65 protein-coding genes, 1 pseudogene, 2 riboswitches and 1 other annotated feature (1 of these 69 running past the window's edge) are annotated in these 84,923 nt (G+C 27.4%); of the genes and pseudogenes, 6 read left to right on the top strand and 60 right to left on the bottom strand.

Features of this window, described 5'->3' with window-relative positions; translation table 11 throughout:
• Positions 1-34: 34 nt before the first annotated feature.
• The 4 genes and pseudogenes from NG918_RS01110 to NG918_RS01095 all read right to left on the bottom strand — a co-directional run.
• Entirely contained in the window at positions 35-2,128 is a 2,094-nt protein-coding gene (locus NG918_RS01110) for an MBL fold metallo-hydrolase (protein WP_252224071.1), read from the bottom strand.
• Positions 2,129-2,404: 276 nt separating this feature from the next.
• A complete protein-coding gene (locus tag NG918_RS01105; protein ID WP_252224069.1) occupies positions 2,405-3,694 on the bottom strand; it encodes a M18 family aminopeptidase in 1,290 nt (429 codons plus the stop codon).
• A gap of 156 nt (positions 3,695-3,850) precedes the next feature.
• On the bottom strand, positions 3,851-5,035 hold the full coding sequence (locus NG918_RS01100) for an RNA-guided endonuclease InsQ/TnpB family protein (protein WP_252224067.1): 1,185 nt from the start codon (positions 5,033-5,035) through the stop codon (positions 3,851-3,853).
• Positions 4,977-5,591 (bottom strand): annotated as a pseudogene (locus NG918_RS01095) (IS607 family transposase); the annotation flags it as partial. The gene NG918_RS01100 and the pseudogene NG918_RS01095, both read right to left, overlap by 59 nt.
• 527 nt (positions 5,592-6,118) lie before the next feature.
• Here NG918_RS01095 and NG918_RS01090 point away from each other — a divergent pair.
• Together NG918_RS01090 and NG918_RS01085 are read left to right on the top strand one after the other, a co-directional pair.
• A complete protein-coding gene (locus tag NG918_RS01090; protein ID WP_252211708.1) occupies positions 6,119-7,294 on the top strand; it encodes a cation diffusion facilitator family transporter in 1,176 nt (391 codons plus the stop codon).
• A 150-nt stretch (positions 7,295-7,444) separates the two neighbouring features.
• On the top strand, positions 7,445-7,762 hold the full coding sequence (locus NG918_RS01085; protein WP_252211707.1) for a hypothetical protein: 318 nt from the start codon (positions 7,445-7,447) through the stop codon (positions 7,760-7,762).
• Positions 7,763-8,004: 242 nt separating this feature from the next.
• On the opposite strand, the gene NG918_RS01080 is transcribed toward NG918_RS01085, so the two are convergent.
• The 16 genes from NG918_RS01080 to NG918_RS01005 form a co-directional block, all read right to left on the bottom strand.
• Positions 8,005-9,636: a thiamine pyrophosphate-binding protein gene (locus NG918_RS01080; protein WP_252224064.1), complete on the bottom strand. Its 1,632-nt coding sequence runs from the start codon at positions 9,634-9,636 to the stop codon at positions 8,005-8,007.
• The gene (locus NG918_RS01075) at positions 9,623-10,090 is read right to left on the bottom strand and encodes a hypothetical protein (RefSeq protein ID WP_252211705.1); all 468 of its coding nucleotides are present in this window, start codon (positions 10,088-10,090) and stop codon (positions 9,623-9,625) included. Before NG918_RS01075 ends, NG918_RS01080 begins: the two co-directional genes overlap by 14 nt.
• Before the next feature lie 576 nt (positions 10,091-10,666).
• Complete coding sequence (locus tag NG918_RS01070; protein ID WP_252211703.1) at positions 10,667-11,038, bottom strand: hypothetical protein; 372 nt, start codon at positions 11,036-11,038, stop codon at positions 10,667-10,669.
• 451 nt (positions 11,039-11,489) lie between these two features.
• On the bottom strand, positions 11,490-12,956 hold the full coding sequence (locus NG918_RS01065; protein ID WP_252224061.1) for a methyl-accepting chemotaxis protein: 1,467 nt from the start codon (positions 12,954-12,956) through the stop codon (positions 11,490-11,492).
• A 298-nt stretch (positions 12,957-13,254) separates the two neighbouring features.
• A complete protein-coding gene (locus tag NG918_RS01060; RefSeq protein ID WP_252224059.1) occupies positions 13,255-13,977 on the bottom strand; it encodes an amino acid ABC transporter ATP-binding protein in 723 nt (240 codons plus the stop codon).
• On the bottom strand, positions 13,964-14,623 hold the full coding sequence (locus NG918_RS01055) for an amino acid ABC transporter permease (protein WP_252211700.1): 660 nt from the start codon (positions 14,621-14,623) through the stop codon (positions 13,964-13,966). The genes NG918_RS01060 and NG918_RS01055 overlap by 14 nt, the downstream gene beginning before the upstream one ends.
• Positions 14,624-14,692: 69 nt before the next feature.
• A complete protein-coding gene (locus NG918_RS01050) occupies positions 14,693-15,529 on the bottom strand; it encodes an ABC transporter substrate-binding protein (RefSeq protein WP_252211699.1) in 837 nt (278 codons plus the stop codon).
• A gap of 389 nt (positions 15,530-15,918) precedes the next feature.
• Entirely contained in the window at positions 15,919-18,030 is a 2,112-nt protein-coding gene (locus tag NG918_RS01045; protein WP_252211698.1) for a HelD family protein, read from the bottom strand.
• A gap of 163 nt (positions 18,031-18,193) precedes the next feature.
• Complete coding sequence (gene ftsH, locus NG918_RS01040) at positions 18,194-20,260, bottom strand: ATP-dependent zinc metalloprotease FtsH (RefSeq protein ID WP_252211697.1); 2,067 nt, start codon at positions 20,258-20,260, stop codon at positions 18,194-18,196.
• Positions 20,261-20,304: 44 nt separating this feature from the next.
• The gene (locus NG918_RS01035; protein WP_252211696.1) at positions 20,305-20,523 is read right to left on the bottom strand and encodes a DUF3006 domain-containing protein; all 219 of its coding nucleotides are present in this window, start codon (positions 20,521-20,523) and stop codon (positions 20,305-20,307) included.
• Between the two features lie 134 nt (positions 20,524-20,657).
• On the bottom strand, positions 20,658-21,185 hold the full coding sequence (gene lepB / locus NG918_RS01030; RefSeq protein ID WP_252211695.1) for a signal peptidase I: 528 nt from the start codon (positions 21,183-21,185) through the stop codon (positions 20,658-20,660).
• Between the two features lie 66 nt (positions 21,186-21,251).
• A complete protein-coding gene (gene lepB / locus NG918_RS01025; protein WP_252211694.1) occupies positions 21,252-21,770 on the bottom strand; it encodes a signal peptidase I in 519 nt (172 codons plus the stop codon).
• 325 nt (positions 21,771-22,095) lie between these two features.
• A complete protein-coding gene (gene lysA, locus NG918_RS01020; RefSeq protein ID WP_252211693.1) occupies positions 22,096-23,391 on the bottom strand; it encodes a diaminopimelate decarboxylase in 1,296 nt (431 codons plus the stop codon).
• 212 nt (positions 23,392-23,603) lie between these two features.
• A riboswitch (Lysine riboswitch) is annotated at positions 23,604-23,772 on the bottom strand.
• A 235-nt stretch (positions 23,773-24,007) separates the two neighbouring features.
• Positions 24,008-24,682: a hydrolase gene (locus NG918_RS01015; RefSeq protein ID WP_252211692.1), complete on the bottom strand. Its 675-nt coding sequence runs from the start codon at positions 24,680-24,682 to the stop codon at positions 24,008-24,010.
• Positions 24,683-25,606: 924 nt separating this feature from the next.
• Positions 25,607-26,368, bottom strand: coding sequence for a peptidoglycan recognition protein family protein (locus NG918_RS01010; protein ID WP_252224056.1), 762 nt, complete (start codon positions 26,366-26,368; stop codon positions 25,607-25,609).
• A gap of 297 nt (positions 26,369-26,665) precedes the next feature.
• Positions 26,666-27,910: a methyl-accepting chemotaxis protein gene (locus NG918_RS01005; protein WP_252211690.1), complete on the bottom strand. Its 1,245-nt coding sequence runs from the start codon at positions 27,908-27,910 to the stop codon at positions 26,666-26,668.
• 228 nt (positions 27,911-28,138) lie between these two features.
• On the opposite strand from NG918_RS01005, the gene NG918_RS01000 reads away from it, so the two are divergent.
• On the top strand, positions 28,139-29,335 hold the full coding sequence (locus NG918_RS01000; RefSeq protein WP_252224054.1) for a pyridoxal phosphate-dependent aminotransferase: 1,197 nt from the start codon (positions 28,139-28,141) through the stop codon (positions 29,333-29,335).
• A gap of 67 nt (positions 29,336-29,402) precedes the next feature.
• Here NG918_RS01000 and NG918_RS00995 read toward each other — a convergent pair whose 3' ends face one another.
• The 17 genes from NG918_RS00995 to NG918_RS00915 form a co-directional block, all read right to left on the bottom strand.
• On the bottom strand, positions 29,403-31,784 hold the full coding sequence (locus tag NG918_RS00995) for a vWA domain-containing protein (RefSeq protein ID WP_252224052.1): 2,382 nt from the start codon (positions 31,782-31,784) through the stop codon (positions 29,403-29,405).
• Positions 31,785-31,829: 45 nt separating this feature from the next.
• Complete coding sequence (locus tag NG918_RS00990) at positions 31,830-32,330, bottom strand: PilW family protein (protein WP_252224050.1); 501 nt, start codon at positions 32,328-32,330, stop codon at positions 31,830-31,832.
• Between the two features lie 16 nt (positions 32,331-32,346).
• Positions 32,347-34,749, bottom strand: coding sequence for a hypothetical protein (locus NG918_RS00985; RefSeq protein WP_252224048.1), 2,403 nt, complete (start codon positions 34,747-34,749; stop codon positions 32,347-32,349).
• Positions 34,750-34,760: 11 nt separating this feature from the next.
• Complete coding sequence (locus tag NG918_RS00980) at positions 34,761-35,747, bottom strand: type IV pilus modification PilV family protein (RefSeq protein ID WP_252224046.1); 987 nt, start codon at positions 35,745-35,747, stop codon at positions 34,761-34,763.
• Between the two features lie 9 nt (positions 35,748-35,756).
• Positions 35,757-37,070, bottom strand: coding sequence for a pilus assembly protein PilO (locus NG918_RS00975; protein ID WP_252224044.1), 1,314 nt, complete (start codon positions 37,068-37,070; stop codon positions 35,757-35,759).
• Between the two features lie 16 nt (positions 37,071-37,086).
• On the bottom strand, positions 37,087-37,650 hold the full coding sequence (locus tag NG918_RS00970) for a PilN domain-containing protein (RefSeq protein ID WP_252211682.1): 564 nt from the start codon (positions 37,648-37,650) through the stop codon (positions 37,087-37,089).
• A 14-nt stretch (positions 37,651-37,664) separates the two neighbouring features.
• Positions 37,665-38,831 (bottom strand): pilus assembly protein PilM, encoded by a 1,167-nt coding sequence (gene pilM / locus NG918_RS00965; protein WP_252211681.1) that lies wholly within the window; start codon positions 38,829-38,831, stop codon positions 37,665-37,667.
• Positions 38,832-39,040: 209 nt separating this feature from the next.
• On the bottom strand, positions 39,041-39,502 hold the full coding sequence (locus NG918_RS16925; RefSeq protein ID WP_286673918.1) for a type II secretion system protein: 462 nt from the start codon (positions 39,500-39,502) through the stop codon (positions 39,041-39,043).
• A 179-nt stretch (positions 39,503-39,681) separates the two neighbouring features.
• Complete coding sequence (locus NG918_RS00955) at positions 39,682-40,113, bottom strand: prepilin-type N-terminal cleavage/methylation domain-containing protein (protein WP_252224041.1); 432 nt, start codon at positions 40,111-40,113, stop codon at positions 39,682-39,684.
• 243 nt (positions 40,114-40,356) lie between these two features.
• Positions 40,357-41,559, bottom strand: coding sequence for a type II secretion system F family protein (locus NG918_RS00950; RefSeq protein ID WP_252224040.1), 1,203 nt, complete (start codon positions 41,557-41,559; stop codon positions 40,357-40,359).
• Positions 41,560-41,649: 90 nt separating this feature from the next.
• Positions 41,650-43,341, bottom strand: coding sequence for a GspE/PulE family protein (locus NG918_RS00945; protein ID WP_252224038.1), 1,692 nt, complete (start codon positions 43,339-43,341; stop codon positions 41,650-41,652).
• Between the two features lie 361 nt (positions 43,342-43,702).
• Positions 43,703-44,464, bottom strand: coding sequence for a prepilin peptidase (locus NG918_RS00940; RefSeq protein ID WP_252224036.1), 762 nt, complete (start codon positions 44,462-44,464; stop codon positions 43,703-43,705).
• A 92-nt stretch (positions 44,465-44,556) separates the two neighbouring features.
• Positions 44,557-44,640, bottom strand: a riboswitch (cyclic di-GMP riboswitch).
• Positions 44,641-44,873: 233 nt separating this feature from the next.
• Entirely contained in the window at positions 44,874-45,824 is a 951-nt protein-coding gene (locus tag NG918_RS00935) for a hypothetical protein (RefSeq protein ID WP_252211676.1), read from the bottom strand.
• Between the two features lie 257 nt (positions 45,825-46,081).
• Entirely contained in the window at positions 46,082-46,729 is a 648-nt protein-coding gene (locus NG918_RS00930) for an ABC-2 transporter permease (protein WP_252211675.1), read from the bottom strand.
• Positions 46,729-47,589, bottom strand: a complete 861-nt coding sequence (locus tag NG918_RS00925; protein ID WP_252211674.1) for an ABC transporter ATP-binding protein — start codon at positions 47,587-47,589, stop codon at positions 46,729-46,731. The genes NG918_RS00930 and NG918_RS00925 overlap by 1 nt, the downstream gene beginning before the upstream one ends.
• Positions 47,589-47,966 carry a GntR family transcriptional regulator gene (locus NG918_RS00920; protein WP_252211673.1) on the bottom strand — a complete coding sequence of 126 codons (378 nt, stop codon included), beginning with the start codon at positions 47,964-47,966 and terminating at the stop codon, positions 47,589-47,591. The genes NG918_RS00925 and NG918_RS00920 overlap by 1 nt, the downstream gene beginning before the upstream one ends.
• A 522-nt stretch (positions 47,967-48,488) precedes the next feature.
• Entirely contained in the window at positions 48,489-48,788 is a 300-nt protein-coding gene (locus tag NG918_RS00915; RefSeq protein WP_252211672.1) for a hypothetical protein, read from the bottom strand.
• Positions 48,789-49,303: 515 nt separating this feature from the next.
• On the opposite strand from NG918_RS00915, the gene phnD reads away from it, so the two are divergent.
• Positions 49,304-51,184: a phosphate/phosphite/phosphonate ABC transporter substrate-binding protein gene (phnD, locus tag NG918_RS00910; protein WP_252224032.1), complete on the top strand. Its 1,881-nt coding sequence runs from the start codon at positions 49,304-49,306 to the stop codon at positions 51,182-51,184.
• Positions 51,185-51,328: 144 nt separating this feature from the next.
• Here the strand turns inward: phnD and NG918_RS00905 are convergent, their stop codons facing one another.
• From NG918_RS00905 to NG918_RS00890, 4 genes are all read right to left on the bottom strand, one after another.
• Entirely contained in the window at positions 51,329-51,532 is a 204-nt protein-coding gene (locus NG918_RS00905; RefSeq protein ID WP_252211670.1) for a heavy-metal-associated domain-containing protein, read from the bottom strand.
• Between the two features lie 104 nt (positions 51,533-51,636).
• Positions 51,637-54,066 carry a heavy metal translocating P-type ATPase gene (locus NG918_RS00900; RefSeq protein ID WP_252224030.1) on the bottom strand — a complete coding sequence of 810 codons (2,430 nt, stop codon included), beginning with the start codon at positions 54,064-54,066 and terminating at the stop codon, positions 51,637-51,639.
• Between the two features lie 263 nt (positions 54,067-54,329).
• Positions 54,330-54,596 (bottom strand): metal-sensing transcriptional repressor, encoded by a 267-nt coding sequence (locus NG918_RS00895; protein WP_252211668.1) that lies wholly within the window; start codon positions 54,594-54,596, stop codon positions 54,330-54,332.
• A 201-nt stretch (positions 54,597-54,797) separates the two neighbouring features.
• The gene (locus NG918_RS00890; protein WP_252224027.1) at positions 54,798-55,976 is read right to left on the bottom strand and encodes an amidohydrolase; all 1,179 of its coding nucleotides are present in this window, start codon (positions 55,974-55,976) and stop codon (positions 54,798-54,800) included.
• 159 nt (positions 55,977-56,135) lie between these two features.
• On the opposite strand from NG918_RS00890, the gene bcp reads away from it, so the two are divergent.
• On the top strand, positions 56,136-56,588 hold the full coding sequence (bcp, locus tag NG918_RS00885) for a thioredoxin-dependent thiol peroxidase (RefSeq protein ID WP_252211666.1): 453 nt from the start codon (positions 56,136-56,138) through the stop codon (positions 56,586-56,588).
• A gap of 104 nt (positions 56,589-56,692) precedes the next feature.
• On the opposite strand, the gene NG918_RS00880 is transcribed toward bcp, so the two are convergent.
• The 4 genes from NG918_RS00880 to NG918_RS00865 all read right to left on the bottom strand — a co-directional run bounded on the left by NG918_RS00880 (position 56,693) and on the right by NG918_RS00865 (position 62,893).
• On the bottom strand, positions 56,693-57,472 hold the full coding sequence (locus tag NG918_RS00880) for a nitrilase-related carbon-nitrogen hydrolase (protein ID WP_252224025.1): 780 nt from the start codon (positions 57,470-57,472) through the stop codon (positions 56,693-56,695).
• 141 nt (positions 57,473-57,613) lie between these two features.
• Positions 57,614-59,197 carry an esterase/lipase family protein gene (locus NG918_RS00875; RefSeq protein ID WP_252224023.1) on the bottom strand — a complete coding sequence of 528 codons (1,584 nt, stop codon included), beginning with the start codon at positions 59,195-59,197 and terminating at the stop codon, positions 57,614-57,616.
• A gap of 100 nt (positions 59,198-59,297) precedes the next feature.
• The gene (locus NG918_RS00870) at positions 59,298-60,635 is read right to left on the bottom strand and encodes an esterase/lipase family protein (protein ID WP_252224022.1); all 1,338 of its coding nucleotides are present in this window, start codon (positions 60,633-60,635) and stop codon (positions 59,298-59,300) included.
• Between the two features lie 899 nt (positions 60,636-61,534).
• On the bottom strand, positions 61,535-62,893 hold the full coding sequence (locus NG918_RS00865) for an esterase/lipase family protein (RefSeq protein WP_252224021.1): 1,359 nt from the start codon (positions 62,891-62,893) through the stop codon (positions 61,535-61,537).
• Between the two features lie 1,058 nt (positions 62,894-63,951).
• On the opposite strand from NG918_RS00865, the gene NG918_RS00860 reads away from it, so the two are divergent.
• Positions 63,952-65,715 (top strand): methyl-accepting chemotaxis protein, encoded by a 1,764-nt coding sequence (locus tag NG918_RS00860; protein WP_252211661.1) that lies wholly within the window; start codon positions 63,952-63,954, stop codon positions 65,713-65,715.
• 188 nt (positions 65,716-65,903) lie between these two features.
• On the opposite strand, the gene NG918_RS00855 is transcribed toward NG918_RS00860, so the two are convergent.
• The 15 genes from NG918_RS00855 to NG918_RS00785 all read right to left on the bottom strand — a co-directional run.
• Complete coding sequence (locus NG918_RS00855; protein ID WP_252224020.1) at positions 65,904-67,652, bottom strand: methyl-accepting chemotaxis protein; 1,749 nt, start codon at positions 67,650-67,652, stop codon at positions 65,904-65,906.
• 252 nt (positions 67,653-67,904) lie between these two features.
• Entirely contained in the window at positions 67,905-68,813 is a 909-nt protein-coding gene (locus tag NG918_RS00850; RefSeq protein WP_252224018.1) for a PLP-dependent cysteine synthase family protein, read from the bottom strand.
• Entirely contained in the window at positions 68,797-69,249 is a 453-nt protein-coding gene (locus NG918_RS00845) for an S-ribosylhomocysteine lyase (protein ID WP_252211658.1), read from the bottom strand. Before NG918_RS00845 ends, NG918_RS00850 begins: the two co-directional genes overlap by 17 nt.
• The gene (locus NG918_RS00840) at positions 69,242-70,393 is read right to left on the bottom strand and encodes a trans-sulfuration enzyme family protein (protein ID WP_252224012.1); all 1,152 of its coding nucleotides are present in this window, start codon (positions 70,391-70,393) and stop codon (positions 69,242-69,244) included. Before NG918_RS00840 ends, NG918_RS00845 begins: the two co-directional genes overlap by 8 nt.
• Before the next feature lie 17 nt (positions 70,394-70,410).
• Complete coding sequence (locus tag NG918_RS00835) at positions 70,411-71,037, bottom strand: class I SAM-dependent methyltransferase (protein ID WP_252211656.1); 627 nt, start codon at positions 71,035-71,037, stop codon at positions 70,411-70,413.
• Positions 71,038-71,250: 213 nt separating this feature from the next.
• Positions 71,251-71,500 (bottom strand) — a binding site (T-box leader).
• Positions 71,501-71,838: 338 nt separating this feature from the next.
• A complete protein-coding gene (locus tag NG918_RS00830; protein WP_252211655.1) occupies positions 71,839-72,606 on the bottom strand; it encodes a pseudouridine synthase in 768 nt (255 codons plus the stop codon).
• A gap of 365 nt (positions 72,607-72,971) precedes the next feature.
• A complete protein-coding gene (locus NG918_RS00825; protein WP_252211654.1) occupies positions 72,972-73,790 on the bottom strand; it encodes an FAD binding domain-containing protein in 819 nt (272 codons plus the stop codon).
• Positions 73,784-74,260 carry a (2Fe-2S)-binding protein gene (locus tag NG918_RS00820; protein WP_252211653.1) on the bottom strand — a complete coding sequence of 159 codons (477 nt, stop codon included), beginning with the start codon at positions 74,258-74,260 and terminating at the stop codon, positions 73,784-73,786. Before NG918_RS00820 ends, NG918_RS00825 begins: the two co-directional genes overlap by 7 nt.
• A gap of 1 nt (position 74,261) precedes the next feature.
• Entirely contained in the window at positions 74,262-76,391 is a 2,130-nt protein-coding gene (locus tag NG918_RS00815; protein WP_252211652.1) for a xanthine dehydrogenase family protein molybdopterin-binding subunit, read from the bottom strand.
• Between the two features lie 364 nt (positions 76,392-76,755).
• On the bottom strand, positions 76,756-78,759 hold the full coding sequence (locus tag NG918_RS00810; protein ID WP_252224009.1) for a KUP/HAK/KT family potassium transporter: 2,004 nt from the start codon (positions 78,757-78,759) through the stop codon (positions 76,756-76,758).
• An 840-nt stretch (positions 78,760-79,599) separates the two neighbouring features.
• Positions 79,600-80,544 (bottom strand): transketolase family protein, encoded by a 945-nt coding sequence (locus tag NG918_RS00805; RefSeq protein WP_252224005.1) that lies wholly within the window; start codon positions 80,542-80,544, stop codon positions 79,600-79,602.
• Positions 80,532-81,368, bottom strand: coding sequence for a transketolase (locus NG918_RS00800; RefSeq protein WP_252224003.1), 837 nt, complete (start codon positions 81,366-81,368; stop codon positions 80,532-80,534). Before NG918_RS00800 ends, NG918_RS00805 begins: the two co-directional genes overlap by 13 nt.
• Before the next feature lie 34 nt (positions 81,369-81,402).
• Complete coding sequence (gene xylB, locus NG918_RS00795; protein WP_252224001.1) at positions 81,403-82,875, bottom strand: xylulokinase; 1,473 nt, start codon at positions 82,873-82,875, stop codon at positions 81,403-81,405.
• A gap of 281 nt (positions 82,876-83,156) precedes the next feature.
• A complete protein-coding gene (locus tag NG918_RS00790; protein ID WP_252211650.1) occupies positions 83,157-84,212 on the bottom strand; it encodes an NAD(P)-dependent alcohol dehydrogenase in 1,056 nt (351 codons plus the stop codon).
• Positions 84,213-84,486: 274 nt separating this feature from the next.
• A protein-coding gene (locus NG918_RS00785) for an ROK family transcriptional regulator (RefSeq protein WP_252211649.1) crosses the window boundary here: on the bottom strand, positions 84,487-84,923 show its 3' portion. Its footprint extends 691 nt past the window's final position; only the last 437 of its 1,128 coding nucleotides appear in the window; the start codon falls outside the window, past its right edge; its stop codon occupies positions 84,487-84,489.

Raw genomic sequence — 84,923 nt, 5'->3', positions numbered from 1 at the left:
CTCTGCTAAAACAGAGCCTAAAATATAAATGAACTTAATATTGAACATTCCATCCATCTTCTGTTGCGTATAATGAAACACCATCTTTAAGTCCAGTTTCAAATAAAGTTACTCTTCCTGTTACTAAATTAGTGTAAGCATCATTTTTCATTATTTGATTAGTTTCTCTAGGAATTATACCAATATCTGCTCCAATATAATTTACAAACATATAGCTTGAAGATGTATTTATTCCATGATGTGGAACTTTTAATACGTCTACTCTTGAATGTGCTAAAAGATCTGATTCTACTATATCTTTTTCAGCCAGCCATTCTATATCGCCTGTAAATAATGCGCCTAAATCACTATATTTTAAATATACTAAAGCTGATTGATTATTTATTTCCCAATAATTAGCTGAGACTCTTTTGTCAAGTGGTTTTGCATAGTACGTATCTCTATTAACAAATTTCAAAATACCTTCTTCATCGATATCTTGTCCATAAACTGCATTTATAACTTCTATATCAAGATCTTCTATTAAATCCATAGTCTTTTTAAATACCCTATAGTCTTCTTTCATAATCTTGATATCACCAGATTCTGATCCAGTTTCCTCTAAATCCAAACAATCTTCTAAATAACTTTTTTCAGGCATATATATTTTTTCTACATTAAAATTCTTAAGAATTTTATATAGACCTCCAATATGATCTGAATGAGGATGAGTTATTATAACATGATTGATTATTTTTTTATCATCTTTATCTTCTTTCATATCTTGACTTTCTAAAAAGTCTATTACTTTCTTTTCACTATCTTTTGTATTTAATCCAGTATCAATCAATGCAGTCTCTCCATTTGGAAGTTTTATAAATATACAATCTGCATTTCCAACATCTAAATATTTTACATAAAGATATTCATCTATTTTTCCGCCACCTTTATATAAACCGCTATCAGTAAAGCTTTCAGGTTTACCATCTATAATTATATTGCCTGTTGCTAATTCCCCATTTGCCTTAACATAATATTTTTTATCATTATTTTCTATCCATTCATTAGATAACATTTCACCATTTTTATTTGAATAACATTGCTTGTCATTCTTTCTATAAAAGCCTGTCTCCAATGCCCCACTACCATTAAAATAGTACCATTTATCATCTATATTCATTTTTCCACTAGCCATTTCACCAGTTTTATATAGATAATATTTATCCATACCTAATTTTATCCATCCATTTTGCATTACTCCATGATCATCTAAGTAATACCATTTATAATCAATATAGCTCCAACCATTTCTCATTGCACCATATTCATTAAAATTATACCATTTACCACTAAAGTCTTTCCATCCAATAGCAACTGAATAATCATCATTAAAATAATAAGTATTTTTGTGAAGTACATAATTAGGATCTTTACTAGGATCTACTATTTCATACTCATCTTCTTTAGAGCTTGTACTGTTTAAATCAGTATCATTTTCTTCTTTATCATCTTCAAGAGAGTTTACTTCTTCCCCCTTTTTGTTATCTTCTTCTACTTTTTCTGAATTTTTAATATCTTCATTATTATTCTCAGATTCTTTAATTTTTTTATCTGTTTTTTTATCTTCAGATTTTATATCATCTTTGTCTTCATCTTCTGGTATATCTTTATCAACTTTAGTGTTTTCTTTTTCCTTCTTCTTTAAGATTGGTTCATATACTTGAGGATTAGTTTCCGTTCCTTTATATATGTATTCCTCTATTTCAAACCAGCCTCTTTTTTGTAACATTCCATCTTCAGTAAAATAAAATCTTTTTCCATTAATAACATGCCAACCTGGTTCTGGAGTTTTTTCCTCTTGGTCTAGAACTTCATCAACATCTTCTTTTAAATCCTGTTCTTTTGAATTACTTTCAGATAACTTGTCCCCTTTTAAATTATTTTTTTGTGATTTACTATCTTTATTATTTTTCTCTTGTGATTTATCTTTTTGTAATTCATTTTCTAATGAGCTGTTTTTTTGTGACTTAGGAAGATCACTTGTAGCTGCATATGCATTTACATTGGGACATATACCACTTATAAATGTTGTAGCCATAATTAATACTATAATTCTTTTCTGTAAATTAAAAATAACAATCCCTCCCATCAAAAATTTCCTTCATATATTATACCTTTATTAGAATATTTTCTCAAATAAATATACACCCCTGGGGTGTAATTTTTTCCAGATGCATAATTTTTATTAATTTAATGACATTATGTATAAATTGTATCTTTATTTTTGCAAATGAAAAGACTGTCTCTTAATTAATACTCTTAAAATATTAAGCTTGATACTTAATTACTTTTTGTTTAGAGACAGTCTTGTTAATTTTTTAAACTAATGTTTATACTACACTATAAACATTAGTTTAAAACATGATTATAATGAAAGAAATTCCGTAAATGCTTTTATTGTATATTCATTATCTTTAACACTTGCAAGTTCTCTTACTGAATGCATTGAAAGTAATGGTGCACCCATATCTATAACTGGTATATTTAATTTAGATGCAGTTATTGGTCCTATTGTTGTTCCACCCTTAACATCTGATCTATTCACAAATTCTTGACATGGTACATTTACATTTTCACAAACTTGTTTAAATATTGCTGCTGCGTAGCTGTCTGTTGAATAACTTCCTGATGCCGCAATTTTTATAACTGGACCACCTCCAATAAGTGGTCTGTTTGTTGGATCATGCTTTTCTGTATAGTTTGGATGAAGAGCATGAGCTAAATCTGCTGAAATCATAACTGAGTTTGATAATGATCTCTTGAAATCTTCTCTATCTTTTCCAAGTGCTAATGTTATTCTTTCTAATATATTTTCAAGTAATGAAGAATTTGCTCCTTGAGATGTTAAGCTACCTATTTCTTCATTATCAAGTGCCACTAAAACTTTTGTTGCTTTATTAGATTTACTTTGAAGTAATGCCACAAGTCCTGCATATACCATCCAAAGGTCATCTAATCTTCCTGCTGAAATGAATTCTTCATTCATTCCAAATAAACATCCTTTTTCATATTCATATACAAATAAATCAAAATCTACGATTTCTTTTTCTTCTACATTTAAGCTTTCTGCAATTAACTTAAGTAAGTAACCGTCTTTCTCTAACTTATCAGTAGCCATTGTAAGTAATGGTAATGTATCTTTTTGTCTATTATATTCATAGCCTTCATTAATGCTTCTATTCATGTGTATTGCTAAACTCGGTATTATTAAAACAGGCTTATTTAGATCAACTAATTTAACTTGTGGTTTTAGTGGATTGCTTCCTTTTAATGTAACTCTTCCAGCTACCCCTAATGGTCTATCAAACCATGTGCTAAGTATTGCACCACCATAAACTTCTGTGTTTAATTTAACATAATGGTCTTCTACTGTCATTTCTGCATGTGGCTTTATTCTGAATCCTGGAGAGTCTGTATGAGCTCCTATTAATCTAAATCCTTCTTCTGCTATATCTCCACTTCCAATTTCGAATCCTATTATTGCAGATTCATTTTTCATAACATAGTATTTTCCACCATGCTTTAAATCCCACTTATCACATTCCTTAATTTCTACAAATCCTTCTTTATCTAAGATTGATTTAACTTCATGAGCACCATGAAATGCACTTTTACTATTATTTATAAAATTTAATAAATCTTTTGCTGTGTTCATAAAAATTCTGCTACTCAAAATATGGACAAATATACCCATATTGATATTATTACTACTTCAACGAATCCAATTTTGCCGAAGCTACTCTTGTTTGTAAGACTCTCCATAGTCGTAAATTCCCCAAATAGCCTTAGGTACATATATACATTTGCTTGATTATGCAACTTTGTATATTTTTGCATTTTCTAAATTAATTGAAGCATTATAATCTCTATCTATACTAGAATTACATTCATTACATTTATAAACCCTATCAGATAGTTTTAAATCTTTTTTATATGCTCCACAACAACTACAAGTTTTACTTGAAGGATAAAATCTATCTACAATTCTTAACTCAATTTCATTAAGATTACACTTGTACTCAAGTTTAACCCTAAACTCATAGAATTTTTGTTGTGCTACTGCCTTAGATAAATGCTTATTTTTCATCATTCCACTAACATTTAAATCTTCAATAGTTATATAGCTTGGTTTTTGCTTAACTATTTTATTAATTGTCTTATTTATATAGTCAGTTCTAATATTAGATAATCGTTGATGAACTCTTTGTACTTTGACTATTTGTTTTTGGATATTTTGTCTAGTAGCTTTTCCTTTCTTATTTTTATTTTTTAATTTAAAACTTTCATATTTTCTTGAAAGTCTTCTTTGTTCACGTTTCAACTTCTTTTGTAATTTTTTCACTCTTACAGTTTTATTAATATTCTTCTTGTGAGTACCATTAGAGATAACTGCAAATTCTTTAATTCCAAGGTCGATACCTATTCCTTTTGTATAAGGTCTATCTTCACTTTTGTGCTCTTCTTCAATTACTACTGATACAAAATATCTATCAGCTTTCTTAGATATTGTACCATTAACAACCTTTGCGTTAGTTGGGATATATCCAAATTCTTTTAGTCTTACCCACTTTAAAGTAGGAATATTAATTTTATGTCTTTCTGTTTTCCAATCTGTTTTATTATTTTTAGGAAAATAAAGTTTAACATCAGACTTATTCTTCTTCTTAAATCGTGGAAACTTAGATTGACCTTTGAAAAATCTTTTGTAGGCACTTTCAGCATTACAAATAGCTTTTTTCCTTGCTTTAGAACCACATAAATTTATCCATTTATATCCTTCTAAAATTTTAATTTCATTATTGATATACTTATCAAAGTTATTAGCACTTAAAGTCGCTTCTTTTTTAGAGATTAATCCATCTTGAAACTTTTTATATAATTCTTGATTTGTAGCCAAATACTGATTATATAACCATCTACAAATACCAATGCCTTGATTAATCTTCTTTTTCTGCTCTTCCGTTGGGTGTATCTCCGTTTTGTATGCTCGTAGCAACTTCTTTATCCTCCTTAATCTTTTTCTTATACTTTCTAAGACCATATATTCTACAACTAAACACATGAAGTATTGATATTGTATCTTGAACTAACTCTTCTTGTGGTGAAAGATTTTCATTATTTACAACTATAACTTTAGTATCAAATTTCCCTAAAAATCTTTCAAACCATGAATACCCAAATCGTATAAATCTATCTTTATGAGTTACTAATATAGAATCAATTTTGTTTTCCATACATTCCTCTAAAAGTTTGTTCCACTTTTTACGATTGTAGTTTAGTACACTTCCTATATCTGTAATAACTTCATCTACAATAATACCTTTAGCATTTGCAAAACTCTTTAGAAATTCAATTTGATTAGCTAAATCATCTTTTTGATTATTTGTAGAAACTCTAGTATATATAACTATCTTTCTATCTATATTATTCTTTAATCCCTTGAACTCTAAATATTGGTCATAAGTATAGTATCTTCGATTAGTTGGAGTACGTTTTGCTTTTAATATACCTTCTCTATCCCAACGTTGAGGTGTTTTAACTGATACATTTAATCACATTTTTTCAATATTTTTTAATAACTATTTTACACTCCTTTCAATATAATAGCTAAAAAACACCCTTCACAGTATAGCTTTAATATTTATTACAATTTTAAGATAATATTTATAAATTATATCTTAAAATATTATAGAAGCTCTTACATTAATAAGATTATTTTGACTATTATTTATAACTAAAAATTATTATATATTTACATAAATTACATATACAATAAATGTATGAATATAGTAATATTATCAAATTCTATAATTTAAATCAAACAATCTATAATATAAAAATACAGTTTATATCTTATTTTATCCTTTAATATAAAAAAAATTATATGAAATTTTAATTATTCCGCCCACTTTGCTTATGCATATATCAACACTCTGCTAAAACATAGCCTAATATAAAAGTATCAATAAATTTAATTATTAGCTATTAATTTTTACATTATAGCAACATTATATTTTACAAATACTAATTACTGTATTAGAATTAAATTATTTAATATAAAGCATAGGAGTGATTATATATGTTCTCAAAATTTCTAGTTACTAAGTTTATTAAAGATAATCACAATGTAAATGATGATAAAGTAAGAAATTCTTATGGTATTCTTGGAGGGCTTGTAGGAATTTTTATTAATCTTATACTATTTTTAATAAAAATTTCCGTTGGACTTTTTTCTTCAAGTATAGCTATTATTGCTGATGCATTTAATAACTTATCTGATGCAGCATCTTCTCTTATAACTATAATAGGTTTTAAGATGGCAAGTAAACCTGCTGATAAAGAACATCCTTTTGGACATGGGCGAATTGAATATATTTCTGCTTTAATTGTTGCATTTATGGTTATGCTTGTTGGTTTTCAATTTATAAAATCATCATTAACTAGAATTATAAATCCTGAAGCAGTTACCTTTGAAATTGTACCTTTTATTCTTCTTTTAATTTCAATAGGACTTAAATTTTGGCTTTCTGGTTTTAATAAATTTATGGGGAATAGGATTAATTCTTCTGCATTAAAAGCAGCTTCTGTAGATGCATTAGGAGATGTTTTTACTTCTAGTACTGTTGCTATTTCTTTTTTAGTTTCTAAGTTTACATCAATTCCTATAGATGGATTTATCGGACTTATAGTTGCTGGATTTATAGTTTATTCAGGTTTTTCATTAATAAAAGAAACTCTTAACCCATTGCTTGGTGAAGCTCCTGATCCTGAACTTGTTAAAGGAATAAATGATATGGTATTATCTTATGAACATATTACTGGATCTCATGATTTAATAATACATAATTATGGGCCTGGAAAGTGTATGGCTTCAATACATGCTGAAATTCCCTCAAACATTGATATAATGAAAATTCATGAAGTAATTGATAAAGCTGAAAGAGAGATTTCTGCAAAACTTAAGATTTATCTTGTTATACATATGGACCCTATATGTATAATTGAAGGTGAGGTTAAGGAAGCACACGATGAAATTCTAAAATTAATCGATGAATATGATTATATAGATTCTATTCATGACTTTAGAATCGTTGGTGATGGAAACTGTAAAAATCTAATATTTGATTTGGTTTTAAATGCATCTTTAAAAACATCTTTAAAAGATGAAGAACTAATTGATAATATTAGTTCAAGAGTGAAGTCAGTTCATCCTAAATATAATTGTATAATCACTTTAGATAAGCATTATCTTTAATAATTATTTATATTAATGTGTAAAATATACCTTCTATAAAGCATAAACTACTTTATAGGAGGTATATTTTTATTGTTTTTATACTATATATGTTATGAATTTATTTATAAAAAATAATTAATTAAGTTCTAAAAAAAGGAGGTATTTTTTATGAAGTGTCCTTACTGCAACAAAGAACTCGGAGAAAAAAATGAATGTATAACATCTACATGCTATGCATTTGAGAAAGTATTCCCAAGATATGATTTAGAAGAAGAGAAATCTTCAAAAACTAATGAAACTTTAAATACCACTAAAGAAAAACTTGATGATTCTACTATTAGTTCAAAACTTGAAGAAATTGAAAAAAATGCAACTAATCAAAAAAGTAATCCTATAGAAAATTCTACTGGAACAAGTACTAATGCAGGACTTTACATTTTAATTGCAATAATTATCCTATTAATTATTGGCTTTGTTTTTTTCTAAAATTTGATTTCTATCTGATGAAAGTGGCATTGTAATATAACTACATGTTTTAAGTAAAATGATATTTTAGTATAATGGCGCAGTGGCATTGAAATTTGCTTTTTAGATTTCTTAATTAGTATTGTCACATTTACTGCTTGTNNCAAGCTAAAATGGGACTGTACTAATTTTAGAATTCTTAAAGCAAATTTCTCAGTCCACGAGCTTTATACTAAAATATCATATTTTTCTAAAACATGTTCTTACTTTTTATTCTTTAATGTTTTAAATCTATCTGCTGCTGCAACTTTTTCTGAACCATCAGTTATTATTTCAACTATTATAGGTTCACTGCATGAATATAACTCATCCTTTATTTCATTAAGCTGACTTAAATCTGTTATTTCATATGATTTAATTCCAGCTGCTTCCCCTATTGCCTTTATTGAAACTCTATCTTGAACTACTCCATTAATAGATCTTCCAAATAGGAATGTCATTCCCTGATCAACGTAATTTAATTTTGCATTATTTATTACAAAGTATACTATAGGTAATGAATATTGTTTTGCTGTTAAAATTTCACTACCATTCATAAATACTGATCCATCTCCAACAACTACAGCATATTTTTCTGTATTTCCACTTAATGCTGCACCTATTGAACCTGCAACACAGTTTCCCATAGCTCCATAATTTAAACTAGCAATAAAATCTGATTCTTTTGGAATAAACAGATATTTATACATATAGTTCATGAATTCACCAATATCACACATATAAGTAGTGCTTGGATTTAATATGTTAGGAAGCATGTCTGCTAATCTTCTAACAGATATTCCTGTATGATCTTTTACATAATCATTATTTAATTTTTCTACTTTATTTAAAGTCACATTTTTATCTTCAATTTTTTCATTTATTATTGATAATGCTTCTGATAATTCATAATATACTTTAAATCTATCAATATGATCTTTATTTAAACTCTTTTTCTTATTATCTATTTGAATAACTTTATTTCCATCATTAAATAATGCATCATTAAAGTTTCTTGTTGCACTTTCTCCAAGGCTTGATCCTAATACTAATACACAATCTAACTCTTCTGTATCTGCATAATTTTGAGCAAAATCAGTACTATTAAATCCATAGTTTCCTATGTTAAATTCAAACTCACTATCTATTGAGCTCTTACCTTGAGGAGTAGTAGCTACATACCATCCTAATTTTGATGATAATTTCTTTATAATTTCACTATTTCCTTTAGCACCTCTACCAACTAATATGATACCTTTTTTAGCATCATTTAACATATTAATTGCTGTATTTAGTGATTCTTGATCATAATTATAACCTATTTTTTCAGCTACATAAGTTTTTATATCGTCTTCACTTATTTCTGTTGTAGGTAAGTCCATTGATATTGATAAATGAACTGGACCTTTAGGATCTTGCATTGCTAATTTTACTGCCTTATCTAATTCAGATAATACATCTTCTTTTTTAGTAACTGTTTTACTGTATTTTGTTATGCTTTCAGTTATAGGTGATGTATCTAATTCTTGAACACAACCTTTGCCTATGCTATCACTTGCTGCATATCCACTAATAACAAGCATAGGAATATTATTTATGTATGCATCTGCTATTCCATTTATTGCATTAGTAATGCCTACCCCTCCACATAAAATTGAACAACTAAGTTTTTTACTTAAATCTGAATATTTTCCTGCTGAATAAGTTGATCCTGCTTCATTTTTAGTTACTACAAATTCGACCTTAGTATCATTAAGTGCATCATAAATACTTGCTACATTTCCTGATGGTATACCAAATACGTATTCTACACCACAACTTTCAATATATTTTGCTATAGCTTTAGATAATTTCACGTTTAAACATCTCCTCAATACATAAAATCTTATTATATTTTTTTACAATATTTATTGCTTCTGATTTTTCTTCTTCTGAATATTTATGTTCTTCTTTAAATATTGGCATAGTAATAAAGAAGACTATTTCATCATTTAAGAAAAATGGTATAAGGCAAGTTGATACTATCCCAAAATCTCTTAAACAACTTGGTTTACTTGTATCTACAGAAAGCTTGTCTACAAATAGTGGCTTTTTTGTATTCATCATTTCAGATAAATACATATCATCAACTATTTTAAGCATTTTTGAAGCATGATATTTGCTCCAATCTTCAAATGAAATGTCTGTTAATTGTTTGTAATATGGTTTTATATAAGAATCATCAACTATTTTGTGAATTCCTACATCTTCATAATATATTACATCTTCTAATTCTTTGAATAGATTGTTTAGTAATTCTCTTGTGCTCATAATATGTTCCTTTCTGAAATTTAATATTTACCTAAAAACATTATTTATAAAAATAATATAAATATAGTATAATCATTATTATTTTACCATAATATTTCATACTTTGTATAAATATTACATTATTATTATATTAAAACATATTTTCGTACAAATACAACATATTATTTTTAAGCTATGTTTTATTAAAAACATTTGTATAAAATAATAGAAGTAACATTTTTGTTACTTCTATTATCACTTATGTATTCTTATATATTATGTTTAAATCCTAAGTTAAACCTTTACAATAGATTGTATAATCTGCTTGTTATCTTTAAAACTTAAATACATTTTTAATTTGCATTCCAGCTATTGTACTTGCTGGCATAAGCATATACTTCTTTTTAAAATTTGAATTAATATAAAGATCACTCATTTTATCAAGAACATATTTATTCCAATTATAACATATAAATATATAATATCCCATAAAATATTATATATTTACATTTTTCTCATAATTTCAGTTAATTTTATCGGTTTTTAAATTGTAAAATAAATTTCTAGTAAAAATATGACCTATAGTATTTTTAAGTTTTATTTTATAAAATTTATATCTGAAATAACTTTCATGTAATCAAATACTTTATTAGCATTTTTCTTTATTTGAATATTAGCTATATCATTTTCTGGCATAACTATATATTTATCTTTAAAATCACAACTTATATATGCATTACATACTTTTTCATAAAATAATTTAGTATCAGGAAAACTCATTCTAAATTCCCTATTATCTATAACTAATATTAAATTACTTATGTCCATTGATTTAATAGTCTTTTTAAAAAGTTCCAGATACTCTTCTGCATCACTTTTAGAAAATAATCCTTCTCCCTTGATTATAAATTTATCATCTTCTACTCTCATAGTGTATTTACATAATAGATTTATTTTTTCTAGTTTCATAATTTCCCCCTATTAAATTAAAGATAAATTTTTTGTTGTTAATTACTTTTAAGTTGACAAAAAAATAAACTTTTATTATGTTCCATTTTTTATTTTTATTTAATCAAATTAAATCTTTTCACTAACTTTCACTACATATACCATATTAATAATTTACTTTTAAAGAAATAATAACATATTTTCTTATAATTTTCCATCTTTTTTTAATTTTCCACATATAAATTATACTTTGGATTTTATTTTATAATAAAAATTTATGTTCAAAAATTTTGTTATTTTAATATGTTTATAATTTCATTATTAATATGTATAATTTTTCAAGGAAATAAATTACAAAATATATTTCAAAGGAGGATTTTATTAATATATATAAAATAAAAATACCATATGTTAGTGATTGAATCGTTTTAACATATGGTATTTAATTTACACTCTAAAATCAATACTAACTTTAACTCTGAATTTCACTAAGTTTAGTACTTAATTCATCTATATTCTTATATGCATTAGATATCCCATCTATATTATTGTTAAGTTCATTAATATTAGCTGATATTTCTTCCATAGCTGATGCTGTAGTTTCAACATTTTCACTTATATTATCCACTTCTGTTACCGTTTTTGAAAATACAGTAACTAATCCTTTAATTTGTTGATTTACATTATCTGAATGATTTAATACATTTCCTGTATTATTATTTATATTTTTAAATAAATCTTTTACTGTATTTGTATGTTCATTGCACACTTCTATTGATTTCTTTTCTTTTACTATTTCATCTGATACAGCATTAGTTCTTTCAGATATACTATTTAATATAGATATTATTTGGTTTGTTGATTCTTTAGAGTTTTCTGCTAGTTTTTTTACTTCATCTGCAACAACTGCAAATCCTTTACCATGTTCTCCAGCTCTTGCTGCTTCTATCGATGCATTAAGTGCTAAAAGATTTGTTTGTCCTGCTATTTCACTTACAGTATCTATAATTTTTACTATCTTTGAATTTTCTTCATTTAAATTATTAATTAATGTTACAGTGCTTATAATATTATCTTTTACTTTAATCATTTCACTTGATAAATCCTCAACTTTACTAGCTCCCTCTAAAACAACATCTTTTGTAGAAGATGATAATTCCGACATAATTTCCACTGCATTTGTTACTTCTCCTAACCCTTGCTCTCCAAGTTGCATAAATGATTGGATATTATTCATAGTTTCAACTTCTCTTGTTGCTTTATTTGCAACTTCATTTGAGGCCACTGATATTTGTTCTGATACTCCTGCAGTTGTATTAATACCCTCACTAATGGTAGAACTTGCTTCATTTAAAGATTCTATTGTTTCACTAAGCTTACCTAATAAAAGCTCTGTCTTAGATTTTGATTCATTACTTTCTTTAATTTTCTCTTCTAATATAATGTAAGTACGTTTTGTTATTATACATAATAATGTGCATATAACTAATCCACTTCCAATATATAAAAGTAAAAATATTAATTGATCATATCCTATGTTTGAAAACATTGTTTCTTTGTTTTTCATAAAAAAATAGCTCATACAAACAGCACTAGATATACATTGAAGAACTATTGGAATTGTCTCTTGATATAATATAATTAAAAAAATTGCTGAATAAAATATCATAAAATTAGATATTGTTGGTGACGTGCTCATTAATATTACACCAATTGTAGATATTGAAAATACCATGAAATACATTGATATATTAATACATTTTTTCTTTATTAAAATAAATTGTATAATGCTTAATACTATACCTGAACCTATTATTCCTACAACTGCTATTATAGGTGCTTTTAAATAATAATCAAAAATACCTCTTAATAATACTGAACTTAAAAATAGTACAAGCAAAATTTTATTTTTCATGTCTATAATTTTTTTGTTATCCATTCATTCTTCCCCCTATGTAGAATTATATCCTTATATTTTAAGACACAATTTTGTAAACTTATGAATAAATTTTGTTTTTATGCATTTAAATAGTATTTCCTACGTGTATAATATTAACATATTTTATTATATTTGTATATGATTTTACATTTAATTATATTTTATTTGCATAAAATTATACATAAAGTTACATAATATACAAAATAGTATTAATCTTACTAAAATAAAAAAGCCAATAAACAACAAGTATTTTTCTACTTATTATTTATTAGCTTATTTATTGTCCCATTTGAAAAACTTAAAGTACTTTAGATAAAAAATCTATTGTTCTTGGACTTTTAGCATTCTTAAACACTTCTTCTGGAGTACCTTCTTCTACTATATTTCCGTCATCCATAAAAAGTATTCTATCTCCAACTTCTCTTGCAAATCCCATTTCATGAGTTACAACTACCATAGTCATACCTTCTGAAGCAAGATTTTTCATAACACTTAAAACTTCTCCTACCATTTCTGGATCTAATGCTGATGTTGGTTCATCAAATAGCATAACATCTGGTTCCATAGCTAATGCTCTTGCTATTGCTATTCTTTGTTTTTGTCCACCAGATAATGATGCTGGATATTCATTTGCTTTATCTTTAAGCCCTACTTTATCTAATAAATCTACTGCTTTACTTTCTGCTTTTTGCTTTGATAATTTTTTTACCTTCATAGGAGATAATGTTATATTATTCAATACTGTCTTATGTGGAAATAAATTAAATTGTTGAAAAACCATACCCATTTTTTCTCTCATCTTATTTATATCCACAGCTTTTGATGTTATATCTTTTCCTTCAAACTCAACTACTCCAGAGCTTGGATCTTCTAATAAATTAAGACATCTTAAAAATGTACTTTTTCCAGAGCCTGAAGGTCCAATTACAACAACAACTTCACCTTTTTTTATATGACAATCTATTCCTTTAAGAACTTCATGTTTTCCAAAACTTTTGTGTAAATCTTTAACGTATATCACTTACCTTCATTCTCCTTTCTACATATCCTAATGCTCTTGTTAGCGTAAATGTAATTATAAAATATACAACTGCTGCCACTATGACAGGTTCTAATCCTAATGCAGTATTTCCTTTTACAGTATTTGCATTATACATAAGTTCAGCTACACCAATTACAGAAACCATTGAAGATTCCTTAATTACTGATATAAATTCATTTCCTAAAGCAGGTAATATATTCTTAAATGCTTGAGGTATTATTATATTAAACATAGCTGTTTTTTGATTCATGCCTAAACTTCTCGCTGCCTCCATTTGCCCCTTATCAACTGCTTCAATACCAGCTCTAATTATTTCAGAAACATATGCTGAAGAATTAAGCGCTAATGCTATTGCTCCTGTCGTTATATCAGATAAATCTATTCCTAATAATTTAGGTAATCCAATATAGATTATGTATATTTGAACTAGAAGAGGAGTTCCTCTAACAAATTCTACATAAACTGTACCTATCATTCTTAATATCTTAAATTTTGAACGTCTTAAAAGAGTTAAACCAAGCCCCATAATCGTTCCAAAAAGTACTGCAAAGAATGCTAATACTATTGTAATTTCTGCTCCACTTAAAAAGTATCCATAGTATTTTTCTAAAAATGTAAAATTCAAAATTTCTCCTCCCCTCTATTTCCACCCCTGGGGTCCAATAAATNNTATTGGACCCCAGGGGTAATCAATTTATTCCACCATATCATTTGCTTCTATTACAAATTGATCTATTTTACCTTCGTCTTTTAATTTTTGTATTGTTTTATTTATTTCACTCTTTAAATCATCTGAACCCTTATTCATTGCTATTGCTGATCCACCTTCTGAATCTTCTAATATAACATCTGTTAAAGCTATATCTGAATTCTTTTCACAATTAAACTCTGCTACTGGTAATTCTACTAATATTGCATCTACTTTATTATTTTTTAAATCTAATACTAAATCAGTAACTTTTCCTAATGCTTTCTTTTCAGCATCTGGAATTTTGTCGTTAGCTAGACGTTCTTGGATTGATCCTTTTTGTACACCAATCTTTTTATTTTTTAAATCATCAAGTGATTTTATATTTCCTTCTTCACCTTTTCTAACTATAAATCCATGTTTTGCTGTATAATATATATCTGAAAAATCAGCATTTTCCTTTCTTTCATCAGTTGGTGTCATACCTGCAAATACCATATCCACCTTCCCTGCTTGAAGAGCTATAAGTAATCCATCAAAATCCATATCATTTATTTGTAATTCTACGCCTAAATCTTCAGCTAATGATTTTGCCATACTAATATCAAATCCTACAATTTGATCTTTTCCATCTATTTCTTTATGAAATTCATATGGTGGATAATCTGCACTTGTTCCAACTACAAGCTTACCTTTTTGTTTTATTGATTCAAGCACTGATGCTGATTCTTTTGAACCTTTACTTCCTTCTGCATTTTTGTTTCCTGAACATCCAATTATACTTATTGCCATTGCTCCGATTGCCACAACTAATCCTAATTTTTTTAATAAACCTTTATTCATTACTAACGCCCCCTAATTACTTACTTAAAAATTTATTTGCTTTTATTTACTTCGTGGTATAATTATACACCATACATTTATATTTATGCAATAGCAAATGCATAATTATTTAATTTTTATTTATATTAATTAAATAATTATTTTTAATATACTATTAAATCTTGTTTTTCTTTGATAATACGCAAAAATAAAGAGGTATAAATTAACATTTTAGTCTATACCTCTATCTTTAAATTATTTATTATGTATTTTTATTCTTATTTTCTGCATAAATAGTGACTGTCACCAACTTATCCCCCTTGCATAAATGGTGACTGTCACCAACTTGGCCAAACATGCTTAATAGCAGCTACTAAAATTAAAGTAGCTGCTATAATTTGTTTAATGTTTTATTTTTTCTTAATAAATGAAAGTCTATGAAGTGCTCTTGTACACATAATATATTTTACTAATGGATCAATTTCATGATTTTCTATTACTATAACGCCATCAAATTCTAATCCTTTTGCTAAATATGCTGGAATTAACACTTTTCCACCTTTATAAAGTATATCTTCTCTATCAAAGCTTTGAATACTAATCTTTTCTTTAATAATATGAGAAAACTTAGCAAGATCCTTATTTCCATTAAATATAATAGCTATATTTTCAAGACCATCTTCTTCATAATCTTCAATTATTGAAAGAATAGTTTCTACAAATTCATCATCTGAAGATACCTCTTCTTCTATTACTTTTTCCCCATGTCTAACTAATGGAATTATTCTATTATCATCCAAAAACTTAGTTGCATATTCCATTATTTCTTGAGTAGATCTATAACTCTTATTTAATGCATACTCTTGCACTTGTACATGCATCTTTTCCTCATTAAATAAAGGTTGTAAATTTAACATAGCTGGTTCTTCATTATTATTTATTAATCTTTGATTAGAATCTCCAACTATTGTATAACTTTTGCATCCTGTAAGCCCTTTTATCACTTCAAATTGTATAACACTATAATCTTGAGCTTCATCTATTACGATATGTTTAATTTCTTCTTTCATTCTTTTTCCATCTAATTTAATCATTAAATATAATATTCCACTTAAGTCCATGTATCCAAGTTGCTCAGTATCTGTTATATTTTTATAAATATTTATTATATCTTCATGACTTATCCAAGAATCCAATTCTTTTCTTGAATTAATTACATTTCTTACAATTTCTCTAATTTTCATTCTCTTTAAATATTCTAAGTTATTCTTTTCTATTTCTAAATCATCACTTGATAAAGAAGCTATTTTTTCTTTCATTTCCTGATTTAATTTATATACTTCTGCATCTCTTTTATCTTTTATTTTAGATATAAGTACTCTTTTTATTTTTTCACTTCTTCTAAATAGTGGCATATATTTATAATGTATATCAAATAGCTCTTTAATCTCTTTAATTCCTACTATTTCTTCGCCATTAAAAATTATTGGTTTAATATCAAAGTAATTTTGGCTTAATTTTTTTATTTCATGATTTAATAAATCTAAGAATTTTTTAGAACTTTTATATTGGTATTCTTCAAGAGCTGTTTTATTTCCACTCATAGCTTCTTCTATATATCTACTAAAACTTTTTATATATAAATCATCTATTCCTAATTCTTTTATAGCAAAGTTTTCAAATGTCATTTGTTTTATTCCCTCTTCACCTAATGAAGGAAGAACTTGAGCTATGTAATCCATAAATATATCATTTGGTCCAAAAATAAGAACCTTATTTCCAAATTGTTTTCTATAATTATAAAGAAGATAAGATATTCTATGTAATGCAATAGTTGTTTTTCCTGAACCTGCAACTCCGTTTACAACTACAACTTTATTCTTATCACTTCTTATTATTTCATCTTGCTCAGATTGTATCGACATTACTATATCTTTGAGTTTATCAGATGAATTTTCAGTAAGAACCATTTGAAGTATTTCATCTTTAACATCTACTTCTGAATCAAATATACCTTTAAGTTCACCTTTTTTTATTATTATTTGTCTTCTAGAAAGTATATCTGTATCAATTTCTCCTGTTGGACACATATAACTAGACTTTCCTAATATACCTTTATAAAATAATGATGCAATAGGAGCTCTCCAGTCCACAACTACAGATTCATAAGTTTTTTCTACAGTTAAACCATATCTACCTATATAAAGTTCTTCTGGTAAATTTCCGTCTTCCATAAAAGTCACTTTACCAAAATAAGGTACTTCCTTTAAACTAGTAAATTCTTTTAATCTTTTATCTATTGTCTTATAAGCTTCTTCTTTTACGTAATTTTCATGGTCAAAGTAATCTATAACTTGATCTTCATCATCTTTATATTCTTCAATAAATTTTTTTCTTGATTGCAGAATTTGATTAGTTATATCTTTTCTTTTTTGCAGATAATTAAGTATTTCACCGCTTAAAATTTTTTCAACTTCTTCTAACTTATTTTGTTCCATTAAAAATTCTAAATTTTGATTCAAATTAATTGTCCCCCTTGCTTCTTAAAGTAAATTTTCTTGATTTGAAAACATAAGGTTCAGATAATTCAACTTATTTTTTAAGCTAAATCAATCTAAACCTTACTATTAAACACTAGAGTTTTTATTTTAATTATGTTTAAAGATATTATTTTTCATCTTCTGATTACTTTGTATCCTCAGATATCTCCTTAGTTAAAGTATCTTCAATTTTAGTTGAATCATCAATTTTTTTGTTTACATTTATTCCAACTTTTTTAAAAAACTCTGATTTTTCTTTTTCTTCATTTTCTTTTCTTATTCTCTCAAACTCTTCTTGTTTCTTTTTTTGCTTTTCCTTTTGTTCTTTATCTTTTAACTCTTTTTCTTTTAATTGTTTTTCTTTCTTTTCTTTCATTTCGGGATATTTCTCATAAACCATTTCCATGAATTCTTCACCAAAAAGAGTTTCTTTATCTAATAATATATTTGAAATTTTATCTAATAAATCTCTATTATCCCTAAGTATTTTTCTAGCTTTTTCATGAGCTTCTCTTATTATCTTTAATGTTTCTTCATCTAACATTGTTGATGTTTGTTCACTGCAATGTCTAACTGCTCTTCCATCTAAATATCTATTCTGTACTGATTCAAGTGCCATCATATCAAATCTATCACTCATACCATATACTGAAACCATACTTCTAGCTGATTGAGTTGCTCTTTCAATGTCATTTGAAGCACCTGTTGAGACAACATTAAATACTTCTTCTTCAGCAGATCTACCACCTAACATAACTGTAATTTGGTTCATTAAATCTTCTTTAGATATAAGATATTTTTCTTCTTCTGGAAGTTGCATCGTATAACCTAATGCTCCCATTGTTCTAGGAACTATTGTTATTTTATGAACAGGATCAGAGCCTTCTAGTAATGCTGCCACAAGTGCATGACCTACTTCATGGAATGCTACTAATTCCTTTTCTTTTTTAGATAATATTCTATCTTTCTTTTCTTTACCTGCAATTATAACTTCTACTGCATCTCTTAAATCTTCTTGAAGTACAAGTTTTCTTCTATTTTTTACAGCTCTTAAAGCTGCTTCATTAACAATATTTGCAAGATCTGCTCCTACAGCACCTGGAGTTCCCTTTGCTATCTCATCAAGATCAACATCATCTCCTAAGTTAACATTCTTAGCATGAACTCTAAGAATAGCTTCTCTACCTTTAAAGTCAGGTCTATCAACTATTACTCTTCTATCAAATCTACCTGGTCTTAAAAGAGCTTTATCTAATATTTCTGGTCTATTAGTAGCTGCAAGTATAACTATTCCCTTTGACGAATCAAATCCATCCATTTCAGAAAGTAATTGATTTAATGTTTGTTCTCTTTCATCATTGCTTTGCATTTGATTATCTCTGCTTTTACCAATAGCATCTATTTCATCTATAAATATTATACATGGTGCTTTAGTTACTGCTTCTTTAAATAATTCTCTAACTCTTGAAGCTCCAACTCCAACAAACATTTCAACAAAACTTGAACCTGAAAGTGAGAAAAATGGTACTTTAGCTTCTCCAGCTACTGCCTTGGCAATAAGTGTTTTACCTGTTCCTGGAGGTCCTACAAGTAAAGCTCCTTTAGGTAATTTAGCACCTATTTCTGTATATCTTTTAGGACAATTTAAGAAGTCTATTACTTCTTTTAATGACTCTTTAGCTTCTTCTTGACCTGCAACATCATCAAATGTTACTCCAATTTCATTTTCTACATAAACTTTAGCATTACTTTTTCCAATTCCCATGATTCCGCCGCCGCCGCCCATGCCGCCGCCTCCCATTCTAGAGAATAAGAATTTCCACATAACGAAAAACAATAACATTGGTAAAATCCAACTAATTGCAAAATCCATAATAGGACTTTGTTTTGGATTTTTACCTGTAAATTTTATTTTAGGATTTGAATTTCTTAATTTATTTATTAAATTTTCATCCTTAATATTAGCTGTATATAAAGTCTTTCCTTTAAATTCACTACTATCTGCTGGTGTAATTATTAAATTTTCTCCTGTTATAACTACCTGTGATATTTTATTTTGATCTATCATTTCATAAAATTCATCATATGATATTTGTTTTGTAGTTGCTGCTTCTCTAATATAGTTTGCAGTACTTATAAACATAAAAACTAGTAAAAAATATATTACCATTGTAATATATCCATTTTTCTTCTTTTTATTGTTACCTTGCATAGTATCATCCTTTCCTTATAATTTGCGAAAATATCTAAAAAACCTTATTTCCACATATTTTTCATCATATTGTTTATTGCTTCTTTTCTTTTTAATGTTTCTTCAACATCTATAATAAATATATCTCCGTTTTTAATCAAAATATCTCCATCTTTTATGTCACCTTTAGTCTTGGAAATCGTAGTTTCTAGCATATCTCCATTGAACGATTCAAGTATGACATGGTTTTCTTCAATTCTATCAACTATATATTTATTCCCCATATTATAAATACCCTCTCTTTATTTTCACTATATTTTAAGTTATTTTTTATATAAAATATAACTCGAAATTTAGCCTTAATCTAAATAAAACATCTTAACAACTAGTATATCATATTATTATAAAATAAGTACTATTAATTCAAGCGACCAAAGTCTTTAAAAGGCCAAATCTTAACCTGTGCCTTTCCTTTTATATCCTCTCCATCTATGTACGGATTAATCCATCTTCTAGCATCATTTGATCTTGCTCTATTATCTCCTAAAAAGAAGTATTTTCCTTCAGGAACATCAAATGTACCATCATAGTCCTCATTATTTTTCACGTAATTTTCAACTAGTTTTTCTCCATTCACACTTACGATTCCATCCTTTATCTCTATATGATCTCCTGGAAGTCCTATAACTCTTTTTATTAGTGTCTGTTGAAGTTCATCTGAATAAAATACAACTATATTTTCATGTTCTATCTTATCTAAATTGTAAATTTTAGTTACAAATAATTTATCTCCTATATTTAATGTTGGAACCATTGATTCACTTGGAATATATACATTATAAACTAAAAATTTATTCACCAAAAATGCTATCACCACTGCTGCAAATATAGGCACTATCCATTCAGTAAAAAAATTTTCTTTTTTTATCTTATTACTTTTTTCCATAAACCCATTCTCCTTTAAGAACCCCAATAATTAAAGTCCCTTTATAATTAATTAGCAATTTATCAACTATTTATACACTTTGAAGTCACTTATAGGATATATTTTTACTTTAGCTTTTCCTTGTATTTTTTCGCTTTTTATATACGGATTTTTCCAGTATCTAGAATCATCTGAATTTGCTCTATTATCTCCTAAAAAGAAATATTCTCCTTCTGGAACATCAAATATTCTATCATAGTCTTCATTATTCTTAACATAATCTTCTGCTAATTGTTCTCCATTTACGCTTACTATTCCATTTTTTATTTCTATATGATCTCCTGGAAGCCCTATAAGTCTTTTTATAAGAATCTCTTTAAGCTCATCAGAATCAAATATAACAATATCGCCTCTCTTTAGATTTTCAGGATTATGAACTCTTGTTGCAACAAGTCTATCCTTAACTTCTAAGGTTGGTATCATTGATCCACTTGTAATCCATACAGTATAAATTAAAAATTTCCATACTAATAATCCTATTACTACGGCACTTATAATTGTTAAACCCCATTCTTTAAAAAAACTATTTTTACTACTATCTTCCATATAAATTCCACCTTTCTGAAATTCCATATATACTACTATACTTTTTGAAATATAAACTAACTACATTATTTTTATAAATACACTATGTAATGTTAGAATTATTTTATCTTAATAGTATAACATAAAGTATTATATTGAAGCATTAAGGATTTATAACAAATTTATTACTTTAAAATAAGGCTAACAGCATGTTGATAGCAGAAAAATTCCTTGTAAAATAAAAAATGTGTATCAAAATTAATAAATCAATTTGATACACACTAAGATATATATATTATCTTGGGAAAGAATATTAATAAAAAGCTAATTTATTAAAAGATAATTATTAAATAACTTCATTTTGTATAAGATCTTCATAGGTTTCTCTTCTACATATAAGTCTTTCTTTATTATCTTTTACCATTATTACTGGTGGTCTTGGAATCTTATTATAATTATTAGACATTGAATATCCATATGCACCTGTTGTCATAACTGCTAAAATATCATTTGACTGTGGTGCTGAAATATTAATATCATTTAATAATATATCTCCTGATTCACAACATTTACCACAAATAGTTACCTTCTCTTTTAGGTCTTTCTCAACTTTATTTGCTAACATACATTCATATTCAGCGTGATATAAAGCCGGTCTTATATTATCTGACATACCACCATCTACTGATATATACTTTCTCACTCCAGGAATATTTTTTATTGCTCCTACAGTGTATAAAGTTATACCTGAATTTCCAACGATACTTCTACCTGGTTCTATTATTAACGATGGCTTTGATTGACCTGTTCTAGAACAAACCTCATCAACCTTGTTCAATATTGCTTTACAATACTCCTCAGTTGTTTTTGGTTTATCTCCTGTATTATAGTATATACCAAATCCACCACCTAAATCTAGTTCTTTTATTAAATAACCTGTATTTTGTTGAATTTTTTTTATTAAACCTAGCATAATTTCTACTGCATCCTCATATGGTTTAATCTCAAATATTTGAGATCCTATATGACAATGTAGTCCTGATAGTTCAATATTAGTAAGCCCTATTGATTTTTCTATAGCATCTTCTATCATATTAGCAACAGGTGCAAATCCAAATTTAGAATCCACTTGACCTGTTTTTATATACTCATGAGTATGCGCTTCTATTCCAGGTGTTATTCTCAAAAATATTTTTTGAACTTTATTATAACTTGCTGCAATTCTATTTAAAGCTTCCATTTCATAATAGTTATCAACAACAAATCTTCCAACTCCTAGTTTAACCCCTAGTTCAATTTCGTCTAATGTTTTATTATTTCCATGAAATATTACTTTTTCTAAAGGAAAACCTGCTTTATGAGCTGTAAAAAGTTCTCCTCCAGATACAACATCTAGTGATAAATTTTCTTCATTTATTATTTTACACATTTCAATAGTTAGAAATGCTTTACCTGCATATGCAACTCTATTTGACGAATTATCACACTTAAAATATTTATAATACTCATTACAGTTTTGTCTTATTAAACCCTCATCCATAACATATAATGGTGTACCATATTCCTTTACTAACTCAGTAGATTTAATTCCCCCAATTATTAATTCATTGTTATCAATTTTCATACTTCCAAATAATTTCATTTTTCTACCCTCCAAAAATTTGTCTAAAAACAAAAGTCACAGATATTAATCTGCGACAGGTAGAGTCTACTTAATTAGGATTTTTGTTGCTTATCGCTTATTGCTAAAATCATTAAATAGTATTTTTTAATACTATAATTATTATAACTAATACAAACTAAATCTAAAAATATAAATTTTGATTTAACTTTACTAATTATATCGCAACTATTTCACCTTGTAGCTCTCCACAGTTAGTGACAGTTATGTACATATTTTATACATACCCAGAAATAATTATTTGCATAAAAATTATTTCTTCGGCTATAACACCTTTCTTTATAAATCATCATCTGCCGACTCCTTATAAATACTCATCATTACAGCACCTCTACCCTAGGTTTTAGGCACATGAAAGAAAATAATAGACCAAATGTGTGTCGTATATTTTTCAAATGTACCTTATTCTATATTTCATTATATTAAATTTTATTATTTTTGTTAAAGATATCATATCACAAATTTAATCTATTTCAATACTTTTCAACCTATATTTTTTAACTTTATTAATTTATTAAAAATTTTGTAATAATTATCAAATAATTTGTTAAACTCATTAACTACAAATCATAGTTTTTTATTCGTTCCTATATTTGTCCATCAAATCTCCCATTATACTTGCAGATGATGGTGGAGTATAAGTTATAGCATTTGCCCCTGCTTCTATTGTTTCCTTTATTGATGCAATTGTTGGTCCACCAGTTGCAATAATAGGAAATTCAGGATATCTGCTTCTTATGTTTCTCACTATTTGAGCTGTATTTTTACCTCCAGAGACATTTAATATCGTTGCGCCTGCCTCTATTCTTTCAGTAATATTTTCATCTTCTGATACAACTGTTACTACAACAGGTATATCAATAGTAGCTCTTATTTTTCTTATTATTTCATTTGAAGTAGGTGCATTTACTACAACACCCATTGCACCTTTAAACTCTGCATCCATAGCTAAATTTATAACCCTTTTTCCTTGAGTTATACCACCACCAACTCCACAAAAAACTGGTACATCAGCTGCCATTACAAGTGCTTGTGTTATTAGTGGCTGAGGTGTGAATGGATATACAGCAATAATTGCATCTGCATTAGTATTTCTAATTACAGCAACATCTGTACTAAATAATAATGATTTTATCCTTTTACCAAAAATTTTAATTCCACCACAATCTCTAATTACAGAAGGAACTTCAACTACATGATTTCTTAATGTCCCCTTTATCTCTGGAACTAACTTTGGCTCTTTTGATGCCATTTTTATTCCCCCTCTATTAAGAATTACAAAAGTTATAAATAAGATTACAGTTTAAAAATACTATATATTAATTTATATAAATTAAAGTAATCCACTTTAAGCTAATCCTATATTAACTTTTTTATTAAATATATTATACTCTTTATCATGTAATTTCTTAAAGATATTTTTACTACTTAAATTAAATAATTAAATAAATTTAATAATTTTTTGTTTATATCTCTGAATTTTATACACGTTTTATATAATATTCACAGCATTTATAATAACTTATGCACATTATCCACATGTTTTATCCACAGTTTTGTGAATATTGTTAATAAATATTTATTATGCATATTTTTTATCCTTACATCTAACTTTTAATAATATGGTATCGTATTAATTTTTACACATTTCTATATATAGTTACATTTTATTTGGTACATGCTATATATTGAGGTACCTATATTTTGTCTACTTTTATTTATCCCCATATTTATCAACAGGCAATTATTCAATCCACAAAATGTGTACACCCCTGTTTTGGTTAGGTTTATAAGCGTTTCACCTATGTACATTAAAATATTTAATCCACAAAGTTATACACAGATATTTTCGACTTATGTTCATTAAAAAAATTTAAAGTTTTTGTTATATTTTAAATTAATTTTGCTGATTTTAGTTCTACATATTATAGTTTTACTAGTTAAATAAAAGTTATACAAGACATTTTTAGGATAAAAATATATGGCTATGTTTTTAAGTGAATGTCCAAATTTTACATTTGGAAACATGAACTTACTCAGCGAATCTAAATGAGTCGAGTTTCATTTTTAACTTCTGTCCATGAGCTTTATACTACAATATCAATACTGTTTTAAAACATAGCCAAATATATAAAACTATCCCTTGATTACAGGTAACATTTTAATATTATAAATTTTAACTATTAGACAACTCATTTATTTCACTTGTTATTGCTTCTTTTACATTTTCCATAGGAAAATTTTCTCCTGGGCATAAAGTATCATACGTATCTCCATGTCCTTGAACACCAGAAATATTGTATTTTATTATTAGATATGTTGATAACTTCTCTAATGCTTCAATTTCTTGTTCCGTTGGTTCTTCTTCTTCTAAATTTCCTTCTATACATATTCCAAGAGTATTGTTATTTTGCCCTTTTATATGTGCTCCTATTGATTCTTCTGGTCTCCCCCTATATATAGTCCCATCTTTTCTTATATAAAAGTGATATCCTATTCCAGACCAATTTTTTCCTACATGCATTTCATGTATTTTGTATGGTGTTAAATTACTAGATGCTGCATGATGAAATACAAGCAATATTGGTTTATTATTATACTCTAAATCTCCTGACCATTTATAATCTACTTCTCTTATACCTAATTCTTTCTTTAGACTAGGTAATTTTCTTTGCAAAGTACTTATTCTAATTTTATTTCCTTCATAATAAGGATTATCATTTAAAAATCGTATATATCTACATTTCCCTAAATAGCCTGTTACAAGTGACAATACAACTATTCCTATTAATAATAATACAAGCTTATTTTTAAAACTTTCTTTTTTTATGTTTAGCTCTATTTCCTTAGGACTTATTTTGTATTTTATTTGTGATTTATTTCTATACTTAAGTCTATATTTACTTTTATATTTATTTTTTTCGGTTATACTTGTCATAACATATCCAACCCTCTTTCTCATAGGTTACATAATATATTATAAATCATTTTAAGTATTTTTCCAAATATTGGTTAATAAATACAGATAAATATTTTAAAACACGGCTCTGTTTTAAGAAAATGTTGATATATGCAATAGGTAAAGTGGCATTTTACTCCGTCCACTTTGCTTATATATATATATCAACACATATTTAAAACAGATCCTAAAATAAAAATATGGATAAGTATTCTAATATAATAATAATTAAAATACTTATCCATACTTATTTATACTTGCATTGTATAAAATTAATTATAATTTAAATTCTTTTACTAATTCACTTAAATCTTGTGAAAGTTCTGCTTCCTGTTGTACTACTGATGCAACCTGATCCATAGCTTGTGATGTCTCATGTAATCCATTTTTTATATTATGAGAGTGCTCTGTTGTCACTTCCGAATTCTTTGCTGTACTTTCAATAGCTGCACTAATTTGCTCCATTGATGCCCCTATTTCTTGAGACATTGATGATAATTGAGTTGACATCTCATTAACAAAATATCCATCTTTTTCATAAGACTTTCCTACTGCTCCATATTTCACAAGTATATCTTTTATATCATTTTTTATAAAATGTAAAATATCTTGAGTATGAATTGAAAGATTGCTAAATGCATCTTCAACTTTATCAATTGTGCTTTGAATAGTAATAACTGTTTTAGAAGATTCTTCTGCTAATTTTCTAACTTCTTCTGCAACTACAGCAAATCCTTTTCCAGCTTCTCCAGCTCTAGCAGATTCAATTGCTGCATTTAAAGCTAAAAGATTAGTTTGTTTAGCTATTACATTTATTGCATCAGCCATAACTTTTATTTCTTCTACAACTTTAGCATCTTCAATTGCTTCTAAAATACGTTCTTCCTTTTCAAGGCATACATTTTTTGCATCTTCAATTATAGTCTTGCTATGAACTTCTATTTCATCAGCTTTTTGTTTTATTCTTTCTGAATTTTCATTTGATGTCTGTGCCTTTTCTGCTAATTCTTCCATGCTTGCATTAATTTCTTGTATAGATGCAGATAATTCTTCAATAGTACTACTATTATCTTCTATACCACTTACTATTTTAGTAGTTGACATATCCATCTTTTCCATATTCGATGTTAATTCTTGAATAGATGCAGATATTTGTTGACTTAAAGCAGAAGTATTTGAAGACTTATTTATAGTATCTTTAATTGTTTTTCTAATATTTCCTTGTGCTTTATTTAAAGCTAATACTATTTGTCCAAATTCATCATGTCTTTCTAAAACTATATCTGTTGATAAATCTCCTTCTCCCATTCTTTGAGCTAAAGACTTAATTTTATTTAATGGTTTTATAATACTATTAATTGAAATCATAAAAATAAATGCAATAATTATTATTGATAAAATTAAAAATATAAATTCCATTTTAAAATCAATAGAAAATATAACTCCTACAGTTATTCCTACTGCAAAGGTAAGTATATACAGCATAAGAATTTTTATTTTTATACTAACATCTTTTATCATTTGACAATAAACCTCCTGAGAAATATATTAATTTTGTAAATAAATTAATTATAACATTTTATTTACCTAAATTATATAATCATCTAATATATTTCATAATTAACCATTTAATTACAGTTTTATATTATTTTAGATATAATTTTCCACTCATTTTTAGTAATAATAAACACTATTTCAAAATTTATGTTAAAATATCTTTATGAGTAATTTATTTAAGGAGTGAAAAAAATGATTTCAGATAAAATGAAAAACTTAGTAGCAAATAATTCTGCTATAAGAGCTATGTTTGAAGAGGGAAAACGACTTTCAAGTATTTATGGCGAAGAAAATGTCTTTGACTATAGTATTGGAAATCCAAATGTTGAACCTCCTGAAAATATAAAAAATATAATAAATGAGATATTAAGTGAAGAATCTCCAAATCTTGTTCATGGATATATGAACAATTCAGGTTATGAAGATGTTAGAGATGAAATAAGTAAATTTTTAAATAATAAATATAAATTAGATCTTTCTAATGAAAATATTGTTATGACTTGTGGAGCTGCTGGTGGCTTAAATATTATGTTAAAAACACTTTTAAATCCTGGAGATGAAGTTATTACTTTTGCTCCATATTTTGGTGAATATAGACATTACACTAATAACTATGATGGAAAATTAGTTGTTGTTGAACCAGATACGTCTACATTTGAACCTAATATGGATGCACTAAGAGAAAAAATCACAACTAAAACTAAAGTTGTAATAATAAATACACCTAATAATCCAACTGGTGTTATATATTCAGATGAAGCTTTAAAGAAATTATCTTCTATACTTGAAGAAAAACAAAAAGAATTTGGTACTAACATTTACTTAATTTCAGATGAACCATATAGAGAAATAATTTATGATAATGCTAAAGTTCCTTGTATATTGAAATATTATAAAAATTCATTTATTGGATATTCATACAGTAAATCTTTATCATTACCAGGAGAACGTATTGGATATGTTGTTATAAATAATAATATAGATACTTTCTCTGACATAAAATCTTCATTAAACATAGCAAATAGAATTCTTGGATTTGTTAATGCACCTTCATTATTCCAAAGAGTTATTGCAAGATCTTTAGATGCTGAAGTTGATGTAAATATTTATAAGAGAAATAGAGATCTTTTATATAATCATTTAACTAGTTTAGGATTTGAATGCTTAAAACCTCAAGGCGCATTCTACTTATTCCCTAAAACTCCAATTGAAGATGATAAAAAATTCTGTGAGGATGCTAAGCAATTTAATTTATTACTAGTTCCTGGTTCAAGCTTCGGATGTCCAGGTTATGTAAGATTATCATACTGCATATCTTATGAGAAAATCAAAAACTCATTACCTGCATTTGATAAATTAATGGCACTATATGGTGACAGTCACCATTAGTGCTTTGGTGACTGTCACCACAGAACATGGGTGACAGTCACCAGCATGAAAAGTGACTGTCACCATATCAGAATAATTCTGGTATTTCTTTATCTATAACATTAATAGTAGCACTTACTGAAGGATCCTCATCTGCCTGTATTGTATTAATAAACGTTCCTAATATATTTGGAACACACTCATTATATAAAATTAAAACTTTATCTTCATTATTTAATCCAAGATTGTTTAAATTAATATTATAATTTTTTTGTTCTGCTATTGTCTCAATACTATATAATAAATTTAATTTATTTGCATCTATTTTGTATATTTTAATTGGTCCATCAATGTAAATATTTTTATCAACATTTAATTGAACTTTCTTTTGACCATTGTATTTAAAATCAGCTCCAAAATTAATTCTAGCTTCCTTCGGATATGATTTTATAGTAGTATTTATGTTTACTGTTCCATCATTATTTAATCCATTATATATGCCATGCCTTAAATCCGAACCTTCAAAGTTTACAATAGGAGTGTTTATACTATTTATAGTACTTTCTCCATTAAAATTAGTATATAATATTGTATTATTCTTTTCTTCACCAAATTCTAATTTTCCATAACCTGAATTTAGTGATTTTTTTATTTTAAATTTAATTTCTATAGGTTTTGTTTGAACCCATTCCCCCTGATTTTCACCTTCTTTTTGTAATTCATACTGAATTTTATCTAATTTTACTTTATATTTATTTTCATTTTCATTTATTTTTTCTAAACTTCCAGCTTCTATTAACTGAAAATTATTCCCCAAATCAAAGTTTAATTGTGCATCAGAAACTGTTAAAGAAGAATCTATATTATATTTAAATGGCTTAGTAGTTATTTCATACTTAACCTCTATTTCTTCATTTATATTTTTAGAGTTTATATTTTCTTCACTAATTAATTTCACTTGTATATATGGTAATTCATTAGCTCTTATTTTAGTTATAAAGTTATCAGGTGTTGTTATTGGTATAGATATATCATTACCTTTCCATGAAAATTTACCTTTTGAATCTTTAAACAAATTTTCATATTCTCCAACCTTACTTCCCTTAATAACAAATTCAAATGGAACTTCATCTGCTTCATATCTTATTTTCCCATTATTTTCAGATACCTTTTTATAAATAACATTATTAAGTCTTACTGTATTTCCACCAACTCTTAAAGTAAAGCTATCTTCTGATTTAAAGTTCATATCCATTTCCAAATTATCAATAGTATAACTCTCTATTATTTTATCAGCTATTTGGTTAAATATTTCATCTATTGCTCCTGTATCTGTAGCAAAAAAATCCTTTTCTGTCCCTCCCATAGACTCATGAATTTCTTTCATTATTTTATTAGCATCACTATTTTTATCACCTAATCCATATCCTAATGAAAATACGTTGCTCTTATTGTTTTTAATTATTTCTCCAATCCTTTTTGCATATTTCTTGCAATAGCCTTGATCATCTGAATTTCCTGTACCAGCATATTTAGGAAATGTATCATCTGTCGATGTATAATAGTCCCAATAATATTTATTTCCCCACCAATTACTACTTTCTAAAACAGAATAGTATGTTGGTAATCCATCTGACATAAACACTATTGTTTTTTTTACATCTCCTTTATCACCTTGTTCTAATATATATTCAGCTTTTCTTAAACCCTCCCCCGTATTAGTGCCACCTAAAGCTTTTAATCCATTTATCATACTGTGTAATGTATTATCATTAGAATTTAAAAATTTAGTTCCTAAAGATTTATAGTTTGGTATGGTATGATACAGATACTCTTCAACACTTTTACTATTTTTATCTCCATTATATCCACATGGATTTATTGTAGCTTCACTTGAATAATTTACTATACCTATTTTTAAATCAGGTACATCCTTCATTTTATCAATAAAATTATTTGCAGCTTTTTTTAATTCTTCCATTTTGGTGCTTTTAGAATAAGACGCATAATGTTGTCCTACTTTTCCATGTTCTTCACAATAATCATTTATATAATAAGTGTCTACCCATTGTTTAAAAATACCTCTATACTCCCAATGACCTTCTACTTTGTATCGTACTCTTTTATTAGTACATACTTTTCCTACTTTTTCATCCATACTACCAGATGTATCTAGAACTAAAACTATCTCCTTTTTTTGCCTTTCCATCTCCATTTCAAATGGTTTGGGTATTATCTTTCCTTTGATAAGGATATCTTCTCCTACTAGAGCTGGATTAGGTTTCGCTTCATCTATTTGAATTTCAAATGATGGTTTATCTCCTACACTATTATCTGCTTTTACATTAATTAATGTCATATTCACAAATGTAGATATTAATGTGACTAGCAAAAATATACTTAATGATCTATAAATCTCCCATCTCTTCTTATAATGCATTATAAATGCACCTTTAATTATATTTCTCACACTATCTCCCCCATACTACTATGTGAAAAGTTATATAAGTTTTAGTTATTTATTTCTAAATGCAAATTTTACATTCACTGGATATTTTATGTCACTATAACCCATTTTTTTAGATAATATAATCTCTATTTGTGCAGATTTATCATTTCTAGATTTTATATTTATTTTATTTAAATTATTTGATAACTTTTTTGTGCTTATTTTGTTTTTTTCTTCTTCACATTCAACTATAGTAAGCTCTGTACCCTCTTTCTTTATTTCAAATTCACTCTTACTTTCATCTTCATTCAATACTACAAAATTTATAGATTTTACATCATTGTTTTCTTCTTTATAATCCATGCTATTTGCTTGCATTCCAATTTCACTTAATTTCTCTTGTATTGCTTGTCCTTCATTTTGTAAAGTGGATCTAATGTCTACATCAGATATAATTCTATTATTAGTATTAAACATTTGAAATATCATTCCTAATATAACAAGTGTTAACGCCATAACTATTATTAGTTCTGTTAAGGTAAAACCTTTTTTCTTTATCCTAAACATTAAATCCACCTCCCTACTATCTTATTATCTTCCATAACCTGCTACTTAAGAATTTATTTAAATCATAGTCAACATTTATAAATCTTGTTTCATCATCAGTACTATCTTTTAAGTCCTTTGTATCATCAACAAATACAGAATTAAATACATCTTTATTATATTTATATATTTCCTCTATAGTATCGTTATCATAAGTTATAGTCTTATCTCCAAAGCCTTGGACTTTTAAATTTCCTTCTGTAATTATATTTCCTTTAAATTTAACATTTCCATCAATAATTACATCACCAGCTGTAACTATAACAGCATCTAAATTTACATTTCCAGCATCTAATATAATTAATTTGTTATTTTCCCAATCATTACTAGTGGTTGATCCTTTTCCTTTTATAACTATAGTTGTATCAGAATCACTATTAAATATGGCTTTTTTACTTTTATTTATTGAATCATTTAAATCATAACTATTTGGTATATTTTCTAAATTTATAATTGATTCAATAGGATTTTTGTTATTTCCCATATTGTTATATAACTCCATTGCAATATCCTTAGATGTTTCTCTACTTAAATTATAAACTTTCTTACCGAACTCCTCTTTTTTTGATCTTATAGAATCTTCAACATTAATTTCATAAGTTTTATCTTTAATAACTGTATTTCCATTTGCATCTTTATATACAATAGCCCCTATGGCATAAGTTTTTTCTGGAAGCTCTATCCCACCAGTATCAATTATTTCTTTTCTACCGTCATCCCAATAATTAGTAAACTTTTCACTCTTATCTTGAAGATTTCCTGATATATAATTTCCTACATCATAGGGATCATTTGATCTTGCTATTTTATCGTCTACATAAGCTATATAATTTCCCTTTACCCCTGTTGATTCTCCAGTGGTATATGAAATATCACCATCAGCTATATGTGCAACCCCCATAATATATGCTGAATCTGTTATTTTTACTCCTGATTTTTTATTACCGTTAACTATAATGCTACTAGATGTTCTTTCTAGTTTATCTGAAGTATTGTTTTTAGATGACTCAATATTCTTATCATTTAATCCATAAAATTCTTTTATTTTTATACTTGTATCTACACCTTTAAGTGTTAAGTCATTATCTAATACAGCTTGCCCATTTATATTTAAACTAGAACTTCCCCCAAATTCATTGGCATATTTTCCATCAGTAGTTTTACCTGCAAAAATATTCAGTGCATATAAGTTTCCATTTACTGTAGATTTCGCATTATCTTCAATATTAAATGTACTTGCTGTATTTACTTCACCATTAAATATAACTTCACTAGTATTTATGTTTATCCCACCTCTATATTTGGAGTAAACACGATTTCCATCTTCCTTTTTATTTCCTTGAACAAATATATTTCCATTTATATTTAATTTAAAAAATTCATTATCATATATTCCTTGATGATTGTAACCATCAGATTTCATGTTTTTTCCCACTATTATTGATGATATATTTTTAACATCATCAAGTGTACCAACAACTCCAGTACTTTCCCTAAAACTTACATCTTCATTATTAGGGACATTTATTGTATAGGTTTCTTGAACTATTCTAAGATTATTTTTAGTAATATCATTATTATTTTTGCTTTTATCTATAAATTTTGAAGTTACCTGAATCTTAAATGCATCATTGTTTGAATCATAGGAAATTCCATAAATATCATCCTTTATTGAAGTCAAATCTTTGTCTTTTCCATCTTCATTTACTATTTCTTTTAGCTTATCTACACTATCCTTACTGCATACAAAAAGTTCTGGTTTACTTTCTTCATTTGTAAATTTTATTGATGATGAATATTTAAAATCATTTGACTTTATATCTTCATCTAGGTTTTTATCTGATAAATCAATATCACTATATCTTTGATTACAAATTGAGTATGCTAGTATGTTGTTAGGTATATCTCCTTCTGAATCAGTGTCTGGACTCTTTTCTTTAGATATAAACACTCTAAAACATCTCTTAAATTCTAAGTCCGATAACATTTTTACTTTTTCATTAAACTTTTTTTCTGCTGCTCTTATAGCTTTTCTTCTTTTTGCATCAGTACTATAAGTTTTTTTCTTAGCAGCTTCAAATTCTTTTTTAGCCTCATTATATTTTTCTAAATTAGGACCACCCTTACATTGTCCAGCTTTAAGCTGTCTTGCTTTAAAATCTCCAAATTTAACTGCACCATCAAATGTTTTAACAATAACATCATATGCCACATCTAAACCTGAATCTGATGAATATAAATTTTTAATTTTTCTACTTTCTTTAATTCTCATTTTGTAGTCTCCAACAGTCATAGATAACAATGCTGTTCCTACCGTAATTAAAATAGTAAAAATAATAACTACAGTAATTAAACTAGATCCTTTTTGTTTTTTCTTCATTTAATCACCGCCTACTTTATATAAATATTGTACATAGCATTACCTACAAATTCAGTATTTCCTTTGTTATATTGTATTTTAACTTCTATATCATATAATTCACCTAACCCAAAATCTTCGTTCTCTGATCTATTAGTAAACTCTCTTACTTTCCCTTCTTTAGTAATTAAACCTACTTTTAATTCTTTTGATTTTTGCAATTCTATATTTAATGGAATATTATCCTTATTATATACTTCTATCTCTACATCCTTATATTGAGTTTTTCCGTCTACATTTTCAAATTTTAAATTATAAAAATTAAAAATTATCTTTATCTGATTATCTTTACTACCACTATTTATTGCTTTGCTGTCTTCTAACTCCCCAGATGAATTATTTGATTTTATTAATACATTCTTTTTATTTGAAGCGGTCTCTGTTTCTATAATAATATTTAATTTTTCATCAACATTAGTAATTGTAATATTGTTACCTTTACTATTTTCTATTTTTACTGATGAACCATTTTCATAAGTTTCAATATTGTATTTAAATTCATATACTTTATTATTATTTTCACTTTCCTTATTTAAATAATAATTATTTTCTTCTAAGTTACTGCTATCTTTATCTAAGGAAATGCTATTTACCTTTTTTAAAGCTATCTTTGCACTATATCCATTGCCAAATTCTTTATCCCCTTGAAATTCTTTTTTGTTCTCATTGGAAGAAATCTCTTTAAAGTTTATTCCTGAAAGTTCATAATTTATATCATCATTTTTTTTCATTTCTCCGCTCTTAATATCTTCAAATATCTGCTGTCCATATAAAGCAGCTTTCTGTTTAACTTCACCTGCTTTATTATTTCTCATAGATGTCATAACGATTCCATATGTTCCACCCATTATTATTGCAAAAATTGCAAATGCTAATATTACTTCTACCAGTGTGAAACCTCTGTTTTTGTGATTTATTTTTAAAGTAAACTCTCTGTCATTTTTATACAAATCTTTCATAAATCATCCCTACTTATTATTAACACTTATATTTTTACTATCACCATCTACTGTTACTCTTGCATTTTTTGAATCATCACTGTCTATTTCCACATTAACTAATTTATCAGTTTTATTTGTAATATTTATTTTTAATCCTGATTTATCATTTGAATTAACTCTGTTTTCACTTAAAACTTTTATATTTATATTATCTGAATTCAATATAAATTCTTCTCCTAATCCATTGTAATCAATAGGATAGCTTCCATTTGATGTCTTATATTTATAGTAGTATTTATCATCCATTTCTGTTATTATAATCTCCGCTTCTTCTACATCATTGTTATTTGCATATATATAAGTAGCCTTTGATTTATCATTGCTTTTTCCCATTATAATACTTGGTAATTCTGAAGTTATTGACTTTACTGAAATTAAAAAATCACTATCAAGTTTATCTTGATCTGTTATTACATTTCCAACTGAACCATCTAAGCTAAAAGGCGACGATTTACCATAATGATTATTCACAGTCCAGTTCAAATATTTTTCTAAATCATCATTTATTTTAGGCATAGCATATATCTCTAAACTCATTGTTCCTGTTACTTCATCTATAGTTTTTTCAGATACAATTATAGAATTTACAATTATCTTTCTTTCATAATTTCTAATAGAATTCAAAAATATGTTTAAGGCAGTATAGCTTCCTGAAAAATTCAATTCAAACTTTATTTGTTCTACCTCTTCCTTGTAGTTACTATCATTTCTACCTAAACTATTTTCATTATCCCTTGATGACTTACTTTTATGTTGTGTATCTTTTGAATCATTTAATAAAGACTCATCTGAATTTGATTCAATTTTTGAATTATCACTCTCAGATGAAGAATTATTTTTTTCAATAATACTATTAATCTTATCATTATATTTTTCAGTCATTTGAGTAATTGTACTTTCCTTTAAATTCTCCTGAGTTTTCTCTGTTTCAGGCACTTCTGCCACCTCTATCTTGTTAAATATAAAACCACCTTCAAGACCACTATCTTTTAACAACTTGTCTAATTCTAATATTAAATGTTCTTGACTTATAGTTGGATAAAACGAATCTGCTTTATATGACACTTTAGTATTTAAAATCTTTATTTCACTTTTCTTGTCATCTAATGAATTTATAGTATTTATAATATTATTATATTTTTGTTCTAATTCATTTTTATTTTTACTCTTATCTGCTATCTTTGAAGTTTGATTTAAGTATATAAATTTATAATAAAAAAATCCAATAAGAACAATCGCAAGTACACTTAACATTACTTTTTCCCTTTTACTTATTTTCATATTAAATTACCCTCCTTTAAGGCACATTTAATATGCCTAATACACATTTAATATCAAAGGAATATTGACCTTCTATTGAACTATCAACATCTATAGAATTAACAAATACTTCTTTCATAATTGATAATTCTTTTAAATTATGTTGAAATTCCCCTACTGCATCCCTACTTGATGATACTCCTTGAATTGTTAAGACATCATTATTAATTTGTAAAGTTTTAAATGAAATTTGAGATGGTATGGTTGAATTGATATCAGTTAATACTAAATCTGAAACATTATTCCTATTATTTACCCTAGATAATACATCATTTAATGTTGTATCATATTTAGTCAAAGTGCTTATTTTATCATTCACTTTTTCAGCTTCAGAAAATTTTTGCTGTATTTCTGAATTATTTAGTTTTTCATTATAATTCTCTATATTTTTATTTAATATTAATATCCTAGCACTATTAAAAATTAAAGTTATGATTATTAATCCTCCAATAATGCCCATAGCTCCATAAATATATATCATAGCACTTCTTTTTTCTTGATTCTTTCCTTTATAGGAACTAAAAAAGTTTATATCTCGCATATTAAACCTACCCCCTATAACCTTATAAGTGAACCAATAACATTAATGAAGTTATCTATATTTTCACCAATATCAATATTAGAATAATTAATTATTTGGGGAATATTTCTTATTTTTATTGTTTCTATTCCAATTCTAGATGTTATATACTCTTCTAAATTTTTAATCCTGGATGTTCTTCCATATATGAATATTTTATTAACATCATCACCAAAATTTTTAGTCTTATAAAATTGTATTATTTTTTCTACTTTATCTATCCATTCATCTAAAGTACCTATAATTATATGATTTTGAAAATCTAGTTCGTCTTCTTTTAAATCTATGTTATTTACTTTAAAATTTTCTAATTCTTCTATTGGAATATTCACATTTTCATATAAAATTTCATCTATATATTTTCCGCCCGCCTTTATTATTCTTGTGAATTTTAATATTCCATTATTATATATATTTACATCCAAACTAGTTGCTCCCATATCAATAAATACAACAGCCTCTTCAATATTTAATTTATGTTCATTTATAACCTCTATATAATTAAGTAATTTATTTAAAGCATTATAGTTAACATCTAAAGCAAGTGGCTTTAAATTTAAAGCCATTAAAAGATCATAATATCCTCTAGCCATCTTTTCTGGATAAGCAATTGCTCTAACTTCTAATTTTTTACCATCATCAGAAAATTCTTCACCTATCATAGTGATTTGTAATATATAATCGTCTAAGTTTATAGGTAAATATTGCTGTATTTCATACCTTACAACAGTATCTAATTCCTCTTCTTTTACATCTGGAATAAGAATTTCTCTATTTATAATTAAAGATGAATTATTTGTACATATTCCTTCCTTTGCATTTATTCCATTATCACTTAATACCTTTTGCAAAGTTGAAACAAGTGCTTGTTTTTTTTCAATACTACCATCAATAATTGCTTCAGCTGGTGTAACAGTGTCTATTAATTTTTCAACCGATAATACACCTTTATAATATGTGCCCTCTGCTATCTTTATATTTGTACTTCCGATATCAAAAGCTACAACTTTTCTCTTTTTTTCTTTTCTAATTTTAATAGATTTATGTTCTTTATTCTCTTTAAATAATTTAGTTTTTAAATCTTTTATGTCTAAATTCATAAAGTCTTTTAATTTACTAAAATCAAAATTTAATTTACCCACTTTATTAAAAATTCCCTCCCTTATTAAATACTTATCTTTTATGTCATATATTTAATCTGAAAAGTTTATAATTTTAATTTCAAGAACCATGATTATCAAAATTCTTAAATTGTTTTAATTTGTTAATCTTAAACTTTAAATATTATGTATATATTAAATTGTAAAGTTAAAACAAACTTTACAATTTAACTTCTTTAAATATAATATTTTTATTTATCTGCTCCTTTATTTTCAAGATTATATATTCCTTTACCATTTGGATATACTTCTATTACATCTTCACCAGTCTTATTAGTGGTTACAAATACTCTTATATCATCCATTTTATAAATTCCAACTGCAAATTCATATCCATCTAATGCTTTAACTTTAGGATATTTTTCTCCATCAAGTCTAGATTCTACAGCTTTTGTTACATTGTCCGGATATTCTCCAGTGCTTGGCTTAATTGCAATAGTACCATCTGCTATTAGCGTCGCTGCTACTCCATGTAAAGTTTTAGCACTGGCAATATCAGCTGCTATATTTGCATCCTTAGTCACTTGTCCAAACTTAGGAATAGCAATACCTGCTAATATTCCAACAATTGCTACAACAATAATAAGTTCTACTAATGTAAATCCTTTTTTTCTTTTCTTTAATGTAAATCTTAATACTGAATCCTTAAACATTATTAATGTCCCCCTTTAAATGCAAAATTTATATTTTAATTAAAATATAATAACTCACTATGTTATTTTTAAATTTTAACTTTACTTATCTACATATTAGAAAGTGTAAAGCCTAAAATTAGACTTTACACTTAGATATAGTTATTTAATTATTTATTTTCTTTAACTTAAAATTGTCGTTACTTATTATCTTTGTTCTTATCTTTGTCTTCATCTTTTATTTTTGCGTAATCTGTAGAATCAGGATATATTGAATTTGTCCCATCAGTTACTGTTATATTTCCACTATCTTTATCAATATTAACTACAAAGTCTTTATTAGTTAATTTTGTTTTTGTTTCTTTACCATCAATGTTTTTCCAGACTTTCTCAGCATCTACATCTTTTTCACCTTGAGCTACTAGCATTGCTGCTACACCATGAAGATTCTTCGCAGTTGCAATATCAGCTTTTAAGTTTGCATCCTTAGTTACTTGTCCAAATTTAGGAATAGCAATTGCTGCCAATATTCCAATGATTGCAATAACGATGATAAGTTCTACTAATGTAAAACCTTTCTTCTTTTTCTTTGAGATTTGATTTGACATTGATTTGATTGATAAGTTATTCATAGAGAATCCCCCTTATAAATTATTGATCTTGTTTTAAATTATTATTAATATTTTAGTATAATGGCGAGTTGGCATTGAAATTTGCTTTTTAGAATTCTTAATAAAGATTTGTTGAATTAATTGCTTGTCCAAATATTTCATTTGGAGCACGCATTAATTAGACTAATCTTTGTTCTAGTATTCTTAAAGTAAATTTCTCAGTCCAATGAGCTATATACTATAATATTAAAACTAACCAAATTATTAAATTTGATTATAACTATCAAACATCGGAATCATTATTGAAATTATTATAAATCCTATTATAAGACCCATTATGACTATTAATGCTGGTTCCATTAGTGCAACTGTTCCTTGTATTGTTGTTTCCAATTCTTCATCATAAAAATCAGCAGTCTTATTTAAAATCTCATCGAGAGATCCTGTTTCTTCACCGATTTTAATCATTGAATACAACATTTGTGGAAAAACACCAGTTTCTTTTAATGAGGAGTTTAATGTTTCTCCTCTTACTACTTGTTCTTTAACTTTTATTATTGCATTTTGAGCTATTTTATTATCAATAACACTCATAACTATATCTAAAGCTTGTACTAATGGTAATCCACTTGAAAGTAATGTTGATAAAGTTCTTGTAAATCTGGACACTATAATCATTTCATTAAGTCTTCTAATGACTGGTAATTTGAGCTTTAACTTGCTTGCTGCAATTACGCCACGTTCTGTTTTAAAAATATATTTTATTGCAATAATAATTCCTATTATTGCAAGCAAGATCATAAACCAATTTTCCTTTAATGAACCACTTAACCAAAGTAAAAATCTAGTACTCCATGGTAAACTTATTCCATTTTCAGTAAACATAGTCGTAAATGTAGGCATAATATAAGTTAATATAAATATGACTGCTGAAATTGCTACCAATCCCAATATTATTGGATATATCATTGCATTTTTAACCTTATTATTTACTTTATTTTCTTTTTCATAATGATTGGCCATTCTAAGCATTATGCTATCTAAGTTACCACTTTCTTCACCTGCCGCAACTAAACTTACTAAAAGATTTGGAAAAACTTCATTATGTTTTCTCATGGCATCAGATAGTATTCCTCCTTTTTCTACATCCTCTTCAACTTCTTTTAATGTTTCCTTTAGTTTTTTATTTGTAGTTTGACTAGTCAATATATCTAAACAAGTAAGTATTGGTACGCCTGCATCTAACATTGTATAAAATTGTCTACAAAATATTGAAAGATCTTTAAATTTAACTTTGTTATTAAATTTAAATTCAATTTTTTTACTTTCAATTATTTCTTCTACCATTAAGGGGTAATACCCATTAGATGAAATAAATTCTATGACTTCTCCCTTAGAATCAGCTTCATGAGTTCCTTCAATTTTTTCTCCATCTGTATTCATTGCTCTATATTTAAAGTTAGCCATAGCTTCTCCACCCCCTAGTAAAATATGCTCCTTTGTATAATAATTTATATATATTAATTATATTTTTAATAATTTAAAATATAATTAACATTACTGTTCTTTTATAAGCGTTACTGTAGCAAGTTCTGTTATTGTAGTTATTCCTTTAACAACTAAGTCTATACACTCCATTCCTAAAGTTGTCATACCATTCTTCAGTGATATATCTCTTAAAATATCAGAATTAGCTCCATCATTTATAGCCTCTCTATGCTTTCTTGTCATTTCCATAATTTCATATACACCAGTTCTTCCTGAATATCCTGTGTTATTACAATATCCACAACCTTCACCCTTATATAAAGTTAATTTTTCTCCTGATTTTACTCCTAATATTTCCTTTTCATATTTACTAGCTTCATAAGATACTTTACATTTATCGCAAATCTTTCTCACTAGTCTTTGAGCTAATATTCCAACAAGTGAAGTAGAAACTAAATATGGTTTTATTCCCATATCTATAAGTCTTACTATTGATGATGGTGCATCATTTGTATGGAGTGTACTTAATACTAAATGTCCTGTTATAGCTGCTTTTATAGCTATTTCTGCTGTTTCATTATCTCGTATTTCACCAATCATAACTATATCCGGATCTTGCCTTAATATACTTCTAAGTCCACTTGCAAATGTAAGTCCTGCTCTTGTATTTACATTAACTTGATTAATTCCTGGTAAAGTATATTCAACAGGATCCTCTACTGTAACTATATTTACATTAGTAGAATTTAATTCACTTAAAATACTATATAATGTTGTTGATTTTCCACTACCTGTTGGACCAGTGACTAATACTATCCCATATGGATTTGATATTATTTTATCTATTTTCTTTAAATTTTTTTCATTTATACCCAATTTATCCTTGCTTACATTATAATTAGATGTATTTAATATTCTTATAACTACTTTTTCTCCATGTACTACTGGCAATATTGATACCCTAAGATCTACATCATTCTCTCCTATATTCGCCATTATTCTTCCATCTTGAGGTATTCTTTTTTCTGCTATATTAAGCCCAGCAAGAATTTTTATTCTTGTTATCAATGGACCTAAACTATCTATATTTAAAACATTTACTGTTTGTAATTGTCCATCTATTCTATACCTTATTCTTATCTCATTTTCAAATGGTTCTATATGTATATCTGATGCATTCATCTCTATTGAATTTTTGAACAGATATTCAACCATTTTTACAACAGGTGCATTCTTTACATCATCTATTTCTTCAATATTTATAATATTTTTCTTTTTTAACTCTGAACTTTCTTGAGCTAACTGTTTAGCAGCCATACTAATTTGCTGACTACTATAATATACTTCTATAAATTTTTTTATGTCATTTTTTTTAGATATGAATGTTTCTATTTCAAAACCTGTTGAGATTGCAACATCATCTATTGCAAAAATATTAAGTGGATCTACCATAGCTACTTTTATTTTATTATTATCAAATCCGAAAGGTATTAGTGAATATTTGTTACATAAGTTTTTAGGTATTATTGATATTGCTTTTTTATCAAAGCTTATTGTATTTAAGTCTACCTTTTTTATTCCTGTTTGTTGTTCAACAGACTCTATTATTTCTTCTTCTGTAATAACATTACTATCTACTAGTATCTCTCCTAGTTTTTTCCCAAGAATTTTTTGTGATTTTAATGCTTCTTGCAACTGATAACTATTTATTTTTCCTGCATTTATAAGAATATTACCTAATCTTTTTTTTTCAATTGCCATGAAACATTCACCCACTCTCTTCTATTTCTTATATTACAATCTCTCCTATATTTAAAAATATTTTATATTATGGCTATGTTTTAAAACAGTGTTGATATTGTAGTATAAAGCTCATGGACAGAGGAATTTACTTTAAGAACTCTAAAATAAAGCTTAGTCCAATTAATGCATGCTCCCAATTAAAAATTGCTGACAAGCAATTAATTGTAAGACTAAAAGGAAACTCGACTTATGTACATTCGCTGAGTAAGTTCGAAAAGCTAAATATAAAATTTAGATTCTCACTTAACAGTTCTAAAAAGCAAATTCCAATGCCAGTTCGCCCTTATACTAAAATATCAACATTCACTTAGAACATAGCCTATATTATTGCTACTATTCTAAAATAAATATTTATTATCATGTCTCCCCATAACATATACATAATTGCACCTATGGATAAACATGGACCAAATGCCATGGAATCTTTTGCATCTTTTAGTTTTAAAGCTAAAATAATAACTGCAACTATTCCCCCTATTATTATTCCTAAAAACAAAGTCACAATTACTCCCTTTATTCCTAAAAACAAACCACAAACTAATGTAATTTCAGCATCTCCAATGCCCATACCTTTAGTTATTATAACTATAATTCCTAATGCTAAAAATCCAATTATTCCCCCTAAAATATAAGTTGAAATTGCATTTTTATTAACTAAATAATCTATTATTATAAAAATCACGCTAGATATTACTCCAAATATTATAGTTGATGTATATATATCTTGAGTTTTATAGTCTATCATTCCTATTACTATTAATAATGAACTTAATATACTATATTTAAAAAATTCTAAACTTAATCCATAATTTAAAAATATAATAATACATAATATGGAATTAAGTATTTCCACTAATGGATATATTATTGAAATTTTTTCTTTACAATATCTACATTTACCTTTTAAAAATAAGTAACTAAATATTGGAACTAAATCTATTGGTTTTAATTTATGATTGCAACTTGCACAATGAGATGGTGGATAAGAAATTGATTGCTCAAGTGGAATTCTATAAATACATACATTTAAAAAACTACCTATAACTAATCCTAATATAATTACTAATCCATAATTTAACATTCATATTCCTCCCACTCCAATTCCAATGTGTTTAATTAAATATATTTATATATAGAAAAAACCAACAAATTAGTTAAATTAATTAATTTAACTAATTTGTTGGCCGGGTGCACCATTAACTCATAATCCTCAAGGTGCCCAAATTAAGAGAACTATTCACAGTTTCCAACTTTTATTCTATAATTTATTATTTTTTACTTTTATTATATTTTTTACTTTTATTTGTTAATATAATTATACCAACCTTTTATTAAAATTGGAATTATTTTTTAATTTTTATTATTTATAAAACCATTTCATAATAAATACAAAATTAACTTTATAATAAAAAATAAACCAATTTAAATTGATGTTCTCTCAACTTAAATTGGTTTATCTTATTCAAATTTATATTTTAAAAAATTATTTCTTATTTAGCTTGAGTATCTTCTGGAATCATCATATTCATAAATTGTTCTTGTGTGAAAGTTACTCTATTAACTGGCATTGAAACATCTTTTACTTCTGCCTTCTTACTAGTAGAGTTAACTTTAATATTTATTTTTGCCATACCAGCTATTTGCACGTTCATATTAAATTCTGCAGTATAGCTATCATCAGTAAACTTTTCTTTAGTAGAAATATTTGATCCATTAAGCATAGGTTTTGCTTGTTCTAACATTGTTTTAAATGAAGGATCTTTTACACCCTCTTTTAATGTTTTTATCATTTCTTCATTTAGTCCTAATTTAAATGTAGAATTACTATTATCTAAGTTTTCTGATAAACCTGATATTCCTTTTGATACTAAGTCAACTATTTGATCACTATCCATATTTACAGAATATTCTCTACCATTTTGTTTCATTGGTATCTCTACATCATTATTTTTTCCGAATAATTGAGTAGATAAATTTGATAAATAGTCAGGTGACTTAGTTAATTCTATTAATGAATTCATATCTAATCCTGAATCTATTCCAATATAGTCAGCAGATATATTACTAATACTCTTTGGCGCTTCTATTCCATTTAGTGTGAAATTTTGTGTATAATAATTCTTGCTAATATATGATATTCCGTTATCTAAATACATATCTAATTCTGGTATATTTATTTTTCCTGACTTACTATTAAACTTAAAGTTCATATGACCTTGAGTTTGTCCTTTCATATAGCTTGTACCAGAAAATGTGAAGTTTTCATTTTCTCCATTAGCTTCTATAGACATTTCTCCTGTAAATTCTGAAGATGTTGCCTCCCATTTTGTTAAATTATTTAATTCTTTTGAATAATTCTTTCCTTGCTCGCTACATCCTGCAATAGTAAAAATAGATAATGTTGCTGCCATAACAATTGATAATGTTTTTTTAAGTTTCATTTTTTTACCCCCTATTTATACTTGTTTTTAAATTAATTCAATTTATAATATCTTAAGCTTAATCTAAAACATATTAAAAATCAGATAATTTTTTTCTTTTAAATAAATATATTATTTGCCTTAATAAGTTTTATTTCAAATTAAGAAGTATTAACATTATTTAATAATTTTACTGTCTTTATTATCCTATTATAACTCAATTTTCCTGATACGCATATCAACATTTTCTTAAATTAACCTTAATTTTATAATTGTTTCTATACATCCTTATTTTCACAAATATAGCATGATATTAAGTATGATATTGCTCCGACAACTATTATTGTAATAATAGTTGTAATTCCTATAATTGTTTTATTAGCTATCATAAGATTTAATATATTATTAGGAATAGTTCTTTCACTTAATATAGATGGTAATGCAAATATAAAAAATGCTGGAACCATATATACTAGCATTAGAATAGCTCTTCCCTTTTCCATTCCAAATTTATAATAAACAGAATACTGAATCATGCATACGATTGTAGCAATTATCCCTGCAAAACATATTAAAATAATTTCAGACATCTCGATTGAACCAATATTATAAAAATGTATCATTGTAGAAATTTCTATCACCCATACAATAATATTTAATATTATTAAATATAAAAATCTTCCCATTACCATACTTGATGTTTTAGACGGAAACATATAATACATTTCTGTACTTTTTTTATTGCCTTCTGAACTAAATGGTAATATTGCAACAATAATTAAAACAAAGAATAAGTAACTCATTGCATTAATATTATTCTCTGAATAAAGCATTGATATGGCAAAGGCTATAAAAAACAATGAATAATACTTCAAGTTTCCTTTTATTATTCTAAAATCAAACTTTAAATAATTTATAGCATTCATTATTTATCCTCCTTTCCACTATTTATATAAAATACAATTATTTCCTCAATAGATGGTTTTTCAATTAGTAATTCATCATCTAAATATTTTTTATCCTCAGCATATATTACCCCTTGAAATCCAACATTTGATTTTTTATATCCTATCAATTTGTCCTTGATATTAGTAGTTAAGTCTTCTTTTCCACCTTTGACCACAAAATGTTTTTCTAAAATGTTATCTTTAGTATCATTAAATATCATCTTTCCTTTATTTATAAAAAATATATAATCAGCTATCTTTTCTAAATCACTTGTAATATGTGTAGAAAATAATACGCTCTTTTCACCATCTTCTATATATTCCTGTAGTAATTCTAAAATATTATTTCTAATAACAGGATCAAGTCCACTTGTTGGTTCATCTAATATAAGTAATTTAGTTTTTCTTGCAAATATACTTGCAAATGTTAGTTTTATTTTCATTCCCTTTGAAAACTCTTTAATTTTTTTATCCCTTGGTAGTTCCCACAAATTTACATAATGATTAAATTTATCTTCATTAAATGATGGATAAAAATCTTTTAATGTATTAATCACGTCTTTTAACTTAAAACCTTGTGGGAAGTAACATTCATCCCCCACAAATCCAATCATATCTTTAAATTCAACTTCATTTCCTTTGTACTTCTTTCCAAATACACTTATTTCTCCACTATCTGCTTTTAACTGCTGCATAATAAGTTTTATAGTTGTAGTCTTTCCTGCCCCATTTTGCCCTACATACCCTAATATATATCCCTTAGGTAAGCTTAAATTTATATTTTCTAAGCTAAAATCTTTAAATTTTTTATTTAAATTGCTTATTTCAAGTGCATTCATTACTTATCCTCCTCAATCAAATTTTCTAAAATGATAATAAGTTCACTTTTTGAAACCTTTGCTAATTTTGCATTTTCAATTGCAGCAGTAAAAGCTTCTTCAATTCTTTTTAAATATTGCTCTTTTACCATTTCATTATCCTTAGGAAGTACAAAACTTCCCTTTCCCCTAATAGTTGCTATAAATCCTTCTTCTTCTAAATCTGAATATGCCCTAGTTGTTGTAATAACACTTATACCTAAATCCTTAGCTAATTGTCTTATTGATGGTAAAAATTCATTTTCTGCAATTTTACCAGACATTATCTGTTCCTTAATCTGTGTTTTTATCTGCTCATAAATAGGTAAATCAGATTTATTAGATAATAATATCTTCAATCAGTTTTTCCTCCTTAAAGTATGTACTGTATATGTTGTATTATATACAGTATGAACACTATAGTCAATAGTTACTAAAATTTTTTCTATAATAGTTGCTATGTCTCAAAATAAATGTACTATATAAAAAAAGTTGATATTGCTCATAAAGCTTATAGGCAGAGGATTTTAAAAGTAACTTACACAGAAAAAGAGCCATTGAATTCACATTACTAAATTCAATAACTCTATTTTAAAAATTGGCTATGTTTTAAAACAGTGTTGATATATGCAATAGGTGAAGTGGCATTGTAAATGGACTTTTAGAACCCTTAATGAGTATTGTTACATTTACTGCTTGTCCTAATTTTATATTGGGAACAAGCTAAAATGGGACTATACTCATTTTAGTGTTCTTAAGTTCAATTACTCCGCCCACTTTGCTTATGCATATATCAACACTCTGCTAAAACATATCCTAAAAATTATAAATTAATTTTACCTTCTTGTCTGAAATAAAATATTCAACTCATATTTAAACTATTATTTTACTTCATATAATAATTCATTAACTGGTAACCCTATAACCTCTGCAATTTCTTCTAAATTTAATCCCATCAATAATAATTTACTTGCAATTTCTAATGATTTTTCTTTTTTTCCACGCTCTTCGCCTCTTTTTTCTGCATTACTAATCATACTAGCACTTTCATATAGAGAGCTTTCTTTCCACCATAAATCATTATTATAATCTTTTTTTTCAATCTTATTTATTATTTTTTTTATTGCTAAATCCATTCCTATTACTTCTTTTAATGTTATTTTAGATTTTATAATTTCCATGAGAATTGACCACCTTTCAAATATATGTAGTGTAGCCCAAGCTAAACTTATTGTATTTATTTTATTAATAAACTACATATGAACAATATAGTTTAAGTTTATTTTTTAAAATTCTATATTTATATCGTACATACGTTCGTATATTTTTGCAAGTTAATTTATTAATCTAAAGATTAATTCTCCACATATTTTTCTAGTTTTATCTCGCTTTTTCTTTGTTTTTCTAATCCATAAATTTTATTTTTATTATTGGTTGTATTTTAAATATATGTTGATATATGCAATAGATAAAGTTCAATTACTACGTCCAATTTGCTTATGCACATATCAACACAATACTAAAAATTTCCCTATTATTATATTAGGTAATATAATGTATATCTTTTAAAACACTATTTATACTTTTGTACTGAAGTAATTCATTGTTAATATTGAATTTAAATTACCTTTGTGGGATAATTTACTTGTATTTATATTTTGACCTTATTATTACATAAAACAAGGGGGAAAAACTTATGAAATTAAATAAGTACTTATTTCCAATAATATTAGGTATATTATGTAACATCTTTATCGCTTTTGGTACAGATAACTCTATTGTAGAATTATCTTTATCACTAATTACTCTGCTTATAATAATTTCTTATTTATATTACTGTGATAAATCTAAATCCAACGATAATAGTGATGATAACGATTTATCAAATGATAAGGATACAGTATTTAAAAATGTACACTCTATGATTGAAACAATGGGATTTGATGTTGAACATCTTTTATGGATTTCAAAACAAAGTAAAGAAGCATTTTCTCATTTAGTTGAAAAAAATAAAGTTATTTCTGACTTTTCTACTACTAACTTAGCATGTATTGAAACTGTTGAATCTGGTATACATGAAGTTGTTTCTAGTTGTGAAAAAATTGATGAAAGTATATCAACTGTAGAAACCGAAACAAATGATACCCTTACAGTACTTGAAAAAAGTAAAACTTCTATTAGTAATATAATTTCACTATTATCAGAAATGAAAATAATTTCTGATGATTCTTTACAAATAAATTCAAAATTACATGATTCTTCAAAAAGCATAATTAAATTTGTTGAATACATACATGATATTTCTAGTCAAACAAATTTACTTGCTTTAAATGCATCAATTGAAGCTGCTCGTGCTGGTGAAGCAGGAAGAGGCTTTGCTGTTGTAGCTAATGAAATACGAAAACTTGCTGATGAAACAGATAAATTTGCAAGAGAAATAGATGGTATAGTTAAAGATCTTCTTGATAATATAACTGATACTAATTCAGCTACTGAGAATTCTAAAAAAACAATAACTGAACTTGATTCTATTTCTAATGAAACTATTGAAATTTTATCTGACAGCTATGTAGCTATGGGACATATTAAGACTTCTATTTTAAATTTAACAGATGTATCAAAATCAAATACTCAAATTGCATTTGATATTGAACAAGCTCTTACACATTTAACTCATACTATAGAGGATACAAATAGAGAAACTCTTGACTCAATAGATATGATTGAAAGACATGAAAATAAAACTGATCAATTACTTGATTATTGTGCTGCACTAAGTAGTGTATCTGAAAATTTACAATATCAAATGAGTCACCTTAAAGGAGAAAATGAAGTTATAGTTGGTATTAATCCTTTCACATCTCCTGCTGATATAAAGAAGATGTATCTTCCTATCCTAGAAAGATTACTTAAAGGAATCAACTTAACTCCAAGAATGATAATTGTTAAAGATTATGATGCTCTTAGCGATCAAATCAAAAAAGGTACTATTGATATGGGTTGGTTTTCACCATTTGCTTATGTTATAGCTAAAAACAAAGCAAATGTCACACCACTGGTAACCCCTAGAGTTAATGGCAAAACTTATTATAATGGATATATAATAGCTAACAAAAATTCTGGAATTAAAACATTAGCAGATTTGAAAAGCAAAAGCTTTGCTTATGTAGATAAAAATAGTGCATCAGGATACTTATATGCTAGACATATTTTAAAAACAAATAAAATGGATCCTGATAGATTATTCTCTAATGTTTCTTTTGCTGGAAGCCATGATAATGTAATAAATGGAGTTTTAAATGGATCATTTGATGCTGGTGCAACTTATAATGAGGCTCTTGATAAAGCAAAAGAAAATGGTATTAATTTAGATGATTTAATTATAGTTTCTATGACTGATAATATTCAAAAAGATGCTATTGCTGTTAGTCCAGATATGGATTTAGACAGAGCAGAATCTATTAAAAATGCCTTTGTACACTTCAACAATTTCCAAGGTATAACTACACCAGTTAATGGATTCGTTGAAGCAAATGATAATGACTATAACTTAATTAGATCAGTTGTGAAAGATTAATTCATAACTATCTATTTTTAATTAACCATTATACTTTAAAATATGTTAATATATGCATACGAAAAGTGGACTAAGTAATTGAAATTAGTCCACTTTTCCTATTGCATATATCAACATGTTAGTAAAACATAGCCGTTAAAAATCTTATTTTATTTCTACAACATCATAACCTTCTTCTTCTATTGCTTCTTTTAAAACAGAATCACTTTCTGTTGTTTCTACTGTAGCACATTTTTCTTGTAAATTTACTTCTACTGATGTTACATTAGCTAAGTTTTCTAATGCCTCTTTTACATGACCTACACAATGATTACAGCTCATTCCTTCAATTATAATTGTCTTTTTCATAAATCTATTCCTCCTTAAAATATTATTTTCTATTTACACTTTAAAATAAGGCTATGTTTTAAAACAATGTTGATATTGTAGTATAAAGCTCATGGACAGAGGAATTAAGCTTTAAAGTTCCTTAGTCTTAGTGCATTTAATAATACTGATACTGAACTAAAACTCATAGCACCTGCAGCTATCATAGGATTTAGTAATGGGCCACCAAATATATGTAGTATTCCCATTGCTACTGGTATTCCTAATATATTGTATCCAAATGCCCATGCTAGGTTTTCTTTTATATTTCTAATGGTTGCTTTACTTAGTTTTATTGCTGTAGTAACATCCATTAAATCACTTTTCATAAGAACTATATCTGCTGATTCAATTGCTACATCAGTTCCTGAACCAATTGCTATACCAATATCAGCTTTAGCAAGAGCTGGAGCATCATTTATTCCATCTCCAACCATTCCAACTTTATCTCCATCTTTTTGCAATTTTGCTACTTCATTTGCTTTATCTTCTGGCAATACTTCTGCTAAAACTATATCTATTCCAACTTGTTTAGCTATTGCGTTTGCAGTATTCTTATTATCACCTGTAATCATGGCAACTTTTATCCCCATTGAATGTAAACTCTCTATAGCTTCTTTACTATTTTCTTTTACAGTATCAGCAACAGCTATTATGCCTTTTAATTCAGAATTTATTGATATATACATAGGTGTTTTTCCCTCATTAGACAATCTTTCTGATTGTTCATCTAATGACGATATATCTACATTTTTTTCTTTCATTAGCTTCTTATTTCCCAGGAAAATATTTTTTTCGTCAATTAATACCTCTATACCGTGACCTGGGATTGCATTAAATTTATTAATTTCTTTTAACTTTAATTTCCTATCTTCAGCTTCTTTTACAATTGCTTCTCCAAGTGGATGCTCTGACCCCTTTTCAGCACTTGCTGCTAAGCTTAATATTTCATTCTCAGTTATATTATTAACTAAAACATCTGTAACTTTAGGTTTTCCTTCAGTTATAGTTCCTGTTTTATCAAATACTATTGTGTTTAATTTATATGTTGTCTCTAAGGCTTCTCCACCTTTTATTAAAACTCCATTTTCTGCACCTTTTCCTGTTCCAACCATAATTGCTGTTGGGGTTGCAAGACCTAATGCACAAGGACATGCTATTACTAATACAGATATAAATATAGTTAATGCAAATATCATTGACTCTCCTGCTACAAGCCATGCAACTGCTGAAATTACAGCTAAACCTATAACTATAGGTACAAAATATGCTGAAATAACATCTGCTAATTTTGCTATAGGTGCTTTTGATCCTTGAGCTTCTTCAACTAATTTAACAATTTGAGCTAATGCAGTATCTTTTCCAACTTTAGTAGCCTTATATTTAATAAATCCAGTTTTATTTATACTTGCGCCAATTACAGTACTTCCAGTTTCTTTTTCTACAGGAATACTTTCACCAGTAAGCATAGATTCATCAATTGATGTAATGCCTTCTATTACTTCACCATCTACAGGTAATTTTTCTCCTGGTTTTACTAAAACAATGTCTCCAGCAACAACTTCTTCAACTGGAATAATAGTTTCTATGCCATTTCTTATAACAGTAGCATTTTTAGGAGCTAAACCCATTAATGCTTTTATTGCTTGAGATGTCTTTCCTTTTGATACAGCTTCTAAACATTTACCAAGTGTTATTAATGTTAATATTACAGCTGCTGATTCAAAATATAAATGCATTGCATATTCACTATTACCTTGATTTATCTTAACTATTGCAAATATTCCATATAAAAATGCTGCTAAGGTTCCTATTGATATTAATGAATCCATATTAGGACTTAATTTAAAAAGATTCTTTATTCCTACTTTGTAAAATTTATATCCAACTAACATAACTGGAAGTGTCAATACAACTTGTATTAAAGCAAAATTTAATGGATTGATAATTGGATCAATTATACTTGGAAGATGCATTCCCACCATATGCCCCATACTAATTATTAGTAATGGAACTGTTAGTATCACAGAAATTATAAATCTATTTAGTAATTCTTTAGCTGGATTGCTCTCTTTATTATCTTCTTTAGCCTTATATTCTTTTTCAATTTTATAACCTGCTTTTTCTACAGCAGCTTTTATGTCAGAATATCCTGCTAAATCTTCATCAACAACTATAGTTAGCTTTTCAGTAGCAAAATTAACATTTGATTCCTGAACACCTTCTAGCTTTTTAGTTACTCTTTCAACTCTATTTGCGCATGCTGAACAAGTCATTCCCTCTACTTTTAAGTTATAAGTTTTTATATTTTTCTTAACACCATATCCAGCTTTTACGACTTTTTCTTCTATATCTTTATCTTGTAGTTTATTTTCATCAAACTCAACACTAAGAGTTTCAGTTGCAAAATTAACGTTAGATTTTTCTACTCCATCTAATTTTCCAACAACTCTTTCAACTCTATTTGCACAAGCTGAGCATGTCATTCCATTAATCTTAAATGATTTTTTTTGCATACATTATTCCTTTCTTTTTATAAATATATTTATTAGCAATATTGATGTTATTGTATATAGGCGCAGTGGCATTGAAATTTGCTTTTTAGAATTCTTAATGAAGATTTGTTGAATTAATTGCTTGTCACAATGTTTCATTGGGAACACGCATTAATTAGACTAATCTTTATTTTTAGATTTCTTAAAGTAAATTTCTCAGTCCACGAGCTTTTATACTATAACATCAACACATTTAAAATATGTTGTAAATTATATTTTAAATCCTACTTAGAAAGTATTTTTTCTAATACTTTATTCATTTCTTCTATCTTTTCATCGGGATTATTATTAAGACATGCTTCTTTAACACAATGACGTAAATGCCCTTGTAATATCATTAAATCAGCTTTTTTAAGTAATGATTGTGCCGCTAATATTTGATTTGCTACATCTATACAATACCTATTATCTTCTATCATTTTTATTATCCCTTCAATTTGTCCTTTTGCTGTTTTTAAAGATTGTAATGCTTTTTTTCTTTCTTCACTCATGTTTTATCCTCCCACCCCCGGGTAGGGGGTCTGTATTTATATCTAATTATAGACTTGTTTATAAATTTGTCAAGAATATTATATTTTTTACCAGATTTTTAAATTTGGCTATATTTTAAGTGAATGTTAATATTTTATAATTTCTTATACAAAAAAATACCTTAATAAACTTAGTATTTTAAATTTATTAAGGTATTATTCTTATAACTTATGTCTTTTTTTAACCAATATCGATAAAGCTTCTTCTGATAAATTAGCAAAGTATTTAGCACAATTTATTATTGCATTTTCATCTACTGCAAATTTAGGATGATGATGTGCAAATGATTTGCCTGTTCCAAAAATTATGAATGCACCTGGAATAGTTTCTTGATAATAAGCAAAATCTTCTCCTTCTAATCCCATTGAATTTTCACTTACCTTATATCCCATTCTTTTTCCTATTTGAGATGCAATATTTACCCATTCTTTTTCATTATTTGTAGCTGGATGTCCCTCATGCCATATGAATTCAGCTTTTCCTCCAAATGACTCTGCTATTCCATTAATAAGACTACTCATTCTTTTTGGAATCAACTCTCTTGTTTCTTTATCTAATGTTCTAACTGTTCCTTCCATATAAGCATAGTCAGGTATTATATTCCATGAATTCCCACTTTCTATATGAGTTATACTTAAAAGTGCATCATTAATTGGACTTACATTTCTACTTATAATAGTTTGTAGAGCATTTATAATATTTGATGATATTATAATTGGATCAATGCTTTTTTCCGGTTTTGCTGCATGACTCCCAATACCTGATATCTTTATTTCAAATCTATCCACAGCTGCTGTCATTGCTCCAGATTTTATTCCGATTATCCCAACATCTAAATTAGGAACATTATGCAAACCGAAAATAGCTTCAACATCATCTAAAGCTCCTGTATCAATTATTTTTTTAGCTCCTTTTGAACTTTCTTCACTAGGCTCAAATATAAATTTAACTGTTCCTATTAAATCTCTTTGGCTTTTCTTTATTAAATAAGCTGCACCTAAAATTGCTGCCATATGAAAATCATGACCACACGCATGCATTTTACCATTGTTTTTAGATTTATAAGACAAAACACTTTCTTCTTTTATAGGTAGAGCATCTATATCGCATCTTATTGCAACTATTGGTCCATTAGGATTACCTTTCACTTCAGCTATAAGGCCTGTCTTTAAATCAGTATGTAAAATATCTATATCTACTTCTTGTAGTAATTTTTTTATCATATTTGTAGTTTCAAACTCTTCATTTGATAGTTCTGGATTTTGATGCAAAATATGATACAAGTTTATAAGTTCTTCTTCCAAATTATCTATTTTCTCTAACAGCTTATCATTAATCATTGTTATTCCCCCTGTAATATACCTTAAATTATAGCATCCATTTTAGTTATGTAAATATATACTACTGTATAAACTACCTTTTAATAATTATTATATTATATGTCTTGATAAATAATAATAATTATTATATAATATTAAATATATTCGGAGGTGAATATTATGATTAACATAGGTGAATTAGCTCCTAATTTTACTCTTCAAGGGTGTGATGAAAAAATCCACAGTTTAAATGATTATAAAGGTAAAAAAGTAATTTTATATTTTTATCCAAAAGATAATACACCTGGATGTACAGCTGAGGCTTGTGATTTCAGAGATAATTATAATATTATTGAAAATAAAAATACTGTAGTTATCGGAATAAGTAAGGATAATTTAAATTCACACAATAAATTTATAAGCAAATTTAATTTGCCATTTATCTTATTAAGTGATGAAGAAAAAACAGTTTGCAAGTTATATGATGTTATAAAAGAAAAAAATATGTTTGGTAAAAAAGTTCTTGGAATTGAACGAAGCACTTTTATAATCGATGAAAACGGAATACTTGTTAAAGAATTTAGAAAAGTTAAAGTAAAAGGACATATTGAAGAAGTGTTATCTAATATATAATTATATTTAGAAAATCAATTTAATTTTGTATTTTCTTTTAATAAATTTTTAAAAACTAATTTTTGATTCACATACCTAATTTTTAATTATAGCTGACTTTATTGTCAGCTATAATATTTTTTATATAGATCCTCTCTCCTATCATCTTTAACATTAAATTTCGCTCTTGATTTAAATACTTGCTCTAATTTAATTTCTTGTATTATAAGTTCTTCTTTATCGCTTAAATCATTTAATATCTCTCCCCATGGACTAACAATAGCAGATTGGCCATTATATTTTATTCCGTCACCTTCTCCTAATCTATTGATACCTATAATATAACTTTGAGTTTCTAGCGCTCTAACTTTTAAAAAGCTTATCCATTCTTCAATTTTTGACTTTGGCCAATTAGCTGCGACAGTTATTGCCTGCGTATTTCTTGAAGCTACTTGAAAAATTTCAGGAAACCTTAAGTCATAACAAATAAATGATGCTAAAGAAAATTGTCCTATTTTATAATTTTGAATGTTCATACCATTATGATATGCTTTTGGCTCTCCACCATATGTAAACAAGTGTATTTTAGTATAATCAGATATAACCTCTCCAAAATTAGATATTATAAGATAATTATTCAATGCCTTGGAATCAATTTTCTTACCATATCCAAGACCTATATTTATATTATTTTTTATAGCTAATTCACGACACCATTCGATTATTTTATCTTGTGATAAAGTTAACTTATTTATATTTAATGTTACTCCTGTTAAAGTCATTTCTGGAAAAAGTATTAATTCTACATTTTTTCTTGATGCTTCTTTAACTAAAGTTTCAACTTTATTCATGTTTATTAATTCATTTTCCCATATTACATCAATTTGACCAATTCCTATAACCATATTAACGCCTCCTTCTTTATTAATATTAATATATATTTTATTTTTAATACAACTAAAATTAACCATTTTTATAAACAAAAATACCTCAAACCATTTTCAGTTCAAGGTATTTCATTCTTTAGTAAATTATATTTTATTTTTTTATCTAGGTAAATTACTTAACTGTTCTGCATAATCAATGTACCAATCTTCTACATCACCAAATGTTCCAACTATATCCATATGATCCGTATTTATAAGTGTTGGCATAACATTCCATTGACCAACTTTAGGTTGTCCGTTGAATTTTTTAATCACATCATTAGAACCTAATCTAGGACCTTCTTGACTTATTGAATTTACAATGCCATCATTATCAAACCATTCGTCATCTATAATAGGACCTTTATAATTACGTGTATAGTTTCCCATTTTAGTTGCACTTGGATAAAATAATGGATTCATAGGACCTATTTGTGGTACAGCATAACCTGTTATTAATAATTTTTTTGTAGCTTTTGTTACCCATGAAAAATAATATACATCAGGTTGAGCTTTTACCCATTTATTTAGTTCTTGAGCTCCATAAGTTGATAAATCATATGGTCCTATATCTTTTGTTCCAGACCATATATTACTATCTAAAACTCTTTTATTATAATTTATATATGATTCTCCAGGTTGTTTTTTTAGTCCAAATTGGTCTAATTTAAAATCATATAAACAATTAGATAAATTATCTTTTCCATTTATTGCCCCTAATATTCCCAATGAAACATTTATCAATTTTTTTGCTGGCATTACATCTGATAATGTTGTTCCATCATTAGGTGTTGATATTGTGGTAACACTTCTAACCCAATGTTTTCCACCCATAAATAAAGGACATATATTTTCTTGATTATAATCTCTTTCCTCTTCACTGCCTTCACTTAAAAGTTGAGTAAGTGTACGTACTGTTTGTCCACCCATACTATGACCTATAAGATGAATTTTATTAGCATCACTTACATCTTTATATATACCTTCAAAAGTTCTGCCATATCTTTCATGTCCATATTTTTTAGCATGTGCTGCACCATAATCAACTGTTCCACCAACTAAGTATGCGTATAACTCACAAGCTCTATCCCAGTTACTTGAAACAGGACCTACTGTTGCTGTGTAAGTTTTGTATCCTTGATTCCTCAAACTTTCTTGAATATCAACAATACCACCCCAGTATTTATATCCTAATAATTCATCCCTTCCAAATCCCATGAATCCATGAACTAATACTATAGGATATTTGTTTCCTTCTTCAATAACTTCACTTTTAATATCAGGATATTGTAATGGTTCTTGTTCTATAATTTCACCTTGAGCTTCAACTTTTGATTTACTATCGAAATCTTCACTATTAGGTAATTCTATTGTATCTGGTATTTCTAAACCTTCAGCTTTATTCTCCGTTTTTGATTCTTTTAAAATTTCTTTAACTTCATTCAGCTGATCTTCTTCTTTTTTATTATTTGATTCATGATTTAAACTTTCATCATTTAAATTCTCTTTATTATTTTCTATAGTTGGTTCATTTTTCATGCTATTTTCAATTTCATTCAAAATAAAATCATTAGATGATTTACTATCTTCTATAATAATTGAATTCGTTGATTCAACAGCCATAACAGGTGCTGAAAAACTTGTAAAAGCAACTGAAATTGCTAAAGCAGTAATTCCTAAAATTTTTACTAGAGATCTCTTCATTACACTTCACCTCATTAAAATTAAATTTAGGTAATTTAAAAGCAAAGACATTATTTCAAGAATTAGAGAGAATTTAACTTCCCTCTAAATTCTTTAATTTTTAATTGTTTTCTGGTAATGAACTTAATTGATTACAAAGATTTAAATACCATCCTTGAACATTGGCAAAACGTCCTATTATATCTTCATGATCTAAATTTATAAGTGTAGGCATTGCATTCCATTTTCCTATTTCAGGATTTCCATTATAATCAATTATTACATCATTAGATCCTAATTTAGGACCATTTTCACTTATGCAGTTTACATAACCATCATTTGGCCACCAATCTTTATTGATTATTGGTTTACCATTTTCATGACGAGTATATTTACCCATTGCTAAAGTATTCTTATAGAACATTAAATTCATTACTCCTGGTTGTGGAATAGAGTGACCTGTAAGTATTGATTCCTTTGTACCACAAACTGTCCATGAAAAATAATAAACATTAGGTTGTGCTTTTACCCATTTATTAAGTTCTTCTGCTCCATATGTTGTTAAATCATAAGTACCAATATCTTTAGTTCCACTCCAAATATCGCTACTTAATACACGTCCAAGGTAATGAAGTTGTGATTCATTGTCCCCCTTTGTTAATCCCCATTGATCTAATTTAAAATCAAATACATTTTGAACTAGAGAATTATGACCTGTTGCTGATCCTAAAACTCCAAATAGTGGGCTTACAACATCTACTACAGGATTAGCATCTGCTGCTGTTGTACCATCATTTGGTGTTGCTATTGTTGTTACACTACGAATCCAATCATTTCCTCCTTTAAATAACGGTGAAAGATTGTTTTGACCATAGTTTCTTTCTTCGTCACTACCTTCACTTAAAAGTTGAGTAATGGTACGTACTGTTTGTCCACCCATACTATGTCCAACTAAATGAATTTTATTTTTATCACTTATTTTATTATATAATCCTGGATATGTTCTACCATACCTTGCATGTCCATACTTTTCAGAATGAGCTGCACCATAGTCTACTCTTCCACCAACTATATAAGCATAAAGTTCACAAGCTCTATCCCAGTTACTTGAAGCGGGTGCTACAGTTGCTGTATAAACTTCATATCCTTTATCTCTCATTTTCTCTTGAAGGTCTATAGCGCCTCCCCAATATTTAAATCCAGCTACTTCATTTCTTCCCCATCCCATAAATCCATGTACTAGAACTATTGGATAATCGTTACTTTGTGAAGTTGAGTCTAAATTTGATGTATCTAGTGCTTCTATTGGTTCTTCAGCTTCAATTGCCTGTGTTGATTCTGTTAAAATTGATGAGCCTTCTGTAATTTCAGTAGCATTAACCCCTGCTGGAAAAGTTGTTACAGTCATTGCTACTGCTAATAAAGAAATTCCTAATAATTTAGTTAAAGATTTTTTCATTTCTACACCCCTATACAATATTTTTAACATAATAATCTCTTAATCTCTTCTCTTGTTAAATAACTGCATAGAATTAATAAATATTTACATTTAGAAGTTACATATTAAAATACCTTTGTAATAAGACTTGCCTACATTACTTTTATATTAAATGTAAAATATATTAATAATTCTTATTTATTAAATATATTAAAATTTTAAATATATCTACTTCTATAAATAAGTTGAATTTTTATTTTTTAATTAATTTCTCAGTATTAAATTTTATAGGTTATTTAGAATTTTTAATTTATAGAGAATTTTTCTAGTGTTTATTGATTTGATAGTTTAATTAATTTTTTAAAGCCCCCCCTTTTTTATAAACTATTAACTATTTATATGTTAAAAGTGACAATTAATTATATAAATATATGAAAATAACATTACTCTTAATTTAAACGTTTACTTAAAGGCTTGTATGCATATTATTCATATATTTATTAACTACATATTTAAATTGTGTTAAGTAAAATAGTTAATTTATCTTTAAGAATAGATATATTAAATAAAAATATATATTTAATCATTTTAAAATAATAAGATTTTATTTATAGATATTACTTAACTAATTAAAAATTTTATGTATTATTTCTAAAAATCCTTTTTTATGAAATTTACTTAATTATATTCCTAGTTTTTTGAATTTTCAATATTTTTTGGTTTTTTTGCAAAATTTTATTATAATGTGATTTTATTATACATTTATTTACTTTTTTGATCCTGTATATAACTATTTTTTATCATTTTTTTATCTATAATCTTTTTATTTTTAAATATAATTTTAATCTTAGTAAACAAGCTAATCAAAAATATAAGTCATTGATTAGCTTGCAAAAGTCTATTTAATAAATATTAAACTATTATTCTGGTAATGAGCTTAATTGTTTACAACGATCAATATACCATTGAGTTACATTACCATAACGTCCTATTATATCTTCATGATCTACATTTATAAGTGTAGGCATAGCATTCCATTGACCTTTTACAGGTGTACCATCATATTCTCTTATAATATCATTTGAACCTAATTTAGGACCATTTTGGCTAATACAGTTTACATAACCATCATTTTGCCACCAGCTCTTATCAATAACGGGTCTGCCTGAATTATCATTACGAGTAAATTTACCCATCATAAGTGAATTAACATAGAAATTCTTATTCATAACACCTGGCTCAGGGATATGATGTCCAGTAAGTTTTGATGGTTTTGTTGCACTAGTTGTCCATGAGAAATAATAAACATTTGGTTGTGCTTTTACCCATTTATTCAATTCTTCTCCACCATATGTGCTTAAATCATAAGAACACATATCTGTAGTCCTCTCCCAAATTCTACTACTTAAAACACGTCCTATATAATGTGCTTGAGTTTCATGATCTTGTTTTGCTAATCCCCATTGATCTAATTTAAAGTCAAAATAATCACTTAAAATACTATTTGATCCTGTTAATACTCCAGCTACACCACATAGCGGAGTTATATAATCAACAAATGGTATTGAATCTGATAATGTTGTTCCATCATTTGGAGTAGATATTGTTGTTACGCTATGAATCCAATCATTACCACCATTAAATAGTGGTGACATATCATTTTGACCATAGTTTCTTTCTTCTTCACTACCTTCATTTAACAATTGTGTAAATGCACGAACTGTTTGTCCACCTTGACTGTGTCCAACAATATGAATTTTATTTTCATTACTTATTTTTTTGTATATACCTGGATATGTCTTACCATATCTATCATGTCCATATTTTGCTGCATGAGATGCACCATAATCTACTCTACCACCCATTATATAAGCGTAAAGTTCACAAGCTCTATCCCAGTTACTTGAAATAGGTCCTACTGCTGCAGTATAAACTTCATATCCTGCATCTCGCATTTTTTCTTGAAGATCTACAGTTCCGCCCCAGTATTTAAAACCTAATTTTTCATCTCTTCCCCAGCCCATGCATCCATGAACTAATACAATAGGATAATTATTGTGATCTCCTTTTAATGTTTCTAAATTAATTCCATCTTCATTTAATGACTCTTGTATTACTATCACACTATTTTGTGTTTGTGAATCTGCACTTTCTGCCGCTTCCTCTATTGTTGGTTCGTTAATTGAATCAAGTGCTTTTACATTGGTTGGAAAAGTAGTTACTGTCATAGCAACTGCTAATAAAGAAATTCCTAATATTTTTGTTAAAGATTTTTTCATTTTTACACCCCTATACAATATTTTAACTAATCTCTTAATCTCTTCTCGAGTTAAATTGACTGTATAGAATTAATAACTATTTACATTTTAATTTTGTAATTGTTTACAAAGAAGATAAGTAATTTTACTCAAAATTAAATATAAAACTTAGCAGTTAATTCTTAATTTATTAAATATATTAAAATAATAAATATATCTACTATCAGTAATAAATTAGTACCTTAACCTCAGCATTTAGATTTAATGTCGCACTAAATTTAATATAGCTTTTTTAGTAATGTTTTCTTAATAAAATTCATTTAAATTCTTAGTACATAAATAGTTATTATCTTTTGTAAAATTTCTTTTAATATCGTTTCATTATCCCGATTTAATACTTCGCCCCTATACGTCCCCCCTCATTTTTGAATTATTAACTATTTTCAATACATACTTTTTAATTTAACAATATATTAGAATCATTAAATATATGTCTACAACTTTTTAATATTTACAAGACTATAATTTAATATGCTACAATAACTGTTAATGCATAAAGTAAAATAGCTAATTGATCCCTAAAATAAATATAATAAAATATTAAAATATATTTAATCTTTTTTAATATAATGTATTTTAGTTCTACTAATTCAGTAAATCACTCTTTTTATCTAGTCTATATTATAAATCGTTTTATGTTTTTATAATGTTAATATAAATTCAAGTTATTTTTTACACATTTAATTTTATATTCTATTATTTTTTATTATATTCCTACAATTTTGAATTTTCAATCTTTTTAAGTACATAATTGTAAATTTGTTTTTAATTTCCATATAATAATATAAAGTTTTAACATAATTATTTTTTATTATATAAACTAATTTTTAATATTAATTTATATTTAATAAATCTAAAAATCATCAAATTTTCGATAATTACATGTATATTATAATAAAATATTACAAAAATGTATTAATTTATATAGTATTTTCAATTGATATGCTATAATAATTATTGTAAATATTTACCGTTACATTTTTTTAAAATATTTTTATTATATGAAAGGGGAACAATTTATGAAAAGATTAAGAGATCAAATTATATGTATTAATATAGTTTTAGTTTTATTGGTTTCTGCTGTTATATTACTTATCTCATCTAATCAGATGAAAAATGTAGTAAATGCATCAATTAATCAATATGAACTTAATTTAATGGAAAACTATGATCAAAACATAAAACTACAAGTTGAAAACGTAATTTCTTTATTAAATGGGATTTATGAAAAACAAATAAATGGTGAAATAACTGAAGAACAAGCAAAAAGTTTGTCAAAAGATATGATAAAGTCTTTAAGGTATAACGGTGATGGTTACTTTTGGATTGATGGAATAGATTCAACATTAATTGCACATCCAATGATTCCAGAACAAGAAGGAAGTAATAGAACTAGTCTTAAAGATGCAAATGGACATATGATAGTTCAAGAAATAATAAAAGTTGCTAGAAATGGTGGCTATACCGATTTTTACTTCACAAAACCAAATGAAGAAGGTACTCATCCCAAAAGATCTTATTCAAAATTATTTGAACCATATGGGTGGATTATAACAACAGGAAACTACATAGACGATATAGACCAAGCAATTAATATGAAAACAGAAGAATTGAAAAATAATTTTAATCAGAATAGAAATATATTATTATTTGCATTATTCATATTGTTAATTATAACTGTAATATTATCATTATTTATTATTCGTCCAATTACAAGAGCTCTAAATAAAATAGTAGCCTTAGCTGAACGTTTATCAAATTATGATTTCTCAAATAATATAGAAGTTAAATCAAAAAATGAACTCGGTAGAGCTGGTATATCTTTAAATAAAGCTCAAGAAAATATAAGAAATTTAATAAATAGTATTATTCAGAAATCTAGTGATTTATCATCTTCTGCAGAAGAACTTTCTGCATCTACAGAAGAAGTTTCTTGTAAATTAAGTGAGATAAATGAATCCACTGAAGGAATAGTAAATAAAATGTCGGATAGCACAACTGTAGCACTTGATGTCAATTTAACTATTTCAAACATAGCAAAAAATACTAATACTCTATCTACTAGTTCAAAAAAAGAAACTGAAACTCTTATTAATTTTAGAGATAAGGCTCTAGAATTAAAAAATCATACAAATGAAGTTTTAAAATATATAAATAATTTATATCATGAAAAAGAAATTAATATTAAAGATGCTATTAAAGCTGGTAAGGTTACAGAAGAAATATATGTTATGGTTGAAACTATATCAAGTATTGCTAATCAAACTAATTTATTAGCTTTAAATGCAGCAATTGAATCAGCTCATGCTGGAGAAGCTGGTAAAGGTTTTGCAATTGTAGCATCTCAAGTAAAAGCATTATCTGAACAATCTATGGAAGCTGTAAAATCTATTGAAGATATTGTAAATAAAGTTCAACTAGTATTTAAAAGTTTATGTGCTGATAGTAATGATATACTTGAATTCTTTAACAAAGACATTACTCCAAAATTAGATGAATTCTTAAAAGTATCTGAATATTATTATAATAATTTAAATTTGGTAAGTAATGCAGCTAATGAAACGTATACTATATCTAGAAATCTAAATTCATCCACAAGTGAAATAGCAAGTGCTATTGATAATATGTCTAGCAATTCAACACAAGCTTCTAGCAGTTCAGAAACTATATTAGAAAATATAACAGAAACTGTTAATAATATGGATGTAGTTGCAGAGACTGCTGAAATACAAGCTAACTTAGCATGTGAATTAATTAATTTAGTTGATAAATTTAAATTATAATATAATAAAATATTAAAAATTTAAAAACTTTTGGGACAGTAGATAATTTTTGTATAATATAAGCATAGATGAAAGTCACATTAGTGAAAGACATCTATGCTTATTTTTTTGTGTAAATACAAAATTATCTACTGTCTTTAAAATTCATTTTAAATTATTTAATATGGAGTGTGGTTTTGTATTATTTTTTATTGTACCTTAAATTTTTCAATTAACTCACTTAACTCTTCTGCAATAATAGCTAAACTTTCACCTGAATTTGCAATCTCTTGAATTGTTGCTGCTTGTTCTTCCATTGATGCAGCTACTTCCTCTGTTCCTGCTGCATTTTCTTCTGAAATAGCAGATAAATTTTGTGTAATTCCTATAATCTTATTTTTGTTATTAATCATTAATTCAGCTGAGTGATTTAATTTTTTAATAATATCTTTTACTGAATCTATTGCCATTGCTATAAGATCAAACTTATTTTCTGTATCTTTTACACTTCTTGTTTGAGAATCTACGATACCTTTTACATCTTCCATAGTTTGAACTGCATCTTGAGATTTTAACTTTAACTCATCAATTACTACTTTAATATCATTTGTAAAACTATTTGATTGTTCTGCAAGTTTCCTGATTTCATCTGCGACAACAGCAAATCCTCGACCTGCTTCTCCTGCTCTTGCTGCTTCTATTGCTGCATTAAGTGCTAAAAGATTAGTTTGATCAGCTATATTTTGAATCATAATACTAGCTTCTTCAATTTTTTCTGCACTTTCATTATTTCCTACTATAATTTCATATACTGATTTTGTCGCTTCATTGCTTTGATTTGTCTTATTTACTAGCTCTTTTAATATATGAAATCCTTCTTCTTTCTGAATATCTATATTAGTTGTAGCCTTATTTAATTCTTTAATATAATTTGAATCTTCTTCAATTATTCTTCCCATTTCCTCTATACTTTCAGCAGTCTCTTCAGTATCTTTTGCCTGCGCGCCTGCTCCACTTGCTATTTGTTCAATTGTCTTTGCAACTTCTTCTGAAGTAGTAGCAGTTTGATGTGATGTAGCTGTTAACTCTTCAGATGAAGCTGCTACTTGCTGTGCCACATCAGAAGTTTTTATAATAAAATTACGCACATTATCATCCATTATCTTAATAGAATTTGCCATACTGCCTATTTCATCTTTTCTTGTTATATAATTTATTAATTCTGATTTCTTATCAACAGTAAAATCCAAATTTGCTTGTTTATTTATAAGTTTTGTAATTACTGTTATAGGCTTTACAATTGACATTCCTACAAGATAACTTATTGCTGAAGCTATTACTAAAACAAGAATAACTAGTAAAGCTACAGATTTAATTGTAGACATCATACCTTCATTAATTATTGACTCAACAGATTCAATAGATTTACCAACAAAGTAAATTCCAATAATTTTTTTATCCTTATCATACATAGGTGTATACTTTGTTATGTATTGTTTTCCAAGAATATTTGCTTCACCAAAATATACATTTCCATTTGCTACTTCTTCATATGCCTTTCCTTTATTATCTAATTTGGTACCAATAACTCTTTCACCTTTCTCCTCATTAATTGTAGTAAGTATTCTTGTATAATCATTACCATTTTTAACAAAAACAGTTGCAACAACATCCATACCTTTAGATAACTTATCTATGTACTCAGATCTCTCCTCAATAGAATTTCCAAAACTATCCACCATCTTACCATCACCATCAATACTCAATGTTCCAAACTGTTCATTAAGATATATTTCAAGCATATTGTCTGCTGAAGTCAATTTATCTTCAAATTGTGCTTGAACAGTTTTTTTAGTTACATTAAATCCATTTATTAATCCAATAGTAACTGTAGATAATGATGAAACTATAACTAAAATTAAAATAATGCTTATAATTTTCCCTTTTAAACTTTTCATCTTTAATTAGCCCCCTTTTATAAACTTTTATTTAAATAAAAGTTATTGAATTAAATATGATAAATATTAATTCTTTAACACCTTTATTCAACTCAATTTTTGTTTTTAAGTATATCTATATTAATTATTTATATTGTCGAATAATATATAATAATGTTTAATTTATTATATATTAAAAACTAAAAGAGGACTAAGAGATTTTTCCCTTAATCCACCTAATAAGCAATATATTATTTAAAATATCCAAATATATTAATATATATTTTTGCTAAAATATCTTTCCCCTCTATCTGGTAATAACGTTACGATATTACCACTATCTATTTTACTTGCTAGTTTAAGAGCTGCTGCTACTGCTGCTCCAGAAGATGTCCCAACAATTAATCCTTCTTTTAAAGCAAGTTGTTTTACAATATGAAATGCTTCTTCATCATTAACCTTTATAACATCATCAACATAAGTCATATCCATGGTTTTAGGAATAAAGTTATTTCCTATCCCTTCTATGTCATAACAAGCTTCTTCTCCGCCTCCCATAGTTGACCCCTCTGGATCTACTAAAACTCCTTTTACATTAGAATTCTTTTCTTTTAAATACTTTAATATACCAGTATACGTTCCCCCACTACCTGCACCACAAAGGAAATAGTCTATTTTTCCATCTAAATCTTTATATATTTCAGGACCTGTAGTTTCATAATGGGCTAATGGATTAGATTTATTCTCAAATTGTTTTAAAGTTATAGAATTCTTTATTGTTTTTAAAAGTTCATTAGCCTTTTCAACAGCTCCTAACATTCCGTCTTCTCTAGGAGTATTTACTATTTCTGCCCCAAGGGCTTTCATTAACGTCTGCTTTTCTACAGAAAATTTTTCTGGTACAACAAATATTACTCTATACCCTTTATTTATGGCTGCTAATGCTATACCAAGGCCTGTGTTACCTGCTGTAGCTTCTATTATTGTATAGCCTGCTCTAAGTAACCCCTTATTCTCAGCATCTTCTATCATGTATATACCTATTCTATCTTTAACACTTCCACCAGGATTTAAAAATTCTAATTTAGCAAATACATTTACGCCAGCTTTTATTCCCATATTATTTAGTTTCATAATAGGTGTATTTCCTATATGACTTCTAATGTCATCTATATATCTCACTACTAATCCCCTCTTTTAATATTAATTTAATATATTCTTTTGCTGCAAACAATGAATGATCTCTATAATTCCCACATTGAAATTTATTTGTTGCTGGTATTTCTTCTGTTTCTAATATTTTATTTAATGAATAATTTAATGCTTCTATTACTTTCTCCACTTCAGGAGTTCCCCATGCAACCATATAAAATCCAGTTCTACATCCCATAGGAGATATATCTATTATTCCATCTAATTTTTCTCTCATATATCCAGCTAATAAATGTTCTAATGTATGCATTGCACCTGTTGGCATCTCTTTTTCATTTGGTTGTAAAAATCTTAAATCAAATTTAGAAACTATATCTCCATTATTACCCTTTTCAAAGCCACATTTTCTTACATATGGTGCTTTTACCTTTGTGTGATCTAATTCAAAACTTTCTACTTTAACCATTAATTTTCCCCCATTCTAATGCTTTTTCTAAATCCTCAATAATATCTTGTGCACTTTCTATCCCAACTGAAAGTCTTATCAAATTATCAACAATACCTACCTTTTGTCTTATTTCATATGGTATTGCTCCATGAGTCATACTTGCTGGGTGGCATGCTAAAGATTCCACTCCTCCTAAACTTTCTCCAAAAGTTATAAATGCTAATTTTTCAAAGAATTTTTTATAATCATATCCATCATTTAATACAAAAGATATCATTCCACCATATCCTTTTGCTTGTTTTGATTGAATATTATATCCCGGATGTTCTTCAAATCCTGGATAATAAACTTTATTAATTTCTGGTCTATTTTTCAAAAATTCTGCTATAGATTTAGCATTTGAATTGTGTCTATCCATTCTAACTGCAAGAGTTTTTATACCTCTTATAAGTAAGAATGAATCAAATGGTGATAGTATACCCCCTGTAGAATTTTGTATAAAATGAATTTTTTCTTTTAATTCCTCATTATTTACTACTATTAATCCAGCAATTAAATCACTATGTCCTCCTAGATACTTAGTACCACTATGAATAACTATATCTGCTCCTAATGTTAGTGGCTTTTGCAAGTATGGTGTCATAAAAGTATTATCCACTATTGTAAATAGATTATTATCTTTAGCTATTTTAGCTACTTCTTCAATATCTGTTATATCCATTAATGGATTTGTTGGTGTTTCTATATATATTGCTTTTACAGTCTCATCAATAGCTTCTTTAATTTGCTTTAAATCTGTTGTATTTACTATCTTATATCCTATATTAAAATTCTTAAAAATTTTATCTAATACTCTAAAACTTCCACCATATAAATTATCTGAAATTATTATATTATCTCCTGACTTAAAAAGAGAAAATATTGCTGTTATGGCTGCCATACCTGAAGAAAATGCAAATCCACCAACACCTTCTTCTAGATCAGCTATAAGTTTCTCAAGAGCTTCTCTTGTAGGATTACCAGTTCTTGAATATTCATATCCTTTATTAATTCCTAAGCCTTCTTGTTTATACGTAGATGTTTGATATATAGGAACATTTACTGCTCCTGTAAACTTATCTCCGTCAATTCCTCCGTGTATTAAAACTGATTCAAAATTCATAATATTTTTCTCCCCTCTTATAATTTTTTAGCACTTGCTATAAATATTTTTGTTTCTGTATATTCGCCTTTACTTGAATACCCTTTGCAATATAAATCCGTATTTTCTATTTCTACATTTTTAAAATTATATTTATTTAACCAATTAGTTATTTGATCATTTGAAAATCCTAACCATTCATCGTACATTTCCTCTTTTGCCCATTCTCCATCATGTTCTGTAACATCAGAAATTACTATACTTCCACCTTTTTTTAATACTCTATAAATTTCTGATATAGCTTTTTCTATATTAGCTACATGATGTAATGCCATATTTATAAATACAACATCTACTGACTCATCAAACAATACAATATTTTCCATATCAGACTTAATTGGATATATATTTGTTATATCTCTTTTAGAAACTTCTTTTTTTAATTCCTTCAACATGTTATTAGATTGATCTAGAGAAAATATTAAATTTGCTTTTTCTGATAAAGCTAAAGATATAAAACCAGTACCACATCCTAAGTCTGCTGCAATCTTATTTTCTATTGATGCTTTAGATAAAACTTTATATTTTAATTTTTCCTCAAAATATTCACTTCTTATTACATTCCAGCTATCTGCTATAGAATCAAAGTAATTTAATGACTTCATAATTAATCTTCCCCCTATTTTATAACTCTTCATTCTTAAATATTTTTAAATTCTTATACTATATTGTTTGTGTAAATTCTCTGAGATTTAGATAAATATTACTACTACTTTAAAAAATTTCATTTTAATTCTAGAATTACTTAATAAACTTATATATTAAATACGTATTATACAGTTTTATATTTTTATATAAACAAAAAAAACCCTACCTCATTTAGAGGCAGAATTTTTATTCCGCGGTTCCACTCTAATTATTATATACAAAAAATATAATATCTTATTTTGGTACAAACATACCTCAACGCTATAACGTGCGTACACGCTGACTCCTACTAAAAACGTATTTTTTCGGGACAGTGCTCAAAGATGCATTCTCATAAGTTATAACTAAAGTCTTTTTCAGCCTAGAAGACCATTCTCTGAAAGTTTCCCTCATGATACTATTTCTTTTCTTAACATATAACAATATAATATTTTATTATAAAACATATTATTCTTATAGGATTACTCTGCTTTATAATAAATAATATATCCCTATTATTTTAATTTGTCAATATATTTTTTAATATAAATTAAAAATATAGGTATAGGTGATATTTAGATATAATTATTAATAACCAAATCTTTAGTTATTTCTTTTCCAAAAACGTAGTTAATAATTTTCTTAAATATCTCATATATTGTTGTTCTTAGCTTCATAATATCCTTAATTACAAAATAATCAAAGGTACCATAGTTCCTCTTATATAGGAAATATGGTACCTTTTCGTTATCTCTATTTATAAAGTTTTCTACATATCTTTATTCAAATATGCTTTCAATTTCTTTCTTTGTTAAATCCCTATAATCACCCATTTTTAAATATTCATCTAACTTTAATTCACCAATAGATATTCTTTTCAAATATATTACATAACAACCTACTGCCTTTAACATTCGTTTAACCTGATGTTTTTGCCCCTCTGAAATAGTAAGATACCCTGAAACAACAGGCTGATGATCTTTATTCTCTAAATTATTAATAGGAATTTCTTCTTTAAATTCTATATATGATCCTGATTTATGTACATCTATTTTTGCAGGCTTTGTTAATACTTCATTATTTCCAATAAAAAGACCTTCTTCTAATTGCTTTTTATCTTCATCATCTAAAGAACCTAATGCCCAAAAGAAATAAGTTTTTTCAACATGTTTTTCTGGATACATTACTTTATGCTCAAATTCACCATCATTAGTAAGCAACAATAATCCTTCAGTATCTTTATCCAATCTCCCAACATGGAATACTCCACTCATATTTTGATTGTTAAAATAATCAAATACTGTTCTATGAATATTATCTTTTGTTGCAGTAATGCATCCTGATGGTTTATTAAACATATAATATACCTTACCAGTATGAATAACTTTTTTTCCAAGGTATTCTACATCATCAAATTTTTCACTAATATCTATTGAAGGTTCAGTTATAATTTCACCATTAACCTTTACCATTCCATCTTTAATATAAGTTCTAACAGTTTTTCTTCTACCAACAGCTGATTCTGCCAAAAATTTATCTAATCTCATACGTTTATAATTTCGCTTCCTTTGTAAATTTTCGTATCTCTTAAAATAATTATTATATAATTTAGCTAAATAATTTTTATTTAAATATATTAATATAATACCATTGATATTTTACTAAAAAAAGTTTCACTTAAATTTTTATGTATTTAATCCTAAACTCTCTTAAAATTAACCTTAAGTTTCTTTATATATTTTTATTACTAAATTAAAAATCCAAGTATATCATAATAAAAGAGAGCGATTAAAGTAAATATATACTTTCTCGCTCTCTTATAAAATATATCCTAAAAATATATTAAATATTATTCTTATCTTATAATTAATAAATGCTAATATTACAATTTTCTATTGCTCTAACTTAACTCTTATATACCTTTCTCATTTAAAAAATCCTTTATTAAATTAATACATACCCTTTTTCTATAATCGGCTGAAACTCTACCCTTTGTAGGTATAATTTTTTGTTTATATGCATCAATGAAATCTTCTTTTATTTTACTTGCCTCCACTAATGTTTTACCTATCATCATTTTTTCTAATTCTTTAAATCTTAATACTGTACCTGACACTGCTCCAAAAGCAATTGCAATATCTTTTATTATTTCATCATCAATTTTTATTATCCCAGCAAATGAAACACGAGATATCGCTAATGCATTTCTAGCTCCTATTTTCTTATAGTAATAATTCTCTAAACCAGTTTTAGGCAATAAAATTTCTACTATCAATTCATCTTTTCCTAAATCTAGCTCTTTTCTTCCTTTATAGAAATCATCAATATTAACTATTCTAGTATTTGAAGCAGATGATAATACTATTTTTGCATCTGTAACATATTCAATCAATACAGAATCTGCCTTTGCTGAACCATTTCCTATATTACCTGCCATGGTTCCAGAATTTCTTATAGCAGGTGCAGCAATTCTTGAAACAGCTTGTTTCATAATTTCAGGAACAATATCAGATTCTAATACCTCAGTAAAAGTACATGATCCTCCTATTCTGATATACTCTTCATCTTCAACAATACATTTCATTTCAGGAACTTTATTTAAAAACAAATAGTTAACATCTTTTTGTCCTTCAATCATTAAATCTGTTCCCCCACCATATGGAACAACATCATAATTTGAACGAATATCTAAAGCTTCCTTTAAAGATTTAGGCATAAAACCATTTACCATAATCCCTTTCCCTCCTCTGCTGAAATTTTAATTGCCTTTACAATAGCATTATATCCTGTGCAACGACATAAATTTCCAGAAATTCCTTCTCTAATTTGTTCTAATGTAGGATTTGGATTCTTAGATAATATAGCTTCTGTAGCTAGTACCATTCCTGGAATACAATATCCACATTGCACTGCTGACACATCAGCATAAGCTTTATCTATTACTTTAAAACGTTCTGTTTCTCTAAACCCCTCTATAGTAACAATTTCACTTCCTTCACATCTTCCCATTGCTACCATACAAGAATTAATTAATTCACCATCCATAAGAATAGAACATGCTCCACATTCACCTTCTTTACAACCACATTTTACACCTTTTAAATGATAATAATCACGAAGCACATCTAATAATCTATCAGTAGCTTTTCCATCATATATTACCTCTTTACCATTTAGCTTAAATGTTATATTATTACTCATCTTACTCTCCCTCCTCCATTAAAACTTTTATTGTATCTTCTGCTGTAAATGGTGCATGATTAACCTTTGCTCCATGTCCAAGTGCCTGTTCAATAGCTTCAGCATAAGCCCCTGGTGCTCCAACTAAAGGTAACTCTCCTGCACCCTTAGCTCCATAAGGTCCATAAGGATATTTTTCATCTACATACATATCTACTTTAAGATTAGGTACATCAACTGCTGTTGGTATAATATAATCTGAGAAAGAGTTGTTTCTGATACGCCCCTTAGCATCTGCCACCATATATTCTGTTGAAGCATATCCTATACCTTGTAAGAATCCACCCTCCATTTGACCAACAGCAATGTTGTAATCCATAGGCGTTCCTATATCAAAGCATCCATATGCTCCTAGTATCTTTGCAAGACCTGTGTAAGTATCAACTTCAACTTCTATTGCATTAACTGCCCAAGAATAAGTTGGATAAGCATCACCTTGGAATTTATCAATATAAAATGGAATCATAAAATCTGGTTCTTTATAATGCTCTTCTATAATTTGATCTTCTCCTTCTATCCATTGATCACGAAGTTTTATAGCTGCACGACGTAAAAGTTCCCCAACAGTCATTAAACTACGTGAAGCAACTGTAGGACCTGAATCTGGTACTACATCCGTATCTGGATATTCATAAAATACATTTTCTAAAGGTAAATTTAGCTCCTTTGCCACTATCTTAGGAAAAGTTGTACGAAGTCCTTGTCCTATATCTGTATTTGAAGCAAGTACTTGAACTCTTCCATCAGGGTATTTGTGTAATTTAGCTACTGCCTTAATAATGTCCCTTTCACCTGAACCTGTAAAACCAGCTCCATGAAAATACATAGATATTCCTATTCCTTTTCTATATCTTCCATTTTGATCATTAGAATATTCTTTATGTTTTCTTCTAAAGTCGCAAGCTTTATCGATGCGTTCAATCATATTTGGAATTGGTACTGGAAAATGATACTTACCAGAAGTTGAAGTACTATCTCCTTGTTTTACTAAATGCATTTCCTTAAATTCTAAAGAATCTTTTCCTAAATCCTTTGCAATATGATTCATCATGACTTCAGCAGAGAAAAATGTTTGTGGTGCTCCAAATCCCCTATATGCTCCACTAGGAGTTGTATTAGTTTTTACAGCTCTTCCACGTACTTTAAGATTTGTAATATCATAAATGCCATTTGCGCATATAATTCCCCTTTGAAGAACAACCGCTGATAAAGTTGTATAAGCTCCTCCGTTGAATTTTACATCTATATCCATAGCTGTAACCCTTCCATTTTTCACAGCTACTTTATAAGTATTTAATGAAGGATGTCGCTTTGATGTAAACTCCAAGTCTTCTCTTCTATCAAAGATACAGCGAACTTTTTTTCCAGCTTTTTTTGCAGCTACAGCAACTTGACATGCTAATATAGATGGGAATGCTTCTTTTCCTCCAAATCCACCACCTGTAGCATCTTGCGCTATTCTAACTTTATCTGGACCAAGATTCATAGCTCTCATAACTGCACCTTTAACATAATATGGACATTGCATAGATCCATGTACGTAAACCTTTTCATCTTCTAGAATTTCAGCCATGAGTCCTTGAGTTTCTAAATAAGTTTGATCTTGATAACCTGTTTCGAACTCTTCTTCATATATTTTATCTGCCTCTGAAAATGCCTTTTCAACATCTCCTTTTCCAAATCTATAATCAAAAAAAACTGTATCAAAGTCTCTTATATTAATAACAGGTTCTAATTCTTCATATATAACTTCAATTTCAGATAATATTTTATTTATAATTTCTTCATTAGGACCACAAACCATCCCTATAGGCTCTCCGATATATTCTACTGTGTCTGTTGCATAAACAGGTGTATCGTCTTTAACTATGTTAACCTTGTTATCCCCAGGTACATCTGTTTTATCCACATAGTAATATCCATCTAATAATTTAGGAACCTTAACATCAATAATTTTTGCTTTTGCCTTTGTTGACCTTAGCATTTTACCTATTAAAATATCATCTTCTTCATAATCTCCTACGTAGATAGCTTTTCCTGAAATTTTTGAACTATGGTCTCTTTTAACCACTGATTTACTAATCTTCTTCATATCTACCTCTCCTTTACCCTTTAATGCCCCAACATATTTGTTAATATATGTTAATTATATTGCAATAAAAAAATATCATCAAATTCTTCTTAAAAAGAACTTGGTGATATTTCATAAATAACATAATATAATTTTTAATATAATTATCTAGTCTATTTAAAATTTTATCAATATACAAAAAGGATAGTAAATTAGTTTTACTATCCTTTTTTTTGTATTTATGTATATATTTATTTTTATATCATTTTAATGTTTTATTATTATATTATTTTCACCCAAAATAAGGATTTAGGCACTTAGTTTTGGCTACCAGTATTATTGGTCAATGACATAAATCTAGAAAATGAATAAAATTCAAACGAAATTATTTTGAAGTTCTTTTTAAAATCGTACCCTCAGTGTGTCCTAAAAATAGTGGGATTTTTTCAATATAAACATCACTAGTATCAAGCCCAAACCATTTTTCTGGTGAAACGGTAAATCTTTTTATAAATAATTTAGACCTAAGTATAAATGAATCCCAAAAACCTAATCCTGATTCATATGAAAGTTCTTCTTGAGTTAAAATAAAACGGAAATCTCCAACTTTTCGATTAGGAATTATAGTATACGTTCTAGATTGAAGTTTTATTTCTCCACTCTCAACTAATTCAGTTGAAATTTGACGCAAAAAAACATTTAATTTTTGCTCTACTCTGAAACCAAGTTTTAGTCGAACTCTTACAATATTAGATGTTCCAAAAGTATCTACACTATACTCTGATTGATATGGTTCATCAGTAACAGAAATATGAACAAACCAGTAAACATCTGCTTTCTTAGGTCTTTTATCAAAGATTGAGTACATTATTGATCTTTCAATTTGTTTAGGATCATGAGTAGAAGTTAAACATACAAGGTTAGTTGTATATTTAGGACGGTCAGGATCTTGACATAATCTATTTAATTGATTTATATAATCTTCAGTTTGAACATTATCTGCTAATTCCATTTTAATATTGTAGCCTTTTATCCAAATATACATAACATATAATATTGCACAGGCAATTAAAACAGCTATAAATCCTCCATGCATAAATTTAGCAACATTTGCAATAAAGAAAGAAAATTCAAAGCTAGCAAAGAAAATAAGCATAACTAGAGCAATAATAAATGGAATCTTTTGCTTTAATAAATAGTTAAATAACAGAATAGTTGTCATTAACATAGTAACTGTAATTGATAATCCATAGGCTGCTTCCATATGTTCGGAATTTTTAAAGTAAAGCACAATTCCAATACAAACAATCCATAAAAGTCTATTAACCGCTGGTATATAGAGTTGGCCCTTAGAACTAGATGGATACATAGTATGTAATTTAGGAAATAAGTTCAATTTAATAGCTTCAGATACAAGTGTAAAAGACCCTGAAATTAATGCCTGAGAAGCAATAATTGCAGCTAAAGTTGAAATTATTATACCAAATACCAGAAGACTATTTGGAATCATTTGAAAAAACGGGTTTAAGTCTTCCGAATTAATAAAGTTAGGATTGTTCTTCACTGCCAATATCCAAGCCCCTTGACCAAAATAATTTAATAATAAACATATTTTTACAAAAGGCCAAGTTCCATAAATGTTATTTTTACCAACGTGTCCAAGATCTGAATAAAGAGCCTCAGCACCTGTTGATGATAAAAATATACTACCAAGTATAAAGAATCCCAATTTATTTTCACTACTAAAAAGAATGCTAATTCCGTAGTGCGGAGATAGTGCACGTAATAATGTCCAATCATGAGAAATATTAATAATTCCAAAGAATGCTAAACTACAAAACCAAATAAGCATAATTGGACCAAACATTTTCCCAATTAAATCAGTACCAAAATGTTGAATAAAAAAGAGAATACTTATAATTACTATTACAATTGTAATAATACTATTTTGATGACTACCAAAAACTGTATTAAATTCTGGAATTAACTTTAACCCTTCAACTGCTGAAGTTACAGTCACAGCGGGTGTCAACATTCCATCAGCTAAAAGTGCAGATCCACCAATCATAGCAGGAATAATAAGCCACTTTGCACGATTACGAACTAAGGTGAAAAGAGAAAAAATACCACCTTCACCCTTATTATCTGCTTTTAAAGTGATAAGGACATATTTTATTGTTGTTAAAATAGTAATTGTCCAAAAAACCAAAGATAAAGTTCCAAGAATAAAATTTTCAGATACATTTTCTAAGCCACCATTACCATTTAGGACTGATTTCATTACATAAAGTGGTGAAGTTCCGATATCTCCATACACCACACCTAATGTTACTAAAATCCCTCCTAAGGTCAATTTAGAAATATTGTTTTGTTTTATAATTGATCGCATGTTTAATCTTCCTTTTCTACATTTAAAATAGTAATATATAAATTCTAATTACGCTTATATATTTGAATTAATTTTTTTAAATTATTCTTTAAACTTTTTTTACATTGCAAGTGTATATTATTAATTCAACACATTTAGTATTTGTTTATTATTGAAATAATATTTATTATAAAACGGTAAAAAAATAAGTCAATCTATTTTTTGACATTAATAAAGTCATATTATATATTAGCTGGTGTTAATACAAATTTAATGATAATTCAAGTCGAACTAAGTAAAATAATATCAGTTAAAGAAGTATACATAATATGAATAATGATAAGAGATATACATGATAACCGGAAGATATGATTATAGATTTATTATATAATTCAGAAATGGTGTTAAAAAATCTATACAGCTAATATAATATTGTAAAATTAACTATAAATTTTTAGTTGATAGGAAAAAGTAAATAAAATATTTAAGCAAATTATTAGACAAATATATGATAAAAGCAAAGATAGATATGGCTCATTAAAAATTAATTACTTAATGAGAAAATTAAATTATATTTTAAATTAAAAGAGAGTTCTATAGTGATATTTACATGGAATGTGAAAGGAATGAAAAAATATAAGCATTGCTACGAACTTATAATTTATGGTAGCAAATTCTTAAATATCTTAATATGAACAGAGACAGTAGATAATTTTGTTTTTTACTCAAAATTATCTACTGTCAACTACTGTCCTATTTCTATCTATACAGGTTAAATTCCATACCTATCGGATAATTTACTAGTTTTGATTTTATGAAAAAATTATCAGATTTATAAAAAAATTTAAAAACTAATCTTCTTTATTCTTCTACAAATTTCTCTATTTTTTCATATATTCCATGTGCATCTAATCCATATTTTTTAATCAATAACTCTGCCGGACCCGATTCACCAAATACATCATTTATACCAATCCTAAGCATTTTTATCGGGCATTTTTCAACTAACACTTCTGCAACTGCCCCACCAAGTCCACCAATTACTGAATGTTCCTCTACAGTAACAATCTTTCCTGTTTCTTCTGCTGCTTTTACAATTAAATCTACATCAATTGGTTTAATTGTATGAATATTAATAACTCTTGCATCAATTCCATTTGCTTCTAATTTGTTAGCTGCTTCTAATGCCTCGACTACACAAAGTCCTGTAGCAATTATTGTAAGATCTTTTCCATCTCTTAAAATAATACCTTTCCCAATTTCAAATTGATAATCTACACGATCATTAATTATAGGTGTAGCAAGCCGTCCAAATCTTAAATAAACAGGTCCATCAAGTTCGTATGCTGCTTTTACTGCCGCTCTTGCTTCTATATCATCGGAAGGACTGATAACTGTCATATTAGGAATCACACGCATCAATGCTAGATCTTCATTACACTGGTGGGTTGCTCCATCTTCTCCAACAGAAATACCTGCATGTGTTGCTCCAATTTTAACATTTAGATGTGGATAACAAATAGAGTTACGCACCTGTTCATAAGAACGTCCAGCTGCAAACATTGCAAATGTACTAATAAAAGGAACATATCCACAAGTAGACATTCCAGCTGCAATTCCTGCCATATTTGCCTCTGCAATTCCACAGTCAATATGTCTTTGTGGAAAAGCCTTCTTAAAAACACAAGTCTTTGTCGCTGCTGCCAAATCTGCATCTAAAACAACTAAGTCATCATGTTCTTTTCCAAGTTCAACAAGAGAATTTGCATAACTTTCTCTTGTTGCTATTTTCCTTACTTCTGCCACAATGCTTCACCCACCTTTTTTAGTTCTTTCATTGCCATTTTATATTCTTCATCATTTGGTGCTTTTCCATGCCATCCTACATTATTTTCCATAAAAGATATTCCACAGCCTTTTACAGTATGAGCAATAATTGCAGTTGGTTTTCCTTTAGTTTCTTTTGCTTCATCAAATGCCTTTTTAATTTCATTAAAATCATTACCGTTAATATTAATTACATGAAAATTAAATGCTTCAAACTTTTGATCGATTGGGTATGGAGAACAAATCTCTTCTACTGTACCATCAATTTGAAGCCCATTATTATCTACAATAACACATAAATTATCCAGTTTTCGATATCCTGCAAACATTGCTGCTTCCCAAATCTGTCCTTCTTGAATTTCACCATCTCCACACAAACAATAAACACGGTAATCTTTCTTTTTCATCTTGCCCGCTAATGCCATTCCAACTGTAGCTGAAAGTCCTTGTCCTAATGAACCAGAAGACATATCCACTCCTGGTATGTGTTTCATATCTGGATGTCCTTGTAAATAAGAACCAATATGACGCAAAGTCAAAAGATCTTCTACTGGAAAATATCCTCTCAGTGCTAAAGTCGCATAGAGTGCTGGTGCTGTATGGCCTTTCGATAATACAAAACGATCTCTATTTTCATATTTTGGTTTTTGTGGATCAATATTCATTTCTTCAAAATATAAATAAGTAAAAATATCTGCTGCTGAAAGAGATCCACCTGGATGTCCAGCTTTTGCACTGTGTACTGAAGATACAATTCCTTTGCGGACTTCAACAGCAGTTTTCTGAAGTTCAAGCTTATTCATAAATTTTCTCCTTTCTTTTATTAGCTCTTATATCCTATTCTGCCAATGACTGAAACAGTTCTTTCATTGCAGGATAAATCTGACGGAATTTCTGATAACGTTCATCATATTTTTTTACTAATGTTGGTTCAGGTCTTACAGTATCAACTATCTTTACCAGTTTACCTGTTGCCTCTTCTACTGAAGAAAATTCACCACATCCCACTGCTGCAAGAATAGCGCCACCATAACCGGGACCTTCCTCGCTTTTGACCACATTAACTGTCAAATTAAGCACATTTGCAATTATCTTTTTCCATAGTGGACTTTTTGCTCCACCACCACAAATTTTTGTACTTTCAATTTTAATCCCAAGACTTCTTGCCACTTCTAACGAATCTCGTAACCCAAATGCAACACCTTCTAATACTGCTTGTGTCATTTCCTCTCTATTAGTATCCATTGTCATTCCAACAAAAGTTGCCCTTGCATTTGAATCATTATGCGGTGAACGCTCTCCCATCAGATACGGTAAATAAAATACCTTATTTTCACCAAGTTTTAAAATTCTTTTCTGTTCTTCTTCATATTCCTTAGTATTAAGAATTTCATCCATCCACCATTTATTACAAGAAGCAGCACTCAACATACATCCCATTAAATGATAATACCCATCAGCATTAACAAATGAATGTAGTGCATTATTATTATCCACACTAAAAGTTTTACTAGAAATAAAAATTGTTCCTGAAGTTCCTAATGAAACATTACACATGCCATCACCTACTGTTCCAGTTCCAACAGCAGCTGCTGCATTATCTCCAGCTCCTGCAATAATTTTTACATTTGATGAAAGCCCAAACTTTTCTGCAATATTATGCTTTAATTGTCCCACAACTTCATAGCTCTCATATAACTTAGGCAACTGATTTTCTGTCACACCACATATTTTCATCATTTCTTTTGACCAACATTTATTCTTCACATCAAGCAATAACATTCCAGAAGCATCTGAATAATCTGTACAATGAACACCACTTAGGCTATATGCTAGATAATCTTTTGGAAGCATAATTTTTGATATTCGTTCAAAATTTTCTGGCTCATGTTTCTTCATCCAAAGAATTTTTGGAGCAGTAAATCCTGCAAATGCAATATTTGCCGTATATTCAGAAAGTTTCTCCTTTCCTATAACTTTATTCAAATATTCTGTCTCGGTTTGACTTCTTCCGTCATTCCATAAAATTGCTGGACGAATCACCTTATCATGCACATCTAAAACAACTAAACCATGCATTTGCCCTCCAAAGCTGATACCAGCAATTTCTTCCTTTTTACAATTCAAAATTAACTCTTTAATTCCTGCCAAAGTCTGTACATACCAATCCTCTGGATTCTGCTCTGACCAACCTGTATGTGGGAAATACAACGGATATTTCTTAGAAACAACATTATGTATTTTCCCCGTTTCATCCATTAATAATAATTTCACAGCTGATGTACCAAGATCAACTCCAATATATAACATATAATACCTCCAAAAATAAGAAACCAGGGATTTAGAATATAATTTCACTAAATTATTCTTAACCGATTTCCGTCTTTCTCTGTAAAATTTCACTCCAAATCTTAATGTAACAATCATATTTACCAATTAATATAAACTTTATATTTCTTTAATTTATATTATAATTCTATTATTATCACAAATTAATTTACTTTTAGTTTACGGTAATCCTTTTCAAGAAGCACCTCTGAAATTCTCACAAAGTCATTCCAAAGGTGTTCTTAAAAAATAAAATATTATTCCTACTCTGCTTCAGAAATACGAATAACTGCCTTTACAATATCAGCTTTGTTATTTACACTATAATCCATTGCTTTTTTTGCTTCATCCAATGTGAATATATTTGTCACAATTCCTTTTAAATTTACCTTTCCAGCTGCAACTGCGTCAATTGCCATTGGATAAATATGACGATAACGGAATACAGTTTTAAATGTCAGTTCCTTATCTAATGCCAGACTCATTGGCAATGTCATTTCTCCTGTCTTACTATAACCTACAAGTACAATAGTCGCATCTTTCTTAGTCATGTGTATAGTCTGTATTGTTGTAGTTTGTGTTCCTGCTGTTTCAATTGCCAAATCACAACCTTTTCCATTAGTAAGTTTCATGATTTCTTCAACAGTATCCTTTTCACTTCCATTAATAATAGCATCTGCTCCTAATTCTAATGCTTTCTGAAGACGTTTTTCCATGATATCCACAACATATACCTTTGAAACTCCCATTGCCTTTAATGCCATCATTGTAACTAAACCTATACATCCAGCTCCCATAACTACCGCTATCTGTCCTGCTTTAGCATTTCCTTGCATAGCGGCATGGAATCCTACTGCCAAAGGTTCTATCAATGCACCTTCCATTGTACTTACATTATCAGGTAACTTAAAACAAAGACTAGCATCATGAGCAACATATTCTTGAAAAACACCATCTATTGGTGGAGTAGCAAAGAATTCCACGTCTGGACAAAGATTATATCGTCCTGTTTTACAGAATTCACAATGTCCACATGTTTTTCCTGGTTCCAACGCTACCCTATCTCCAACCTTTAAATCCTTTACATTCTTTCCAATCTCTATCACAGTTCCACCTGGCTCATGTCCAAGAACAAATGGTGGTTTAACCACATAATCACCAATAGCACCGGTTTCATAATAATGCAAGTCACTTCCACAAATACCTACATATTCAAGTTTTACTAGAACCTCATTATCTTTTGCTTTAGGAATTTCACGTTCCTCAAATTTCATCTGACCAATTCCAGTCATAACTGCAACTTTCATTTTTCCTTCCATAACATTTCCCCCTTTTTTTACTTTTAAAAATACTTTTTAAAATACTTTTATTATGTGTTTATATTTTATTATATGCACACATATTTGTCAATATATAGAATCACAGATTTTTTATATTATGTCACCTTACATACAGACAATTAATAAACTATTAAAATTTATTCTAAAAAATAAAAACTCAACTTTGCAATATAACTTATTCTTAGTGAAAAGAAATTCTATATAAAAAAAAGAGTTCTCTGTTACGAGACCTCTCTTTGAGCACATTTTAACATTATACTTGTTTAATAAATGCTTCTATTACTTTCAACGCAGCCCCAAAAGCTGCTGCACCAACCTTATAATTACACGTTTTCACAAACATACCATCTTCCGAAAATGTATTTCTTTGTAACACTTTCTGTCTTATGTCATTAATATGATTTTCTAAATAACTTCCTACGTATCCTCCAAGAATAATATCACAATCTAAAACCATATGAATATTATTAATAGCTACTGATAGATAGGTGGTATACTTATCCCATATATTAAGAATTTCTTTTTCTTCTCGTTCCAATGCTGTAAAGAAAAGTGACAATTTACCATCTGTAACATCAGATAGATTTTTTGCTGAGCAATATACATCTAAACAACCTAATTTTCCACAATAGCATGGTACTCCATCTGGAATAACTGTCATATGTCCAACCTCTCCACATCGGAAATTTT

It is taken from the genome of Clostridium sp. ZBS2, assembly GCF_023845855.1.
Classification (GTDB): domain Bacteria; phylum Bacillota; class Clostridia; order Clostridiales; family Clostridiaceae; genus Clostridium; species Clostridium aquiflavi.
Note: the sequence above shows the minus strand (reverse complement) of the source record. Positions and strands in the feature narration are given on the sequence as shown.

What these genes read in the sequence shown, in the direction of transcription:
- NG918_RS01110 (WP_252224071.1), bottom strand. Translation starts at nt 2,128, where the DNA reads ATGGGAGGGATTGTTATTTTTAATTTACAGAAAAGAATTATAGTATTA.
- NG918_RS01105 (WP_252224069.1), bottom strand. Translation starts at nt 3,694, where the DNA reads ATGAACACAGCAAAAGATTTATTAAATTTTATAAATAATAGTAAAAGT.
- NG918_RS01090 (WP_252211708.1), top strand. Translation starts at nt 6,119, where the DNA reads ATGTTCTCAAAATTTCTAGTTACTAAGTTTATTAAAGATAATCACAAT.
- NG918_RS01085 (WP_252211707.1), top strand. Translation starts at nt 7,445, where the DNA reads ATGAAGTGTCCTTACTGCAACAAAGAACTCGGAGAAAAAAATGAATGT.
- NG918_RS01075 (WP_252211705.1), bottom strand. Translation starts at nt 10,090, where the DNA reads ATGAGCACAAGAGAATTACTAAACAATCTATTCAAAGAATTAGAAGAT.
- NG918_RS01070 (WP_252211703.1), bottom strand. Translation starts at nt 11,038, where the DNA reads ATGAAACTAGAAAAAATAAATCTATTATGTAAATACACTATGAGAGTA.
- NG918_RS01065 (WP_252224061.1), bottom strand. Translation starts at nt 12,956, where the DNA reads ATGGATAACAAAAAAATTATAGACATGAAAAATAAAATTTTGCTTGTA.
- NG918_RS01050 (WP_252211699.1), bottom strand. Translation starts at nt 15,529, where the DNA reads ATGAATAAAGGTTTATTAAAAAAATTAGGATTAGTTGTGGCAATCGGA.
- ftsH (WP_252211697.1), bottom strand. Translation starts at nt 20,260, where the DNA reads ATGCAAGGTAACAATAAAAAGAAGAAAAATGGATATATTACAATGGTA.
- NG918_RS01035 (WP_252211696.1), bottom strand. Translation starts at nt 20,523, where the DNA reads ATGGGGAATAAATATATAGTTGATAGAATTGAAGAAAACCATGTCATA.
- lepB (WP_252211695.1), bottom strand. Translation starts at nt 21,185, where the DNA reads ATGGAAAAAAGTAATAAGATAAAAAAAGAAAATTTTTTTACTGAATGG.
- lepB (WP_252211694.1), bottom strand. Translation starts at nt 21,770, where the DNA reads ATGGAAGATAGTAGTAAAAATAGTTTTTTTAAAGAATGGGGTTTAACA.
- lysA (WP_252211693.1), bottom strand. Translation starts at nt 23,391, where the DNA reads ATGAAATTATTTGGAAGTATGAAAATTGATAACAATGAATTAATAATT.
- NG918_RS01015 (WP_252211692.1), bottom strand. Translation starts at nt 24,682, where the DNA reads ATGGCATCAAAAGAGCCAAAGTTAGTTCCAGAGATAAAGGGGACATTA.
- NG918_RS01010 (WP_252224056.1), bottom strand. Translation starts at nt 26,368, where the DNA reads ATGACAAGTATAACCGAAAAAAATAAATATAAAAGTAAATATAGACTT.
- NG918_RS01005 (WP_252211690.1), bottom strand. Translation starts at nt 27,910, where the DNA reads ATGATAAAAGATGTTAGTATAAAAATAAAAATTCTTATGCTGTATATA.
- NG918_RS01000 (WP_252224054.1), top strand. Translation starts at nt 28,139, where the DNA reads ATGATTTCAGATAAAATGAAAAACTTAGTAGCAAATAATTCTGCTATA.
- NG918_RS00990 (WP_252224050.1), bottom strand. Translation starts at nt 32,330, where the DNA reads ATGTTTAGGATAAAGAAAAAAGGTTTTACCTTAACAGAACTAATAATA.
- NG918_RS00985 (WP_252224048.1), bottom strand. Translation starts at nt 34,749, where the DNA reads ATGAAGAAAAAACAAAAAGGATCTAGTTTAATTACTGTAGTTATTATT.
- NG918_RS00980 (WP_252224046.1), bottom strand. Translation starts at nt 35,747, where the DNA reads ATGAAAGATTTGTATAAAAATGACAGAGAGTTTACTTTAAAAATAAAT.
- NG918_RS00975 (WP_252224044.1), bottom strand. Translation starts at nt 37,070, where the DNA reads ATGAAAATAAGTAAAAGGGAAAAAGTAATGTTAAGTGTACTTGCGATT.
- NG918_RS00970 (WP_252211682.1), bottom strand. Translation starts at nt 37,650, where the DNA reads ATGCGAGATATAAACTTTTTTAGTTCCTATAAAGGAAAGAATCAAGAA.
- NG918_RS16925 (WP_286673918.1), bottom strand. Translation starts at nt 39,502, where the DNA reads ATGTTTAAGGATTCAGTATTAAGATTTACATTAAAGAAAAGAAAAAAA.
- NG918_RS00955 (WP_252224041.1), bottom strand. Translation starts at nt 40,113, where the DNA reads ATGAATAACTTATCAATCAAATCAATGTCAAATCAAATCTCAAAGAAA.
- NG918_RS00950 (WP_252224040.1), bottom strand. Translation starts at nt 41,559, where the DNA reads ATGGCTAACTTTAAATATAGAGCAATGAATACAGATGGAGAAAAAATT.
- NG918_RS00945 (WP_252224038.1), bottom strand. Translation starts at nt 43,341, where the DNA reads ATGGCAATTGAAAAAAAAAGATTAGGTAATATTCTTATAAATGCAGGA.
- NG918_RS00940 (WP_252224036.1), bottom strand. Translation starts at nt 44,464, where the DNA reads ATGTTAAATTATGGATTAGTAATTATATTAGGATTAGTTATAGGTAGT.
- NG918_RS00935 (WP_252211676.1), bottom strand. Translation starts at nt 45,824, where the DNA reads ATGAAACTTAAAAAAACATTATCAATTGTTATGGCAGCAACATTATCT.
- NG918_RS00930 (WP_252211675.1), bottom strand. Translation starts at nt 46,729, where the DNA reads ATGAATGCTATAAATTATTTAAAGTTTGATTTTAGAATAATAAAAGGA.
- NG918_RS00925 (WP_252211674.1), bottom strand. Translation starts at nt 47,589, where the DNA reads ATGAATGCACTTGAAATAAGCAATTTAAATAAAAAATTTAAAGATTTT.
- NG918_RS00915 (WP_252211672.1), bottom strand. Translation starts at nt 48,788, where the DNA reads ATGGAAATTATAAAATCTAAAATAACATTAAAAGAAGTAATAGGAATG.
- phnD (WP_252224032.1), top strand. Translation starts at nt 49,304, where the DNA reads ATGAAATTAAATAAGTACTTATTTCCAATAATATTAGGTATATTATGT.
- NG918_RS00905 (WP_252211670.1), bottom strand. Translation starts at nt 51,532, where the DNA reads ATGAAAAAGACAATTATAATTGAAGGAATGAGCTGTAATCATTGTGTA.
- NG918_RS00900 (WP_252224030.1), bottom strand. Translation starts at nt 54,066, where the DNA reads ATGCAAAAAAAATCATTTAAGATTAATGGAATGACATGCTCAGCTTGT.
- NG918_RS00895 (WP_252211668.1), bottom strand. Translation starts at nt 54,596, where the DNA reads ATGAGTGAAGAAAGAAAAAAAGCATTACAATCTTTAAAAACAGCAAAA.
- NG918_RS00890 (WP_252224027.1), bottom strand. Translation starts at nt 55,976, where the DNA reads ATGATTAATGATAAGCTGTTAGAGAAAATAGATAATTTGGAAGAAGAA.
- bcp (WP_252211666.1), top strand. Translation starts at nt 56,136, where the DNA reads ATGATTAACATAGGTGAATTAGCTCCTAATTTTACTCTTCAAGGGTGT.
- NG918_RS00880 (WP_252224025.1), bottom strand. Translation starts at nt 57,472, where the DNA reads ATGGTTATAGGAATTGGTCAAATTGATGTAATATGGGAAAATGAATTA.
- NG918_RS00875 (WP_252224023.1), bottom strand. Translation starts at nt 59,197, where the DNA reads ATGAAGAGATCTCTAGTAAAAATTTTAGGAATTACTGCTTTAGCAATT.
- NG918_RS00870 (WP_252224022.1), bottom strand. Translation starts at nt 60,635, where the DNA reads ATGAAAAAATCTTTAACTAAATTATTAGGAATTTCTTTATTAGCAGTA.
- NG918_RS00865 (WP_252224021.1), bottom strand. Translation starts at nt 62,893, where the DNA reads ATGAAAAAATCTTTAACAAAAATATTAGGAATTTCTTTATTAGCAGTT.
- NG918_RS00860 (WP_252211661.1), top strand. Translation starts at nt 63,952, where the DNA reads ATGAAAAGATTAAGAGATCAAATTATATGTATTAATATAGTTTTAGTT.
- NG918_RS00855 (WP_252224020.1), bottom strand. Translation starts at nt 67,652, where the DNA reads ATGAAAAGTTTAAAAGGGAAAATTATAAGCATTATTTTAATTTTAGTT.
- NG918_RS00845 (WP_252211658.1), bottom strand. Translation starts at nt 69,249, where the DNA reads ATGGTTAAAGTAGAAAGTTTTGAATTAGATCACACAAAGGTAAAAGCA.
- NG918_RS00840 (WP_252224012.1), bottom strand. Translation starts at nt 70,393, where the DNA reads ATGAATTTTGAATCAGTTTTAATACACGGAGGAATTGACGGAGATAAG.
- NG918_RS00835 (WP_252211656.1), bottom strand. Translation starts at nt 71,037, where the DNA reads ATGAAGTCATTAAATTACTTTGATTCTATAGCAGATAGCTGGAATGTA.
- NG918_RS00830 (WP_252211655.1), bottom strand. Translation starts at nt 72,606, where the DNA reads ATGAGATTAGATAAATTTTTGGCAGAATCAGCTGTTGGTAGAAGAAAA.
- NG918_RS00825 (WP_252211654.1), bottom strand. Translation starts at nt 73,790, where the DNA reads ATGGTAAATGGTTTTATGCCTAAATCTTTAAAGGAAGCTTTAGATATT.
- NG918_RS00820 (WP_252211653.1), bottom strand. Translation starts at nt 74,260, where the DNA reads ATGAGTAATAATATAACATTTAAGCTAAATGGTAAAGAGGTAATATAT.
- NG918_RS00815 (WP_252211652.1), bottom strand. Translation starts at nt 76,391, where the DNA reads ATGAAGAAGATTAGTAAATCAGTGGTTAAAAGAGACCATAGTTCAAAA.
- NG918_RS00810 (WP_252224009.1), bottom strand. Translation starts at nt 78,759, where the DNA reads ATGCGATCAATTATAAAACAAAACAATATTTCTAAATTGACCTTAGGA.
- NG918_RS00800 (WP_252224003.1), bottom strand. Translation starts at nt 81,368, where the DNA reads ATGAATAAGCTTGAACTTCAGAAAACTGCTGTTGAAGTCCGCAAAGGA.
- xylB (WP_252224001.1), bottom strand. Translation starts at nt 82,875, where the DNA reads ATGTTATATATTGGAGTTGATCTTGGTACATCAGCTGTGAAATTATTA.
- NG918_RS00790 (WP_252211650.1), bottom strand. Translation starts at nt 84,212, where the DNA reads ATGGAAGGAAAAATGAAAGTTGCAGTTATGACTGGAATTGGTCAGATG.